This is a genomic window from Phytohabitans houttuyneae (assembly GCF_011764425.1).
In the GTDB taxonomy this organism is placed as follows: Bacteria; Actinomycetota; Actinomycetes; order Mycobacteriales; family Micromonosporaceae; genus Phytohabitans; species Phytohabitans houttuyneae.
Window position 1 is genome coordinate 2458643 of sequence record NZ_BLPF01000001.1, and the last position, 114150, is coordinate 2572792.

Annotated in this window: 101 protein-coding genes and 13 pseudogenes (2 of these 114 only partly in view); 44 read left to right on the top strand and 70 right to left on the bottom strand. The window is 71.8% G+C overall.

Translation table 11 applies throughout. The annotated features are described in order from the left end of the window. On the bottom strand, positions 1-83 hold the start of the coding sequence (dxr, locus tag Phou_RS10760; RefSeq protein ID WP_371872177.1) for a 1-deoxy-D-xylulose-5-phosphate reductoisomerase. Its footprint begins 1123 nt before the window's first position; only the first 83 of its 1206 coding nucleotides appear in the window; it begins with the start codon at positions 81-83; the stop codon falls past the left edge of the window. Between the two features lie 594 nt (positions 84-677). Here dxr and Phou_RS10765 point away from each other — a divergent pair. Continuing rightward, positions 678-1070, top strand: coding sequence for a hypothetical protein (locus Phou_RS10765; protein ID WP_173055858.1), 393 nt, complete (start codon positions 678-680; stop codon positions 1068-1070). A 135-nt stretch (positions 1071-1205) separates the two neighbouring features. On the opposite strand, the pseudogene Phou_RS52465 reads toward Phou_RS10765, so the two are convergent. Further along, positions 1206-1262 (bottom strand): annotated as a pseudogene (locus tag Phou_RS52465) (winged helix-turn-helix transcriptional regulator); the annotation flags it as partial. 336 nt (positions 1263-1598) lie between these two features. Here Phou_RS52465 and Phou_RS10775 point away from each other — a divergent pair. Further along, positions 1599-1865, top strand: a complete 267-nt coding sequence (locus Phou_RS10775; protein ID WP_246273479.1) for a DoxX family protein — start codon at positions 1599-1601, stop codon at positions 1863-1865. Here Phou_RS10775 and map read toward each other — a convergent pair. Continuing rightward, positions 1845-2654: a type I methionyl aminopeptidase gene (gene map, locus Phou_RS10780; RefSeq protein WP_173055860.1), complete on the bottom strand. Its 810-nt coding sequence runs from the start codon at positions 2652-2654 to the stop codon at positions 1845-1847. The two genes, Phou_RS10775 and map, sit on opposite strands and share 21 nt — an antisense overlap. A gap of 90 nt (positions 2655-2744) precedes the next feature. Between map and Phou_RS10785 the strand changes: the two are divergent. Next, positions 2745-3013, top strand: a pseudogene (locus tag Phou_RS10785) (helix-turn-helix transcriptional regulator). A gap of 167 nt (positions 3014-3180) precedes the next feature. After that, positions 3181-3485 (top strand): annotated as a pseudogene (locus tag Phou_RS52470) (IS5/IS1182 family transposase); the annotation flags it as partial. Positions 3486-3722: 237 nt separating this feature from the next. Here Phou_RS52470 and Phou_RS10795 read toward each other — a convergent pair. Beyond that, a complete protein-coding gene (locus Phou_RS10795) occupies positions 3723-5879 on the bottom strand; it encodes an MMPL family transporter (protein WP_173055862.1) in 2157 nt (718 codons plus the stop codon). 108 nt (positions 5880-5987) lie between these two features. Here Phou_RS10795 and Phou_RS10800 point away from each other — a divergent pair, with 108 nt between their 5' ends. From Phou_RS10800 to Phou_RS10815, 4 genes are all read left to right on the top strand, one after another. After that, positions 5988-6695 carry a TetR/AcrR family transcriptional regulator gene (locus tag Phou_RS10800; protein ID WP_173055864.1) on the top strand — a complete coding sequence of 236 codons (708 nt, stop codon included), beginning with the start codon at positions 5988-5990 and terminating at the stop codon, positions 6693-6695. 10 nt (positions 6696-6705) lie between these two features. Then, entirely contained in the window at positions 6706-8247 is a 1542-nt protein-coding gene (locus Phou_RS10805; RefSeq protein WP_173055866.1) for a phytoene desaturase family protein, read from the top strand. A gap of 166 nt (positions 8248-8413) precedes the next feature. Beyond that, a complete protein-coding gene (locus tag Phou_RS10810) occupies positions 8414-11092 on the top strand; it encodes an AfsR/SARP family transcriptional regulator (protein ID WP_178134958.1) in 2679 nt (892 codons plus the stop codon). A 58-nt stretch (positions 11093-11150) separates the two neighbouring features. Continuing rightward, positions 11151-12680 (top strand): M1 family metallopeptidase, encoded by a 1530-nt coding sequence (locus tag Phou_RS10815; protein ID WP_246273480.1) that lies wholly within the window; start codon positions 11151-11153, stop codon positions 12678-12680. On the opposite strand, the gene Phou_RS10820 is transcribed toward Phou_RS10815, so the two are convergent. From Phou_RS10820 to Phou_RS10835, 4 genes are all read right to left on the bottom strand, one after another. Next, the gene (locus tag Phou_RS10820) at positions 12634-12948 is read right to left on the bottom strand and encodes an SHOCT domain-containing protein (protein ID WP_218578939.1); all 315 of its coding nucleotides are present in this window, start codon (positions 12946-12948) and stop codon (positions 12634-12636) included. The two genes, Phou_RS10815 and Phou_RS10820, sit on opposite strands and share 47 nt — an antisense overlap. Before the next feature lie 16 nt (positions 12949-12964). Further along, complete coding sequence (locus Phou_RS10825; RefSeq protein WP_173055868.1) at positions 12965-13405, bottom strand: DUF6325 family protein; 441 nt, start codon at positions 13403-13405, stop codon at positions 12965-12967. A 594-nt stretch (positions 13406-13999) separates the two neighbouring features. After that, positions 14000-15301 carry a S8 family peptidase gene (locus tag Phou_RS10830; RefSeq protein WP_246273481.1) on the bottom strand — a complete coding sequence of 434 codons (1302 nt, stop codon included), beginning with the start codon at positions 15299-15301 and terminating at the stop codon, positions 14000-14002. 74 nt (positions 15302-15375) lie between these two features. Further along, on the bottom strand, positions 15376-16941 hold the full coding sequence (locus Phou_RS10835; protein WP_173055870.1) for a Rieske 2Fe-2S domain-containing protein: 1566 nt from the start codon (positions 16939-16941) through the stop codon (positions 15376-15378). A gap of 142 nt (positions 16942-17083) precedes the next feature. On the opposite strand from Phou_RS10835, the gene Phou_RS52475 reads away from it, so the two are divergent. Continuing rightward, positions 17084-17305 (top strand): DUF2631 domain-containing protein, encoded by a 222-nt coding sequence (locus tag Phou_RS52475; RefSeq protein WP_246273482.1) that lies wholly within the window; start codon positions 17084-17086, stop codon positions 17303-17305. A 72-nt stretch (positions 17306-17377) separates the two neighbouring features. On the opposite strand, the gene Phou_RS10845 is transcribed toward Phou_RS52475, so the two are convergent. The 9 genes and pseudogenes from Phou_RS10845 to Phou_RS10885 all read right to left on the bottom strand — a co-directional run bounded on the left by Phou_RS10845 (position 17378) and on the right by Phou_RS10885 (position 26882). Next, a complete protein-coding gene (locus Phou_RS10845) occupies positions 17378-17737 on the bottom strand; it encodes a hypothetical protein (protein WP_173055872.1) in 360 nt (119 codons plus the stop codon). 173 nt (positions 17738-17910) lie between these two features. Continuing rightward, complete coding sequence (locus tag Phou_RS10850; protein ID WP_173055874.1) at positions 17911-19041, bottom strand: DivIVA domain-containing protein; 1131 nt, start codon at positions 19039-19041, stop codon at positions 17911-17913. Positions 19042-19046: 5 nt separating this feature from the next. After that, the gene (gene rlmN / locus Phou_RS10855) at positions 19047-20180 is read right to left on the bottom strand and encodes a dual-specificity RNA methyltransferase RlmN (RefSeq protein WP_173055876.1); all 1134 of its coding nucleotides are present in this window, start codon (positions 20178-20180) and stop codon (positions 19047-19049) included. A gap of 45 nt (positions 20181-20225) precedes the next feature. Continuing rightward, a pseudogene (locus tag Phou_RS10860) lies at positions 20226-21371 on the bottom strand (phosphatidate cytidylyltransferase); the annotation flags it as partial. Next, positions 21314-21871, bottom strand: coding sequence for a ribosome recycling factor (frr, locus tag Phou_RS10865; RefSeq protein ID WP_173055880.1), 558 nt, complete (start codon positions 21869-21871; stop codon positions 21314-21316). The pseudogene Phou_RS10860 and the gene frr, both read right to left, overlap by 58 nt. A gap of 57 nt (positions 21872-21928) precedes the next feature. After that, positions 21929-22666, bottom strand: a complete 738-nt coding sequence (pyrH, locus tag Phou_RS10870; protein WP_173058245.1) for a UMP kinase — start codon at positions 22664-22666, stop codon at positions 21929-21931. A gap of 226 nt (positions 22667-22892) precedes the next feature. After that, positions 22893-23723, bottom strand: coding sequence for a translation elongation factor Ts (gene tsf, locus Phou_RS10875; RefSeq protein WP_173055882.1), 831 nt, complete (start codon positions 23721-23723; stop codon positions 22893-22895). Between the two features lie 42 nt (positions 23724-23765). Next, positions 23766-24596: a 30S ribosomal protein S2 gene (gene rpsB / locus Phou_RS10880; protein WP_173055884.1), complete on the bottom strand. Its 831-nt coding sequence runs from the start codon at positions 24594-24596 to the stop codon at positions 23766-23768. Between the two features lie 1506 nt (positions 24597-26102). Beyond that, a complete protein-coding gene (locus Phou_RS10885) occupies positions 26103-26882 on the bottom strand; it encodes a hypothetical protein (protein ID WP_173055886.1) in 780 nt (259 codons plus the stop codon). A 111-nt stretch (positions 26883-26993) separates the two neighbouring features. Here Phou_RS10885 and Phou_RS10890 point away from each other — a divergent pair, with 111 nt between their 5' ends. From Phou_RS10890 to Phou_RS10920, 7 genes are all read left to right on the top strand, one after another. After that, positions 26994-28124, top strand: a complete 1131-nt coding sequence (locus tag Phou_RS10890; protein ID WP_173055888.1) for a DUF2332 domain-containing protein — start codon at positions 26994-26996, stop codon at positions 28122-28124. A gap of 106 nt (positions 28125-28230) precedes the next feature. Beyond that, complete coding sequence (locus tag Phou_RS10895; protein ID WP_173055891.1) at positions 28231-28590, top strand: YraN family protein; 360 nt, start codon at positions 28231-28233, stop codon at positions 28588-28590. Between the two features lie 28 nt (positions 28591-28618). Beyond that, the gene (locus Phou_RS10900; RefSeq protein WP_173055893.1) at positions 28619-30139 is read left to right on the top strand and encodes a YifB family Mg chelatase-like AAA ATPase; all 1521 of its coding nucleotides are present in this window, start codon (positions 28619-28621) and stop codon (positions 30137-30139) included. Beyond that, a complete protein-coding gene (dprA, locus tag Phou_RS10905; protein WP_173055902.1) occupies positions 30136-31410 on the top strand; it encodes a DNA-processing protein DprA in 1275 nt (424 codons plus the stop codon). Before Phou_RS10900 ends, dprA begins: the two co-directional genes overlap by 4 nt. A gap of 87 nt (positions 31411-31497) precedes the next feature. Next, positions 31498-32385 (top strand): tyrosine recombinase XerC, encoded by an 888-nt coding sequence (locus Phou_RS10910; protein WP_173058246.1) that lies wholly within the window; start codon positions 31498-31500, stop codon positions 32383-32385. 141 nt (positions 32386-32526) lie between these two features. Further along, complete coding sequence (locus Phou_RS10915; protein WP_173055904.1) at positions 32527-32670, top strand: hypothetical protein; 144 nt, start codon at positions 32527-32529, stop codon at positions 32668-32670. 37 nt (positions 32671-32707) lie between these two features. Then, positions 32708-33898, top strand: a complete 1191-nt coding sequence (locus Phou_RS10920; protein ID WP_246273483.1) for an aminotransferase class V-fold PLP-dependent enzyme — start codon at positions 32708-32710, stop codon at positions 33896-33898. A 69-nt stretch (positions 33899-33967) separates the two neighbouring features. Here the strand turns inward: Phou_RS10920 and Phou_RS10925 are convergent, their stop codons facing one another. From Phou_RS10925 to trmD, 9 genes and pseudogenes are all read right to left on the bottom strand, one after another. Beyond that, positions 33968-34336, bottom strand: coding sequence for a hypothetical protein (locus tag Phou_RS10925; RefSeq protein ID WP_173055906.1), 369 nt, complete (start codon positions 34334-34336; stop codon positions 33968-33970). Beyond that, complete coding sequence (locus Phou_RS10930) at positions 34333-34845, bottom strand: M23 family metallopeptidase (RefSeq protein ID WP_371872102.1); 513 nt, start codon at positions 34843-34845, stop codon at positions 34333-34335. The genes Phou_RS10925 and Phou_RS10930 overlap by 4 nt, the downstream gene beginning before the upstream one ends. 392 nt (positions 34846-35237) lie before the next feature. After that, positions 35238-35561 (bottom strand): DUF2469 domain-containing protein, encoded by a 324-nt coding sequence (locus Phou_RS10935; RefSeq protein WP_173055909.1) that lies wholly within the window; start codon positions 35559-35561, stop codon positions 35238-35240. Then, positions 35558-36369, bottom strand: a pseudogene (locus tag Phou_RS10940) (ribonuclease HII). The gene Phou_RS10935 and the pseudogene Phou_RS10940 overlap by 4 nt, the downstream one beginning before the upstream one ends. Positions 36370-36460: 91 nt before the next feature. Next, positions 36461-36931 carry an NUDIX hydrolase gene (locus Phou_RS10945; RefSeq protein ID WP_173055911.1) on the bottom strand — a complete coding sequence of 157 codons (471 nt, stop codon included), beginning with the start codon at positions 36929-36931 and terminating at the stop codon, positions 36461-36463. 37 nt (positions 36932-36968) lie between these two features. Next, complete coding sequence (gene lepB, locus Phou_RS10950; protein ID WP_173055913.1) at positions 36969-37601, bottom strand: signal peptidase I; 633 nt, start codon at positions 37599-37601, stop codon at positions 36969-36971. Continuing rightward, on the bottom strand, positions 37598-38467 hold the full coding sequence (gene lepB, locus Phou_RS10955; protein WP_173058248.1) for a signal peptidase I: 870 nt from the start codon (positions 38465-38467) through the stop codon (positions 37598-37600). The genes lepB (Phou_RS10950) and lepB (Phou_RS10955) overlap by 4 nt, the downstream gene beginning before the upstream one ends. Positions 38468-38738: 271 nt before the next feature. Next, positions 38739-39095, bottom strand: a complete 357-nt coding sequence (gene rplS / locus Phou_RS10960) for a 50S ribosomal protein L19 (protein WP_173055915.1) — start codon at positions 39093-39095, stop codon at positions 38739-38741. Positions 39096-39199: 104 nt separating this feature from the next. Then, positions 39200-39967 (bottom strand): tRNA (guanosine(37)-N1)-methyltransferase TrmD, encoded by a 768-nt coding sequence (trmD, locus tag Phou_RS10965; RefSeq protein WP_173055917.1) that lies wholly within the window; start codon positions 39965-39967, stop codon positions 39200-39202. A 64-nt stretch (positions 39968-40031) separates the two neighbouring features. On the opposite strand from trmD, the gene Phou_RS10970 reads away from it, so the two are divergent. Together Phou_RS10970 and Phou_RS10975 are read left to right on the top strand one after the other, a co-directional pair. Then, the gene (locus Phou_RS10970; protein WP_173055919.1) at positions 40032-40283 is read left to right on the top strand and encodes a hypothetical protein; all 252 of its coding nucleotides are present in this window, start codon (positions 40032-40034) and stop codon (positions 40281-40283) included. Between the two features lie 5 nt (positions 40284-40288). Beyond that, entirely contained in the window at positions 40289-40600 is a 312-nt protein-coding gene (locus tag Phou_RS10975) for a hypothetical protein (RefSeq protein WP_246273484.1), read from the top strand. 224 nt (positions 40601-40824) lie between these two features. Here the strand turns inward: Phou_RS10975 and rimM are convergent, their stop codons facing one another. The 5 genes from rimM to proS all read right to left on the bottom strand — a co-directional run bounded on the left by rimM (position 40825) and on the right by proS (position 44349). Next, positions 40825-41370 (bottom strand): ribosome maturation factor RimM, encoded by a 546-nt coding sequence (gene rimM / locus Phou_RS10980; RefSeq protein ID WP_173058249.1) that lies wholly within the window; start codon positions 41368-41370, stop codon positions 40825-40827. 6 nt (positions 41371-41376) lie between these two features. Next, a complete protein-coding gene (locus tag Phou_RS10985; RefSeq protein WP_173041827.1) occupies positions 41377-41637 on the bottom strand; it encodes an RNA-binding protein in 261 nt (86 codons plus the stop codon). Continuing rightward, on the bottom strand, positions 41612-42070 hold the full coding sequence (gene rpsP, locus Phou_RS10990) for a 30S ribosomal protein S16 (protein WP_173055921.1): 459 nt from the start codon (positions 42068-42070) through the stop codon (positions 41612-41614). Before rpsP ends, Phou_RS10985 begins: the two co-directional genes overlap by 26 nt. 219 nt (positions 42071-42289) lie before the next feature. Continuing rightward, positions 42290-42943, bottom strand: coding sequence for a ribonuclease FAU-1 family protein (locus Phou_RS10995; RefSeq protein ID WP_173055923.1), 654 nt, complete (start codon positions 42941-42943; stop codon positions 42290-42292). Then, the gene (proS, locus tag Phou_RS11000; RefSeq protein ID WP_173055925.1) at positions 42943-44349 is read right to left on the bottom strand and encodes a proline--tRNA ligase; all 1407 of its coding nucleotides are present in this window, start codon (positions 44347-44349) and stop codon (positions 42943-42945) included. The genes Phou_RS10995 and proS overlap by 1 nt, the downstream gene beginning before the upstream one ends. A gap of 69 nt (positions 44350-44418) precedes the next feature. Between proS and Phou_RS11005 the strand changes: the two genes are divergently transcribed. Beyond that, on the top strand, positions 44419-44934 hold the full coding sequence (locus tag Phou_RS11005) for a SigE family RNA polymerase sigma factor (RefSeq protein WP_173058250.1): 516 nt from the start codon (positions 44419-44421) through the stop codon (positions 44932-44934). Next, positions 44924-46372, top strand: a complete 1449-nt coding sequence (locus tag Phou_RS11010) for an outer membrane protein assembly factor BamB family protein (protein ID WP_173055927.1) — start codon at positions 44924-44926, stop codon at positions 46370-46372. The genes Phou_RS11005 and Phou_RS11010 overlap by 11 nt, the downstream gene beginning before the upstream one ends. A gap of 3 nt (positions 46373-46375) precedes the next feature. Here the strand turns inward: Phou_RS11010 and Phou_RS11015 are convergent, their stop codons facing one another. From Phou_RS11015 to Phou_RS11030, 4 genes and pseudogenes are all read right to left on the bottom strand, one after another. Beyond that, complete coding sequence (locus tag Phou_RS11015; RefSeq protein WP_173055929.1) at positions 46376-47461, bottom strand: amidohydrolase family protein; 1086 nt, start codon at positions 47459-47461, stop codon at positions 46376-46378. 17 nt (positions 47462-47478) lie between these two features. Continuing rightward, positions 47479-48036, bottom strand: a complete 558-nt coding sequence (locus Phou_RS11020) for a Uma2 family endonuclease (protein WP_246273485.1) — start codon at positions 48034-48036, stop codon at positions 47479-47481. A gap of 129 nt (positions 48037-48165) precedes the next feature. Then, a pseudogene (gene ffh / locus Phou_RS11025) lies at positions 48166-49727 on the bottom strand (signal recognition particle protein). A gap of 112 nt (positions 49728-49839) precedes the next feature. Next, entirely contained in the window at positions 49840-51036 is a 1197-nt protein-coding gene (locus Phou_RS11030) for an acyltransferase family protein (protein WP_173055935.1), read from the bottom strand. Between the two features lie 493 nt (positions 51037-51529). On the opposite strand from Phou_RS11030, the gene Phou_RS11035 reads away from it, so the two are divergent. Beyond that, a complete protein-coding gene (locus tag Phou_RS11035) occupies positions 51530-52420 on the top strand; it encodes an alpha/beta hydrolase family protein (RefSeq protein WP_173055937.1) in 891 nt (296 codons plus the stop codon). A 67-nt stretch (positions 52421-52487) separates the two neighbouring features. Here Phou_RS11035 and Phou_RS11040 read toward each other — a convergent pair whose 3' ends face one another. The 10 genes and pseudogenes from Phou_RS11040 to ftsY all read right to left on the bottom strand — a co-directional run bounded on the left by Phou_RS11040 (position 52488) and on the right by ftsY (position 63115). Beyond that, positions 52488-53144, bottom strand: a complete 657-nt coding sequence (locus Phou_RS11040) for a response regulator transcription factor (protein WP_173055939.1) — start codon at positions 53142-53144, stop codon at positions 52488-52490. Beyond that, on the bottom strand, positions 53141-54235 hold the full coding sequence (locus Phou_RS11045; protein WP_173055941.1) for a sensor histidine kinase: 1095 nt from the start codon (positions 54233-54235) through the stop codon (positions 53141-53143). Before Phou_RS11045 ends, Phou_RS11040 begins: the two co-directional genes overlap by 4 nt. Positions 54236-54328: 93 nt before the next feature. Continuing rightward, positions 54329-55153, bottom strand: a complete 825-nt coding sequence (locus tag Phou_RS11050; RefSeq protein ID WP_173055943.1) for an ABC transporter permease — start codon at positions 55151-55153, stop codon at positions 54329-54331. Next, positions 55143-56024 (bottom strand): ABC transporter ATP-binding protein, encoded by an 882-nt coding sequence (locus tag Phou_RS11055; protein WP_173055945.1) that lies wholly within the window; start codon positions 56022-56024, stop codon positions 55143-55145. Before Phou_RS11055 ends, Phou_RS11050 begins: the two co-directional genes overlap by 11 nt. Positions 56025-56103: 79 nt before the next feature. Beyond that, positions 56104-56892, bottom strand: coding sequence for a PIG-L deacetylase family protein (locus tag Phou_RS11060; RefSeq protein ID WP_246273486.1), 789 nt, complete (start codon positions 56890-56892; stop codon positions 56104-56106). A gap of 83 nt (positions 56893-56975) precedes the next feature. Next, positions 56976-59171, bottom strand: a pseudogene (locus Phou_RS11065) ([protein-PII] uridylyltransferase); the annotation flags it as partial. 17 nt (positions 59172-59188) lie between these two features. After that, positions 59189-59527: a P-II family nitrogen regulator gene (locus tag Phou_RS11070; RefSeq protein ID WP_173041812.1), complete on the bottom strand. Its 339-nt coding sequence runs from the start codon at positions 59525-59527 to the stop codon at positions 59189-59191. 25 nt (positions 59528-59552) lie between these two features. Then, positions 59553-60926 (bottom strand): ammonium transporter, encoded by a 1374-nt coding sequence (locus tag Phou_RS11075; protein ID WP_173055951.1) that lies wholly within the window; start codon positions 60924-60926, stop codon positions 59553-59555. A 221-nt stretch (positions 60927-61147) separates the two neighbouring features. Then, the gene (locus Phou_RS11080) at positions 61148-61978 is read right to left on the bottom strand and encodes an aminoglycoside phosphotransferase family protein (protein WP_173055953.1); all 831 of its coding nucleotides are present in this window, start codon (positions 61976-61978) and stop codon (positions 61148-61150) included. A gap of 6 nt (positions 61979-61984) precedes the next feature. Then, positions 61985-63115: a signal recognition particle-docking protein FtsY gene (gene ftsY, locus Phou_RS11085; protein ID WP_173055955.1), complete on the bottom strand. Its 1131-nt coding sequence runs from the start codon at positions 63113-63115 to the stop codon at positions 61985-61987. 112 nt (positions 63116-63227) lie between these two features. Here ftsY and Phou_RS11090 point away from each other — a divergent pair, with 112 nt between their 5' ends. Then, positions 63228-64892: an alkaline phosphatase D family protein gene (locus tag Phou_RS11090; protein WP_173055957.1), complete on the top strand. Its 1665-nt coding sequence runs from the start codon at positions 63228-63230 to the stop codon at positions 64890-64892. On the opposite strand, the gene Phou_RS11095 is transcribed toward Phou_RS11090, so the two are convergent. Then, the gene (locus Phou_RS11095) at positions 64864-65292 is read right to left on the bottom strand and encodes a cellulose binding domain-containing protein (protein ID WP_173055959.1); all 429 of its coding nucleotides are present in this window, start codon (positions 65290-65292) and stop codon (positions 64864-64866) included. The genes Phou_RS11090 and Phou_RS11095 overlap by 29 nt on opposite strands. 196 nt (positions 65293-65488) lie before the next feature. Between Phou_RS11095 and Phou_RS11100 the strand changes: the two genes are divergently transcribed. From Phou_RS11100 to Phou_RS52480, 3 genes and pseudogenes are all read left to right on the top strand, one after another. Further along, positions 65489-66871, top strand: coding sequence for a hypothetical protein (locus tag Phou_RS11100; protein WP_218578941.1), 1383 nt, complete (start codon positions 65489-65491; stop codon positions 66869-66871). A 35-nt stretch (positions 66872-66906) separates the two neighbouring features. Next, on the top strand, positions 66907-67431 hold the full coding sequence (locus Phou_RS11105) for a DinB family protein (RefSeq protein ID WP_173055961.1): 525 nt from the start codon (positions 66907-66909) through the stop codon (positions 67429-67431). Positions 67432-68560: 1129 nt separating this feature from the next. Next, positions 68561-69882: pseudogene (locus Phou_RS52480) on the top strand (putative bifunctional diguanylate cyclase/phosphodiesterase). On the opposite strand, the gene Phou_RS11120 reads toward Phou_RS52480, so the two are convergent. The 4 genes from Phou_RS11120 to Phou_RS11135 form a co-directional block, all read right to left on the bottom strand. Further along, positions 69858-70415: a hypothetical protein gene (locus Phou_RS11120; protein WP_173055965.1), complete on the bottom strand. Its 558-nt coding sequence runs from the start codon at positions 70413-70415 to the stop codon at positions 69858-69860. The pseudogene Phou_RS52480 and the gene Phou_RS11120 sit on opposite strands and share 25 nt — an antisense overlap. 148 nt (positions 70416-70563) lie before the next feature. Next, complete coding sequence (locus tag Phou_RS11125) at positions 70564-71163, bottom strand: HAD-IA family hydrolase (protein ID WP_173055967.1); 600 nt, start codon at positions 71161-71163, stop codon at positions 70564-70566. Then, positions 71164-74745 (bottom strand): chromosome segregation protein SMC, encoded by a 3582-nt coding sequence (gene smc / locus Phou_RS11130; protein ID WP_173055969.1) that lies wholly within the window; start codon positions 74743-74745, stop codon positions 71164-71166. 205 nt (positions 74746-74950) lie between these two features. After that, the gene (locus tag Phou_RS11135; RefSeq protein ID WP_173041801.1) at positions 74951-75145 is read right to left on the bottom strand and encodes a hypothetical protein; all 195 of its coding nucleotides are present in this window, start codon (positions 75143-75145) and stop codon (positions 74951-74953) included. Positions 75146-75460: 315 nt separating this feature from the next. On the opposite strand from Phou_RS11135, the gene Phou_RS11140 reads away from it, so the two are divergent. The 4 genes from Phou_RS11140 to Phou_RS11155 all read left to right on the top strand — a co-directional run bounded on the left by Phou_RS11140 (position 75461) and on the right by Phou_RS11155 (position 79311). Further along, the gene (locus Phou_RS11140; protein ID WP_173055971.1) at positions 75461-76219 is read left to right on the top strand and encodes a CAP domain-containing protein; all 759 of its coding nucleotides are present in this window, start codon (positions 75461-75463) and stop codon (positions 76217-76219) included. A gap of 65 nt (positions 76220-76284) precedes the next feature. Beyond that, positions 76285-77661 carry a GT4 family glycosyltransferase PelF gene (pelF, locus tag Phou_RS11145; RefSeq protein WP_173055973.1) on the top strand — a complete coding sequence of 459 codons (1377 nt, stop codon included), beginning with the start codon at positions 76285-76287 and terminating at the stop codon, positions 77659-77661. 376 nt (positions 77662-78037) lie between these two features. Next, the gene (locus tag Phou_RS11150) at positions 78038-78889 is read left to right on the top strand and encodes a hypothetical protein (protein ID WP_173055976.1); all 852 of its coding nucleotides are present in this window, start codon (positions 78038-78040) and stop codon (positions 78887-78889) included. Then, the gene (locus Phou_RS11155; protein ID WP_173055978.1) at positions 78889-79311 is read left to right on the top strand and encodes a spherulation-specific family 4 protein; all 423 of its coding nucleotides are present in this window, start codon (positions 78889-78891) and stop codon (positions 79309-79311) included. The genes Phou_RS11150 and Phou_RS11155 overlap by 1 nt, the downstream gene beginning before the upstream one ends. A gap of 8 nt (positions 79312-79319) precedes the next feature. Here Phou_RS11155 and Phou_RS11160 read toward each other — a convergent pair whose 3' ends face one another. From Phou_RS11160 to Phou_RS11175, 4 genes are all read right to left on the bottom strand, one after another. Next, the gene (locus Phou_RS11160; protein WP_173058252.1) at positions 79320-81515 is read right to left on the bottom strand and encodes an MMPL family transporter; all 2196 of its coding nucleotides are present in this window, start codon (positions 81513-81515) and stop codon (positions 79320-79322) included. 1364 nt (positions 81516-82879) lie between these two features. Further along, positions 82880-83734 (bottom strand): bifunctional DNA-formamidopyrimidine glycosylase/DNA-(apurinic or apyrimidinic site) lyase, encoded by an 855-nt coding sequence (gene mutM / locus Phou_RS11165; RefSeq protein ID WP_173055980.1) that lies wholly within the window; start codon positions 83732-83734, stop codon positions 82880-82882. Beyond that, entirely contained in the window at positions 83718-84503 is a 786-nt protein-coding gene (gene rnc / locus Phou_RS11170; protein WP_246273488.1) for a ribonuclease III, read from the bottom strand. The genes mutM and rnc overlap by 17 nt, the downstream gene beginning before the upstream one ends. Next, the gene (locus Phou_RS11175) at positions 84496-85359 is read right to left on the bottom strand and encodes a phosphate acyltransferase PlsX (protein WP_246273762.1); all 864 of its coding nucleotides are present in this window, start codon (positions 85357-85359) and stop codon (positions 84496-84498) included. Before Phou_RS11175 ends, rnc begins: the two co-directional genes overlap by 8 nt. On the opposite strand from Phou_RS11175, the gene Phou_RS52485 reads away from it, so the two are divergent. Then, on the top strand, positions 85240-85533 hold the full coding sequence (locus Phou_RS52485; RefSeq protein WP_246273832.1) for a hypothetical protein: 294 nt from the start codon (positions 85240-85242) through the stop codon (positions 85531-85533). The genes Phou_RS11175 and Phou_RS52485 overlap by 120 nt on opposite strands. Here Phou_RS52485 and rpmF read toward each other — a convergent pair. The 5 genes and pseudogenes from rpmF to rsmD form a co-directional block, all read right to left on the bottom strand. Further along, positions 85522-85695: a 50S ribosomal protein L32 gene (gene rpmF, locus Phou_RS11180; RefSeq protein WP_173055984.1), complete on the bottom strand. Its 174-nt coding sequence runs from the start codon at positions 85693-85695 to the stop codon at positions 85522-85524. The genes Phou_RS52485 and rpmF overlap by 12 nt on opposite strands. A gap of 5 nt (positions 85696-85700) precedes the next feature. Beyond that, a pseudogene (locus Phou_RS11185) lies at positions 85701-86262 on the bottom strand (YceD family protein). Positions 86263-86344: 82 nt separating this feature from the next. Then, complete coding sequence (locus tag Phou_RS11190) at positions 86345-86842, bottom strand: SPFH domain-containing protein (protein WP_173055986.1); 498 nt, start codon at positions 86840-86842, stop codon at positions 86345-86347. A gap of 158 nt (positions 86843-87000) precedes the next feature. Beyond that, on the bottom strand, positions 87001-87477 hold the full coding sequence (coaD, locus tag Phou_RS11195; protein WP_173055988.1) for a pantetheine-phosphate adenylyltransferase: 477 nt from the start codon (positions 87475-87477) through the stop codon (positions 87001-87003). After that, complete coding sequence (gene rsmD, locus Phou_RS11200; RefSeq protein WP_173055990.1) at positions 87474-88037, bottom strand: 16S rRNA (guanine(966)-N(2))-methyltransferase RsmD; 564 nt, start codon at positions 88035-88037, stop codon at positions 87474-87476. The genes coaD and rsmD overlap by 4 nt, the downstream gene beginning before the upstream one ends. A gap of 417 nt (positions 88038-88454) precedes the next feature. On the opposite strand from rsmD, the gene Phou_RS11205 reads away from it, so the two are divergent. Then, positions 88455-89396: a hypothetical protein gene (locus Phou_RS11205; protein WP_173055992.1), complete on the top strand. Its 942-nt coding sequence runs from the start codon at positions 88455-88457 to the stop codon at positions 89394-89396. Between the two features lie 81 nt (positions 89397-89477). Here the strand turns inward: Phou_RS11205 and recG are convergent. The 6 genes and pseudogenes from recG to Phou_RS11235 all read right to left on the bottom strand — a co-directional run bounded on the left by recG (position 89478) and on the right by Phou_RS11235 (position 96565). Continuing rightward, positions 89478-91660 (bottom strand): annotated as a pseudogene (gene recG / locus Phou_RS11210) (ATP-dependent DNA helicase RecG). Then, positions 91657-93228, bottom strand: a complete 1572-nt coding sequence (locus tag Phou_RS11215) for a DAK2 domain-containing protein (RefSeq protein WP_173055994.1) — start codon at positions 93226-93228, stop codon at positions 91657-91659. Before Phou_RS11215 ends, recG begins: the two are co-directional and overlap by 4 nt. A 449-nt stretch (positions 93229-93677) precedes the next feature. Continuing rightward, positions 93678-93869 carry a 50S ribosomal protein L28 gene (rpmB, locus tag Phou_RS11220; protein WP_173041788.1) on the bottom strand — a complete coding sequence of 64 codons (192 nt, stop codon included), beginning with the start codon at positions 93867-93869 and terminating at the stop codon, positions 93678-93680. Positions 93870-93983: 114 nt separating this feature from the next. After that, positions 93984-95054: a CU044_5270 family protein gene (locus Phou_RS11225; RefSeq protein ID WP_173055996.1), complete on the bottom strand. Its 1071-nt coding sequence runs from the start codon at positions 95052-95054 to the stop codon at positions 93984-93986. Continuing rightward, complete coding sequence (locus Phou_RS11230) at positions 95051-95593, bottom strand: RNA polymerase sigma factor (protein ID WP_173055998.1); 543 nt, start codon at positions 95591-95593, stop codon at positions 95051-95053. Before Phou_RS11230 ends, Phou_RS11225 begins: the two co-directional genes overlap by 4 nt. Before the next feature lie 36 nt (positions 95594-95629). Beyond that, positions 95630-96565 carry a thiamine-phosphate kinase gene (locus Phou_RS11235; protein ID WP_173056000.1) on the bottom strand — a complete coding sequence of 312 codons (936 nt, stop codon included), beginning with the start codon at positions 96563-96565 and terminating at the stop codon, positions 95630-95632. A 92-nt stretch (positions 96566-96657) separates the two neighbouring features. Between Phou_RS11235 and Phou_RS11240 the strand changes: the two genes are divergently transcribed. Further along, entirely contained in the window at positions 96658-96891 is a 234-nt protein-coding gene (locus tag Phou_RS11240) for an Lrp/AsnC ligand binding domain-containing protein (RefSeq protein WP_173056002.1), read from the top strand. After that, complete coding sequence (locus tag Phou_RS11245) at positions 96892-97452, top strand: DUF3515 domain-containing protein (RefSeq protein ID WP_173056004.1); 561 nt, start codon at positions 96892-96894, stop codon at positions 97450-97452. A gap of 1163 nt (positions 97453-98615) precedes the next feature. Here the strand turns inward: Phou_RS11245 and Phou_RS11250 are convergent. Further along, positions 98616-99716: a D-alanine--D-alanine ligase family protein gene (locus tag Phou_RS11250; RefSeq protein ID WP_173056006.1), complete on the bottom strand. Its 1101-nt coding sequence runs from the start codon at positions 99714-99716 to the stop codon at positions 98616-98618. 54 nt (positions 99717-99770) lie between these two features. Here Phou_RS11250 and Phou_RS11255 point away from each other — a divergent pair, with 54 nt between their 5' ends. Continuing rightward, positions 99771-100361, top strand: a complete 591-nt coding sequence (locus tag Phou_RS11255; RefSeq protein WP_173056008.1) for a protein-tyrosine phosphatase family protein — start codon at positions 99771-99773, stop codon at positions 100359-100361. Here the strand turns inward: Phou_RS11255 and Phou_RS11260 are convergent. Further along, on the bottom strand, positions 100352-100636 hold the full coding sequence (locus Phou_RS11260; RefSeq protein ID WP_173056010.1) for a hypothetical protein: 285 nt from the start codon (positions 100634-100636) through the stop codon (positions 100352-100354). The two genes, Phou_RS11255 and Phou_RS11260, sit on opposite strands and share 10 nt — an antisense overlap. A gap of 123 nt (positions 100637-100759) precedes the next feature. On the opposite strand from Phou_RS11260, the pseudogene Phou_RS11265 reads away from it, so the two are divergent. Together Phou_RS11265 and Phou_RS11270 are read left to right on the top strand one after the other, a co-directional pair. Continuing rightward, positions 100760-100995 (top strand): annotated as a pseudogene (locus Phou_RS11265) (helix-turn-helix domain-containing protein). Then, positions 100995-101585: pseudogene (locus tag Phou_RS11270) on the top strand (Clp protease N-terminal domain-containing protein); the annotation flags it as partial. The pseudogenes Phou_RS11265 and Phou_RS11270, both read left to right, overlap by 1 nt. 166 nt (positions 101586-101751) lie before the next feature. On the opposite strand, the gene Phou_RS11275 reads toward Phou_RS11270, so the two are convergent. From Phou_RS11275 to Phou_RS11285, 3 genes and pseudogenes are all read right to left on the bottom strand, one after another. Further along, entirely contained in the window at positions 101752-102852 is a 1101-nt protein-coding gene (locus Phou_RS11275; RefSeq protein ID WP_173056014.1) for a cystathionine gamma-lyase, read from the bottom strand. A gap of 76 nt (positions 102853-102928) precedes the next feature. Beyond that, positions 102929-103924, bottom strand: a complete 996-nt coding sequence (locus tag Phou_RS11280; RefSeq protein WP_173056016.1) for an NAD(P)H-dependent glycerol-3-phosphate dehydrogenase — start codon at positions 103922-103924, stop codon at positions 102929-102931. A gap of 22 nt (positions 103925-103946) precedes the next feature. Continuing rightward, positions 103947-104630, bottom strand: a pseudogene (locus Phou_RS11285) (lysophospholipid acyltransferase family protein); the annotation flags it as partial. A gap of 142 nt (positions 104631-104772) precedes the next feature. Between Phou_RS11285 and cofC the strand changes: the two are divergent. The 8 genes from cofC to Phou_RS11325 form a co-directional block, all read left to right on the top strand. Then, on the top strand, positions 104773-105399 hold the full coding sequence (gene cofC, locus Phou_RS11290; protein WP_173056018.1) for a 2-phospho-L-lactate guanylyltransferase: 627 nt from the start codon (positions 104773-104775) through the stop codon (positions 105397-105399). A gap of 9 nt (positions 105400-105408) precedes the next feature. Then, a complete protein-coding gene (locus tag Phou_RS11295; protein WP_173056020.1) occupies positions 105409-105606 on the top strand; it encodes a cold-shock protein in 198 nt (65 codons plus the stop codon). Positions 105607-105661: 55 nt separating this feature from the next. After that, on the top strand, positions 105662-107923 hold the full coding sequence (locus Phou_RS11300) for an RNA degradosome polyphosphate kinase (RefSeq protein WP_173056022.1): 2262 nt from the start codon (positions 105662-105664) through the stop codon (positions 107921-107923). Positions 107924-107932: 9 nt separating this feature from the next. Further along, complete coding sequence (locus Phou_RS11305) at positions 107933-109462, top strand: CYTH and CHAD domain-containing protein (protein ID WP_173056024.1); 1530 nt, start codon at positions 107933-107935, stop codon at positions 109460-109462. Then, complete coding sequence (locus tag Phou_RS11310; RefSeq protein WP_173056026.1) at positions 109450-110340, top strand: NUDIX hydrolase; 891 nt, start codon at positions 109450-109452, stop codon at positions 110338-110340. Before Phou_RS11305 ends, Phou_RS11310 begins: the two co-directional genes overlap by 13 nt. 92 nt (positions 110341-110432) lie before the next feature. Next, the gene (locus Phou_RS11315; protein WP_173056027.1) at positions 110433-111581 is read left to right on the top strand and encodes a sensor histidine kinase; all 1149 of its coding nucleotides are present in this window, start codon (positions 110433-110435) and stop codon (positions 111579-111581) included. Then, the gene (locus tag Phou_RS11320) at positions 111574-112302 is read left to right on the top strand and encodes a response regulator (protein ID WP_173056028.1); all 729 of its coding nucleotides are present in this window, start codon (positions 111574-111576) and stop codon (positions 112300-112302) included. Before Phou_RS11315 ends, Phou_RS11320 begins: the two co-directional genes overlap by 8 nt. A 565-nt stretch (positions 112303-112867) precedes the next feature. Next, a protein-coding gene (locus tag Phou_RS11325) for an MMPL family transporter (protein WP_173056029.1) crosses the window boundary here: on the top strand, positions 112868-114150 show its 5' portion. The gene runs 802 nt beyond the window's last position; 1283 of the gene's 2085 nt are visible here — the first part of the coding sequence; it begins with the start codon at positions 112868-112870; the stop codon falls past the right edge of the window.

Below are 114150 nucleotides of genomic sequence, written 5' to 3' on the forward strand. Positions count from 1 at the left end.
GCCACCACCCGAAACCGCTCAGGGTTGCGCCGGACGATGTCGATCGCCTGGGTGCCGATCGACCCGGTGGAGCCGAGGAGCACGATCTCGCGGGGAGCACTCACCGGGCCATTCTTTCAGCGCCCTCGGCACGTCTTTCAGCGCCCTCCGCGCGCGGTTGCGCCGAGGGCCGCCGGGGTGGCGTCGACGGACCGGCCGAGCCGTGGTTCCGGCATCACAGAACTTTGATGGCGGTGGCGGTCATCACGCAATGGCCGTGCGCGGTCGCGGCGAGGCGGCATGCTCTGACCGATGCGCAGTGGTGGTGTTGGAGCCTGTGTTGTCGGTGCCCTCGGGTCGGGGTCGTTTGCCCGACGCGATCCGCTGGCGAGGCGCCGGTGTGGCCGGCCACGCACCCGCCCGGACCGTGTCCTGGCCGATAAGGCGCACACTGCAAGCCGCCGCGAGGATCAAAACGTGCATCCCCGAGCACGCTAACCAGGACGCCGACCGCAGGCCGCTCCAACGTGGACGACCCTCGCCGTCTGTTACACCCCACCCTCACCGCCGCCGCCATCAACCAATGGCTACCAGGCCGCCCGCCACCCGAGCCGGAGAAATCGTTTCTGGCAAGCCAACCAACCGCCCTAAACTGCCTAGTCGCACAGGCACCGATCTCCAAAACCGAGGAGTTGCCGATGCCCCACGTGACGCTCTACGCGCTGGAAGACCAGCTCGCCGGGCGTGAACCCGGCCTAATCACCGAGCTGACCAGCGCCGTCGTGTCCGTGTACGGCGAATGGGTCCGAAGCTCCGTCGACGTCAAGCTCGTTGGCATCCCCGCCGGGCGTTGGGCGCGCGGCGGAGCGGCCGTCGCCACCGCCGCGCCTTCGGTCACGTTCGGCATGCGCGAGGAAGTGTTCGCACGGGAAGACGCGGCCAGGGTCATCGCGCGACTCGTCGCCGCTTTTACCGATGCCGTCGTTGCGGTGTTCGGCGACGCCTGTCGCGACGACGTGCTCGTCGAACTCGTCGGCCAACCCACATCCCGCTCCGGGCTCGGCGGGAGGGTCATAAGCGAGGGCGGCTAGCCTCGTAGGCCGCTCGGCTGGCTTCGACGTGTGGCACGTGCTCGATGGCCCACCCGGCCAGCGCAGAGCCGGCGCGATGAGGCTCTTGCCGGTCTGGGTCAGCGTGTACTCCACCCGTGGCGGGACCTCCGCGTACACCGTGCGGGACACCCAACCGTCGCGCTCGAGGTTTCGCAGGGTCAGGGTCAGCATGCGCTGAGAGATCCCCGGGCACCTGCTGGTGCAGGTCGCTGAAGCGGACCGGCCCCTGGTCGAGAGTCGCCACGATCAGCAGCGTCCATTTGTTGCATATCCGGTCCAGGATCGCGCGCAATGTGCGGCCGCCATCGCCCCGGATCATGCCCGTGACCCAATACTGACGCATGATGTGGCCACGCACTTCGCGTAACCATCCTGGTCGTCGCGATGCGCCTGTCACCGAGGGGCCCTCGTGGAACTCGCCTACTGGATCATCGCCGCGCTGTTGGCCGCGTTTACCTGTACGCCGGAGGCAGGAAAGTCGTCCAAACTCGGGAGCGGCTCGAACCCATGATGGGCTGGGTCGACCGCATCCCCATGCCGGTGGTCAGGACCATCGGCGTGCTGGAGGTGCTCGGCGCGGCCGGGCTGATCCTGCCACCACTGACCGGCATCGCGGCCTGGCTCGCCGTCGCCGCGGCGGTCGGCCTCGCCCTGATCCAGGTCGGCGGCATCGTGGTCCACCTGTCCCGCAACGAGGCTCGACTGATCGGCCTCAACATCACGCTGCTCGCCGCCGCCGCCGCGGCCGCCTGGCTAGGCACCACCTGGCTCTGAGCCGGCCGAAGCCGGGGGCACGGGCTCGCGCCGCGTGAGCACCAAGGGGGCGTCCTCGGTGATGGCGACCGTGTGCTCGGAGTGCGCCGTGCGTGAGCCGTCGGCCGAGCGGATGGTCCAGCCGTCGGGGTCGTACACGATCCGGTCGGTCGTGCGGGCCAGCCACGGTTCGAGGGCGAGGGTCAGTCCCGGCCGCAGCTTGAGGCCACGCCCGGCCTGGCCCTTGTTCGAAACGTGCGGCTCCTCGTGCATGGTGCGCCCGATGCCATGGCCGCCGAACTCGGTGTTGACCGGATAGCCGTAGCTGTTGGCCACCGCCCAGATGGCCGCCGAGATGTCCCCCAGGCGGTTGCCCGGACGCGCCACCTCGATCGCCGCCTCCAAGGCTTCCTCGGTGGCGCGGATGATCCGCAGGTCCTCCTCGGCCGCGGTACCAACGATGACAGTGCGCGCCGAGTCGGCCACCCAGCCGTCGATGCCGACCGCGATGTCCGCGCTGAGCACGTCGCCGTCCCGCAGCGTGTAGTCGTGGGGCAGGCCGTGCAGCACGGCGTCGTTGACCGACAGGCAGATCACGTTGCGGAACGGGCCTCGTCCGAAAGACGGCGCATAGTCCCAGTAGCACGACTCCGCCCCGCGCCGCTTGATCATGCCGCGCGCGTGGTGCTCCAGGTCCAGGAGGTTGACACCCACGTCGGCGAGCCGGCCGACCTCGGTGAGCACCTCGGCGACGAAACGCCCGGCCACGTGCATGCGTTCGATCTCCGCAGGCGTCTTGAGCTCAATCACGAGTACCTCGCGCAAGAGAGGGTGTCGGTATAGTAATACCGGCACACTAACACTTGCCGGTATAGTAATACCAGCCATATCCTGGGGCGCATGGTCCGCCACCCGCTCACCCCCGAGCAGATCGAAGCCGGCAGGCGCCTGGGCGCCCTGCTGCGCCACGCGCGAGCGGGACGCGACCTGGCCGAGGTCGCGCAGGCGGCGGGCATCTCGCCGGAGACCCTCCGCAAGATCGAGACCGGACGGCTACCCTCCCCGGCTTCGGCACGATCATCCGTCTCGGTGAGGCGCTCAACCTGCCGGTCCAAGAGCTGGCCGCCACCTGGCGCGGCAGCGACCTGCCGCTGGAAGCCGTCTCCTAGAGGACCCACTTTCAAGGGATTTGGGCTACCGCGATGTCCGCGGTGGTCCGGACCGTTGCTCCCGCGGCCTCACCCTCCGCTGTGGTCCACCACGTCCGGCACTTTGTGATCGTGGACCCCCGTGGCCCCGGAGGGGCAGCAGACGTCCACGCGGCCGGACCGCAGGGATCGGTGGTCCACTATGCCCCGGCGTTGGCCGGGGTGAGTTGACGGACAAGGCGTGGGCGGCGGTTGAGCCGTTGCTGTCTGAGCCGGGCGTGCGGTCTGGTCGGTGGCATGAGCACCCGCCAGGGACCAACGGGATTCTGCGGAAGCTGCGCCAGGGGCGCCGTGACGCGTAGGTTCCTCGATTGTGCGAGCTCACCAGCATGCGGCTGGTGGTCGGCAAGGGGGCGCCAGCGGCGTCCTGGTGGCGGCGACGGACCATGAGGCGATGGGCCGCTCCCGGGGCGGACTGACCACGAAGATCCACTTGCTGTCGACGGTCGTAGTTGACCACTTTTCGATCCTGCTCACCGGCGGACAGGCCGGTGACAACCCGCAGCTACTCAACCTGTTGGACGCGATCGCCATCCGCAAGGCCTGGCACACCATCCCGTAACCATCCGATCAGACCGCCCGCCACCGGCCTTCGCTGCGGACAGCTACCGACACTCACCACCCGACATGCCGAACGGAACGCTCTCATGATCGGCGGGACACCAGCCGCTCAGGGGCGTCCGGCGGGCTCGGGTTCGCGGGCGGGTTCGGCGACGGCGCTCTCCCGGATGCCGTAGCGGCGGTAGACGCGGCCCAGCGGGCCCGGCGCCCACCAGTTCCAGCGGCCCAGCAGCCGCATCGTCGCCGGTACCAGCAGAGCGCGGACGAGCGTCGCGTCCACCACGATGGCGACGATCATGCCGACGCCGATCAGCTTGACGAACATGATGCCGCCGGTCGCGAAGCCGGCCACCACCACGATGAGCAGCAGCGCCGCGGCGGTGATGATGCGGCCGGTCGCGGCGAGCCCGCGCGCCACCGACGCGGTGTTGGCGCCGGTGCGGTCCCACTCCTCGCGCACCCGGGATAACAGAAACACCTCGTAGTCCGTGGCGAGTCCGAACAGGACGGCCAGCATCAGGATCGGGCTGCTCGGCTCGATGAAGCCGCTCGGCGTAAACCGCAGCAGGTCGGCCAGGTGGCCGTCCTGGAAGATCCAGACCACGACGCCGAACGAGGCGCCGATCGAGACGAGGTTCATGAGCACAGCCTTGATCGGCAGTACGACCGAGCCGAACGCGAGGAAGAGCAGCACCAGCGTGGCCGCAGCCATGATCAAGGCCATCCAGGGCAGCCGCGAGGCGAGGCTGGATACCAGGTCGATGTCGGCGGCGGTACGGCCGGTGACCATCACGTCGGCGCCTTCCGGCTCGGGCAGGTCGCGGATCGCGCGGACCGTGTCCTGCGCGGTGTCGCTGGTCGGCTCGCCGGTGTACGTGGCGGACAGCAGCGTCGACTCGCCCCGGTTGGCGGTCACCTGCACCCCGGTCACGCCCGGCACCTGCCCCACCCGCTCGGCGAACCGCTGTGCCTCGGCCGCGGGCACGCCGGATACCAGCACCTCGATCGGCCCCACCGTGCTGCCGGGGAACTCGGCCGCCATCCGGTCCGCGACCACCCTCGGCCCGCTCCCGGCCGGCAGCACCCGCTCGTCGAAGCCGCCGAACTCCATCCGCAGCGCGGGCACGGCGAAGACGGCGAGGATCGCGACCACGCCGACCACGTACAGCCAGGGGCGACGCATCACGCTGCGGGCCAACCGTGCCCACCCCGCGCCGGTCGTGTGCTCGCGGCGGCGCCACGGGGTGGGGATGCGCAGCGCGTTCACCCGGGGGCCGAGCACGGCGAGCAGCGCCGGCAGGACCGTCAGCGCGCCGAGCATCGCCACCAGCACGGCGGCCATGCCGCCGAACCCCATCGAGCGGAGGAAGACCTGCGGGTAGATCAGCAGGCTGGCCAGGGCGAGCGCGATCGTGAGACCGGAGACCATCACGGTACGGCCGGCGGTGATCATGGTTCGCTGTATCGCGGTCGAGGTGTCGTGGCCGGCGGCCAGCTCCTCGCGGAAGCGGCTGACCACGAACAGCGCGTAGTCGATCGCCATGCCCAGGCCGATCAGCGTGATCACGTTGACCGCGAAGACGGAGATGTCGGTGACGAGCGTGAGCAGGCGTACGGCCAGGAACGCGCCGAGGATGGCCAGCCCGCCGACCAGCAGCGGCATGCCGGCCGCCACCAGGCCACCGAAAATGATCACGAGCAGCACCAGCAGTACCGGCAGGGATAGCGTCTCGGCGCGGATCAGGTCGCGCTCGGTCTGGTCGTTCGCCTCGTACCCGAACGGCACCGAGCCGCCCGCCTCGGTGGTCAGGCCCGGCGCGTCCAGGACCGGCGCCACCCGCTCGTACGCCGCGGTCTTGTCATCCGGCTCGACCGCTCGCAGCTGCACGACCGCGTACGTGGCGTGGCGGTCGGTGGAGACGAGGTTGGGCGCCTGCGTGTCGTACCAGCTCGTCACGCTCGCGACCTCGGGCAGCGTGCGGACCTCGGCGAGCGTGGCGGTGACCGGGTCGCGGAAGGCGGGCTGGTCGACGGTGGCGGCGGCGCTGGAGTAGAGGACGAGCACGTCCACGTCCTGGTTGCCGAGCTCGGCGATGATCCGCTCGCGCGCCTTCGTGGACTCGCTGGCCGGGTCGTCGAAGCCCCCGCCGGTCAGCTTGCCGAACACGCCCGTGCCCCAGGTCGCGCCCACCACGACGAGCACCGCCGCGGCCGCCAGCACTCCCCACCGCAGCCGGACGACCGCCCTACCCCACCACGCGAACATGCGCTTACCCCCAGGCCCACAACCGCTAAGCTGTAATAGCCGATCAGTCAGGTGAACGATGTTTACTATCGCAATCGCCGTTTCCGAGCGTCAAGGGGGTTCGCGCTTATGACGGCTACGTCACCGTCCCGGCGGGAACGCCTGCGCACGGCCACCGTCTCCGAAATCAAGGAGGGCGCTCGCAAGCTGCTGGTCACCGGCGGCCCGCCGGCCATCTCGCTGCGCGCCATCGCCCGCGACATGGGCATGACCGCACCCGCCATCTACCGGTACTTCCCCAGCCTCGAAGCGCTCGTCATAGCGCTCGCCGAAGACCTGATGGCCGAGGTCGCCGCCGTCGTGGCCGAGGCGAGCGATGCGGCCGGCGAGGACCCGGGGCGCCAGCTCGCGGCGATGGCCCGCGCGTACCGGGCGTGGGCGGTCGCCAACCCGGTCGAGTTCGGCCTCGTCTTCGGCGCGGCGGTGCCGGGCGTCGGCGACCTCGGCCTCGAGTGCCTGCCCGACGACCCGGGAGCCGACCTCGGCCGGCCGTACCTGGCCGCGTTCCTCAAGCTGTGGCAGCGCAAGCCGTGGCCCACGCCGCCCCGCGAGTACATGCTTGAGCACCTCGGCCCCTACCTCGGCCCGCTGCGCGAGGTGCACGGCGACCTTCCGATCGAGGTGGCGTACACCTTCCTGTCCGGTTGGGCGCGGCTCTACGGCATGGTCGCGATGGAGGTGTTTCACCAGGTGCGGTGGGCGCTGACCAAGCCGGAGGCGCTCTTCGAGGCCGAGATCGTCCAATTCCTGAGCCAGGTGGGCGCGCTGCCTGAGTAGGGTGCCAGACATGAGCGAGACTCGCGCGGACGTGGTGATCGTCGGAGCCGGACACAACGGGCTCGTCTCCGCCGTCCTGCTGGCCCGGGCCGGCCTTTCCGTCGTCGTGCTGGAGGCCGCCGACGTGATCGGCGGCGCGGCCCGCACCGAGCACCCGTTCCCGCGGGTGCCGGGCCTGGGCCACTCCACCGGCTCGTACCTGCTCGGCCTCATGCCTCCCGAGCTGCTCAAGACGCTCGACGTCGACATCCCGGTGCTGCGCCGCGACCCGCACTACTTCCTGCCCACGCGCGGCGACGCGTACCTGCTCTTCGGCACCGACCGCGAGTCCACCCGCGCCCAGATGGCACGCTTCTTCTCGCCCGAGGACGTGGCCGCCGACGACGCGATGCAGGCGGAGATCGCCGCCCTCCGCGACGACCTCGGTCCCGCCTGGCTGGCCGAGCCGCTGCCCGTCGAGGAGACCGCCGACCGCTACATCCGGCCCGCGCTCCAGCAGACCTTCATCGACCTGGTACGCGGCTCGGTCGCCGACTACCTCGCGCGCTTCGACTTCCGCTCCGAGCTGCTCGTGTCCATGTACGCGGTCACCGACGGCCTCTCCGGCCTCAACGCCGGCCCCGACGACCCGGGCACCGGTCACAACTTCCTGGCGCACAACATGTGCCGGCTCCCGGGTGCCGACGGCACATGGATGATCGCCAAGGGCGGCATGGGCACCGTCTCCCGGACCTTCGCCGACGCCGCACGCGCCGCCGGGGCCCAGATTTTCACCGGTACCAAAGTGAAGCAGATCTCCCTCGACAGCGGCGCGGCGTCCGGCGTCGTCCTGGAAGACGGGCGGTCGGTGCACGCGAACGTGGTGTTGGGCGCGTGCGACCCGTACCGGCTGATCGAGCTGTTGCCCGACGGCGCGCTGCCGGCGCCGCTCGCCGCGCGCATGGCGGAGGTCCGCCGCCCCGGCACCACCCTCAAGGTCAACCTGGCCCTGTCCGACCTGCCCCGCTTCACCTGCCTGCCGGCGGACGCGCCCAGCCCGTTCGGCGCGACGATCCACCTCCTGCCCTACCAGGACTCGCCGATGGCCTCGCTCCGTGCGATGTGGACGGACGTGGTCGCGGGGCGGCTGCCCGCCGAGCCGACCATCGAGTGGTACCTGCACACCACAGTGGACCCGTCGCTGCAGGACGAGGGAGGGCACCACTCGTCGGCCCTGTTCGTACAGTCGGTGCCCGCCACCATCACCGACGAGCAGGTGCCGTCCTATGTGGAGCACCTGCTGTCCATCTGCGACTCGTACGCGCCAGGCTCGTCGGCCCTCGTCGCGGACGCGTTTCCGCTGACCCCGTCCGGGATCGAGCGGCACTTCGGCATCACCGGCGGCCACATCCACCACATCGACAACACGGTCTCCTTCACCGACCGGATGCCTTATGCGACGGGCATCGACGGCGTGTACGCGGGCAGTGCCGGCTGCTTCCCGGCCGGCTCGGTGATCGGCGCCGCCGGCCACAACGCCGCGATGCGCATCCTCCGCGACCTGGGCCGCTGACCGGGGAGTCAGCCTCGGGAGTGGCGGGAGTTGAGGTGAGGGTCCAAGTCCTTGGTCCGATCCGGGTGTGGCTCGGACCCGATCCCGTCAAGCTCGGCCCTCCTGGACAGCGGGCGGTGCTGGGACTACTGGCCCTGGCCGTGGGGCAGCCGCTGTCCCGGGCGAGTTGGTCGACGCGTTGTGGGGCAGCCGGCCGCCGCCCACCGCCGTCAACATGCTGCACAGCCGCGTGAAGCATCTGCGACGGCTGCTGGAACCGCAGCGGCGCCGGTTCGCCGGCAGCGAGATCCTGCCCGCGGTCGGTGACGGGTACGCGCTGGGGCTGCCCGCGGATCGGGTCGACCTTTCCAGCTTCCGGGATCTGGCCGACGCGGCGGCGGTGGCCCACGGCGAGCGAAACCCGCGGCAGGCGGCGGACCTGCTCGGCCGAGCGCTGCGGCTGTGGCAGGGGCCGCCGCTGGCCGATCTTCCACTGCTGGCCGGCCATCCCAAGGTGGTCGCGTTGATCGAGCAGCACCGCACCGTGGTCGCCCGCTACGGCGAGTCGTTGATCGAGGCCGGCGACCCGGCGGCGGCGGTGCCGGTACTGGAGCAGGCCGTCGCCGCGCATCCCTTGGACGAGACCACGTGCGCGCTGCTGGTTCGCGCCTGCCATGCCGCCGGCCGGCGTGGCCAGGCCTTCGCCGTCTACCACGAGACGCGGCGGCGCCTGGCCGAGCAGCTGGGTGTCGATCCCGCACCACAGCTCGCGGCGGCACATGAGGCCCTTCTCCAGGACGATGGACGCTCGAACGCCGCGCTGAAGACCGCGGTGCCCACCGCGCCGCGACCCAGTCCCGCCCAGCTTCCGGCCGACCTCGCCGCGTTCACCGGCCGGACCGACTCCCTGCGCCAGCTCGACGACCTCCTGCCCGGCGACACCGCGGTGGCATCGGTCGGAGCCGTGTCGGGCGCCGCCGGCGTCGGCAAGACCACGTTGGTGGTGCACTGGGCGCACCGCGTCCAGGACCGGTTTCCGGACGGGCAGCTGTATGTGAACCTGCACGGTTTCGCCCCCGGCGCGGCGGCGACGAGCCCTGAGGAGGCGCTGCGCGGCTTCCTCGACGCGCTGCGGGTGCCGGCGACACAGATCCCGCGGGACCTGCCGGCCCAGGCCGCCCTGTACCGCAGCCTGCTGGCCGGCAAGCGGATGCTGGTCGTGCTGGACAACGCCCGCGACGCCGAGCAGGTCCGCCCGCTGCTGCCCGGCGCGCCCGGCTGTCTGGTGGTGGTGACCAGCCGCAACCGGCTGGCCAGCCTCGTCGCGGTGGAAGGCGCTCGTCCGCTCCCGCTGGACCTGCTGACGGTCGGCGAGGCACGCCAGTTTCTGACCCGCCGCCTCGGGCGGCGGCGGATCGACGGTGAACCCGAGGCGGTGGACGCGATCATCTCCGCGTGCGCGCGGCTGCCGCTCGCGCTTGCCGTGGTGGCCGCCCGCGCGGCGACCCATCCGCACTTTTCCCTCACCGCGCTGGCCGGCCAGCTCCGCGGCCCCGCTGGCGGCCTCGACGCGTTGGCCGGCGAGGACGCGGTCACCGACGTCCGGACGGTGTTCTCCTGGTCGTACGACGCCCTGTCACAGGACGCGCGCCGGCTGCTGCGGTTGCTGGGCGCCCATCCCGGTCCGGAGATCGCGACGGCCGCCGCCGCAAGCCTCGCCGGCGCGCCGGTGGAGTCGGTGCGACCGCTGCTGACCGAGCTGACCCGCCTGAGCCTGGTCAACGAACCGGTACCGGGCCGGTACAGCTTCCACGATCTGCTCCGTGCCTACGCGGTCGAGCTGGCACACGCTCACGACGCCCAGCCGGAGCGGCACGACGCGCAGCGCCGGATGTTCGACCACTACCTGCACACGAGTCACGACGCGACGGCGCTGCTCTATCCCCACCCTGCCCGGGTCACCCCGGCGCCGGCCCACCCCGGCGTGACCATCGAACCGCTGAACGACCGTCCTCAGGCGTTGGCCTGGGTGACCACCGAACTTCCCGTGCTGCTCAACACGGTCACCGCCGCCGCGGACGCCGGCTTCACCACCTACTGCTGGCAGCTCGTGGTGACCCTCGCGGAGTACCTCGAAGGGTGGGCACGCTGGCACGACTGGGCCGATGCCGTTAGCACCGCCCTGCGCGCCGCGCGCGAACACGCCGATCTCGTCGGGCAGGCCAACGCACATTGGTGCCTGGCCAACGCGCGCTTCTTCCTTGGCAGCCAGCACGATGCTGACACGCACGTCGAGCGTGCCCTCGAACTCTTCACCCAACTCGACGACCAGGCCGGACTTGCCCGCACCCACCACAGCGCCAGCGCCTTGACCTGCGACCCGCAGACCGCCCTGCGCCACGCCCGGCAGGCGCTCACCCTTTACCGAGCCGCCGGCAACCGCTCCGGACAAGCCCACGCGCTGAACAACGCCTGCCAGGCCCAACTCTTCATCGGCGCCCATGACGAGGCTCTCCGGCACGGCGAGCAGGCGCTGACCATCTTTCAGGAGACCGGCAACACGAACAGCGAAGCGTACACATGGGACACGCTCGGCACGCTCCACCAGGTCCGAGGCGACCACCAACAGGCGATCACCTGCTTTCACAACGCTCTCGCCCTGCTACGCGACATCGGTGAACGCGTCGTCGAAGCCGGTGTCCTCTGCCGGCTCGGCGCGCTGCACGTCGGCCTTGACAACCTCGCCGCCGCCCGCGATGCGTGGCACCGGGCACTGAGCATCTACGACAAGCTCGGCCCGCCGGACGCGGCCAGCGGCCTCCGCGCTCGCCTTGACGGCCTCGACCAGTCGCCGGCCAGTCGCTGACCAGTCGGGTCTCTCATGCTTTCGCCACGACTCTCTTCGTCCTATGGAGGTCCCGTTGATGATGGACTCCGCAGCGACGCCGTGGTGGCGGCTCGGACGGTTCGCTGCCTGCTCGGTGCTGGTCGCCGCCACCACGGCGGTGGTGACACCCGCGCCCGCGGCCGCTGGTGGCCGGTTTCCGCCGGGGGCGGCCGGCGTCGGCGATCCCTACTTCCCGACGTACGGCAACGGCGGCTACGACGTCGCGCACTACGACCTCGACATCCGGTACGCGCCGAGCACAGACCTGCTGACCGGGCGCGCGGTGATCCGGGCGCGCGCCACCGCAAACCTGTCCAGCTTCAACCTCGATTTCGTCGGGCTCACGATCGACGGTCTGTTTGTCGACGGGCGGCCGGCGGCCTACTCCCGGGCGGGGCAGGAGCTGACCATCCAGCGCACCCTGCGCGAAGGATCGGTCTTCACCGTCGACGTGCGCTACCACGGCGTGCCCGAGCCCTTCCCCATCCAGTTTCCGGTCCGCGCATGGCCATCGGGGTTCCTGCACACCGACGACGGCGCGGTGGTGGCTGGGTTTCCGGAGGTCGCCGCGAGCTGGTACCCGGTAAACGACCACCCCATCGACAAGGCGAGCTACTCGTTCGCGATCACGGTGCCGGCCGGGCTGGAGGCGATCGCGAACGGCGTGCCGCGCGGGCAGACCAGCCGGGCCGGCTGGACGACGTGGCGGTGGGAGCAGCGCACGCCGATGATCAGCTATCTGGCGACGGCCGCGATCGGTGAGTTCGACGTGCGGACCACGTGGCGAGAGGGCCGGCCGACGGTGATCGCCATCGATCCGGACCTGCCACCGGGCTTCGCGGACGACGCCGTGGCGCGCACCGACGAGATCACCGACTTCTTCGCCGGCTACTTCGGCCCGTACCCCTTCGAGGCCAACGGCGCGATCGTGGACGACTTCCCCGACCTTGTGTTCTCCCTTGAGCTCCAGACCCGGCCGATCTACTCGCTGGACCAGTTCGACCAGGGAGCGACAACCCGCGAGACGTACGTCGTCGCGCACGAGATCGCCCACCAGTGGTTCGGCGACAGCGTGGGGCTGCGCCAATGGGACGACATCTGGCTCAACGAGGGCTTCGCGACGTACGCGGCGGACTACCTGTGGAGAGAGCACCTGGGCGAGGGCACCGCGCAGGAGGTCTTCGACTTCTTCTACGCCGAGCCGCCGGACAGTCCGATCTGGACACCGCCGCCCGGCGATCCCGGCCCCGGCGACCTCGACCTGTTTGGCCCGTCAGTCAACTACCGCGGCGCGATGACGCTGCACGCGCTGCGGATGACCGTGGGCGAAGACGCGTTCTGGCGGATCGTGCGCGCCTGGTACGCCGAGCAGCGCAACGGCAGCGGCTCCACCGGCGACTTCGCGGCACTCTCCGAGCGGATCTCCGGCCAGCAGCTCGAGGGGCTCTTCGAGGCGTGGCTGTTTACCGGAAGCAAGCCGCCGTACCCGCAGGGCGCCGCACCGGTCCCCTCGGTGCTCGTCAGCCCAGGACTTGGGCCTTTGCGGCGGCATACTCCTGGTCGGTGAGTGCGCCGCTGGCGTGCAGGTCGGCGAGCTGCTGGAGCTTGCCGGCCAGGTCTGAAGGGGCAGGCGGCGGTGCCGACTGCTGCGGCTGCCGCTGCTCGTGGGCCGCCTGCCGGGCAGCCTCCTCCTGGGCGGCCTGCTGCTGCCGCCGGCCCCGCCAGCCGTGGACCGCACCGGTGGTCGCGCTGGCGGTGCCGGCGATGACCGCGGTGCGGGCCATGGTGCCCAGCAGGCCAGGCCGGCCGCGCCGCACCATGGGACGTCCAAGCATGGATAACCTCCGATCGTCAGATGGCGGCGGCCTCGACGGCGCGGACGACAGCGCCAGGTATCCGTTCGGCGTAGGCCACCTGCCCGCCAGCCTCGGCGACGATCCGCCGCACCTCGCTGGCCCAGGTGTTTTCCCACAACAGCACGCCGGCGGTCGTACCCGGCTCGAGCTCCTCGCCGATCTCCATCAGGTCGGACTCACCGATGAGCCCGTCGACGGCCTGCACGACCTGGTCCAACGCCTCGTACGTGTCTTCGCCGGCACGCTCACCAATCTCGAAGGTGATGACGGTGCCGTCGTCTTCCTTGCGTACAAAGGCGATGTCGATGATCCGGATAGTGCCGAACTCAGCCAACCGCCGCAGCTCCGGCGCGAGCCGGTCTCCCGGAACGTCGCCGGGAAACTGGACGACCACCAGGTCCAGCGGCGCCCGCTCCACGACTTCTTCCCTGGTCATCGCGCCTCCCAAAGCCGCGTTTCGGCCCATTCTCCCGGGCGGGCTGCTCGTTTTGTTCGCTTTCGCGGTTTTCGGTGTTGCCTCCGGTCATTGGAGGCGCGCCGCATATCTCATCCGCGTTTTCGGTCCTCGGTCAGCGCCGACGGATCTTGTCCGGCACTCGCGGCTCTCATCCGCGCCTCCGGGGCGATGCCCGCTGTCCGCTGAGGTCATCACCGCCCTTCGGGTCGCGCCCCGGCACTGGCGGCTCTCATGCCCGCCTTCCGGCCCCTGCCCCCGCGTCCGATCCACGCCTGCCGCTCCGGACTTCATCCCCGCCTCCCTATCCACGCCCGCCGCCCGCGGATTCCACCCACGCCTCCCCGGTCTTCGGTCGGCGCTGGCGGATCTCGTCCCGGTCTCCCCTCCCGGACCTCATCCACGCCGCCGGTCCACGCCCGCCGCCGGCGGACCTCATCCCCGCTCGTGGTCATCACCCGGCACCGGCGAACTCCGCCCGCGCTACGCGCCGCTTCGGTGAGCTGCTCCGGCATCCCGGCCGTCACCCCGTCCCGGCCCGCCCGGCGCTGCGAGATCGCAAAGGCGCCCTCCCGGTCACCGCCCCGGGCTGGCAGAGGGCGAGGCGGAGGGCGAGGCGGTCGGATCCGGCGAAGGCGTGACGGAAGGCGAAGGCGAAGGTGTGGGCGACAACGACGGTGAGGGCGACGGCGGCGGGCCCGGTGTCGTCGGCGGGCAGATCGGGACCGCGTCGCCGATGTGGAGCAGCAGGTTCGGGCTGCCATCGAGAGGATCCCGGACGGCGCCCGGCGTCGCGGCGGCGATCACGGCTGCCGCAACCTCCGGCGGTGTGGCCTCGGGATGCTCGGCCAGGTAGAGGGCGGCGGCGCCGGTCACGTGCGGTGCCGCCATCGAGGTGCCGCTCAGGCTGCGGGTGGCGTCGTCGGAGGCGCCCCACGCGGACATGATCCCCACGCCGGGCGCGAAGAGGTCGACGCAGCCGCCGGTGTTGGCCCACCGGGCGCGGGCGTCGTCGCGGTCGGTGGCCGAGACGGTGAGCGCCTCGCCGACGCGGGCGGGTGACTGGTTGCAGGCCGGGCGGGGCTCGCCGCCGGAGCCGTTGCCGGCCGACAGCGCGAAGGTGATGCCGCTGGCGATGGCCCGCCGTACGCCGTCGTCCAGGGCCGGGTCGGGGCCGCCACCCAGGCTCATGTTGGCGACGGCGGGCTTACGGACGTTGGCGGCCAGCCAGTCGACGCCGGCCAGGACCGTCTCGGTGGTCCCGCCGCCGGCACAGTCGAGCACGCGGACCGCGACTACGCGGGCGGCCTTGGCCACGCCGTGCGCGGTACCGGCGATCGTGCCGGCCACGTGCGTGCCGTGGCCGTGGCAGTCGTCCGCCGGGCCGCCGTCGATGGCGTCGAAGCCGCTCTCGGCCCGCCCGCCGAAGTCCGCGTGGGTGGTGCGCACGCCGGTGTCGATCACGTACGCGTGGACGCTGGCGGCGTCGCTCGGGTAGGTGTACGCGCTGTCGAGCGGCAGCGCCCGCTGGTCGACGCGGTCCAGGCCCCACGACGGCGGGCCGGACTGGGTGTCGGTGAGGTGGTGGGCGATGCTGCGCTGCACGTACGCCACCGCGGGGTCGCGCAGCAGCGAGCCGGCCTGTTCGGCGGTCATCGTGGCGGAGAAGCCGTGCAGCGCGGTGCTGTAGGTGTGGCGGGCGGTGACGCCGTACCGGTCAGCGACCGCCTCGGCCTGGATCGCGCCAGTGGTCACAACGATGTAGACGCTGTCGCTCGTGGACGGAGCCGGTGCGGGCGCAGGTGTGTGCGACGGGGCGGGCGCCGGCGTGGCCAGCGGCACCGCGATGGTCATGAACACGGCGACGAGACCGAACACGGCCCTCACCTGCCCTCCCGAGGCGGGACTAAATGTCCCTTTTGTACCTCAAGGAGCGCGGGCGCGACAGGCGATTACTCCGATCGGTTGGCCGGTGCGGGCGCCTTGCTGGCGCGGATCTCGTGTCCCACGCTGGTCAGGCACCGCCCGCTGGCCAGGTCGAACTTCCAGCCGTGCAGCTGGCAGGTGAGCTGGTTGCCGTCGACGATCCCGAAGCGGGTCAGGTCGGCCTTCAGGTGCGGGCAGCGGCGCTGCACGACCCAGTCGCCCAGGCGGATGTCTTCCTTGTCGGCGTTCTGGAAGTGCTCGTCGTACCAGCCCTCGGCGTACTGCAGCCGCTCCTCGGACAGGCACTTGAAGAACGCGTACACGAACTCGTTGTACTGACCGATCCGGGCCGCGGAGAAGCGGCAGGACAGAAACAGCGAGTTGACCCAGTCGACCTCACCGATGTGCAGCAGGTGCTCGACAAGGGCCCGCTCGGTGCGGAAGCGGTAGCGGACCTTCTCATCGCCGTAGGGCCGCACCTGCCCCTCCGGAAAGTCCACCACGATCGACTCGACCGACTCCCCGTCATACCCGACCAGGTCGAAGCGGACCGGCCCACCCACACCCTTGGCCAGATAGATCGACTCGTCCAGCAGCGGCTCGATGACCCGCTTCATCTCCTTGAGCACGTCGATCTCGGGGTGCCGCCACGACGCCTTCGCCGCCTCGATGACCGGACGCTTACGCTCCCGCATCTCCTCCAGGTGCGCCCGCTTGTTGGCGAAGAACTCGTCCACATCGGTCGGATGCGTCGTCGTGCACGAGTCCGCGGTCAGCTCCGACACCGAGCCGGGCAACAACACCACACCGTTGGTTCCGCCAACCTTGGCGTACTCCGCCATGAACACCGACTGGTCCGGGAAGATGTTGCCCTCGTCGCCGAAGATGTCGTTGAACTGCCACAGCTCGTCATCCAGAAAACACGGCGGACCCGCGATCGGGAACACATGCGACGCCTTGAGATCGTCGATGTAACGGAATGTGCGGTCGAACTGCCGATCCCGCTTCTGCTTACCGAACGCGGTCTTCGCCGTCTGCGGCAGCTCGTACACCATCGGGTACCAGATCGCGCCAGAGAACTGCAGCATGTGCGCGTGCACATGCCCCAACTCCGCGAATGTCGACAGGTCCGTCGGCCGCGCGTCGTTCTGGTTCAGCAGCCGCACCCCGCCGTACTCCACCCACAGCGACGAGTCCCCGATCGGCCCGTCCGTCGGCGACGTCAACGCCTGGATCATCACCTTCAGCCCACCATCGAGCTCCAACACCTCGTTGGTCTTCGTCTCGATGAAGCTCGTGAACCCCAACTCCCGCAGCTCATCCTCAAGCTCGCTCGTCGGGTACTCCGGCAGCAGCACCGTCGCCTTCTTCGACACAAAACGCTTCAGATGCTCCGCGTCGAAGTGGTCCCGGTGCAGGTGAGACACATACAGGTAGTCGGTACGCCCCAAACTCTCCCAGTCCAACAGCGAGTTGTCCGGGAAGGGGAACCACGACGCGAAATACGCCGGGTTGACCCACGGGTCGCACAGGATACTGCCCGCGGCCGTGTCGATCCGCATGCTCGCGTGCCCGGTACCCGTCACTCGCACCGCACTGCCTCCACACTCGTTGCCGCTCGCAGTCGAGGTTACGTTCCGACGCTACCGGGCGCGCGGCCACATCCCGGCGCGGGGCACGATTCCCGCGCATGCCAGACTTACCGCAGATCGGATCGAGGGGAAGGACCCGAAGGTGGCGGGTAGCGAGCCGGTGACCTCACCGGACCAGCGCAAGCCGGGCGGCCGTAAGGCTTCCCGCATCGGCGCGGTTTTCACGATCCTGGTGCTGCTGTCCTTGCTGATCGGCAACCACACCGGCCGCGTCGAGGACGTCTTCCTGATCGTCATCGCCGGCGTGCTCACGCTGATCCTGATCGGCGACGTGGTGCTGCGCCGAAACGGCCTGCGTTCCTAGCAAGAATTTTGAGCTACCGCGACGTCCGCGGTGGTCCAGACCGTTGCTCCCGCGGCCTCACCCTCCGCGGTTTCACAACCGGACCGGCCGCTGGGCTCGGGATGGCTCATCGGGTCGAGGCGGCCAATCGCGGTAGGGCAGAAACGCGACCCGCCATGCGATCACCACGAAGATGTAGAGGCCGGCGCCGCCGACAAACCACCACAGCGCGTCGCGGCGGCGGTAGGAAGCACGCGGCGCGAGCCAGGCCGTGACCACCACCGGAACGGCGATCCAGCCCAGATCGGCGAGCGGGCCGCTGCCCATCGCGCCCTCGATCAGCTCGCGGGTGGCGGTGGATGACACCACCACTCCCAACACCAGCAGCGTGGCGATCAGCGTGCGGGGCGCTCGCCTGAGCGGTGGGCGTGAGCTGAGCGAGCCATCGAGCATGGCCAGCAGGATACGAGCCGAGGCAGGACGGCGGGAGCCGCTCTTCGCCGGCCGCAGGCCCTGGTCTTAGGCCCGGCGACCACGGAGGGTGAGGCCGCGGGAGCAACGGTCCGGACCACCGCGGGCGTCGCGGTAGCTCCCGGTCTGAAAAGGATCTTCAGGCCGGGAGGCGCTCACTGGCCGCGGAGGATGTCCTTGACCTCCTTGAGCGCGGCGTCCACCTCGGCCTCGAAGTAGCCGCCCGGCACAAGGCCGAACTGCGCCCGGTCGATCTCGTTGGGGCTCATGGGCATCGGGCCGCGGCCGGTCACCGCGTTGAAGATGCCCTCGAAGAGGCGGTCGACCTGGGCCGGGTCGTAGCCGCTGCCGAAGCGCCGCACCTGGAAGCCGCGGCGCAGCTGGTCGATGCGCTGGAGCTCCGGGGGCAGGCCGGGCATGCCGGGCGGCGGGCCGCCCATGGAAGGGCCCCCCAGGCGCATCTCGGCTGTCATGTCCTTGCCGTGGCGGCCGGGCTCGGCGAAGCCGTCGAAGCGTTCGTCGCCGCCGTAGCGGTCGTCGGGCGGGCCGCCGAAGCCGCCGGGGGGTGCGCCGAAGCCGCCGGTCGGAGGGCCGTCGTAACCGCCGCGGCCGGGGGGCGGGCCGTCATAGCCGCCACGTCCGGGCGGGGGTCCGTCGAAGCCGCCGCGGCCCGGGGGCGGGCCGTCGAAGCCACCGCGTCCGGGTGGAGGGCCGTCGAAGCCGCCGCGGCCGGGCGGGCCGTCGAAGCCGTTGCCGCCGCCGTAGCCGCCGGTCTGGTCGTAGCCGCCCTGGTCGTCGTAGCGGCCGTAGGGGTCGCGGCCAGCCTGGGCGGGCATCGGGCGCTGGGGCATCGGGGGGCCGCCGGGGGGCATGCGGTCGTCGCGCAGCGGCGGGCCGATACGCTCCGTCATCGGGCCGCCACCCATGCGATCGGGTGGGCCCATGCGGTCCGGCGGGCCCAGCCGGTCTGGCGGGCCCATGCGGTCGGCGGGGGCGAGGCGGTCGGGCGGGCCCATGCGGTCGGGGACGCGGCCGTAGCCGCCGCGCTCCTCCAGCTCGGCGAGCTGCCGCTCGACGCGGTCGAGGTGGAGGTCGACCTGCCACTCGTCGTAGCCGCCGAAGCGCACGCGGAAGACCACGTCGTGGACCTCCTGCGAGGCGACCGGGGCTCCCACCGGGTCGCCGGCCAGGGTGGCCTCCACGCGGTCGAGGAAGGCGTCCACCTCATCGACCTTGTAACCGCGACGCAGCGCCCGGCGCCGGAACCGCTGACCCTGACTAGCCACCTATGTCACCTTCCGTCCGCGCTGCCGGTCTCGCTGGCGGCCAGCTGTCCGCACGCGCCGTCAATCTCCCGACCTCGCGTGTCACGCACTGTGGTCGAAACGCCGGCTTCGCGCAAGCGCCGCACGAACTCCCGCTCGACCGGCTTCGGGCTCGCATCCCAGCGGCTGCCCGGCGTCGGGTTGAGCGGGATGAGGTTTACGTGGGTCGACCGCCCGGCGAGCAGCCGCCCCAGCAGGTCGGCTCGCCACGGCTGATCGTTCACATCCCTGATCATCGCGTATTCGACGGACACGCGGCGACCCGTGCGGGAGGCGTAGTCCCACGCGGCGTCCAGCACCTCAGCGACCTTCCAGCGTTGGTTGACGGGCACGAGTTCGTCGCGCAGCTCATCATCGGGCGCGTGCAACGACAGCGCAAGGGTTACGGAGAGTCCCTCTCCCGCCAGCCTACGCATCGCCGGCACCAACCCGACCGTGGAGACCGTCACATGGCGCTGGGAGAGCCCGAGCCCCTCCGGCGCCGGCGCGCACAGCCGCCGGACCGCATCGACGACCCGGGAGTAGTTGGCCAGCGGCTCGCCCATGCCCATGAACACCACGTGCGACAGCCGCGGCGGCGAGCCGGAGACGGCACCCGAGGCGGCCACACCGGCCAGGTAGACGGCCTGGTCGACGATCTCGGCGGTGGACAGGTTGCGGGTGAGGCCGGCCTGGCCGGTGGCGCAGAAGGGGCAGGCCATGCCGCAGCCTGCCTGGCTGGAGATACAGACGGTGACGCGGTCCGGGTAGCCCATCAGCACGCTCTCGACCAGCGAGCCGTCGTGCAGCCGCCACAGCGCCTTGCGGGTGGCGCCGTCGTCGCAGGCCATCTCGCGCACCGGGGTGAGCAGGCGGGGCATCAGCGAGCCGGCCAGGCGGTCGCGGGTGGCGGCAGGTAAGTCGGTCATCTGCGCGGGGTCGCGCACGAGCCGCCCGAAGTAGTGGGTGGACAGCTGCTTGGCCCGGAACGCCGGCTCGCCCAGCTCCGCCACCAACGCCTGCCGGCCGGCCAGATCGAGGTCGGCGAGGTGTCGCGGGGGCAGCGCCGGGCGGCGCCCCGGCGCGTCAGGGCTGATCGGGAGTACGGGCAGGCTCGTCATAGCTCGTCCAGTCTCCCATGCGCCCGCTTTTGGCGCGGACTCGTGTCAGGTGAAGACGGCCAGCAGCAGGTACGCGGTCGGCAGCGCGAACAGGATGGAATCAAGCCGATCCATCAGGCCACCGTGTCCGGGCAGCAGGTTGCTCATGTCCTTGATGCCCAGGTCGCGCTTGAGCATCGATTCGGCCAGATCGCCCAGTACCGACGCAATCGACAGTGCCAAACCGAACACGGCACCCCACCACGGCTCGACGTCGAGCAGCAGGTAGAGCAGGATCGCGCTGCCCACCGCGGTCGCGACGAGTGAGCCGGCCAGCCCTTCCCACGACTTTTTGGGGCTGATCGTGGGGGCCATGGGGCGCTTGCCGAAGAAGACGCCGGCCACGTACCCGCCTGTGTCGGAAAGCACTACCGCGGCGAGTGTGACGATCACGCGGCGGGCGCCGTCGTCGGGCTCGGCGAGCAGTGCGGCGAAGCCGCCGAGGAATGGCACGTACACCGCGATGAGCGTGGCCGCCGCCGCGTCCCGCCCGAAGCCGGACAGGCCGTCGGCGAGCCGCCACACGAGCGTGGCCAACAGCGTGACGAGGAAGCCGAGCATGAGGGCGTCTTCACCGGCGTACCAGGCCATGCCGATCGTGACCAGGCCACCGGCGGCCAGCGGCACCGCCGGCGGGTGCGCGCCCACGGCGCGCACCGCGCGGCTCATCTCCCAGATGGCGACGCCGAGAGCGACCACGATCACCGCGAGGAACGCGGGGCGCCACACGAACAGCGACGCGATGACCACCGCGCCGAGCGTGACGCCCACGCCGATCGCCGCGGGCAGGTTGCGGCCGGCCCGGCCGGTCGCGCGCCGCTTTCCGGGACCGGGGCGCCGCGGCCGCACCGGGTCGGTCGCCGGCTCCGCGTCCGCCTCGGCGCGGGGTTGCACCTGCGGGTACGCGGCGGTCTGCGCTTCGGCCTCGGAGTACGGAAGGTCACCCGACCCCGTGTACGGCTCGTCCGCGCGCCCGTTACGGGTCGGCCACTCGCCGGCCGGCTCGCGGTCGGGCTGGTCCAGCCAGGGGTCCGGCACCCAGGAGTCGGGTGCCCGGTTGGGCGTCTGGTTGCCGTAGGGGTCGAGTTGCGACATCAGACCTCGAGCAGCTCGGTTTCCTTGTGCTTCACGAGCTCGTCGATGTGCGTCACGTACCGGTGGGTGGTGTCGTCGAGGTCCTTCTCCGCACGGCGGCCGTCGTCTTCGCCGGCCTCGCCGTCCTTGACGATGCGGTCCAGCTCTTCCTTGGCCTTGCGGCGCACGTTGCGGATCGCGACCTTGGCTTCCTCGCCCTTGTGGCGGGCCACCTTGATCATGTCGCGGCGGCGCTCCTCGGTCATCTGCGGCAGCAGGATGCGCAGCTGGGTGCCCTCGTTGTTGGGGTTGACGCCCAGGTCGGAGTCGCGGATCGCCTTTTCCATCGCGCCGAGCTGCGAAGCGTCGTAGGGCTTGATGATCGCCATCCGTGGCTCGGGGGTGCCCACGGAGGCCATCTGGGTCAGCGGGGTGGGGCTGCCGTAGTAGTCAATGATGATCTTGGAGAACATCGCCGCGTTGGCGCGCCCGGTGCGGATCGCCGCGAACTCCTCCTTGGCGTGCTCGACCGCGCGCTCCATCTTTTCCTCGGCCTCGAGGAGGGTGTCGTCGATCACCTGCCCCGTCGCCTCCCTTCTAGCTAGTTAGCAGTGATCAGGGGTGCCGATGCTCGCCTAGTTGGCCGTGATCAGCGTGCCGATGCGCTCGCCGCTCACAGCCTTGACGATCGTGTCGTCGCCCTCGGCTCCGAACACCAGCATCGGCAGACCGTTGTCGCGGCACAAGCTGAAAGCGGCGGCGTCGGCGACCCGCAGGCCTCGCTGCAGCGTCTCGTCGAAGGTGATCGTGTCGAGCTTGACGGCGGTGGGGTCGGTGCGCGGGTCGGCCGTGTACACGCCGTCGACACCGTTTTTGCTCATCAGCACGACATCGGCGTGGATCTCCAGGGCCCGCTGCGCGGCGACGGTGTCGGTCGAGAAGTACGGCATGCCGGCGCCCGCGCCGAAGATCACGACGCGCCCCTTCTCCAGGTGGCGGATGGCGCGCAGCGGGATGTACGGCTCGGCGACCTGGGCCATGTTGATCGCGGTCTGCACCCGCGTCTCGATGCCCTCCTTCTCCAGGAAGTCCTGGAGCGCCAGGCAGTTCATGACCGTGCCGAGCATGCCCATGTAGTCGGCGCGGGCCCGGTCCATCCCGCGCTTTTGCAGCTCGGCGCCGCGGAAGAAGTTGCCACCGCCGACGACAACCGAGACCTGCACGCCGCGACGCACGACGCTCGCGATCTGCCGGGCCACGGCCTGCACGACATCGGGGTCGACACCGACCGCGCCGCCGCCGAAGACCTCACCGGAAAGCTTGAGCACCACGCGGCGCGAACGCCCGGGGGGCGGTGCGGTCGGATCGTCCATCGTCGCGGGGTCTCCCGCCACCGTCTGCGTCATCCGGTCCGCCCTCCGCCGTCGTTGGCTGCCTTGCTGATGGTGCTGGTGGTGCTGGTGTGGCGCGCTCCGGCGTCACCGGCGCTGCCGCTCACACTACGTGACAAGGAGGCCGCCGTGACGGTCACGTCCACCGGCGGCCTCCTCGGCTGTTCGATCTTGTACTGGCGCTTCGTCTTCGCAGTCGGAAGGCCGATCAGGCCTGGCCGACCTCGAAGCGCACGAAGCGGGTCACTTCGATGCCGGCCTCGCCGAGCACCTGCTTGACCGACTTCTTGTTGTCGGCGACCGACGCCTGCTCCAGCAGGACGAAGTCCTTGAAGAAGGCGTTCACCCGACCGTCAACGATCTTGGGCAGCGCCGCCTCCGGCTTGCCCTCCTCGCGCGCGGTCTGCTCGGCGATGCGGCGCTCCGACTCCACGACATCGGCCGGCACCTCCTCGCGGGTCAGGTACTTCGGGCGCATCGCGGCGATCTGCATCGCCACGCCACGCGCGTCGGCGTCGCCCGCCTCGTCGGTCTTGCCGGTGTACTCCACCAGCACGCCGACCGCCGGCGGCAGGTCCTGGCTCTTGCGATGCAGGTAGACCGCGGCGGTGCCGTCGACGACGCCGTAGCGGTTGAGCACCAGCTTTTCGCCGATCTTGGCGGACAGGTCCTGCACCGCGTCGGCCACGGTCTGCCCGTCGGCCAGCGTCGAGGACAGCAGCTCCTCAGCGGTGGTCAGACCGGCGGTGTCACCGTGCTCGACAAGGCGCTGGGCCAGCGCGACGAAATCGGCGTTCTTGGCGACGAAGTCGGTCTCGCAGTTGAGCTCGAGCAGCGCCTTGCCCGAGTGCGCCACCAGGCCGTTGGCGGCGGTGCGCCCGGCACGCTTGCCCACGTCCTTCGCACCCTTGATGCGCAGGACCTCGACAGCCTTGTCGAAGTCGCCCTCCGCCTCGTCGAGCGCCTTCTTGGCGTCCATCATGCCGGCGCCGGTGAGGTCGCGGAGCTTCTTGACGTCCGCGGCGGTGAAGTTGGCCATGACTCTCTCTTTGGGTCGTGGTTGTCGACTGGCTTGTGGGTCCTACTCGGCGGCGGCCGGCGCCGGCTCGTCCGCCTTCTTCTCGGTGTCCTCGAGCAGCTCGCGCTCCCACTCGGGCAGCGGCTCGTCAGCGCCGACCACACCAGGCTCGGGCTTCTCCTCGGCACCGCTGCGGGTCGCGCGGCCGGAGCGGGCGATCAGGCCGTCGGCGACCGCCGTCGCGACAACCTTGGTCAGCAGCTCGGCGGAACGGATCGCGTCGTCGTTACCCGGGATCGGGAAGTCGACCTCGTCCGGGTCGCAGTTGGTGTCGAGCACGGCGATCACCGGGATGCCCAGCTTGCGGGCCTCGTCGACGGCGATGTGCTCCTTCTTGGTGTCGACCACCCAGATCGCGGCCGGCACCTTCTGCATGTCGCGCAGGCCACCGAGCGTGCGGCTCAGCTTGTCCTTCTCGCGGGACAGCTGGAGGGTCTCCTTCTTCGTGTACCCCGCGGCGGTGCCGGTCAGGTCGAGCGACTCCAGCTCCTTCATGCGCTGCAGCCGCTTGTACACGGTCTGGAAGTTGGTCAGCATGCCACCGAGCCAGCGGTGGTTGACGTACGGCTGGCCGACCCGCGTCGCCTGCTCAGCGATCGCCTCCTGGGCCTGCTTCTTCGTGCCGACGAACAGGATGCTGCCGCCCTCAGCGACGGTGCCGCGGACGAAGTCGTACGCCTTCTCGATGTAGTCGAGCGTCTGGCGCAGGTCGATGATGTAGATACCGTTGCGCTCGGTGAAGATGAACCGCTTCATCTTCGGGTTCCAGCGGCGAGTCTGGTGCCCGAAGTGGACACCGCTCTCCAGCAGCTGGCGCATGGTCACTACGGCCATGGTGGGGTGCTCCTCGATCTTCCCTGGTTGTCACGCCCGACCGGTCGGTCAGGCGTCCTGGCGCCTGATCGCCGGCCAGGGTGGGCCCGACAACGTCGGGACCAGGGGACCGTCGCCCCATGGACGAAGCCGTGGGGAGGGCGCGCGAGGTCGGCCGCCAGAGGCGGTCGCCAGTCGACCAGTGTACGCCCCGCTCCGCTCCGTCGCCGGGCGGGCTGGGGGCGGGCGTTCGCTCTGGATTCCTGGGGCAACGCCCGCCTCGCCAGTGACAGCGGCTGGTGCACGGCGGCTGCTTCCCGGCACGAGGCTGCCTGCTGTGCACGGGTCCTTGATCCGCGTCTTTCCGAGTCTTCGTCGTCTGGAACTCAAGTCAGGCAGGCTTGCATCTTGCCTGGTCAGGCCTGCTGGGTGACACCGCAAGCTGCAAGGGCAAGCGTCCGCTCGCGATCGCATCAGGCCATGGGGGCGCTCGCGCTGCTTCCAGCGGACGCCCAGCACCACGCCGCTGCCGCCCATGAGGTCCTCGATCGGCGTCAACCCCCGATGCAGCGAGCAGATCGTGGACGTCTGCCACCCCTGGATGGGCTGGATGGGCAACCAACGTCCAAGATCACAGTGCGACCACGTCGAAATCCCGCTCGGAGACCGTTCGCTCGTGATCACATCAGCCCCAGCCGGCGCCCTCGCCGCTTCCAGCAGGCACCAACACCACACTGTCTGCTACGAGCGGGATCCCTTGATCGGTGCCACACCCGACGCCAGCGAGCAGATCGTGGACCCTTCCTGCCCGTCCAGGGGCTGTAAACGTCCACGATCACTACGCGACCACCCCAAACCCCGCTCGGAGACCCTTCGCGGTCAAATGCGTGCGCTCGCTCGCGATCACAACAGCCCGCGCCCTCGCCGCTTCAAGCAGGCACCCAGCACCACACCGTCTGCTATGAGCGGGATCCCTCGATCGGCGCCAACACCGACGCCCACAAGCGATCACCCCAAACCCCGCTCGGAGAGCCTTCGCTCCTGATCACGTCAGCCCAAGCCGGCACCCTCACGGCTTCCAGCGGACACCCAACACCACACCGGCCGCCGCGAGCGGGACCCCCTCGATCGGCGCCAACACCCGGCGCCACGAGCAGATCGAGGACGCCTACCACCCCGAATGGGCCACCAATGTCCCACGATCACGATGCGATGACCTCAAAGCCCAGCGTTCGCGGTCCAAGAGCAAGCGCGATCACATCTGCCCAAGCCTCCGCCGCCTCGCGGCTTCCAGCCGGCACCCAGCGCGCACAAGGCGTCGACACGCAACGCCAGCGAGCAGATCGTGAACCCCTACCGCCTCCGAAACGGCGGGATCCGACGTCCGCAGCCACTGTGCGACCCCGGTCCAAGGGCGACCATCCGGCGGACAGGACCACCCCGACGCTGGCCCACCGCGAACGGCGAGGCCGCGGGAGCAACGGTCCGGACCACGACGGACGTCGCGGTAGCTCAAAATCTTGGTTGTCAGGTCGCCAGCGCCGCCGCCACGAGCAGCACCAGCCCGATCGGCAGGTAGGCGGTCGGAGGGCGCAGCCACGCCTGCGGTCCCGCGCCGTCGCTGGGGAGCCGGTTGGCGCCGGTGACCAGCGCGTACAGGCCGAACGCCACCAGCGGCAACCCGGCGACCAGGAACGTGCCGGCCACCACGCCGGAGGCCACCACGGGCCCGCCGACCGCGGCGTCCGCGAGCAGCCGCAGCGCCGGGATCTCGAAGATCGCGGCGAGTACCGCGAAGACGATGCCCGCCGCGGGCCGCTTTGTCCGGTACACCCCGTCGGCCGGCGGCATCGACGGGCGGTGCAGCGCGGAGCGGTCGATCGCCTCGGTGTGGAAGCGCTGCGTTTCGATCGGCCCGGCCTCGGGGCGGGGTGCGATGGGCGGCACCGCGCCGGTGGGCTCCTCGAACGACTTGTAGCCCGGCGGCGGTGGCGGCGGGACCTGCTGTGCCGCGGGCGGCACCTCGTACGCGGCGGGCGCGGGCACCTGCTGCGTGCTGTAGGAGGACGGCGGCGGCCCGTAGGCGGGCACCTCGATCGCCGGCGCGGCGAGGGGGTTGTAGGCGCTCTGCTGGTCGTACGCGGGCGGCGACGCGGCGTGCGTGCCTCCCGCCAGCGGGTCCGCCTCCAGCGACTCGCCCGCGCCGCGCGGGCCCGGCAGGCGGTAGCCCTCCCACTCCGGCTCGCCGTGGCGGCGGTCGTACCAGCCGCGATCTGCCTGGTCGGGGGCGTTCCGTTGAGGGTCCACGGCCGCAACCTATGCGACCTGGCGCGAATAGGCCACCTTCGCAAAGCGGGCAAACATCTGTGATCGGCGTCGCTGCGCGCGGCGCGGCGGGCGGGCGGGCACGATCCCGGCATGACACCGGCGGACGCGGCCATGCTGACCCGGACGTTCCGGCATTTCGCGCGCAGGGAGTTCCGCGGCCACTCGATCCGGTACGAACACCTCTCCGCCGCCGTCGCCGACCACCCGCAGCTCGCCACCCCGCTGCTTGCGGCCCCGCCGGGGCAGCGGCGGGCGATCCTGTTCTTCGCCGCGGTGCAGTACATCTTGCGCACCGTCGCGCCGGGCCACCCGCTCGCCGGGTACCTCCCGACGCTCGGCGGCACGCGTGAGGCGGACAGCGCGATGCCGGCGGCGCTGGCGGACCTCGTGGCCGCGCACCGCGACGATCTCACCGCGCTCTGCGCGACCAGGACCACCCAGACGAACGAGGCGCGCCGCGCCGCCCTCCTGCGGCCTGCGTTCGGCCGCGCCGCCGAGATGCTCGGCCGGCCGTTGACGCTCGTCGAACTCGGCACCAGCGCGGGCCTGCTGTTGATCAGCGATCGGTACACCTGCGAGTACCGCGACGGCGATCGCGTGGAGTCCTACGGGCCGGCGGGCGGGCTGACGATGAGCTGCGAGGTGCGCGGCGGGCGGTGGCCGTCGCCGGCCGCGGCGGACCTTGTGGTGGCCGATCGGGTGGGCATCGATCTGTCCCCTGTGGACGCCGCCGATCCGCGTGCCGTCGAGTGGCTGCGGGCCTGCGTGTGGCCGGAGCACACCGAGCGGCTGACCCGCCTCGACGCGGCGCTGGCCGAGGTGGTGGCCGCGCGACCGCGGCTGGTGGCGGGCGAGATGGTGGCCACGCTGCCGGGCGTGTTGTCCACTGTGGATGAGGACGTCGTGCCGTGCGTCTTCACGTCCAACGCGCTCATGTACCTGTCGGCCGCCGACAGCCGCCGCCTCGCCGCCACGCTGGCCGAGGTCGGAGCGCGGCGCGACCTCGCCGTGGTGCTGAACGAGGCGTCCCAGTGCGGCGCGGAACTCTTCACCGGGAGGCCGGCGGAGGCAGGCCCGCGCGGGATGCTGGCCGTGGGCCTGCTCACCCTTGTCGTCTGGCGGGGCGGCCGGGCCACCGTCGAGGTCCTGGCCCGGACCGGGCCGCACGGTCAGTGGTTGGAGTGGGTGCAGCGGGAGTACGGGTACGAGCCAGCCTCATAACACACCCACCGCATGATTGTCCGGCTCTCCACAGCCCACCCGCCTGTCCACAGATCGATCATGGTCCCGTTCCGCACCCGTCCCCTCCCCCACATGCTCTTTTCCCATGACGACGGCGACATTGGCGGTCGGTGCGTACGGCGAGCGGCGTGCGGTCGCCCACCTGATCGAGGCAGGCATCCGGATCGTCGAGCGCAATTGGCGCTGCACCGACGGTGAGATCGACATCGTCGCCCGGGACGGCGACGACATCGTCTTCTGCGAGGTGAAGACGCGGCGCAGCTTGGAGTTCGGGCCGCCGGTCTGCGCGATCGTGCCGACCAAGGCGCGGCGGCTGCGGCGGCTCGCGCTGCGCTGGCTGCACGAGCACGACCTGCACGGCCACGACGTGCGCTTCGACGTGGTTTCCGTGCTCCCCCAGCGGCGGGGTGCGGCGCGCGTCGAGCACCTGCGCGGGGCCTTCTGATGCGGCATCGCGGGGAGCGAGGGCGGCCGTGAGCTACGCGAAGGTGCTCTCGCTGGGGCTCGTTGGCGTCACCGGCCACCTGGTCGAGGTGGAGGCGGACCTCTCGCCCGGACTTCCGGCCGTGGTGCTGTCGGGCCTTCCCGACACCGCGCTGAGCGAGGCGCGCGACCGGGTTCGCGCCGCGATCGTCAACTCAGGGCAGCGCTGGCCCAGCCGCCGCATCACGGTCAACCTGCTCCCAGCCGGTATGCGCAAGACCGGCTCGGCATTTGATCTCGCCATCGCGGTGGTGCTGCTCGGCGGGGCGGGTGAGTTGCCGCTGGCCGCGTTCGAGGGGGTGGCCATCTTCGGCGAACTGGGGCTCGACGGCACTGTCCGTCCGGTGCGCGGCGCGCTTCCGATGGTGGCGGCCGCGGCCAAGGCCGGGATCGGTCGGGTGGTCGTGCCGATCGGCAACGCGTCGGAGGCGGCCGTCGTGCCCGGCGTGCAGGTCAAGGCCGTCGACACGTTGCACCGGCTGGTCGCGTTCGTCCGCGACGGCGGGCCGCTGCTCGACCCGCCCGAGGGCGATCCCGACGCGGAGCCGGAGGGGCCCGATCTGGCCGATGTGGCCGGCCAGGCGCTCGGCCGGCGCGCGATCGAGGTGGCCGCCGCCGGCGGGCATCACGTGGCGCTGCTGGGCCCGCCCGGCGCGGGAAAAACCATGCTCGCCGAGCGCCTGCCGTCGATCCTGCCCGAGCTCGACGACGAGGCCGCGCTGGCGGTGACCGCGCTGCACTCGATCGCCGGTGCGCTCCCGCCGGGCGGGCGACTGCGGCGCCGGCCACCGTTTCAGGCACCGCACCACACCGCGACCGTCCAGGCGCTTGTCGGTGGCGGCTCCGGCCTGGCGCGCCCGGGAGCTGTCTCGCTGTCCCACCATGGGGTGCTGTTTCTCGACGAGGCGGCCGAGTTCACCGGGCGCGCCCTCGACGCGCTGAGGCAGCCGCTGGAGACGGGCAGCATCCTGTTGCGCCGGACCGACGGCGCGACTGAATACCCCGCACGCTTTCAGCTTGTGCTCGCGGCCAATCCCTGCCCATGTGCAAAGCCGGCAGGCGACCAGTTCTGCGAGTGCAGCCCGGTGGCGCGCCGCCGCTACATCGGGCGCCTCTCCGGTCCGCTGCTCGACCGGATCGACGTTCAGGTCACGCTTGAGCCGCTCGGTGCCGCCGAGCTGCTCGCGCCCGACTCGCGCAGCGAGCCGTCCGCCGTGGTGGCCGACCGCGTGCTCAAGGCGCGCGCGGCGGCGACCGCCCGTTGGTCCGCGCACGGCTGGCGGACCAACGCCGACGTGCCCGGCACCGCGTTGCGGCGGCCACCGTGGCGCCTGCCGTCCACCGACACCAAGGCGCTGCGCACCCGCCTCGACCACGGTTCGCTGTCCGCCCGCGGCTTCGATCGCATCCTCCGGCTCGCCTGGACGATCGCCGACCTCGACGGTCGCCACCGGCCAGATGGAGATGACGTGCTCGAGGCCACTCAGCTCCGCACCGGCATAGCTCCATGAGGGAGGGACTCGTGAAGGAAGACGTGCGGCTGGCCCGGATCGCGCTGCACTGGCTGATCGAGCCGGGAAACGAGGCCGTGCATCGCATGGTCAACGCCAACGGTCCAGTCCGCGCGCTGGAGCGGCTCGTGGAGGGCGACGTGCCGGACGAGCAGCTGCGGGGTGCGGCAGCCGCCCGGATGGTGGCCGGTGATCCGCGCAAGGTGGCGGAGGCGGCGCTCGACCGGGCCGAGCGGCTCGGCGCCCGCATCGTCATCCCCGAAGACGACGAGTGGCCCCAGCCGGTCCGCGATCTCACTCGCCTGCTGGGCCGCCCGGCCAAGGACCGCATCGACCGCGACGTCGCGCCCCCGCTGTGCCTGTGGGTGCGCGGCGTGCCACGGCTCGACGAGGCGCTCACGCGGTCAGTGGCGGTGGTGGGCGCGCGCGCCTCCACGCACTACGGCGAGCACGTGGCCACGACGCTCGCGTTCGAGCTGGCTGAGCGGGAGTGGACCGTGGTCTCCGGCGGCGCCCATGGGATCGACGCGGCCGCGCACCGGGGCGCGCTCAACGCGGGTGGGCTCACGGTGGCGGTGTTGGCCTGCGGCGTCGACAAGCCGTACCCGTCCGGCAACACCGGCCTCTTCGACCGCATCGCCGACGGAGGCCTGCTGATCAGCGAGTGGCCGCCCGGCACGGTGCCGGTGCGCCACCGCTTCCTGATCCGCAACCGCGTGATCGCGGCGGCCACCCGAGGCACCGTGGTCGTCGAGGCGTCCGCGCGCAGTGGCGCCAGCCAGACCCTCCGCCGCGCGATCGCGCTTGACCGCAGGCCGATGGTCGTGCCCGGTCCGGTGACGTCCGCGATGTCGGTGGGTTGCCACGGCCTGATCCGCGACTACCCGGAGGTGCGGCTGGTCGCCGGCGTCGACCACGTTCTGGAGGAGGTCGGCCGCATCGGAGAGCTGGCACCCCGGCCGCGCGGCCCCGAGCGCCCGCACGACGGCCTCGACATCGAGTCGGCGATGGTGCTGGAGTCGGTGCCCCGGCGCGGCTCCGCAGGCCCCGACGAGCTGGCCGCCAAGGCCGGCCTCGACATCCGCACCGCGATGCGCAAGCTGACGCTCCTCGAGAGCATGGGGTTCGTGGCTCGCCGCGCCGGCGGTTACACGCTCGCGCCCAAGCCCGCGCGCGCCCGGGCGGGCAGCGGCGCCGAGCCGGCTCCCGCGGCGGTCGGCGGCACGCGATCGGGGCCGCCCATGGATCACGAGGCCGGCGCGGCGCCTTGACACGCCCCGGTCCTGGCTTCCACGGTCAGCGGTGTGAAGCGAAAGAGCGTCAGCATCCGGGCGATCCACGAAGGTCTGCCCGAGCCGATGCGCGAGGCGGTCGACCACTTCGCGGACCACCTCGCTCGCGTCGACAACCGGTCGGCGCACACCGTCCGGGCGTACGTGGGCGACGTCGTCTCCCTCCTCGACCACGCCACGCTCATGGGATGCGTCGCACCGGGCGACATCGACATCGCCGTGCTCCGCAGCTGGCTGGCAAAGCTCCGCACGCTGGGCGCCGCACGCACGTCGCTGGCCCGCCGCGCGGCGTCGGCGCGCACGTTCAGCGCGTGGGCGCACCGAGCCGAGCTCATGACCGCCGACGTCGGTGCCCAGCTCGCGAGCCCGAAGGCCCACCGTGACCTGCCGGCTGTGCTCCGCGCCGACCAGGCCGAGGCGCTGGTGCTGGCGCCGGGAGATGAGGCGTCTCCGGTGCTGCTGCGCGACCGTGCGCTGCTGGAGCTGCTGTACGCGACGGGCATCCGCGTCAGCGAGCTGTGCGGCCTCGACGTGGCCGACGTCGACCGCGGCCGACGCGTGGTGCGCGTGCTCGGCAAGGGCGGCAAGGAACGCTCCGTCCCCTATGGACTGCCCGCCGAGGAGGCCGTCGACGACTGGCTCCGCCTGGGCCGCGCCGCCCTGTCCAACAGCTCCAGCGGCAACGCGCTGCTGCTGGGAGCGCGCGGCGGCCGGCTGCAGCCGACGATCGCGCGGCGCATCGTGAGCGGCTACGCCCGCGCTGCCGGCCTCCCGCACACCAGCCCGCACGGCCTGCGCCACTCGGCGGCGACCCACCTGCTGGAGGGCGGCGCCGACCTGCGCGCGGTGCAGGAGCTGCTGGGCCACGCGTCACTTTCCAGCACCCAGATCTACACCCACGTCTCGGTCGAACGACTCCGCGCCGCGTACCGCCAGGCCCATCCCCGCGCATAGGTCCTGCTTCGCGGTCCTGCTGGAGTGCGCGGGCCAGCCTCGCCCCCTTGGTTGGGGTCCCAAGCAACCGCTGACCCCGCCCACGCGTGCTGTGGGTGCAGGTGCTTGTGACAGGGGTGACCGGAGGGGAGCAAGCGACCGATGTGGCCTCAGCTCAACGAGATGTTCGAGCGGCTCAAGGGATCACCACCGCCGAGGCCGTGGCTGGAGGCGTGGCGGATACGGGAGGTCAAGGACCGCTGCCCGTGGGGAGGGTGCATGTGGCCGCCCGAGCGGGACAGGTGACGCGCCACGGTGCCCCAGCGCCGCGTAGGGTTGGCACGTGGGAGGCGCGGTGGTCGAGGGCGTGGACGTCGGCTGGGACCGGATCCGGGAAGGCTTTTCGCTCGATCCCGCCATCGCGTACCTCAACCACGGCGCGCGCGGAGCCGTGCCGGTCGCCGTCCAGCGCGCGCAGCAGCGGGTGCGTGACGAGGGCGAGACCAACCCGATCCGCTACTTCCGTGACCTGCCCGACCGCATCGCGCACACCCGGCGCCACCTCGCCTCCTTTCTCGGCGCCGACCCGGAGGGCGCCGCGCTGGTCGGCAACACCACGATCGGCGCGGCAATCGTGCTGCAGTCGCTGGGGCTGCGCTCCGGCGACGAGGTGCTGCTGACCGACCACCGGTACGGCGCGATCGCCTTCACCGCCGAACGCGAGTGCCGCCGCACCGGCGCCACCGTGCGCACCGTAGGAGTGCCGCTCGATGCCAGCGACGACGAGGTCACGGCGACGGTCACCCAGGCGCTCCGCCCGGGCCGCACCCGCCTGCTCATCGTCGACCAGATCTCCTCGCCGACCGCACGCCTCTTCCCGGTCGACAAGATCGCGGCAGCCGCACGCGAGCGTGAGGTACCCGTGCTCGTCGACGCCGCCCACGTCCCCGGCATGCTGCCCGTGTCGGTCGACGCGATCGGGGCCGACTTCTGGGTGGGCAACCTGCACAAGTGGGCGTACGCCCCGCGCGGCACCGCCCTGCTCAGCGTCGCCCCGCACTGGCGCGACCGCATCGATCCGCTGGCCATCTCGTGGGAGCAGGGCACCGGCTACCCGGCGAGGGTGGAGTGGCAGGGCACGCTCGACTACACGCCGTGGCTGGCCGCACCGACCGGGCTCTTCGTGCTGCGCACCCTCGGCGCGGACCGGGTGCGCGCGCACAACGCCGAGCTGGCGGCGTACGGCCAGCGGGTGGTAGGCGCCGCGCTCGGCCTGACCCCGGAAGAACTCCCCGACCCCGGCTCACCCGAACTCGCCATGCGCATCCTCCCTCTGCCGGCCGGCGTGGCGACGACCTTCGAAGCGGCGGAGCGGCTCCCCGAGCGGATCGAGCGGGAGCTGTCGGCCGTCGTGGGCGTGATGTCCTGGAGCGGCCGAGGGTGGCTGCGGCTGTGCGGGCAGGTCTACAACCGCCGCGAGGAGTACGACCGGCTGGCTGAGCGACTCCCCGCCTTCCTCCGCGGCCTGCGCTGAGCGCGCGTTCTGCCCGGCTCCCGCCTCCTTCGTTGAGCGCACGGATGCGTCCCGGCCCGACCTGACCGGTCACCGGAGTTGGTCGTTGATGCGGCCCAGGCGGGTGGCTTGGCGGGCTTGCATGCCGGCGGCGCGGCGCACGCCCAACGCGCGGCGGTGCTCGGTGCGGGCAGCGCGCTGCCTCACCGTCCGCTCGACGGCTGCGCGCAGGCGAGTGCGCCATTCCGGGTCGCCGGTCTCCGCCCAGCTGGCGAGCCTCTCCAGATCGCCGGTCTCCGCACCGCCGGCGGGCCACTCCGGATCCCCGGTCACGCCACGGCCGGCGGGCCACTCCGGATCGCTGGTCGGCCCCGGCACCGCCCAGGTGGCGCGGCGCCGAAGTTGCTCGGCGGGCTGTTCCGGATCGCTGGGCGGTGCCAGCCCTTGCTGGGCGGTCACCGAGGCGCCCCGGCTGAGACGGTCCCACCCAAGGGCAGCAGGCGCACCCGGCCGAGGCCCAGGAGGGCCAGCGGGTCCAGGTACTCCTCGCCGCGTCTCAAGCCCCAGTGCAGGCAGGCCTGTGCCGCGCAGCCGGCGTGCCCTGCGGCGAGCGTGCCGATCTCGTCGCCGGCGGCCACGGCCTGTCCGGCGGTGACGGTGGGCTCCAGCGGCTCGTAGGTGGTGCGCAGGCCGTTCGGGTGGTTGACGCTCACGACGCCTCGACCGGCCACGCGGCCGGCGAAATGGACGGTGCCGGCGCCGGCGGCTCGCACTGTCACACCCGGGACGGCGGCGAGGTCGACGCCACGGTGGCCGGCTAGCCAGGGGCTGGGCGGTGGGTCGAAGCGCCGGACGACGTGCGGTGGCCCGTCCAGCGGCCACCGGAAGGAGGCAGCCGGGACCGGAGCCCAGGCGCGGACCCGAGCGGGTCCCAGGCCCGCCCGGGACCCGAGGCCTGGCCAGGCCACCAAGCCTGATCAGGACCCGAGGCCTGGCCAGGCCACCAAGCCTGATCAGGACCCCAAGCCTGGGCAGGTCCCCAAGACCGATCGGGACCCCAAGAACGAGCAGGCCCGGGCACCCCAGCGAACACCGAGGCCCGCACAACCACCGAACCCGAAAACTCCCGGGACTCGGAAAGCTCAGGGCGCCCGCCGGGCGGAGCACCCACCACAGTAAGCAAGATCGCGAACAGCCAGGCCGACACATGCATGGAGAGCAGCGTCGGCGCGTGCCAGGAGGAAGCCAAACGGGCCGCGGCCAACCTGTGGATGACCGGGCCCGCTGTGGACAACGCCCGAAAAGCTTGTTGATCTGTTAACGGCGCGTGCGAGGAGACGCGCAAGCCGCCAAAGCGACGCTAGCCGCCGAAGCCGTTTTCCGTCGGGAGGGAGATGTCGGGCTTTTCCAGCTCCTCGACATTGACGTCTTTGAAGGTCATGACGCGGACATTCTTCACGAAGCGGGCGGGACGGTACATGTCCCACACCCAGGCGTCGTGCATCTCGACCTCGAAGTAGACCTCGCCGTCCGAATTACGAACGTGCAGGTCGACCTGGTTGGCGAGGTAGAAGCGGCGCTCGGTCTCGACCACGTAGGAGAACTGGCGGACGATGTCGCGGTACTCCCGGTAGAGCTGCAGCTCCATCTCGGTCTCGTACTTTTCGAGATCTTCCGCGCTCATCGCACTCCGCCTTCCATGGCCACATCTTCCCCACCGACACCGGCAGCCGCGCCCCCTCGGCCAACGCCACGCCGACCGTACCCCCTGCGGGGACGCCTTGCCCCATCGGCTCGAGCACACCCACCGCGGCGGGACGGCGGGAGCGGGGCGGGCGCGAGTCGCGGCCGGAGACGGTGGCCACGTTGACGTACGAGAAGCGATGCTCCGCACACGGGCCGTGACTGGCCAGCGCGGCGTTGTGCTCGGGGGTGACGTAGCCCTTGTGCTCGTCGAAGCCGTACTGCGGGAAGCGCTCGTGCAGGCCCACCATGATCCGGTCCCGGGTGACCTTGGCGAGCACGCTGGCCGCTGCCACGCAGGCGGCCACCTGGTCGCCTTTCCACACGGCGAGGCCCGGCACGCCCAGCCCATCGACGCCGAAGCCGTCGGTCAGCACGTACTCCGGGCGAGTGGTGAGCGCGGCGAGCGCGCGGCGCATGGCGGCGAGGTTGCACACGTGCAGGCCGCGGGCGTCGACCTCGTCGGCCGGGATGATCACGACGGCGTAGGCGAGGGCGCGCTTGACGACTTCGGCGTAGACCCGTTCGCGGGCGGCGGCGGTCAGCAGCTTGGAGTCGGCCAGCTCGTCGATCTCGCCGCGTTTGCCTTCGGGCAGCACCGCCGCCGCGGCCACCAGCGGGCCCGCACAGGCCCCACGTCCGGCCTCGTCGGCCCCCGCCACGATCCGGAAGCCGCGGCGCTGCAGCGCCCGCTCAAGGGCGTAAATACCACCCTCCCGGCGCACCACCGTCCGCGGCGGCGTCAACACGACAAACCCCCAGCCACACAGTCAGGGCCCACTTCGAAACGGACCACCGCCCAAGCCGCACGCTCAAGGCGCACACCCGCCCGCGGCCGGGTCAGCATGACGAGCCCGCGCCGTCGGTAAGCAGACGTCGCAGCAAGGGAGCGAGATCCACCGGGTACACCCGCTCCTCGGTCGCCTCCAGCTCCGCCACCTCCCACCACCGGTGATCGTCGATCGAGTCGCGCTCCACCTGGTCGAAGCCGCGCGTGTCGACCTCCCAGCTTGGCACGCGCACGAGGAAGAACTCCTGCCGCTGCCGGTACCACAGGCCGTCGAACGGGTACTCCGTCACCTCGTCCCAGACCGGCTCGCCCAGCTGCTCAGGCATCAAGCGCAGGCCGGTCTCCTCGGCGAGCTCGCGCGCGGCGCCGGCCGCGTACGGCTCGTCGGGGTCGAGACCACCACCTGGTGTGAACCAGAACCGATGGTGCGGCCGGGCCGGGTCGAAGCCGCGAAACAGCAGCACGCGGTCGTCACCGTCGACGAGCAGCACCCGTGCCGCCCGGCGAGGTATACCGTCCACCAGCCCACCCTATTGCGTTGCCGCGGTGGGCCGAGAATCAGGCGTCGGGCACCTTGTCGAAGGGCTTGGGCACGGACAGCCACTTGGCCCGCCCGACCGGCCAGAACACGACAAACGCCCGCCCGATCACCGCGTCTTCGGAGATCGTGGAGGAGTTGAGATCGCGGGTGCGCTCCCAGTGCTCGAGCGAGTCACCGGAGGCCGAGCGGTGGTCGCCCATCATCCACAGCCGCCCCTTGGGCACGGTGATGTCGAACGACTCGTCGGCGGCCAGGTCGGTGGTGCCGCCCTCGGAGAACAGGTACGGCTCGTCGAGCGACTGCCCGTTGATGATCAGGCGCTGGTCGGGGTCGCAGCAGACGATGTGGTCGCCGCCCACGCCGATAACCCGCTTGATGAAGTCTTCGCCGTCCGGGTTGCTGCGCCAGTCGGCGGGCGCCTCGAACACCACGACCTCGCCGCGGTGCGGGGAGCGGAAGTCGTAGACGAGCTTGTTGACGAGCACCCGGTCGTAGATGTCGAGTGTGTGCTCCATCGACGGCGACGGAATGTAGAACGTCTGCAGCACGAAGGCGCGCACGAGCACCGCAACCAGGATCGCTACGCCCAACAGGATGGGAAGCTCGCGCCAGAACGAACTGCGGCGCTTGTCGGTCTGCTCGTCAATCACGGACGGAGCCTACGACGGCGACCTGAGTAAGGGCGTCGAGAACGCGCGGAGAAGGCCAAAGACCCCCGGTTGAACAGCGCGAGCGGCAGCAGCAGCGGTAGGACGACAGCGAAACCTCCCTGGTCAGGCAGGCGAGCCGGAGACTCCGCCGGCGGTCCGAGCGCCGCGGCCCGCGGCACGTCGTCAAAGTTGGACGGCACGCCGAGCCCGGCCCACCTGTCGTACGGCCAGACGATGACGAAGGCGCGCCCGATCACGTTGTCGATCGGCACCTGACCCTGGCAGCGCGAATCCTGGGAGACAAGGCGGTGGTCGCCCATCACGAACAGGTTGCCCGGGGCGACGGTGATCTCGTCGAACTGGCGGGAGCGGCACTCGCGCGGGTTGGGTGGCAGGTCGGGATCGGAGTTTTCCAGCACATACGGCTCGTCCATCGACTTGCCGTTGACCTGCACGCGGCCCTGCTCGTCGCAGCACTTGACCTTGTCGCCGGGCACGCCGATGACCCGCTTGATGAAGTCCTTTTCGCCGGGGCGGCTCACGCCGACCAGGTCGCCGACCGTGCGGCCGAGCTTGGCCATGAAGCCGACCTGCGGCTCGTCCTGGAACTCGGGTGTCCAGTTTGGTGGGCCGCGGAAGACGACGACCTCACCGCGCTCCGGGTCGCGGACGTCGTACACGATCTTGTTGACCAGCACGCGGTCGCCGACCAGCAGCGTGTCCTCCATCGACCCCGAGGGGATGAAGAACGCCTGCAGCAGGAAGGTGCGGATCAACACGGCCAGGCAGAACGCGACGATCAGCAGCAGCGGAAGCTCTTGCCACAGCGGCATCTGCCGCCGCCGCCCGCTGGCGCGTCGGGGCATCCGCCATGGATCGACGTCCTCTTCCCGCTGCACGTCGCGCGCCCCCCGAGTCCGAGATACAGCACTACCGCCCGCGGGGCCCCCTCCTCGGAGGCTTGGCGAGCGGTAGTGCGGGGGTGTCGCGCCGCCCTGGCGTTGACCGCGGACGAAGCGTTCGTCGTACGTCACCGCGCACAGCGTATCCGGCCGGCACCCGAAGCGGCTAATGCCAAGAACACAAACCCGGAGCGGCCACTGTGGGCACCCGGATCGATGTCAGGAGGGGCGAGCCTCAGCTCGCCTGCTTCTCCCGCTTTTCCTTGATCTTGGCGGCCTTACCGCGCAGCTCGCGCAGGTAGTAGAGCTTGGCCCGGCGGACCGCGCCACGGGTCACGACCTCGATGCGGTCGATCGCCGGGCTGTTGAGCGGGTAGGTGCGCTCCACGCCGACGCCGAAGCTGACCTTGCGGACCGTGAAGGTCTCGCGCAGGCCGCCGCCCTGGCGCCGGATGACCACGCCCTGGAAGACCTGGACCCGGGAACGGTTGCCCTCGACCACCCGCGCGTGCACCTTGACGGTGTCACCGGCGCGGAAGGCGGGGAGGTCGGTCCGCTGCGACTGGGCGTCCAGTGTGTCGAGCGTGTTCATCGCTTGGCTTCCTCATGGCTCGTTGGGGCGATCACCACCCGGCGGCGGCCGGGGATGAGGACGCGGGCACACCGGAGGGCGGTGAGCTGGTCGCGGCAACCTCACTACTTTGCCATATGGGCACCCCGGACCTGAAATCCGGCCCCGTCGAGGAGGGCGAGGTCGCGCTTGTCCAGGGTACCGGGGTCAAGCGCGGCAAGCAGATCCGGGCGGCGCTGTGCCGTGCGTAACAGCGCCTGATCGCGGCGCCACCGCGCGATCCGGCCATGATCACCAGAGCGGAGGATGTCGGGTACGCCGCGGCCGCGCCACTCCGGCGGCTTGGTGTATACCGGCGCCTCCAGCACACCGTGCGCGTGCGACTCGTCGGCCAGCGAGTCGGCATTGCCCAGCACGCCGGGCAGCAGCCGCACGATCGCCTCGCAGATGACCAGCACCGCCACCTCCCCGCCGAAGAGCACGTAGTCGCCGAGCGAGACCTCGGTGACCGGCATGCGGGTGGCGGCGTGGTCGAGTACCCGCTGGTCGATGCCCTCGTATCGGCCACACGCGAAGATCAGGTGCGGCTCGGCCGCCAGCTCGTGCGCCAGTGCCTGGCTGAACACCTGGCCCGCCGGCGTCGGCACCACGAGCCGCGCCCCGCCGTCAGAAGCCAGCGCGTCCAGCGCCTCGCCCCACGGCTCGGGGCGCATGACCATGCCCGGCCCCCCGCCGTACGGGCTGTCGTCGACCGTCCGGTGCACGTCGTGGGTCCACGTCCGCAGGTCGTGTACGCCCACGTCGAGCAGCCCGCTGGCCCGCGCCTTGCCGATCAAGGACAGGTCGAGTGGGCCAAGGTACTCCGGGAAGATCGTGACAACGTCGATCCGCATCCCTATTTCGACCTCCGCATGGTGGCGGATGTATCCGCACGCGCTCTGGCCGAGTCTTTAACCCATGTACGGATCATCCGAGCAGGCACTCTACGTGCTGGACCAGGCAGCGGAGGTTCGCGCCCGGGCCGACGTCACCTGGCGCTCGGCGATCAGGCAAGCCCTCGCCAGCGAGGCGTCGATCGACCAGATCGCCGACCGGGCCAACACGACCGTCGAGCAGATTCTCGCGATCGTCGCCACCCCCATCCCCACCCCCACATCCGAGTCTCCGCGTAGTGGCGGATGTTTGCCCCGCAACACCGGGCGATGGTGATAACCATGCCCCGGCTGGACATCACCACAACGCGGTGTGAAGCGCTGTTCGTGTCCGATCTGCAGCACTCGCAGCGCCCCAGCGCGGAGCAGGTACGTGCCGCGGTCGTCCGGACCGTTCGCGCGTACGGCGCGAAGAACTGCGTGGCCATGGTCGCGCAGGAGTTCGGCGACCACCCCGACATCGCCGTCGCCCGCATGCGCTGGGCTCGGGCGGCGGTCGCGGCGGCGTACACGTTTCGCGTAACCGGATGGTCGACCCGAACGACCATCTGCCATCTGGCCGCTCCTGCCCTGCCTCCGGCCAAGGCGGCCTGAAACAGCCGGTCATCCCCCCGACCGGTGACAGCCCCCGGGTGGCGGACGTACCACGCCTCCCCGCCACCCGGGGGTTCTAAAACGGGGAACCCACGCCTCCGGGTTCCCCGACGGAAACCCAATGCCTCCGGGTTTCTGACGAAGAATGACCCCGACCCCGTGGCCAGGGAACTGGGCCCTGGCCACGGAAGGAGGGTCTCCATCCGCGGTCACGGCCAAACCCGTCAGAGGTCGAAGAGGCCTTCCGGAGGATCGACGATCACGCGGCCACCGGCCAGGTCGACCTCGGGCACGATCGCCTTCACAAACGGCACCAGCGCCGTGTGCCCCTCGGGCCGGCGCAGCACCAGCAGGTCGGAAGCGGGCGCGTGGTCGATGCGGGCCACCTCGCCGAGGGTCTCCCCCGACGGCGTCACCGCTGTCAAACCCACCAGCTGGTGGTCGTGGAACTCATCCGGATCCGCCAGCGGGCCCACGTCGGCGCTGTCGACGCAGAGCAGCACCCCGCGGAGCGCCTCGGCGACGTTGCGGTCGTAGATGCCGTCGAACCCGATGATCAGGCGCCCGTGGTGGGACCGGACCTCTTCGATCGTGAGCCGCTCCGGCACCTGGAAGGCGGCCGGGTCGGTGTCTTTGGACGGCATCGCCCCCGGATCGGTCACCAGGACCTTTCCGGGGGCGAAACGCTCATCCGGGTCGTCCGTCCGCAGGTCCACGATGACCTCACCGCGGATCCCGTGCGGCCGGGCGATGCGCCCGACGTAAAGCAGCATCTATCAGTACGAATCGACGATGTCGACCCGCACGCCGCGGCCGCCGATCGACCCGATGACCTGCCGCAGGGCCTTGGCGGTGCGCCCGCCGCGGCCGATCACGGTGCCCAGGTCCTCGGGGTGCACGCGCACCTCCAGCCGCTTGCCGCGGCGTGAGTCGATCATGCGGACCCGAACGTCGTCCGGGTGGTCGACGATGCCCTTGACGAGGTGCTCCAGCGCGGGCCGGAGTGCCACCTCAGACCTGCTCGCCGGAGTCCGCACCGGCCTGCTCCTCGGTCTTCTCGGCGGATGCCTCGGCAGCCGCCTTCTTGGTCGCCTTCTTCGCGGGCTTGGCCGGGGCCGCCTCCGCGACGCCGGCGGCCGCCTTGGCCTCCGCCTCGTACGCCGCCTTGCGGTCGGCGCGCTCGGCGGCCACAAGCAGCGGCGGCGGCGCGGGCTGGCCCTTGAACTTCTGCCAGTCGCCGGTCTTCTCCAGCAGGCGCTGGACAGCCTCGCTGGGCTGGGCGCCGACGGAGAGCCAGTACTGCACCCGGTCCGACTTGACTTCGATGATCGAAGGGTCTTCCTTCGGCTGGTAAATGCCGACGTACTCAATCGCGCGACCATCACGCTTGGTGCGGGAGTCGGCGACGACGATGCGGTACTGCGGGTTGCGGATCTTACCCATCCGCAGGAGCCGGATCTTTACGGCCACGTTTGTTTTCGCTCCTGTGCGATACGGGTGAGCTGACCGGATCGCCACGTGGGGTTGTGACGGCGGAGCTCGGGTGGACTGGCCCGCACGCCCGGGTTAGAGGGCGCGGACGTGGAGCCGGATACCAGCAAGCTATTGTGCCAGACCCGCCACGAAAGGTCCGACCGGGGGTTGGCAAACGAGCGAAGCGAGCGTGGAAAACAGCCCGGGGGTGAAAGATCAGGAAACCGCGGGTGGGCGGTCCCATCCGCGCGGCAGTGCCAGCGGAGGAGTCCAGGCCGGATCCGGCGTGAAGTCGACCCACGTGCCGTCGAACGGAAACTCGCCCGCCTCGACCTGCTTGAGCACCCGCCGGCCCTCGGCCCACACCGCTGCCTCGTCGCGCACCCAGTAGTGATCCGGGTAACCCAGCCGCTCGGTGAACTCGCCCTCGTCCTTCCACTCCCACGAGCGGTCGGGCAGCACCACGATGTCGAGGTCCTGGTCGACGATGTCGACGCCGGCCAGCTCGCCGTCGTCCCAGCGCACGCCGGGCTCTTCGAGGTTGACGTACCAGCCGCGGAACTCACCCGCCTCGTCCCGGAACCACCACACCGAGTGCCGCGCGCCGACCGGCAGAAACTTGAGCACCGGCGGGCCGGCCCAGGTCCCCTCCGCCAGCCGGTACGGCCCCTGCTCGATCCATTCCGCGAACGGCATCGACCGCAGTCCCCGCCCGTCGGCCGCGACCTCACCGGCCACCGGGGTGCCGCGGGCGACCCACACCAGCAGGCCGCGCTCGTCGTCGGCGACCACCCGCGCGGGGCGGACCCAGGCGATCCGGCCCCGGTGGACGTTGCGGTGGATGATCAGCTGCCCCGGTGCGAAGCCCATCAGTAGGCGCGCGCCAGGATCGCCTGCAGCTCGGGCTCGTCTTCTGAGTCGGGCACCGACCCGTCCGCGCGGATCAGGCACCGCACGGTCACGCCCTGCCCGTTGGCTTCCTTTTCACCGGCCGTGCCGACCTCGGACCACGGCACCCGCGCCCAGCCCGTGGTGCTGGCCTCGATCGCCTCGGCGAGCGTCGCCACCGTCACGGTGCGGTCGAGGCGCATCTTCAGCGCCTCGTCGTACAGCGCCTGCTGGTCGGTCTCCAGCGCGGCCAGCACCGACGTGACCACGTCGGGCACCGCCACCGGCGTCTTCGAGCCGTCGGTGCGGCGCACCAGCACCGCGTTGCCAGCGGCGAGGTCGCGCGGGCCCACCTCCACCCGTACCGGATAGCCCTTGAGCTCGGCGTCGACGGCCCGGCGGCCGAAGGGGGTGTCCACCCGGTCGTCGAAACCGACCCGGACCCCGGCGTCGCGCAGGGCGTCGCGGAGCTTGGCCGCGGCCTCCCGCACGCCGTCGCCGTCCTTGACGATCATCACGTAGGCCTGGACGGGCGCCAGCCGCGGCGGCACCCGCAGCCCGTTGTCGTCGCCGTGGCACATGATCAGGCCGCCCAGCATCCGGGTCGAGGTGCCCCAGCTGGTGGTCCACACGTGCTCCACGCCGCCGGTGGCCGACGAGTACGTGATGTCGAACGCGCGCGCGAAGTTTTGCCCCAGCTCGTGCGAGGTGCCCAGCTGCAGCGCCTTGCCGTCGCCCATCATGCCCTCGAGCGTGTACGTGTTGGTGGCGCCGGCGAAGCGCTCACCGGCCGTCTTGCGCCCCACCAGCACCGGGATGCCGAGGACGCTGACCATGAAGTCCTCGTACACCTCATGAAGGATCTTGCGGGCGTAAGCCCGCGCGTCGGCCTCGGTGGCATGCGCGGTGTGCCCCTCCTGCCACAGGAACTCGCTGGTGCGCAGGAAGACCCGCGGCCGCAGCTCCCACCGCACGACGTTTGCCCACTGGTTGAGCAGCAGCGGCAGGTCACGGTACGAGTCGACCCACTTGGCCATGAACTCGCCGATCACCGTCTCGCTGGTCGGCCGCACGACCACCGGCTCCGCGAGCTGCTTGCCGCCACCGTGGGTGACGACCGCCAGCTCCGGCGAGAAGCCCTCGACGTGCTCGGCCTCGCGGCGCAGATAGCTTTCCGGGATGAAGAGCGGGAAGTACGCGTTTTCCGCGCCGGCCGCCTTGATCCGGTTGTCCATCTCGGCCTGCATGCGCTCCCAGATGGCATACCCCGTTGGCCGGATCACCATCGTGCCGCGCACCGGCCCGTTGTCGGCGAGCTGCGCCTTTGCGATGACGTCCTGGTACCAGCGGGGGAAATCCTCCGCACGGGGAGTGAGCACGCGTGCCATGAGCCGACATCCTAGTCGCGCCGCCCACGCAACCCGAATCGGCGCCTCCCCGTGTTCCTTCACGTGAGGATGTCGGAGGCCGAGCGGTTCGACGCGTTCTACCGGGACACGTCGAGACGCCTCGCGCGGTACGCGTACGGCCTGGCCGGCGACGTGACCGAGGCGCAGGACCTGGTGCAGGAGGCGTACGCGCGGGCCTGGCAGCGGTGGCGGCGGGTGAGTGGGTACGACAGTCCCGAGGCGTGGTTGCGGCTGGTGGTCACCCGCCTGGCCGCGGACCGCTGGCGCCATCTTCGGGTACGGCGGACGCGCGACGCGGCCTCCGGACCGCCACCCGCGGTCCCACCGCCGTCGGAGGACACGGTGCTGCTGGTCACCGCCATGCGCACGCTCACACCGGTGCACCGGCGCGCGCTCGTCCTGCACTACCTGCTGGACCGCTCGGTCGCGGACATCGCCGTGGAGACCGGTGCCGCGCAGGGGACGGTCAAGTCGTGGCTGTCCCGGGGCCGCACGGAGCTGGCCGCCGTGCTCGGACAGCAGGTGGCCCAGAGCGCCCGAGGGGGTGTGGCAGATGTCGACTGAACTGGAGCGGATGTTCACCGCACTGCGCGACGACGCCGACGCCATCCCACTCGGCGAGGCGGGCGGGGCGCGGCGGCGGGGCGAGCGGCGGCGCCGTACCCAACTCGTGGCGGTCGCCGCGGCGGTGGCCTGCGTCGTGGCCGCGGGCGTCGCCGGCGGCTCGTGGCTGACCCGAGATCTCGCCGGGCCCGAGCCCGAGCCGATCGCGCCGCCGGACCGGATCGTCCAGCTCGGCCCGCCCCGCCCGCTGGGCGAGGAGATCTCCTTCGGCGCACGGCCGGCCTTCTCGCTGACCTCGGTCGCGGGCGAACGGGCGTACGCGAGCTGGTTCGCCGGCGACCAGCTCATGGTGGCCGCCGCCGACCTGCGGACCGGTGAGCGGGCGTGGCCGGCGAAGGCGCTGGGCGAGTTCGACGATTCCAACGGGATCGTGGCACTGCCTCACGCGCTGCTGGCGATCGGCGAGCACAACGACGGCACGATCCCCGACCAGCTGCTCTTCGTCGTCGACCCGGACAGCGGCGTGGTGCGGTGGAAGCTTCCGTTCAGCATCAACGACGACGACCTGCTGTTCTTCGAGGCGGCTGTGGTGCTCGTGACCGCGGACGGCACCTCCCGCGGGTACGACTGGACCACCGGGCGGGTGCTGTGGGAGCAGCCGGCGACCGCGGACCGTCCCGTGATGAGCATCGGCATGACCCATCCGGACAGCGGCCTGCCCAACGACGTCCTCCTCGCCCAACACCTGCCGCTGCTGCGCGACCCGCGGCTGCTGCAGGTCACGGCCGGCGGCAACCTCCTGGTCCGCGACGCGGCGACCGGCACGCTGACCGCGACGAGGGCCGGGGTGGCGCCGAGCGGGCACGCCAACTACATCGCCACTGGCGGGCGGCTCTACGGGTACAGCCTGATGGAGCGCACGTACCGCCTGCGGGTGACCGACGTGGACGGCACCGGCGCCTCCCGGGACATCCTCACCGGCGCGCCCGAGCACAACCTGACCACCCTGGTGGCCTGCGGGACGGGCCGGGTGTGCGTGCTGGACTCCTACATGGACACGTCACAGGTGATCGCGCTCGACGTCACCCAGGGACGCGAGCTGTGGCGGGTGACCGCCCCGAGCGACCTGGACCAGCTGACCGCCGCCGGCACGCGGGTGCTGCTCACCGGGCGAAGGTCTGAGCCGCCGCAGGTGGCGAGCATCCTCATCGACAAGGACGGCCGCGAGGTGATACGCAGCGAGGCACAGCTCGTCTGGATCTCCACCGGCACCCTGCTCTCGCTCGGCACCACCGAGGTGGCAAGCGTCGACGCGGCCGACGGCGAGGTGCGGGCGCTGGGCGAGCTGCCGGCGCACCTGCGCTGGTGCTCGTGGACCGAGACCCGGCTGGCCTGCCCCACCCCGACAGGCTTCCAGGTCTGGGCGATCAACCGGTGACGGTCAGCCGGTGGCGACGACCCGCCCGCGCAGCACGATGCGGCGCGGGGCGCGCACCACGCGCAGGTCGCGGCGGGGATCCTGGTCGTACACGACGAGGTCGGCCAGCCCGCCCTCGACCAGCCCGGGGAAGCCCAGCCACTCGCGCGCACCCCACGACGCGGCGCGCAGCACGTCCAGCGGCGCCACGCCGGCCTCTTCGTGCAGGCGCAGCATCTCGTCGGCGATCCGGCCGTGGGTGATGCCGCCGCCCGCGTCGGTGCCGGTGTAGATGGGCACGCCCGCCTCGTACGCGGCGCGCACCACGGCCGGAAAGCCGTCGCCGAGGGCGCGCATGTGCCGCGCGTACTGCGGAAACTTGCCCTCCGCCCGCGCCGCGATGTCACCGAACGTGGCCATATTGATCATCGTGGGCACCAGGGCCGTGCCCTGCCGGGCCATCTCGTCGATCAGGTCGAGCGAGAGCCCGGTGCCGTGCTCCACGCAGTCGATGCCGGCCCGCACGAGGGCCGCGACGGCCTCCTCCGAAAACGTGTGCGCCGTGATCCGCGCCCCCGCCGCCTGCGCCGCACGCACGGCCGCTTCGAGCGTGGCGGCGTCCCAGGCCGGCGCGAGGTCGCCGACCGAACGGTCGATCCAGTCGCCGACCAGCTTCACCCACCCGTTGCCGGCCGCCGCCTGCCGGGTCACCTCACCCGGCACGTCCGGCGCGTCCACCTCCACGCCGATATCCCGCAGATAACGCTTGGGCGGCGCGACATGGCGGCCCGCGCGGGCCAGTCGCGGCACGTCGGGGTCGTCGTCCAGCTGGGGGTACGGGTACGGCGAGCCGCAGTCCCGGATCGCCAGCACTCCGGTGTCGCGGTCGGTGGCCGCCAGCTGCTTGACCTCCGCGATCCCCCCGATCGGCTCCCCGCCGGGCGCGATGCCGATGTGGCAGTGCGCGTCGACCAGGCCGGGCAGGATGTACCCCCGGTCCGCGATCGTCTCCGCCCCCGCGACGGCCGAAAACGTCACCCGGTCGCCGACGAGCCAGATGTCACGCTCTTCGTCGTCCGGCAGCAGGACCCCACGCACGTGCAACGCCATGCGACAGTCCTACCCGATCACCGCCGCCCAGGCTTGGTCCGGGCCAGGAAAGCGTCGCGCCGCGCCGTCAGCGCCGGCAGGTCGATGGTGATCGCGTACGGCTCGTCGGTCGTGAAGACCTCGGTGGTCTGCCGGGCGATGGCGTACCGCCGGAGCTTGGGCTCCAGCACGTGCTCGGCGAGCGAGATCTTGTCGGTTAGCGGGTCGATCACCCAGTAGTGCTTGACTCCGGCGGCGGCGTACATCCCGGCCTTGTCATACACGTCGCGCAGCCTCGAGTCCTTCGAAACGACCTCGACGGCGAGGAGTGCATCCTCAACGGGCGGCGGGTGCTGGTCGACGTGCGACGTATCCATCACGACGACGTCGGGCCGCGGCTCGCTGTACCGGCCGACATCGAGCGTCAGGTCGCCGACCGGGGAATACGCCGCCGGGCAATTGGCGTCAAGCGCCTGCATGATCCGAAAGCACAGGAACTGATGGACGAAGTCCGGCGACACGAGGATCAGCCTTCCGTTGACCAGTTCGTACGGAAGGTCAGGCGGCAGCTCGGCCAGATCGTCGACGGTCCACACCTCGCGCTGAGGCAGGTTGAGGGCCGCGGTCATGGGGCGCTCCTTCCGTGATGGCGGCATCGCGTGACCACCTCACGTCTCATCCTGGAGCGCTGTCAGGGTTGGTGCGAGTCCCCCAATTCGAGCGCGCTACTTGCCGTCGTTTTCGTCGTCTTCGCGCTTGCGGAGCTTGCCGAAGTCGAGCTTGGGGAGCTTGAAGCCGGGCGGCAGGCCGCCGCCGGCAAGGGCACTCGGGTCCATGCCCGGGGCAGCTGGGGCATTCCGGGGGGCATGCCACCCGGCATCCCGCCGGGCAGGCCGGCCGAGCGGGGACGGCCGCCGCCCTTGGTGCCCTTGCGCTTGTTCTTCGGCGACTTGGTGGCCTTGCGCCGGCCGCCGGGCAGGCCCATCATGCCGCCCATCTGCTTCATCATCTTCTGCGCTTCGGTGAAGCGGTTGAGCAGCTGGTTGACGTCCATGACCGTGACGCCGGAGCCGTTGGCGATGCGGGCGCGGCGGGAGCCGTTGATGATTTTCGGGTTGGAGCGCTCGCCCGGGGTCATCGAGCGGATGATGGCGGTGACCCGGTCGAAGTGCTTGTCGTCGAGCTCGGCCAGCTGGTCCTTCATCTGGCCCATGCCCGGCATCATCGACAGCACGTTCGCGATCGGGCCCATCCGGCGCACGGCGATGAGCTGGTCGAGGAAGTCCTCCAGCGTGAAGCTCTGGCCGCCCATGAGCTTGGCGGCCATCTTCTCCTTCTGGTCCTCGTCGAACGCCTGCTCGGCCTGCTCGATGAGGGTCAGCACGTCGCCCATGCCGAGGATGCGGCTGGCCATCCGGTCGGGGTGGAAGACGTCGAAGTCCTCCAGCTTTTCGCCGGTGGACGCGAAGAGGATCGGCTGGCCGGTCACGTGCCGCACGGAGAGCGCGGCACCACCGCGGGCGTCACCGTCCAGCTTGGACAGCACCACGCCGGTGATGCCGACGCCGTCGCGGAAGGCCTCGGCGGTGGTCACCGCGTCCTGGCCGACCATCGCGTCGATGACGAACACGATCTCGTCCGGCTCGACCGCGTCGCGGATCGAGGCGGCCTGCGCCATCATCTCGGCGTCGATGCCGAGCCGGCCGGCGGTGTCGACGATGACGATGTCACGGGCCACGCGGCGGGCGTAGTCGATCGAGTCGCGCGCCACCTGGACCGGGTCGCCGACGCCGTTGCCGGGCTCCGGCGCGTACACCTCAACGCCGGCGCGCCCGCCGAGGACCTGCAGCTGCCCGACGGCGTTGGGGCGCTGCAGGTCGGCGGCCACCAGCAGCGGCTGGTGGCCCTGCGCTTTGAGCCAGCGGGCGAGCTTGCCGGCGAGCGTGGTCTTACCGGAACCCTGGAGGCCGGCCAGCATGATCACCGTGGGTGGCTGCTTGGCGAACTGGAGCCGCCGCGCCTCCCCACCCAGGATCGCGACAAGCTCCTCGTGCACGATCTTGATGACCTGCTGGGCGGGGTTGAGCGCCTGGGAGACCTCGGCACCCCGCGCCCGCTCCTTGATGTTCGCGATGAAGGACTTGACGACCGGCAGCGCGACATCGGCCTCGAGCAGGGCGAGGCGGATCTCGCGGGCGGTGGCGTCGATGTCGGCGTCGGAGAGGCGCCCCTTGCCGCGAAGCTTGGTGAAAATCCCGGAAAGCCGGTCACTCAAGGTGTCAAACACGCCACAACATCCCGTTTGTCATCAATCGGCGAGCACGGAGCGGGCCGGCTCAGGAGCCGGCCGCGCCCCTAGCGTAACCGGACACCTCCCCACCGGCGCGGCGCGCGTGCGCTCAGCGGATGCGCGCCGGCTCCGCCGCTCGGATCTTGGCGAAGCCCTCCTGCAGCCCGCGCCGCAGCCGCTTGGCCAGGGGCCGCTCGACCAGCCGGTACGTCAGGTAGGACAGGAGCAGGACGCCGGCCACCGCCGCGGCGAGCAGCAGCCACGGTGGCATCCGGTCGTGCAGCTTCTTGATCGCGGTCAGGCCGATGTTGTGGTGCAGCAGGTAGAGCGGGTACGTGAGCGCGCCGACCGTCACCAGCCCACGCCACCGCACCCAGCGGAACCAGCCGAGCGAGACCGCCACCATGATCAGGATGAAGACGAGCATCAGCACGAGCGTCACGCCGTACGAGTTGATGCCCCGCTTGACCGGGTCACGCTGCGCCAGGTTGGACATGGCGATCGCCACCGAGATGCCGAGCATGCACCACAGCAGCAGGTCGGGACCGAAGCGGTGGATGAGGTAGAGCGTGATGCCGGCGACGAAGAACGCGGCGTAGAACGGCTCGAAGATCGCGTTCAGGAACTGCGACCCGGTGTACATCGAGAACAGCGCGACGACGATCCACAGCATGCAGAAAAGGACCACCCGCCGGTACGTCACGCCGAACGCCACCACGACCGCGAACAGCAGGTAGAACTTCAGCTCCACGAACAGCGTCCAGTAGACGGAGTCGACGCCCGGCACGTTCACGAAGCGGTTGAGCATCGTCAGGTTGATCAGGACGTCGGGGACCTTGGGGCGCTCCCGCAGCACCGGCACGAGCGTGAGGACGGCGGCGGTGGCCAGGACCGCGAACATGTACGCCGGCATCAGCCGGGTCACCCGCGAGACGAAGAACTGCGACGGGGTGCGCCCCCAGCTGCTCATGCAGATCACGAAGCCGCTGATCACGAAGAACGCCTCGACGCCCAGCCACGCGTACTGCAGCACGTCCTTGAGCGGCCCGGAAAACGCGGCGTCGTCGCCGCCCCACGCGCCCGCCGAGGACGGGATGAAGTGGTACGCCACGATCGAGAGCGCCGCGCAGAAGCGCAGCAGGTCAAGGATGTACAACCGGTTGCCGGCCTCGGGCGGCTGCGGCGCGGCCTCGGGCTCCGGCGCGGCCTCGGGCTCCGGCGCGGCCTCGGGCTCCGGACCGGGCTGGCGCGGCACCGCGGTCGTGGGGACGTCGGCAGTCGACACTGCCTCGGTTTCGATGCTCACTGGTCCCTCAGGCTCCCCGGTCGCGCCTGTCCCCGTCGTGGGCGGCGCCAGCAGGATACCGGGTTCGCGCAGCGTGACGGGTCCCCGGCGAAGTCATGCTGCCCCTACCGCAAACAGGCCGGCTGACCGGATTCAGACCGGGCGCGTGGCTTCATAGCGTTCAAGGCATGACGATACGTACACGAACGACTGCCGCGGTCGCGGTCGGCGCGCTCGCCGCGGGGGCGGTCGCGATCGCCGCGCCGGCCGTCGCCGAAGACAAGCAGCCGGACGGCGAGCGCGGGCGCATCGTGGCGGTACAGCCGCTGCGCACGCTCACCACCAAGCAGGACGTGGCGCGGGAGCTGGCCGCGGCCGGGTTCAAGACCGGCGAGGTGCGGTACGGGGTCGACACGTACCAGCTGGTCTACCGCACCGTCGACCCCGCCGGGCGGCCGACGGTCGCCAGCGGCCTTGTCGCCCTGCCCGCGGCGGGGCGCGCGAGCTGCGCACGGTGTCGTACACCCACGGCACCGAGATCAACCGCACCGACGCCCCGTCGATGTGGCGGGACGGATGGGCGGTGGGCCCGGCGCTCACGTACGCCTCGGCCGGCTTCGCCGCGGTCGCGCCCGACTACCTCGGCATGGGCCTCGGCCCCGGACCGCACCCCTACCTCGACGTGCCGTCGGAGACCACCGCCGCGCTCGACCTGCTCCGGGCCGCGCGGGAGTTCGCCCCGCGCACGGGCCACAAGCTGGACCGCAAGGTGCTGGTCACCGGCTTTTCGCAGGGCGGCACCGCGGCCACCGGCCTGGCCCGCGCGCTGGCCGGCGGCACGGACGAGTGGTTTCGCCTCGGCGCGCTGTCACCGATCGCCGGCGCCTACGACGCCCGCCGCGAGCTGCTGCCCATCATCGGCGACCTCGAGCCGCCGATCAACACGGGCTACACCGCCTACCTGCTGGTCTCCTGGAACCGCCTGCACCACATCTACGACCAGCCGAGCGACGTCTTCGAGGTGGACGGCATCGAGCAGCTCTTCGACGGCGTACACGCCGGGCCTGACCTCGCCGACAAGCTGCCACCCACCCTCGACCTGCTGCTCACCGACGAGGGCGAGGCCCTGATCGACAACCCGACCGGCCCGTTTGCCGCGGCGCTCGCCGTACACGACGCCACCTGCACGGGCTGGACCCCGCGCGCACCGGTGCGGCTCGTGGTCTCAGGAGGCGACGAGCAGATCCGGCCCGGCCACACAACGACCTGCCAGGCAGCCTTCGCCGCCCGCGGCGTGCGGGCGTCCATTGTGGACGCCGGCGACCTTGTCTTCAACGGCTCCACGCACCTGGGCGCCAACATCATGGGCACCGCCGACACCGCGCGGTGGTTCCGCACCCTCTGATCCGCGAGGTCTTCAGGCCCGCCGCCTTTGTCGCGGCGGGCCCCCGGCGCGGGATCGGGCCGGCGGTCTACAGGTCGGCCAACCCTGACTGGTACGCGAAGACGACGAGCTGGGCGCGGTCGCGGGCACCTAGCTTGATCATGGCGCGGCTCACGTGGGTGCGGGCGGTCGCGGGGCTGACGACGAGGCGTTCGGCGATCTCGTCGTTGCTCAGGCCCTCGCCGACCAGGCCGACGATCTCCTTCTCCCGCTCGGTGAGCGTGCCGAGCTGGGGGTGCGGCTTGGGCACCCGGCTGGGCCGCGTCGCAAACTCGCGCACCACGCGCCGGGTCACCGACGGTGACAGCAGCGCCTCGCCGCCGGCCACCAGGCGGATGGCGTGCAGCAGCTCGGCCGGTTTGGTGTCCTTGATGAGGAAGCCGCTCGCGCCGTGGCGGAGCGCGTCGAACACGTACTCGTCCAGCTCGAACGTGGTCAGCACGACCACGCGAGTTTCGGAAAGCGAAGGATCGGCCACGATGCGGCGCGTCGCCTCGATGCCGTCGATGCCGGGCATGCGGATGTCCATGAGCACCACGTCGGGGCGTTCGCGCCGGGCGGCCTCCACCGCGGCAAGGCCGTCAGGGGCCTCGCCGGCCACCTCCATGCCGTCTTCGCTCTCGACGAGCGTGCGCAGCCCGAGGCGCACCAGGTCCTGGTCGTCGGCGATGAGTACCCGGATCATGGCAGCGGAAGCGTCGCGTACACCCGGAATCCGCCGCTCTCGGCGGGCCCGGCGGTGAACTCGCCGCCGAGGGCCGCGACCCGCTCGCGCATCCCGACCAGGCCGTGTCCCCCGCCTGGCGCGCCGGGCACGCCGCGGCCGGTGTCGAGGACCTCCACGCTCACCTCCTTGGGCAGGTAGGTCAACCGGACCGTGGCGGTGGCCGCGCCGGCGTGGCGCAAAACGTTTGTCAGCGACTCCTGCACCACCCGATATGCTGCCAGATCGATCACCGCCGGCAGGTCCCGCCGCTCGCCGGTGACCTCCACCGTGACCGGCACGCCGGTCTCGGACATCCGCGCCACAAGGTCGTCGAGACGGGCCAGGCCCGCGGTGGCCGCTCTTGTCTCGCCTTCCCTGGTACGGCGTACGAGCGCGAGCGTCACCCGCAGCTCGTCCAGCGCCTCCCGGCTCGTGCGGCTGATCGCGGTGAGCGCCGCCTCGGCCTGCTCCGGGCGCTTGTCGAGCAGGTGGAGGGCGATCTCGGCCTGCATGTTGATCGCGGACAGGCCGTGCCCCACCACGTCGTGCACCTCCTGGGCGACACGGAGGCGCTCCTCGTCGGCGTACTGGCGGGCCAGGTCGTCGCGGGTCCGTGCGGCCGCCTCGCGGCTGAGCCGCACGGTGACGCCGACCGCGAACGGCACCACCACCCAGGCCGCCCCCGGCACCAGGCCCTCGATGTTGCCGTCGGTGAAGGTGTGCACCGAGAGCACCACCAGCGCGATGCCCGCGGCGATGGCGGCGGGCTTGAGCGGCAGGTGGCGAGCCGCTGTGTACGTCGCGACCATGAACGCCAGCAGGATCGGCCCGTACGGGTACTGCAGCACGAGGTAGAGCGACGTGCCCGCGGCGGCGATCCCGAGCGTGACGAGCGGCCACCGGCGGCGGACCACGAGGGACAGGGCCACGATCACGACCAGCACGTACGTGAACGCGGTGACCGGCCGGTCCTGCCCCTCGCCGGCCGGCCCGGTGCCGCCGATGCCGATCACCAGCAGCACCAGGGCGAGCAGCCCGTCGGCCACCCACCTCCGGAGCGAGTCGCTCATGGCCGTCCTCGCTTCGCTGCGGGCGGCCACGAGGCTCCGAACGCACAGCGCCCAACGATTCGCTCGCTGCACTCGCTCATTGCCACATTCTTCCTAGATGATGTCGCGGCGGCGCAGCAGCAGGCCGCCGACGCCGACGAAAAGGACCAGGTAGCCGGCCAGTACCGCCACCGCGTGGCCGCCGCCGACCAGCGTCTCGACGCCGGGCGTGTCCGGTGCGGAGCCGAGGGCGGCGGCGAGCGAGCCCGCGTTCGGGCCGGGCAGCCACTCCTGCAGCGCCGCCACCCAGTCCAGCAGCGGGGCGGCGATCGCGGAGAGCAGGTTCTGCACGGCCATCAGCCACACGAGGCCCAGCCCGATCGGCAGCGCCACGCCGCGCAGCGCGACGGCGAGTACCACGCCGAGGCCGGCCCACACGGTGGCCATCAGCCACCCGGCGCCGATGCCGGCGAGCAGGTCCACGGCGGACGGCCAGTGTGCCGGTGCACCCTCGGCGGCAGCGATCGCCGCGCTGGTCACCGCGCCGGCCGCGAACAGGGCCAGCACGATCGCGAGGCTGGCCAACGCGACCGCGGTGACCTTCGCGGCGTACACGGTAAGCCGTGACGGCCCTTGCGCCAGCAGCGTCTTCCAGGTGCCCCAGCCGTACTCGCCGCCGACCGCCAGCACGCCCAGGATCAGCAGGATCGCGCCGGCGAAGACCGGCAGCCCGCCGATCGAGTTGCCGACCAGCTGGTCGGGGAGCGTCTCGGCGATGCCCCGGGTGGCGTTGGGCGCCCCGTCGGCGGTGCCGTTCGCACCCGCGTACGGGACCAGGTAGGTGAAGGTCAGGCTCAACACGACGGCAACGGCCAGCAGCAGCCAGCTCGCCGGTCGCCGCACAAGCTTGGTGATCTCGGCTCGCGTACTACCCCACATGTGTCAACTCCAGAAAGACGTCTTCCAGCTCCCGCTCGCGCACGCCCAGCTCGCTCACGTCGATGCCGGCGCCCACCAGCTCGGAATTCACCCAGGCCGCCTTGCCCGCCTCGACGTCGAGCACGAGCGCGCCGTCCTCCACGCGCACCCGGTCCTCGCCCAGCAGCGCGCGAGCCCGCGCGGCCGCCTCGTCGAGCGGGTCGGCCACCACCCGCAGCCGCGCGCCGCCGCGCAGCTCGGCGACGGTGCTCTCGGCGATCAGCCGGCCGCCGGAGACCACGCCGACCCGGTCGCAGATCTGCTGGACCTCGCCGAGCATGTGGCTGGACAGCAGCACGGTCTTGCCAGCCGCGCCGAGCCGCCGGATCAGCCGCCGCATGTCCGCCATGCCGGCGGGGTCGAGGCCGTTTGTCGGCTCGTCGAGTATCAGCAGCTTGGGGTCCTTGAGCAGCGCGGCGGCCACGCCGAGGCGCTGCTTCATGCCGAGCGAGTACGTGCCGTAGCGGTCCCCGGCCCGGTCGGTCAGGTCCACCAGGTCCAGCACGAGCCCGACCCGCCCGGCCGGGCACCCGGCGTAGCGGGCGAGGACGCGCAGGTTGTCCCGCCCCGACAGGTACGGGTAGAAGGCCGGCCCCTCGATCAGCGCGCCGACGTCGCCGAGGCTCTGCGCGATGTCCTTGCCGAACAGCCGCACCGTGCCCGCGGACGGCCGCACGAGCCCGAGCAGCATCCGCAGCGTTGTCGTCTTCCCGGCTCCGTTCGGGCCGAGAAACCCGTAGACCTCTCCGGGCCGTACGGTGAGGCTCACCTTGTCGACGGCGACGAGTTGCCCGTACCGCTTGGTGAGCTCGTGGGTCTCCACTGGGAACATGCCCCCACCCTCGCGCGAAGGCCGCCCCCGGGCGTCCGCCGCCGAGCGTGAGTGCGTGTACGCCCGCTGACGTACGCGCTCAGTCCAGGCCGTCGAAGACGTCGCCGAGCATCGGCGCGCCGGGCGGCCGCTCGGGCCAGGCCACGACCCACCACTCGCGGCCGACCACCCGCTTCCACCGCTCGGTGTCCGCCGGGTCGTCCGACATCACGTGGTGCTGGCTGCGGTGTTCCAGCAGGCCGGCGACCTTGCGGTCGGCCACCGGGCGGCAGTCGACGACGACGCCGATCCGGTCGTCCGGCACGCCCCGCATGTGGTACATCCGGGTCGGCTCGAAGACGGGCAGGCCCATCGACGCGCGCTGATCGTTCCACCGGCTGAACACCGACTCCGGTACCGCACCGTGGCACAGCCGCCGAAACCCGCCGGCCGCTCCCGGAGCGAGCCGGTGGAAGGCCTCGTCGGTCGCCGCGCCGACGGCGATGTGGTCGGGATGGCCGAAGATGCCGTCCGGGCCGAACGTGACCACCACGTCGGGACGCTCCTCGGCCAGGATTGCGGCGATCCGCGCGACGAGCTCGTCGCGCGGCACCTTGTCGACCGCCCCGTCGTCGTAGCCGAGCCACTCGTGCCGGTCCGGCTCCCGCCCCAGCGCCCGCCACGCCGCCGCGTCCTCGCCGCGCCGGATGGCGCCGAGCGTCTCCCGGGTCGCCGCGAACCCCTCGCGGATGTCGCCGGCGGCGCCGTCGGTCGCGAGCACCAGCACAAACCGGAAGTCCGGGTCGGAGGCGTGCAAGGCGACGGTGCCGGCGATCCCGTAGGCGTCGTCGTCGGGATGGGCGAAGACCGCGACCAAGGTCCGTGTCACCGGCACATCTTCTCCTGGTGGCGCGGCGGTGCAGCGCTTTTCCGCAAGCATTCGGCCGAACGCGGCGCGGCCAACCGCTGTGGTCAGCCCGCGGCGCCCAGCACCGCCGCCTCGATCTTGTCCCGCTCGGCCTCCTCCGCCCAGCCGCCGACAAGATAGAACGCGTCGACGACGTCGGTGCCCAGCGTGGAGATGCGGGCCGCGCGCACCTGGGCACCCGCTTCGTCCAGCGCGGACGTCACCCGGTAGAGCAGGCCGGGCGCGTCGGCCGCGCGCAGCTCCAGGATCACCGCGTCGGTGGCGGCCTCGCGGTGCCACACCACGCGGGACGCCGCCGCCGACGCGCTGGACCGGGCGGCCAGTGCCCGCCCGCGCAGGCGCTGGGTCACCGAAACGTCGCCGGAGACAGCGCGGCGCAGGTCGCTGGCGAGCGCGAGGGAGTCCGGCGGGGTGCCGTAGCGCGGGCGCACCCGAAACTCCACCAGCGACCGACCGTCCACCGTGGACGCGTCGGCGGTCAGCACCTCCAGGCGGTGCAGGGCAAGGCAACCGGCCACCGCGGCGAGCAGGCCGCGCCGGTCGGCCGCGGCCACCGCGACACGTTCACCATCGAGGTGTACGACCGGCAGCGGACCGGCCACCAGCGCCGGATCGGGCTTCGGGGGCGCGGGCAGCACGCCGGTGTCCAGCGCGATGTGCACCCGGCGCACCAGGTCGGCGATCAGCCGGCCCTTCCAGTCCGACCAGGCGGCCGGGCCGGTGGCCTGGGCGTCGGCGCGGGCCAAGCCGTGCAGCAGGCTCAGCGTGGTCGTGTCGCCCACCGCGTCGGCGACCCTGCGGATCGTCACCGGGTCGGAAAGGTCGCGGCGGGTGGCCACCTCGGGCAGGAGCAGGTGCAGGCGGACCAGCTTTTCGATCACCGCCACGTCCTGCGGCGGCAGGCCGATGCGCTGGGCGACCGCGGCCGCGACCGGCGCGCCGACGATGCTGTGGTCGCCGGGCAGGCCCTTGCCCACGTCGTGCAGGAAGGCGCCGACCAGCAGCAGGTCGGGGCGGCCCACCTCGCGGGTGAAGGCGGTCGCCTCGTACGCGGCCTGCACCAGGTGGCGGTCGAGTGTGAAGCGGTGCACGGGGTTGTGCTGCGGCAGGCTGCGCATCCGGGTCCACTCGGGCAGCCAGGCGTCGACAAGCCCGTACCGGTCGCAGGTCTCCCAGGTCGGCACCAGTCCCATGCCGGCGCCGAGCAGCGTGATGAGCGCGTCGCGGGCCTCCGGCGGCCACGGCGCGGGCAGCGGCGGGCAGTACGCGGCCAGCCACTCGCAGGTGGCCCGCGCGATCGGCAGCTGGGTGACCGCCGCGGCGGCGGCGACCCGCAGGGACAAGCTCGGGTCGGGACGGGCGCCGATCGCGGCACGCGCGAGCACCAGCTCGCCGTCCTGCTCGACCACGTCGCGGGCGACCGGCCGCCGCTGCGGCTTGCCGTCGGCGCCCCGACGCCGCCCGGAGCGGAGCCGGTCGGCCATCCGCCAGCCGTCGTCGAGAGCGTGCGTGACGGTGCGGGCGTCGCTTGCCACCCGGCGCAGCAGCGCGTCGCCGTCGTCCAGGCCCAGCATGCGGGCCACCGTGGCCCTCTCCTGGGCCACCAGCCGGTCGACCCGCCGGCCCACGCTCGCGTGCAGCGCGTCGCGGGTGTCGAGCAGTCGCAGGTGCGCGGCGCGTACCGCCGGTCGCATCGTGTCGGCCAGCCCGCCCTGCGCGATGGCCCGCAGGATGCCGACGTCGCGCAGCCCGCCCGCGGCCTCCTTGAGGTCGCCTTCGAGCAGGAACGCCAGCTCGCCGTGCGCCTTCCACCGGCTCAGCGTGATCTCGCGCAGCCGCGCCAGCTGGCGTACCGCCGTGCGCCGCCACTGCTCGGCGGCCGCCTCGACAAGCTGCTGGGTCAGGTCGCGGTCACCGGTGACGTGGCGCGCGTCGAGCAGGCTGAGCGAGACCTTGACGTCGTCGTGCGCGACCGAAAGCGCCTCGGGGATCGTGCGCACCGAGTGGTCGAGGCCGATCCGCGAGTCCCAGATCGGGTACCACAGCGACGAGGCGACCTTGTCGATGCCGGGCACGCCGGTGTGCAGCAGGATCAGGTCGAGGTCGCTGTGCGGGGCGCACTGGAGCCGGCCAAGGCCACCGAAGGCGACGAGCGCGACTCCGGGCGGCCAGGCCGACACAAGCGAGCGGAGCCACATGTCAAGCGCCGCCGCACGCTCCACGCGTGCGGCGGCACCGACCTTGTCGCTGATCTCTCTCAGAGCGCGTCCAGACCGCGCTCACCGGTGCGGACCCGGACGACGTCTTCCACCGCCGTAACCCACACCTTTCCGTCACCGATCTTTCCGGTGCGTGCCGCCGTGACGACCGCGTCGACGACCTTCTCGACGTCGATCTCGTCGGTCAGCACCTCGACCCGGATCTTTGGAAGGAACTCCACCGTGTACTCGGCACCCCGATACACCTCGGTGTGACCCTTCTGGCGTCCGTAACCCTGGACCTCGCTGACGGTGAGGCCGGCGACGCCGAGGGCGTGCAGCGCCTCCTTCACGGCGTCCAGCTGGTACGGCTTGATGACCGCGGTCACCAGCTTCATGCTCAATCCCTCCATCGGTCCGAGGTTAACCGGAGACCTTCTCGCTCACCGGCGCCTTGGCCGGTGCCGCGCTGCTGACCGGCGACGCGATACCCGCCTGGGCGAACGCGCCGCTGCTGCCCGCGGCCGGGGACAGGTCGTAGCCGCTCTCCGCGTGCTCCGCCACGTCGATGCCGTCGACCTCGGACTCGGTCGAGGTCCGCAGCCCGATCGTGGACTTCACGATCAGAGCGATCACCGCGGCGATGGCGAACGAGTAGATCGACACGATGCCGCTGGCGAGGAACTGCCGCCCGAGCTGAGTCGCGCCGCCGCCGTAGAACAGACCCTCGCTCGCGCCGAGGCCTTCGATCGCCGAGTTGACCTGGAGCGTGGCGAAGAAGCCGATCGACAGCGAGCCGATCCAGCCGGCGACGAAGTGCACGCCGACCACGTCGAGCGAGTCGTCGAAGCCGAGGCGGTACTTCAGGCTGACCGCCAGGGCGCAGACCGCACCGGCGATGATGCCGAGGATCACGGCCGGGATGGGCGCGATGAAGCCACAGGCCGGAGTGATCGCGACAAGGCCGGCGACGGCGCCGGACGAGGCGCCCACCAGCGTCGGCTTACCGTCGCGGATCCACTCCACGATGATCCAGCCCAGCACACCCGCGGCCGTGGCGACCTGCGTGTTGACGAACGCGACGGCGGTGGTGCCGTCGACGGTCAGCTCGGAGCCGGCGTTGAAGCCGAACCAGCCGAACCACAGCAGGCCCGCGCCGAGCATCACGAACGGCACGTTGTGCGGCTTGAAGCTCTCCTTCGGCCAGCCGACCCGCTTGCCGAGGATCAGCACCAGGCCGAGCGCTGCGGCACCGGCGTTGATGTGCACCGCGGTACCACCGGCGAAGTCGAGCGCCTTGATGTCCGCCCCGATGAAGCCGCCGCCCCACACCCAGTGCGCGACCGGGACGTAGCAGAGCGTGAACCAGCCGAAGGCGAACAGCAGCCAGCCGGCGAACTTGAGCCGGTCGGATGCCGCACCGCTGATCAGGGCGACCGTGATGATGGCGAACATCATCTGGAACGCCATGAACACGTACGTCGGGATGCCCGTACCGGCGCCGAGGAACAGCCACTCCTCGCCGATGAAGTCGGTCTCGGTGCCGAGGTACTGGGTGAAGTTGCCGATGAAGTCGTTGACCCCGGCGTTGTCGTTGGTGCCGAACGCCAGGGTGAAGCCGTAGATGACCCATAGGACGGAGATGAGCCCGATGGCACTGAAGCTCATCATCATCATGTTGAGCACGCCCTTGGACCGGTTGAGGCCTCCGTAGAACAGGGCCAGACCCGGCGTCATGAGCAGCACGAGCGCAGACGACAGGAGCAACCAGGCGGTATTCCCGGTATTGATCTCCACGCTGCCTCCTCTCGGTAGGTTGCCTCCCTCCGGCAGGAACAGGGCAGCGGTGCCCGAACGCCGGTTGCGCGGAAGCTTCTAGCCCCGAGGTTTCGCGCACGGTGCCTGCGTGATTTCCGTGACGTCACGCTTTGTTTCGTACGTGTGAAGAAAGCCTCAAACCCGCTGGACGGATGGGGTCGTCTCAGCCGAACGGACGGTCAGGTTTATCAAACGCCGTTTTACCGGAGTGCGTACTCCAGCGTGTGCCGCTCGTAGTCCAGGAGGCGAAGGTCGCGCATCGGGCGGCGCAGGTGCCCCTTGTGCACGATCCGCACGAACGCCGGGTCGCCGGCCGCCGCCATCCGCCGGATGCCCTCCACGTGGTCGACGATCCGCTTGCGGATCGTGCGCACCAGGCGGTGGCGGTCACGCGGGATCAGCCCGTACGCGTCGGCGAACAGGCGCAGCCGGCGCGGCCGGTTGGGCCGCTTCCAGCCCAGCGTGTACGAGTCGCGGTCGGAGAACAGCGGCACCCAGGTCCACGCCGCGTACGCCACGTCGTAGATCCGCGCGCCGGGCGAGGCCAGGTCGAAGTCGATCAGGGCGAGCGTGCCGTCCGGGCGCCAGATGACGTTGTGCGGGGCGGCGTCGTGGTGGCAGATGACCTCGGTGTCCGGCGGGGGCGGCCCGAAGGAGCGCCACACGGCGTTGGCCGGCGGGTTGAACCCGTACTGCGCGTCGTGGAACATCCGCAGCATCGTGGCCACCGTGACCAGCGCCTCGTCGGTCACCCAGTGCGGGGCCAGCGGGTACTCCCCGCACTCACCCTCCAGGTAGGAGAGCACCTCGCGGTTGCGCTCGTCCATGCCGAGGGCGCGGGGGGAGCCGGTGAAGCCGACGTACTCCAGATGGCGCAGCAGCGCGTGGACCGACGGGGTCCACGGGCCGGCGTTGCGCCGGACGGTGTCCCCCACGCGCACCACGGTGCTGACGTTCCCGCCGCGGAGCGGGATCTCATGCGAAGTCACGTACGGTCTCCCGAGGCGCGGCGCCTGATCGCGGTAGGTCACCCGAGGTTACGCGTCCGTGCCAAGGAGCGCGTCGACGAACTGGCGCGGCTCGAACGGCGCGAGGTCGTCCGGGCCCTCGCCCAGACCGACAAGCTTTACGGGTATGCCCAGCTTGCGCTGCACCGCGATGACGATGCCGCCCTTGGCGGTGCCGTCGAGCTTGGTCAGCACGACGCCCGTGACATCCACCACCTCGGTGAACACCCGGGCCTGCTCCAGGCCGTTTTGCCCGGTGGTCGCGTCGAGCACGAGCAGGGTCTCGTCGACCGGCTGGTGCTTTTCCACGACCCGCTTGACCTTGCCGAGCTCGTCCATCAGGCCGACCTTGTTCTGCAGGCGGCCGGCGGTGTCGACGAGCACCGTGTCGACCCCGGTCTCGATGCCGCGACGGACCGCGTCGAAGGCCACGCTGGCCGGGTCGGCGCCTTCCGGACCGCGCACCACGTCCGCGCCGACGCGGCCGCCCCAGGTGGCCAGCTGGTCGGCGGCGGCGGCGCGGAATGTGTCCGCCGCGCCGAGCACGACGGTGCGCCCGTCGGCGACGAGGACCCGGGCGATCTTGCCGCAGGTGGTGGTCTTGCCCGAGCCGTTGACGCCGACGACCAGCACGATCGTGGGCTTGCCGTCGCTCTTCAGCGAGCGGTCCAGGCTGGGGTCGAGCGCCGTGACCAGCTCCTCCGTCAGCAGCGTGCGCAGCTCGTCGGGGCTGCGGGTGCCGAGCACGCGGGTGCGCTCGCGGAGGCGGTCGACGATCTCCCGGGTGGCCTCCACGCCGACGTCGGCCGTGATCAGGCTCTCCTCGACCTCGTCCCAGACGTCGTCGTCGAGCCGGTCGCGGGACAGCAGGCCGAGCAGACCCTTGCCCAGGACGCTCTGCGAGCGGGACAGCCGGGTCCGCAGCCGGACCAGCCGGCCCGCTGTCGGCTCGGGAACTTCCAGCTCAGGGGCGGTCGGCACCGCTTCGGGCTCGACCTGCGTCGGGCGCGGCTCGACCTCCGCCGGCGCTGTCTCCACCTGCGCGGGTGGGGCCGGTGGCGGCGGCAGCTCGGGACGGCGGCGCAGGCGGGGCACCACGAGCCCCAGGCCACCGAGCACGAGCACGCCCAGCAGGACGAGCGCGATGACGACGTACTCCATGCGGAAATCCTGACAGATGGCCGCGCGGCCCACACCGTGAGGCTCGTGCCTAGCGCACAGCGATCTCGGGTAGAGAGGATGGTCCCCAGTCCCCCGACGGGAGGTCAGACCCTTGTCCGCTGAGCTTGTCATCGGCCCGGTACTGCGCCGGGTAGCCGGCACCCGCGCCACGATCTGGGTGGAGACCAGTGCGCCCGCCACCGTGCGGGTGACCGCTGGGCCGGCCGCTGGGGAGGCGACGACATTCAGCGCGTACGGCCACCATTACGCGATCGTGGTGGTCGAAGGGCTCACCCTGGACAGCGCGACGGAGTACGAGGTGTTCGTCGACGATGCCCGCGTGTGGCCCCAGCCGGACAGCCCGTACCCGCCGAGCGTGATCCGCACCCGTTCGGGTGACGACGCCGATCAGCCGGTGCGCCTCGTCTTCGGCTCGTGCCGGGAGACCACCCAGCACGCCACACCGCGGCAGCTGCCGCCGGACGCGCTGGACGCGTACTCGCGGCGCTTGATGACCGGCGCGGACCCGGCACCTGACCTGCTGGTCCTGCTCGGTGACCAGGTCTACGCCGACATACCCTCCCCCGCGGTCAAACGCTTCCTGCGCCGCCGCCGCGGGCATGAAAAGCACAAGCCCGACAACCAGGTCGTTTCGTACGAGGAGTACACGCAGCTCTACCTCGAGTCGTGGTGCGACCCGGAGATCCGGTGGCTGTTCGCCACCGTGCCGAGCGTCATGATCTTCGACGACCACGAGATCATCGACGACTGGAACTCCTCCGCCTCCTGGCGCCGTGATGTGCGCGAGCAGCCGTGGTGGCCGGAGCGGATCGCCAGCGGCCTCGCCTCGTACTGGGTCTACCAGCACCTGGGCAACCTCGACCCGGACCAGATCGCCGCCGACCCGGTGTACCAGAAGGTGCTGGCCTCCGCCGACGACGCCACCGAGGTGCTGCGCGACTTCGCCACCGAGGTCGACAAGGAGGCCGACGGCGCGCCCGGGTACCAGTGGAGTTACGCGCTGGACCTGGGCCGCACCCGCCTCGTGGTGCTGGACAACCGGTGCAGCCGGGTGCTCGACCCGGACCACCGCGCGATGCTGCCGCCGGGCGAGTGGGCCTGGTTCGCCGAGCTGGCCCGGGGTGACTTCGACCACCTTGTGGTGGGCTCGTCGCTGCCGTGGCTGCTGCCGCCCGGCATCCACCACCTGGAGGCGTGGAACGAGCGGCTGGCCGGCTCGGCCCGCCCGTGGGTGTCCAGGTTTGCCGAGCGGCAGCGCCGGGTGCTGGACCTGGAGCACTGGGCGGCCTTCCAGCGCTCGTTCGACTCGCTGGCCGCGCTCTTCGCCGAGGTCGGCTCGTCGGGCGCGGCGTCGATCAGCGTGCTCTCCGGCGACGTGCACCACTCGTACGTGGCCCGCGCCGCCTTCCGCGCCCGCCCGGTCGCCGCGCCCGTGCACCAGCTGACCTGCTCACCGGTGCACAACCAGCTCCAGTCGCTGATGCGCCCGGTGCTGCGGCTCGGCTGGTGGCGTGGACCGGCCACGGTGGCCCGGGCGCTGGCCCGCGCGGCGAAGGTGGCCGCGCCCACGGTCCGGTGGAAGAAGCTGGCCGGTCCGTACTTCGGCAACGCGGTGAGCACGCTGACGCACGACGGCCACACCGCACGGGTGCTGATCGAGGGCACGACCACCGGCGGCGACCTGCGTGAGGTCGCCGCCGTGGACCTCGCTCCGAGGACCGCCCGCGTCAGGCGCCGGCGGCCGGTTGGCAGGTGACCTGCGGCAGGACGAGCGGGCCGCTGCCCACGTAGCCGAAGTTGACGGCTTGGCCGGGCTGCAGGATCGGGTTCCAGGGCCGGAGCCACACGGTGGAGCCACTGACCGTGACGGTGACGTTCCACGCCTGGATGATGTAGCCGGGCGGCGGGATCACGACGGATGCCGACCAGGTGACCGGTACGTTCGAAATGTTCTTTATGTAGATGTCGACGATGTAGCCGTTGTTCCAGTGCGCCGGCACGGAAATCCGGATGTCGCAGTACTGGGCGGGTGGGATCGCGGCCGCCTGTGCCGGCGCGGCGGCGGGCGCGGATGCGGCGGCGGCCGCGGGTGCGGCCATGACGAATGCCGCGAGCAGCCCGATCAGCCCAGCGAGAAGCCTTGTGTGGTAACGCATCCAGTCCCCCATAAATAGATGTGGATGAGTCAACGATCCGCTACCCACAGACACTGGTCAATGTCCGAACGGCTTCACATTCTCTTCACAGGAACCATGCAGAAACTGGACCGGAGTTTGATCGAGGTTCATCCAACCCCGAACGACCCTGTCTCCGTCAGGAAGGTGAAGATTCCGCACCTGATGGAGGCCCGGATTGTCCACCCACACGGGGACCCTGCTCGACCGGCCCGCCGCGTACCCCGCCGCGGACCGGGTCCATCGCCTGGTGGCGGGCGGGTCCGAGCTGGGCGTGCAGCTCGCACGCGCGCTCGACCTACCGCTGCGCGCCTACCTGCGCGCGCTGGTGCCCGCCCCGCAGTCCCAGTACAACTCGCACCGGCTGCGCCTGGCCCAGGCGGTGGAGACGTACCTGCGCGCGCACGGTGACACCGATGTCGACGCGACCTGCGAGCACCTGCTGCGGGTACCGGTCATCCAGCAGGCCGACCACTCCAACCTGCTGCTGGACGCGGAGACGTTCCTGCACAACTACCTCTTCCACGTCGCCAGCCGGGAGGCCGGCGCCACGGTGGCGGTGGTCAACCAGTGCTCGATCGTGAGCTGCCTGGCCCGCCGCGCACCGGTCCTCGGCCCGACCTTCCTGCGCACCCGCGGCGGGCTGTTCAGCGTGTACCCGCTGTCCAAGACGACGCTGAAGAACTCCTCCTTCTGCGGCCTGCCCGGACCGCTGGAGATGGCGTTCGAGCCGCTGGAAGGCACCCGCCACGACATCGCGTCCGACCCGGTGCTGGGGCCGCTGACCGGCCTGAAGGCGCCGGACGCGCCGACCGCGTACCGGATGGCCAACGACGAGATCTGGGCCGGCCTCGACCTCGACCACGGGGTACGCCGGGTGCAGATCGACGAGGCCGTCGTCTCCGAGTGCGTCGCCCTGCACGTCGAGGACCCGGCCAGCCCGGTCTTCGCGCTGCTGTTCGACCCGCAGGTGCGGGACGCGTTCCTGCGCGCCAAGCGGCGCCTTGTCGCCGACCCGGCCAACCTCACCGTCAACAACGCCGCGCCCGACTTCCTGTGGCTGCGCAAGGGCAGCCGCCTGCACCAGGTCGTTCTGACCGGCACCGGCGCGGGTGCACAGTGGATCGTCGAGACAAACGGGGCGCCACTGCCGGTACCCATGGAGCCGGCGGCCGTGGCCGAGGCCCTGCGTGCCGGCGTGCTGTACGCGGACCGCATCCTTGCCTACCTCGTGCGCTGCCTGCTGCCCGGCGTCGTGGCGGTCGGCGGCACCAGCCAGCAGGACTACGTCGCGCTGTACCGGCGGATGTTCGTGGCCGCGGACGCGGAGGCGCCGTTCCTGGACCGCTCCGACCTCGACCGCATCCGCCAGCCCGGGCACAGCGTCGCCGGCGGCCGGCCGCTGCTGGAGCCGTACGGCGATTCGCTGGAGCTGATCCGCCACCTCGGGCCGCACACCCGCCTGGCCGACCTCGACGAGGCGTACCTCGACCGCCCGGTCGGCGAGACGATCGGCGAGCTGCGCTGCGTGCGCCACCTGGAGCGGGCCATCGACCGGTGATCACCGCGGGCGCGGTACCAGGAAGAATGCTCTTCATGACCTGGACCGCACCGCAGATCGAGCGCCGCCACGAGCCGTACGTCGCCGACGAGCGGGCCATGCTGGAAGGCTGGCTCGACTTTCACCGCGACACCCTGCTGTACAAATGCCAGGGCCTGACCGCCGAGCAGCTTCGGCGCCGCAGTGTCGAACCGTCGTCACTGAGCCTGCTGGGTCTGGTGCGGCACATGGCGGACGTGGAGCGCGCGTGGTTCCGGCGCCGGGCCGGCGGGGACGCCGGCCTGCCGCGCATCTACTACACCGACGACAACCCGGACGGCGAGTTCGCAGACGTGGACACCGCGGACGCGGCCGCCGACTTCGCGACGTTCCGCGCGGAGGTGGAGCTGGCCAAGGCGGCGGTCGAGGGGCGGTCGCTGGACGAGACCTTTATCAGCGAGCGGACCGGCGCCGAGATCAGCCTTCGGTGGGTCTTCGTCCACATGATCGAGGAGTACGCCCGCCACAACGGCCACGCTGACCTCATCCGCGAGCGCATCGACGGTGAGACAGGCGACTGAATGACAGGACTCTGACAGGTCGTCCCCAAAGTTTCCCGGCGCCCGGCCGCGCCAACTTGGTACTGTGTGCGCTGTTGTTGATCAGCCCGGCGCAGCACATTGGCAGGGGGCGATACAGATAGAGGAGCCTGCCCCGCCCAGGGATAGCAGAGCCTCTGGGGTCGCGTCCGCCCTCTTCCTCGCCGCTGGCGTAGCCGCCGGAGTACTCTACGTCGCCGCCGGCGACCTCGTGGCCGCCGCGGTCTTCGCCACCGTCGCGCTCGCCGCCGTCGCCGCCATGCTCAGCGCGCCCCGCCTGCACCACGCCGCTCCCCACCACCCGTGGTACCTGCTCGGCGCGGCCGGCACCACGTTCCTGATCGGTGCGCTGCTGCGGCCGTGGTCGGTCGAGCGCATGGGGTGGCAGGCGTTGCTGGGAGACGCCTTCACGGTCTCCGGCTACGTGCTGATGGCCCTGTCACTGGGCGGACTGCTGCGGGCCCGCAGCGTCATGCAGCGCCACGCGATCATCGACGGGCTGATCGTCTGCGTGGGCGCCGGCCTCGCCACGACGCTGCTGCTGGCCATCCCGGCCGCGTCGATCGAGGGGCGGCCGCGGGTCGTGTCCGTCCTGGCCGGCCTGTACCCGCTCTTCGACGTCGTTCTGGTGCTGCTGCTGGTCAGCCTCGCGTTCACGACCAGCGGCCGCCGCCCGGCGTACATGTTGCTCCTATGTGGAATCCTGCTGCTGCTCGCCGGCGACCTGGCGTACGCGATCATCGGGGCGTCCGGCCACCTCACCGGCGGCCGGATCATCGACGTGCCGTTCCTGCTGTCGTGCACCGCGATCGGCGCGGCCGCGCTGCACCCGTCGGTGGCCGACCTGACCCGCCCGACGTCCGTGCCCGTGCAGACCTGGTCGTTGCGGCGGCTGCTGGTGATCATGCCGGCGATGCTCGTGCCGTTTCTGCTGATCCCGCTCGTCGAGCACGGCCACGCCGAGCACGTCGCGCTCGCCGCCGGCGGCACCGCGATGGTGGCGCTGCTCGTCGCGCGGGCCGTCGCCGCGGTACGGGACTACGCGGACGCCCAGCTCAAGTCCGAGCACCAGGCCACCCACGACCCGCTGACCGGCCTGCCCAACCGGCTCATGCTGGCCCGCGAGATCGGCCGCCTGCTCTCCACCGCCCCGCCGCCCAAGACCTCCTCCGCCGAGGTCGCCGTCTGGGTGCTCTTCCTCGACCTCGATGGCTTCAAGCTGGTCAACGACTCGTGGGGGCACGAGGCCGGCGACCACCTGCTGGTGGAGGTGGCGCGGCGGCTGCGCGACACCGTGCCGCAGCCGGCGATGGTCGCCCGCGTGGGCGGCGACGAGTTCGTGGTCGCCCGGCTGGGCACCCGCCAGGAGACGGTGACGCTCGTCGAGCAGATCATGGAACGGCTCAACGCGCCGGTACAGGTCAGCAGCGCCGAAGTGGTCATCACCCCGTCGATCGGCGTCGTCGGCACCACCGCCGGCATGGCGCCGGTGCCCGCCGTCGCCGCCGTGACGGCCGAGGCCCTGATGCGCGACGCCGACACCGCGATGTACCGGGCCAAGTCCGACGGCCGCGGCCGGTGGACCGAGTTCGACGCCTCGATGCACGAACGGGTGCGCGAGCGGGTCGAGATCGAGCTCGCGCTGCGGCAGGCGCTGTCGACCGGGCAGCTGCACCTGGCGTACCAGCCGATCGTCGAGCTGGGCAGCGGCGAGCTGGTCGGCGCCGAGGCCCTGATCCGGTGGAGCGACCCGGTGCGCGGGCCGATCTCACCGGCCGTCTTCATCCCGATCGCGGAGGACAGTGGGCTGATCTCCGCGATCGGTCGCTGGGTGCTTGACGAAACGCTGCGCCAGGTCGCCGCGTGGCGGGCCGACAGCCTGATCAGCCCGGACTTCTGGGTATCGGTAAACGTCTCCCCCGCCAGCTGCGCGACCCCACGCTGCCAAGCAAGGTCTCCGAGGCGCTGCGGCGGTGGGACGTGCCACGCTCCGGCCTGGTCCTGGAGATCACCGAGTCGGTGATGATCGACGCGTCCACCGTCACCGACCAGGTGCTGTTCGACCTGCGCCGGCTCGGCGTGAAGATGGTCGTCGACGACTTCGGCACCGGCTTCTCCGCGCTCGGCTACCTGCGGCGCCACCCGGTGACCGGCGTGAAGATCGACCGGTCCTTCGTGGACGGTCTGGGCACCGACGCCGAAGACGAGGAGATCGTGCGCGCGGTCGTCGCGATGAGCACCGCGCTCAAGCTCACCGTGGTCGCGGAGGGCGTGGAGACGGCGACCCAGCAGGACGTACTGTCCACATTGGGCGTGACGGTGGGGCAGGGTCACCTGTGGAGCGCGCCGGTGAGCGCCGAGGAGTTCACCGAGCGGTGGCTGGCCCTCGCGGTGCTGCCGGAGGCCACTCAGGACGCCGCCGGCAGCTCGTAGCACCAGTACGCCTGGGTGTCGAGGCGGTGGCTCTCGACGCTGCCGAGCCGGCCGAGTGCGCCGTCGATCGCCTGCGGCAGCTTGTACCGCTCCTCGTTGCGCCGGCAGAAGTCCAGCCCGACGATGCCCGGCCGCTCTCGCGAGCCCACCACGACCTGGCGCATCGCCTCGACGATCAGCTCGAAGATGCCGCTGCCGCGGTGGTCGGGGTGGATCGCGTTGAACGTGACATACCAGATCAGGCGCTCGGCGTACTGCGCCGGCCACCGGTGCCGGAAGTAGTCCGGCGAGATCAGCGGCACCGCCTCCAGATCGTTCGTGATCGTGGACAGCGCCGCCAGGTGCTCATCGTCCGGGTGGCGGACAACGTACTTGCGGATCCGCGGGTCGGCCATGTGCTCGTCGAACTCCGACCGCGTCATCACGTGCCGTTGCACCGCCACGGTGCGCAGCTCTTCGAATGCCTCCGCGTACAGCCGCCACGCCTCCTCGAGCATGGCGGCCGGCAAGACCTCGTGGGTCTCGATCCGCATCGCCCCCGCCCTTCTATGACACAGGTGAGCCCGGTTCTTTTTCGGGCCCACCCAATATCAAAAATAACCGAGGCGTGTTCACATTCTCTTCGCGGCGACAGTAAGGACAAACCCGGCGAACGCGCTCTAGCCGGCCGATTGACCAGCTTCAGGCCAGGCCGAGGGCGGCGCGCAGGTAGGGCAGATCGGCGGGGCCGTTCCAGCGGTACGCGGACAGGCCGACAACCCGGGCACCACGTACAAAGCGGTCGGAGTCGTCGACCAGCAGCACCTGGCTCGGGATCCGGTGCAGGGCCTCGCAGGCCGCGGCGAAGAACTCGCGGGTGGGCTTGTGCGCGCCCACTACGGAGGAGTTGACGACCGCGTCGACCTCACCTGTCAGGCCGAGTGCGGCCAAGTCCGCGTCGAGGTGGTCGGTGGCGTTCGTGCCGATCGCGACCGGCAGGCCGGCGGCCCGCACCTCGCGCACGAAGCCCAGCACGTCCGGGTCGACCTCGCCGCGGTACTCCTGCCACTGCGCGACCGCCTGCGGCGCCTCCAGTGCCTGCGCCACGCCTGCCATCCAGCCCGCGTGGCTGACCTGGCCGGTGATCGCGGGCAGCAGGCGGGACCAGTCCATCGCCGTCTTCTCCAGCGCGCCGGCGGGCAGGCCGTGCGCCGCCTCGATACGCGCGGGCACCTCCGGGTCCCAGCGGCGCAGCACGCCGTCCAGGTCCACCAGCAGTGCGGTGGGCCGGGCGCGGACCACTCAGCCCTCCTCTTGGTTGGACAGGCGCTGGCTGATCACCTCGGTGACACCGCTGCGCATGGTCACGCCGTACAGCGCGTCGGCGACCTCCATCGTGCGCTTCTGGTGCGTGATGATGATGAGCTGGCTCTTTTCCCGCAGCTGCGCCATCAGCGTGATCAGGCGGCCCAGGTTGACGTCGTCGAGAGCGGCCTCGACCTCGTCCATGATGTAGAACGGGCTGGGCCGCGCGCGGAAGATCGCCACGAGCATCGCGACTGCGGTCAGCGAGCGCTCGCCACCGGACAGCAGCGAGAGCCGCTTGATCTTCTTGCCGGGCGGGCGGGCCTCGACCTCGACACCGGTGGCGAGCATGTCCTCCGGGTCGGTGAGCACCAGGCGCCCCTCGCCGCCGGGAAACAGCACCGTGAAGACCTTTTCGAACTCGCGGGCCGTGTCCTCGTACGCGCTGGTGAAGACCTCGAGGATGCGGTCGTCGACGTCCTTGACCACCGTGAGCAGGTCGCGGCGGGTGGCCTTGAGGTCTTCGAGCTGGTCGGACAGGAACTTGAAGCGCTCCTCCAGCGCGGCGAACTCCTCCAGCGCCAGCGGGTTGACCTTGCCGAGCAGGGTCAGCTCGCGCTCGGCCTTGGCGGCCCGCTTCTCCTGGGTCGGCCGGTGGTACGCGAGCGGCTCGGGCGCCGGCTTGCCGTCCGCCTCGGCCGCGTTGACCTCGGCCTGGGTCGGCGGTACCGGCTGCTGCGGCCCGTACTCCGCGACGAGGGTCTCGACGTCGAGCCCGAAGTCCTCGGCCGCCTTGATCTCCAGCTGCTCGATGCGCATGCGCTGCTCGGCGCGGGCCACCTCGTCGCGGTGCACCTCGCTGGTGAGCCGCTCCAGGTCGCCACCGAGGCGCTTGGCGGCGCTGCGTACCTCCGACAGCTCCGCCTCCCGCGCGGACCGCGACTGGGCGATCTCGTCGCGGGTGCGCACGGCGTCGGCCAGCGAGACCGCGACGCGGGCGAGCGCCTCGCGGGCGCCGATCTCGACGGCGCGGGCGATGCCGGCACCCCTGGCCCGGGCGGCCCGGCGGGCGGCGGCGCGCTCGCGGGCGGCCCGCTCCGCAGCGGCCTGGCGGGCCAGCGAGTCGGCCCGGCCGGCGATGGACGCGACCCGCTCCTCGGCGGTGCGGACCGCGAGGCGGACCTCCATCTCGTTTTGCCGGGCATGCGGCACGGCGCCGGCGAGCTGGTCGCGCTCGTCGGTGTCCGGCTCCTCGTCGATCGCGGTGTCCTCGGCCAGCCGCAGCCGCTCCTCGAGGTCGTCGAGGGCGGCCAGGTCACGCTCGCGAGCCTCCTCGGCCTTGGCCCGGGAGGCAGCCAGCCGCTCGGTCTCGGCCTTCGCGGAACGGGCCGCCGCGCCCAGCTCGGCCAGGCGGCGGGCGGCGGCGTTGCGCTGGCCCTCGGCTTCCCGCTTGGCAGCCGCGGCGACCGTGACGGCTTCCTTGAGGACGGCCACCTCGGCGCGGGCCTCGGTGAGCTCGTCGGCGGCGCCGGCCATGACGTCTTCGGCCTCGGCGCGGCGGGCCTTGGCCTCGTCGACCGCCGCCTGCACCTCGATGTAGCTGGGGGCCTTGCCCGAGCCGCCGGCCGCCGCGTACGCACCGACGACGTCGCCGTCGGGCGTGACCGCGCGCAGCTCGGGGTTGGCGGCCACGAGCCGGCCCGCGGCGGCGAGGTCGGGCACGAGCACGACGTCGCGCAACGCCCGGTGCACCGCCGGCCGGATCTGGTCGGGGCAGCCGACCACGTCCGGTGCCCATTTGGCGCCGTCGGGCAGGGCCGGGCGCAGGGCGTCCAGCGACCCGATCATGCCGGGGCCGCCGGGGCTGCCCACGAGCAGGCTGGCGCGGCCGGCGTCCTGGATCTTGAGCAGGCGCATGGCCTCGGTGGCCTCGTCGACGCCGGCCACGGCGACCGCGTCGGCCAGGCCGCCCAGCGCGGCGGCGAGCGCCGCCTCGTGGCCCGGCGCGACCGTGAGCATGCTGGCGAGGCTGCCCAGCAGGCCGGGCACCTGGTCCGCGCGGGCCAGCAGCGCACCCGCACCGTCCTTGCGGCGCAGGCTCATCGCCAGGGCGTCTTCGCGGGCCTTCCAGGTCGCGGCCTCCTTTTCGGCGGCCCGCTCGGCGTCGCTGAGCGCCCGCACCCGGGCGGAGGCCTCCTCGTGCGCGGCCACCGCCTCGGCGTGCTGCGCGTCGAGGTCGGCGTTGTCCCGGTCGGCCTCGCTGGAGAGCGCGGCCACGGCGTCCACTTCGGCCTGCGCCTTGTCGGCGCGCTGCTGCGCGTCGGTGTGGGCGGCGGCGAGCCGGGAGATCTCCTCGGCCGCGCTGGTGGTGCGCGCCCGGGCGGCGTTGACCTGCCCGGTCAGCTTGGCGAGGCCCTCGCGGCGGTCCGCGATCGCCTTCGCGGCGGCGCGCAGGGCCCGCTCGGCGTCGGCGAGCTGCCGCTCCAGCTCCTGGCGGCGCTCCACGGCCTCGGCGAGGTGCGCCTGGTCGGCCTTGAGCGCGGCCCGCAGCTCCTCCTCCTGCGCCCGCACCTTCTCCGCCTCGGCGGCCAGGTGCTCCGGGTCGCGGCCGGGACGCTCGTCGTCCGGCGTGGCGGACAGGTGGCGCAGCCGCTCGCTGGCCAGCTGCTCGGTCGAGCGGAAGCGCTCCTGGAGGGCGGAAAGCTTGTACCAGGTGTCCTGCGCGGCGGCCAGCAGCGGCGCGTCCTCGGCCAGCGCGGCTTCCAGCTGGGCGAGCCGCCGGCCCACCTCGCCGTACTGCTCCTCGACAAGCTCCCGCCGCTCCCGCAGCGCGGTCTCGTCGGCGATCTCCTTGTCCAGAGTGGAGCGCAATGTGGACAGATCGTCTGCGAGCAGGCGCAGTCGGGCGTCGCGCAGGTCGGCCTGGATGCCCGCGGCGCGCCGGGCCACCTCGGCCTGCTTGCCCAGCGGCTTGAGCTGGCGGCGCAGCTCGGCGGTCAGGTCGGTGAGCCGGTTGAGGTTGGCCTGCATCGCGTCGAGCTTGCGCAGCGCCTTTTCCTTGCGCTTGCGGTGTTTGAGGACGCCGGCCGCCTCCTCGATGAACGCGCGCCGGTCCTCCGGCTTGGCGTGCAGCACCGCGTCGAGCTGGCCTTGGCCGACGATGACGTGCATCTCCCGGCCGATGCCGGAGTCGGAGAGCAGCTCCTGGATGTCGAGCAGGCGGCAGGAGCTGCCGTTGATCTCGTACTCGCTCTCGCCCGAGCGGAACATCCGCCGCGTGATCGACACCTCGGTGTAGTCGATCGGCAGCGCGCCATCGGTGTTGTCGATGGTGAGCGTGACCTCGGCGCGGCCCAGCGGCGCGCGGCCGGCCGTGCCGGCGAAGATCACGTCTTCCATCTTGCCGCCACGTAGCGCCTTCGCGCCCTGCTCGCCCAGGACCCAGGCGATCGCGTCGACCACGTTGGACTTACCGGAGCCGTTGGGGCCCACCACGCAGGTGATACCCGGCTCCAGTCGCAACGTCGTGGCGGAGGCGAAGGACTTGAAGCCCTTCACCGTCAGGCTCTTTAAATGCACGTCTTTCTATCCGCTCGCAGGTGACATCTCATTGGGAGAGTAACCCGACCGCAGGCCGGGCACCGGGCACGCCGCGCTCGCCCCCGTGGCTAACGATTCAGCGATGGCAAAAAGCTGCGCGCCGCCACTTATTGTGTCGGCGCGCGATGTGTGCGTAGCGATTGAGTTGTCGGCGGTGGGCGCCGGCAGGCCGGCGCCCGGGAGATCAGGTCAACGCCGGTTCGGGCAGCCTCAGCAGGTCTCCTGCTTCAGCGGCGGCCGCCGCAAGCCGGTCGTTTTCAGCTCGCAGCCTGGTGACCTCGAACTCCAGTGCCTGAACCCTGGCACGCAGTCGGGTGACCTCGTCGAGGAGGCGCCGATCGGGCGCCGCACCAACGTGGCCGTAGAGGGCCTTCGCCATATCGTCTCCTTGTAATGCGCTGCCGGAGTGGCCGGCCAACGCGCGCCCAGCTAACTTCGCGACTATCAGCCCACGGGCACGCGTGGGCATGATTGGGCGCGACTGGCGACGCCCCTATACTCCGCCGAGACGCCCCACTTCGTCAAGTTAACCGGGCCCACATCACCCCACGCTGCGTCGATTGGCGCACTCATTCCAGCCTGGCAGCCATGATCAAGAGGATCCTTGGCGCCGGCTTAGATCTTCCTTAGGGCGATTGCCCAGGTGGGAGCGCACCCGTACCGTCCGGCTCGGCCCACCTACCGGAAGGACCCCATGGACGCCGATGCGCCGACGAGGCACACCGGCCGGCACCGGCCGAGCGGCCGCCTGCCCGGCCCCCTCGCCCTCGCGCTGCTGGTCGGCGTCCTCCTGCTGGCCTTCGGCGCGGGTGCGGCGGTGCTCCGCCCCAACCTAAGCGGCGATTCTGGGTCCAATAGGACAGCTTCGGAGCGTACGGACGAAGCGGGCGGTACCGGCGGTTTCGGCGTCGCGCTTGCCGCGACAGCGGGACCGACCGCGAGCCCGAAGGCGAGCCCCAAGCCGACACCCAGCAAGGCCAAGCCCCGCACCGCCACGAGCCCGACGCCGAAGCGCTCGCCGAGCCGGACGACCACCCGGGCTACCACCAGCGGCGGCAGCACCGCCCAGTCGGCCGACGAAAACAAGGTCGTCGACATCACCAACCAGGAGCGGGCGGCCGCCGGCTGCGGGCCTGTCAAGGTCAACACCAAGCTCGCCAGCGCGGCCGGGCTGCACAGCGAGGACCAGGCCGAGCACAACAACATGTCGCACACCGGCAGCGACGGCAGCTCGCCGTGGCAGCGCTCGGAGCGGGCCGGGTACACGAACGCGATCGGCGAGAACGTGGCCATGGGCTACCGCACGCCGGCCGCGGTCATGGACGGCTGGATGAACAGCCCCGGCCACCGCGCCAACATCCTCAACTGCTCCGCGAAGGCGATCGGCGTCGGCCTGGCCTACGCGAGCGACGGCTCGCCGTACTGGACACAGATGTTCGGTTCGGTGGTCTGACCCTTCAGCTGTCGCGTAGCTGACAACCACCCCGCATCGGTTCGAACTCGATCGTTGCCCCCTGCATGCGGGTTGCGCTCATAACGGACGACTCCTACCCGTACGTCAAGGGTGGTCCCGGCGACTGGTGCCAGCGGCTGCTGCACGGCCTGGACGGGCACACGTTCCACGTGGTCGCTCTCGGCACCGACCAGCCGCGGCGGGAGGCCGCGTACGCGCTGCCTGTGAACGCCCTCCTCCACCCGATCGCCGACCCCCGGCCCGCGCCGGCCGGACGGGCTGCCCGCCAGCACCGGCGGCGGGCGGCCACCGCGGCCGGGGTACTGCTCTGCCGGGGGCTGCTGACCGACGGTGAGCAGGGCGCGGCGATGTTCGCCGAGAGCCTGCGCCTGCTGGCAGACCTGGCCGCCGCGGGCGGGGCGCCGCTGCGCGGGGTACCCCTCGCCGACGTGCTGCTCGACGCCTGGCAGGTGGCCCGCTGCGAGCCGGCCCTGCCCCGCCTGTCGGTCCGGGACGCCCGGCACGCGGCCGCGCACCTCGACCACGCGCTGCGGCCACTGGCCGTACTGGCCCCGGCCGCCGACCTCTGCCACGCCGTCGCGGCCGGTCCACCGCTGCTCGTCGCGCTCGCGGCGCGGTGGCGTGCGGGCACGCCGTTCCTGCTCAGCGAGGACCGCCCGCACGTCGCGCCCGAGGGGCCGCCCGCGGTCAAGGCGGTACTGCTGCGCTACCACCGCGCGCTGCGCCGCCTCGGGTACGCCGAAGCCGCGCTGATCGCCTCCGCCAGCCGCTTCCACCAGCGCTGGGAGCTGCGCGACGGCGCGGACCCGGCGAAGGTCGTGGTCGTGCCCGGTGGCGTGGAGCCGGTGCGGTACGCGCCGCTGGACATCGAGCCGGTCGCGCCGGCGCTCGTCTGGGTCGGGCAGATCGCCCCGCACCAGGACCTGCACACGCTGATCCGCGCGTTCCGGCAGGTCCGCGACGCGGTGCCGCACGCCGCGCTCCGCCTGGCCGGACCCGAGGCGGACGCCGGGTACGCGGGCACCTGCCGCCGCCTTGTCGAGCGGCTGCGGCTCGGCGACAGCGTGACCTTCCTCGGCGCGGTGCCGTCCAGTCGCGAGGCGTACGCTGCGGGGCACGTCGTCACCTCCTCGAGCGTCACCGAGCACACACCTGTCGCGCTGGTGGAGGCGATGTTCTGCGCCCGCGCCACGGTCAGCACCGACGTCGGCGCGGTGGCCGAGGCGGTGGGCGACGCCGGCGTCGTGGTGCCGCCCGGCGACCCTGTCGCGCTGGCCGCCGCCTGCGTCGAGCTGCTGCACGACCCCGAGCGGCGGCAGCGGCTGGGTGCCGCCGGGCGGGCGCGCGCGTTGCGCCTGTTCACAGTGGACGGGATGCGCCGCGCGTACGGCCACCTCTACCGGGACGCGGTGGCGGCGTGACGGAGTCCCCGGTGTCCCCGGTGTCCCCGGTGTCCATGGCGTCCACGGCGTCCACGGCGTCCATGGCGTCCACGGTGGACGGTGCGGTCGCGGTCGCCGAGCTGGCCAAGCGGTTCGAGGGCGGCGTCGCCGACGTCGACGAGCTGGTCACCGCGCTGGAGTCGGCCGGCATCAGCGACCGGGTGGCCGCCCGGCGGTACGGGCAGCCGACGGTGTTCGCGCTCGGTGAGGCGGTCCTCGCCCTGCTGGACCAGCCGCCGGCCCGGGCACCCCGCCCCGGCCGTACCTGCGGGCCGCCCTGCGCCGCTCCGCGCTGCTGCTCGCCCCGGTCGCCGCCGCGCTCGCCGCCGCCGACGAGGTGGAGCGGGTCGGGTGGATGGTGCCCGCGCTCGCGGCGGTGCTCGGGTGGGGCGGCGCGCGTGGCCGGCTCTACACCGCGGCCGGCGCACCCCTGGTCGCGGCCGCGTGCCTGCTGGCGCCGGTGGGAGGCGCCGACCGCCGGCTGGCACTCGCGGTGGGGCTGACCGGGTACGCGCTGGTGGCCGGCGCCCGCACCGGGCTGCTCTGGGCGGTGCCGGCCTGGGCGGCCTCCGCGGCGCTGCTGGCCGGCGTGTGGGACCGGGTCGAGGTGCTCCCCGTGGCGGCCGCGTTGATGCTGGCCGGCGCGCTGCTGGTCCGCACGCACGCCCCGGTGACCGGCGTCGTCGCCGCGCTCTGCCAGGGCGCCGCGGCGGTGCTCGTGTGGCGAGCGGCGTCCGACGTGGCGGTGCTGGCATCGGGCGTACCCATGCTGGTTTTCGTGGTGTGCTGGCACGAAGCCCGCGCCGCCACCGCGGCGGACGCCCACGACGACCTGCGTGCCTTTCATCGTGAGGTGCGTGACCTTGGCACGGTGACCGTGGGTGCGCTCGTGCCGCCGCTGGTCGCGGGCGTGGCGCTGGGCGCGGCGGCGTACCGGCTGCCGTACGAGCTGTCCGGCCACCCCGGCGCGCGCGGGCTGATGCTGAGCGGCGCGGCGGTGCTGCTGCTCGGCGGTGTGCTGGCGCTGACCGCCCTGCTCACCGCGCGCGGACGCCCGGTCGTGGCCGCGCTTGTCGCGGCCGCCCCACTCTCCGCCCTCGCCGCCGGCGGCACGCTCCTGCCGGCCACCGTCACCGCGCTCGCGGCCACCTACCTCGCCGGGCTGGTGCTGGCCGCGCACGCCGTCTTCGACCCCGAGCGCTACTGATGGAACGCTTCGCGAAGATCGACCTCGAGTACGGCGGGCGCCCGCTAGCCGACGTGCTGGACGCGGTCGAGCGGTGGGCGACGAAGCCGCACGACGGGGTCTTCCTGGACCGCGCGCCGGGCGACCTGGCCGGGCTCGGCGGCGTAGCGCTGGCGGTCCGGGTGGCCCGCCGCGCCGGGTTCGGGCTGGTGGTGCTCAACCCGGGCCGGCCGGTGGAACCCGCGTACCGCGCGCTGGACGCCGCGCTCTGCGTCTTCGACGGCGACTGGGGCGCCTACCAGCGGTGGTCCGGCGAGGGCGCGGCGCCCGGGGACGGCCACCTCGTCTACGGTGTGCCCGCCGCGCAGGCCGACACCGCCCGCAAGATGATGGAATGGCGAGGTGCGGGCTTCGGCGTGGTAGCCGAAACCCGCACCTGGTAACACCTTCCTCAGTGGACGGAGACGAGCTCCCGCTCCGGCTCCTCCGCGTGGCGGGCCGGCTGGCGCTTGCGCAGGAAGCGCGGCGCCCACCAGTTGGCGTCCCCGAGCAGCGTCATCACCGAGGGCAGCACGACCGCCCGGATGATTGTCGCGTCGAGCAGGATCGCCGCCGCGAGGCCGATGCCGAGCTGCTTCATGTCGATCGTGCTCAGCGTGGCGAAGATGGAGAACACCGCCACCATCACGATCGCCGCGCTGCTGACCGTGCCGGCCGAGCTCGTGATGCCGTACGCCACCGCGTCCCGGTTGGACACTCCACGCTGGACGGCCTCGCGGATCCGGCTGACCACGAAGACGTGATAGTCCATCGACAGTCCGAAGAGGACCACGAAGAGGAACAGCGGCAGCCAGGTCACGATCGACCCCATCGACGTGAAGCCGAGCAGCCCTTCCGCCCACGTGCCCTGGAAGACAAGCACCAGCAGGCCGTACGCGGCGCCCACCGACAGCAGGTTGAGCACGATCGAGGTCAGCGCCACCACCACCGAGCGGAACGTCAGCACCATCACCACGAACGTGAGGATGAGTACGAACGCCATCACCAGCGGCAGCTTCTTCGTGACGTGCGCGGCGTAGTCCACACTGCCGGCCACGTCACCGCCGACGGCATAGTCCACGTTGGACAGGCCGGCCATGGCCTCGGGCACGTACACGTCGCGGAGCTTGTCCAGCGACTGCCGGGCCTCGTCGGTGCGGCTGTGGTACGGCGTCGCCACCTGCAGCAGGCTCACCGTGCCGTCCGCGGACTGCTCGATGTCCGGCCCGTCGGCCTCGACCGGTGCGAAGAGCGGGTCGCCGCCGGCCTTCTGCGCCAGCGTGGTCAGCGCCGCCTTCACCTGCGCCGCCTCAGCCGCCGGCGCCTCCACGGCGAGGTAGTGCGCCGTACCGGTGCTCGGGAAGGCCGCGGTCAGCCGGTCGTACGCCTGCATGGCTGTTGTGGTGCGGGGCAGGTCCTCCATCCCCGGAAACTTCATCTTCATGCCAGCGGCGGGTGCCGCGAGCGCCAGCAGCACGCCGACCGAGATGACCAGGGCGAGCAGCGGGCGGCGCAGCGCCGGGCGCAGCAGGGCCGGCCAGATGCGCGGCGCACCCGAGCGACGCGCCTGCAGGCGCCACAGCAGCGGAACGCGCGGGCGGTCGACCCAGCGGCCGAGCTTGGCCAGCAGCGCCGGCAGCACGGTCAGCGAGCCGATCACCGAGACCGCGACGACCAGGATCGAGCCGACGGCCAGCGAGGAGAACACCACGTCGGTGGCGAGGAAGAGGCCGGCCATGGCGATCATGACGGCGATACCCGAAACCACCACCGCGTGCCCGGACGTCTCCGCCGCGATCTCGACGGCGTCGAGGTGGCCGCGCCCCTTGGCCCGCTCCTCACGCTCGCGGCGGATGTAGAACAGCGAGTAGTCGACGCCGACCGCGAGTCCGATCAGCAGGATCACGCTGTTTGTCGTGTCGGTCGCCGGCAGCAGGTGCGAGGCGAGCGTGGACAGGCCCATCGCCGCGAAGACCGACGACATGGCCAGCAGCACCGGTACGCCGGCCGCGATGAGCGCACCGAACGCGACGATCAGGATGGCCAGCGTCACCGGCAGGCTCAGCAGCTCGGCCCGCTCGAAGTCCTTGCCGAGCGTCTCGTCGAGCGCCTTGTTGATGGACGGCCCGCCAACCTCCTCGATACGCACCTGCGGGTGCGCCCGCTGCAGCTCGGCGGTGGTCGCCTCCAGCGGCTGGAGGCGGTCCGACGCGGTGTCGGGGTCGCCCGCCATGGTGACCGCGATCAGCAACGCCGACCCGTCCCGCGCCGGCACCGCCTCGTCCACCTTCGCCACGCCCGTGGTGGCCTTCATCTTGGCGATGGCGTCGGCCGCCGCCGCGTCCGCCGCGGCCTTGTCCAACTGTCCACTAGGGGCGGTGATGAGGACGTTCTCCACCGCCGGGTCGTCAAAGTCACCGTGGATCTCGATCACGGACGCCCGGCCGGCCTCGCCGATCGCCTGGTCCTCGTCGGTCGCCTCGTTGAGGCCGGCCGCGCTGCCGCCCACGAAGCAGACCGCAACGAACACCACCCACAACGCGATTGCGCGCCACGGGTGCTCCGCGCTCCATCGCGCGACCCGCACCGTTACCGGTCGCTTGCCCATCGTGGGCTCCCCCTCCGCCTGAGTCCTGTTCACAGGAACTGACGCTAGGGAGCCGAGCGCGCGACGACATCCGGGACCGACCCGCTGCGCCCCCGGAAGTAGCGCCTCAGGGAATACCCCGACCGATGCCCGCTTCGGGGCCACCGGCGTCAGGGTGCCGCCGACCCGCGATCGTCCTCGGCCCAGCGCAACGGTCCGGACCACTCACATCGCGGCGGCCGGTGTCCTGAGTCGACGGCCCAGGGGAACCGGTGGCATGCCCGCGCCAGGGCGCCTCCTCAAGGGCCACGGGTCGGTCGCGATCTGGCCGGTTTGTTGTGGAGGTGCGTGACGGCGCGCGGTGGCGCGCCCTGCCGGACGCCATGGATGGCACGTTCGCGCGGACGCTGGCAGGGGGTGCACGTTGACGCGGACGCAGCTGGAACATCGAATGGCTGGTGTTGGTGGACTCGACGACAGTGCCGGGCGCATCCGCACGCCGCCGGGGTCCCGACGAGAGTTGCTCCCGCGGCCTCATCATCCGCGGTGGGCGAGCACGCCCCGGTTCTCGTTGAGATCGTGGTCGTTTGCTGCCCCTAGAGGGACAGCAAACGACCACGATCTGCTCTGTGGGGGCCTTTGTTAACGCCGATCAAGGAGCCACTGTGGTCTGGAGACCTTTCGGGGTCGGGGTGGGTGGGATCTCCGCGGCCTTCAGTAAATCCAACCCGAACCAGACGCGAGCTACCGCGATGTCCGCAGTGGTCCGGACCGTCGCGCCGGGTCCCCGGGGAAACGTGGAGCGTTTTGGGTGCTTTCCCGCGGCCTCACCCTCCGCGGTCGCCCAGCTCACCCCGCTCCCGCAGATCCTCTTCCCCTACCCGTGCTTCTGCCGATCTTCCGAGGCGGGAGTGCACGAGTCCGCCCGCAACTCGGCACCGTCGTCGCGGTCGGTGACTGCCGATCAGTTGGGCTCGCTGTGCGCTTCGAAATCTTGGTGAGTAAGCGCGTCATTTCGACGCCAACTTGCCAAGATCTGCCGGAGCGGGCTCCTGGGCTGAGCTGAGCGACCGCGGACGGTGAGGCAGCAACCGCCGCCGATCAGGAAAGCCGGTCTCACAGATCCGCCGAAGTTCGCCGCCCCGGGGCGATCTGGGCAATCGCAAGGGCACACTGGCTCCTTGATCGGCGTCAACAAAGGCCCCACAGAGCAGATCGTCCCCGAGGGGTGAGCTCGCCCACCGCGTAGGGCGAGGCCGCGGGAGCAACGGTCCGGACAACGACGGACATCGCGGTAGCCCGCATCAGTTTCGGTTGGATCTTTGAAGGGCCCGTGGGCGCACCGGTGCGCCCAGCTTGAGAGCCACCCCCGGCGCCCGGGCTCGCTAGGACGGTGTGCGGCGGGGGCGGGGCTGGCAGCGGGGGCAGCTGAAGGACGAGCGGTTCATAAAGGCCTCGCGCCGGATCGGGGCGCCGCAGCGGTTGCAAGGCTCGCCCTCGCGGCCGTACACGTTGAGGGAGCGGTCGAAGTAGCCGCTCTCGCCGTTCACGTTGACGTAGAGGGCGTCGAAGCTGGTGCCGCCCGCGACCAGCGCCTCCGAGAGCACCTCGCGGACGTGGGCCAGCAGGCGCGCGGCGGCTGGCTTGGTGATGGCGTCGGTCGGGCGGGCGCCGTGCAGTTTGGAGCGCCACAGGGCCTCGTCGGCGTAGATGTTGCCGACCCCGGAGATCAGGGTCTGGTCCAGCAGCGCCCGCTTCACCTCGGTGCGCTTGCGGCGCAGGTTGGTCACGAAGTCGGCGTCGGAGAAAAGCGGGTCCATCGGGTCCCGGGCGATGTGCGCGATCTCGCCGGGCAGCTCGGCGCCGCCCGGTGAGACGGACAGGCCGCCGAACGTGCGCTGATCGACGAAGCGCAGCTCGGGGCCGTCGTCGTCGAAGCGGAAGCGGATGCGCAGATGTGCCTCGTCCGGTGCGCTCTCGGGCTGGAAGAGCAGCTGGCCGGACATGCCGAGGTGGCCGATGATCGCGTCGCCCGAGTCGAGGGGCAGCCACAGGTACTTGCCGCGGCGGCATACGTCGACCACCGTGTGGCCGGCGAGCACCGCCGAGAAGTGGTCGGCGCCGGGCAGGTGCCGGCGGATGGCGCGCGGGTGGTGCACCTCGACCGACGCGATCCGCCGCCCGGTCACCCACTTGGCCAGGCCTTGGCGGACCGTCTCGACCTCAGGAAGCTCCGGCACTGTCCCCTCCAGACTGCGTGGCACCCGGGGCGGGAGCGGGTGCCGAGGCTCCCGCCGCCTCACCGAACTTCGCGGACAGCGTGCGGTACGCCGCCTCGGCCGCCCGCTGCTCGGCCTCTTTCTTGCTGCGCCCGTCGGCCCCGCCGTACCGGTCGCCGGCCACCACCACCCAGGCGGTGAACGTCTTCGCGTGGTCCGGGCCGGCCTCGTCGATCCGGTACTCCGGCACGCCCAGCCCCAGCGAGGCGGTCAGCTCCTGGAGGCTCGTCTTCCAGTCCAGGCCCGCGCCCCGCCCGGCGGACTCAGCCATCAGCGGGTCGAAGAGGCGGTGGATCACCTCGGCGGCGATGTCCAGGCCGTACTGGAGGTAGATCGCGCCGAGCAGCGCCTCGAGCGTGTCGGCGAGGATGCTGGCCTTGTCCCGCCCGCCGGTGGTCTCCTCGCCCTTGCCCAGCAGCAGGTGCGGACCGAGGCCGCCGGGGCCGAGGCCGCGCGCCACGTCGGCGAGCGCCCGCATGTTGACCACGCTGGCGCGCAGCTTGGCGAGCTGCCCCTCGGGCAGGTCGGGATGGTTGTGGAAGAGCGCGGTCGTGATCACCACCCCGAGCACCGAGTCGCCGAGAAACTCGAGCCGCTCGTTGGTCGGCAGGCCACCGTTCTCGTACGCGTACGAGCGGTGGGTAAGGGCTCGCTCCAGCAGTTCCGCGTCGAAGGCGACGCCGAAGGCCGCCTCCAGGTGTTCGGCCGGTGGCCGCTTGCGCTTATCCATGACTCACCCCTAGCAGCGTGGCGATCTCCGTGGCCGCGGAGCGGCGGTGCAGATGTGCGGCGAGAGCGATGCCCGAGGCGACGTCCGCCCCGGTCGCGGCGCCATGGCAGACGATGACGACGCCGCCGACCCCGACGAGCGCCGCCGCCCGCGGCGGCGCCTCGATGCGGTCCGGGCGGCATCGGTTGTACGTGCCCTCGATGCCCTTGAGCAGCACGTTTCCGGTGAAGCCGTCGGTGACTATCACGTCCGCGCGCTCGCCCAGCGAGGCTTCGTAGCCCTCGACGAGCCCGACGTACCGGGCCTCGGAGGGAAGGACCTGCGCCGCGATGAACGGGTCGGCGGCCCGCCGCGCCCGGTCACCCTTGCCCGGCTCGGTGCCGATCGACAGCAGGCCGACACGGGGACGCTTGATGTGGTGGACGGTGGCGGCGTACGCGGCGCCGAGCGCGGCGTTGCGGGCCAGCGTGCCGGGACGCGCCTCGACGGAAGCACCCACGTCGAGCAGCACCACGGGACCCGCCTCGGCGGGGAGGGTGGCGACGAGTGCGGGGCGGCGTACCCCCGTCCAGCGCCCGAGGCCCAGCACGGCGGCGGTGACTGTCGCGCCGCTGGCCCCGGCGGAGACGACGGCGTCGGCCGCCCCTTCGGCCACCGCCGCGACGGCCGCGCGGACGGTGGTGTCGGGGCGCTTGGCGCCGGTGGGCGCGTCGGCCATGCCGACGACGGCCCGTACGTGGCGGACCGACACGCGCTCGCGATCGGCCTGTGGGAGCGCACCAACCAGCTCGCCGGCTACCTCAGGTGGGCCGACGAGCAGGAGGTGGAGGTCGGGATCGGCGCTGCATGCCCGCAGAGCGCCGTCAACCACGACGGCGGGTGCCCCGTCCCCGCCGAGGAGGTCAACGGCGATCCGCGCGATGCCCGGTTCTACGGGAACGCCGGCCGGGCGATGCCGGCCGGCGACTGGAACCGGAGCTTCCCGACCCGGGGTCGGGTGTTCCACGCGCGGCTCGGGTCAGACCTCTAGGACCTGACGACCGTTGTACGTGCCGCAGACCGTGCACGCCGCGTGCGGGAGCTTCGGCGAACGGCACTGCGGGCACGCCACCGTCGCCACCGCAGTGGCCTTCCACTGCGCCCGGCGCGACCGGGTGTTGCTGCGCGACATCTTCCGCTTGGGGACCGCCACGGTTCCTACTCCTCTTTCTGGTGCAATTGAGTCAGGGCCGCCCACCGGGGTCGACCTGCTCGTGGCTGTGGCCAGCCGGCAGCTCGTCCCAGTGCACCCCACACTCGGGCACAGCCCTGGACAGTCGTCTCGGCACAACGGGGTGACGGGCAGTGCGAGCACCACCGCATCCCGCAGCGCAGGCTCCAGGTCGACAAGGTCACCCTGCAACCGGCCGACCTCGTCCTCGTCGGTCGTCTCGTCCGTGGTGCTGTGCTCATACGCATACAGCTCCTGGATCGGGACGACCACCGAGTCGCTGATCGGGCGCAGGCACCGGCCACACTCACCCGCCGTGGGGGCGGACGCGGTGCCGGAGACGAGCACGCCCTCCGAGACCGACTCCATCCTCAGGTCGAGGGTGAGATCGGCGCCGTCGGGCACCCTGATCAGCTCCAGTCCGAGGTCCGCCGGTGCCGGCACCACCCTCCTGACCGTACGCATCGCACCAGGCCGGCGTGGCAGCTCCCTCGTATCGAGGACCAGCGGCGACCTGGGGTCGAGGTGGGTCTGTGAGTGATTGGGCATCATGAGACTCCGGCCTGGTAGGAGGCCGACGGTCTACGGTACCCGACGACCCGTCCCGGTATCAAAAGGGCAGGTCCCCATGTCAGAACGGCAGCGGCCGCTCGTTTTCCTCGCCGGTGAAGGTGCCGATCTCACGCAGGGCGTGCATCTTGTCACGGCCCCGCTCGATCGAGGCGAGGGCACGGGTGAGGAACTGCTCGAAGTTGGCCAGCGCGGTGTCGACGTAGTCGTCGACCTCCTCGCGCAGCCGCTGGGCCTCCGCGCGGGCCTCGGCGACGATGCGGGCGCCCTCGTGCTCGGACGAGACAGTGATCTCGTTCACGGAGACGAGGCGGGCGTGCTCGGCCTCACCCTCGCTGATGATCCGGTCAGCCTCGCGGCGACCGGCATCGATAATCTTGTCGCGCTCGTCCAGCAGCGCCGTGGCCCGCCGCAGCTCGCTGGGAAGCTCGGCGCGGAGCTGGTCGAGGGCATTGATCATCTCGCCGCGATCGACCATGCAGTTGGTGCGCGACATGGGAACCGAGCGGGCGGCCTCCACGATGGCGATGATCTCGTCGATGCGGTCGAGCGGGTCCACTGGCGCCTCACTCCTGTCGTTCCACAACCGACCCTCACATGATGAGGGTGCTCACCCCATGATGCGGTCCCGGGCGGAAGGTGCGCCCACTGGTTGTCCGCCGGGCGCGTCGCCGTCGGCGCTGTCCGCCGGGCGCGTCGCCATCCGCGCAGTGCCGGTCAGGAGGCCAGGCGGTCGGCCAGGCGGGCCGCCACCACGTCGGGCACGTGGGCCGACACGTCGCCGCCCCATTTTGCGACCTCCTTGACGAGGCTCGAGGAGAGAAACGAGTAGAGCGGGTTGGTGGGCATGAAGAGCGTCTCGACGCCGGCCAGCCCGATGTTCATCTGGGCCATCTGCAGCTCGTAGTCGAAGTCGCTGACCGCGCGCAGGCCCTTGACCACCACGGCCGCGTCGTGGGTGCGGCAGAAGTCGACCAGCAGGCCGCGGAACGACAGCACCCGCACGTTGTCGTACCCCTTGGTGACCTCGCCGAGCATCTCGATGCGCTCGTCTTCGGTGAAGAGGCCGGTCTTCGCCTGGTTGATCAACACTCCGATGATGACCTCGTCGAAAAGCCGACTGGCCCGCCCGACGATGTCCAGGTGCCCGTTGGTCACCGGGTCGAAGGAGCCGGGACACACCGCACGTCTCACGATCGGCGACCGTACCAAAGTGTCGTCTCCCCGTAACGCCGGCTGTGCTCGCCGGTGATCCCTTTCACCCAGGTCACAGGCCCGGACCGGGTGCCTCGCTCGAACACGACCACGGCGTCCTCGGCCAGCCAGCCGCCGTCGACGAGCGCGGCCTGCACGGCGGTGACCTCGTCGTCCGCCACCGCGTACGGCGGGTCGGCGAACACCACGTCGTAGCCGTCCCCGTCCGGCCCGGCGGCCAACGCGGCACCCACCTTGGCCGTGGTGAGCCGGGTGGCGGAGCCGACGCCCAGCGCCGCGATGTTTTGCCGCACGACGCGCGCCACCCGCGGGTCCGACTCCACCAGCAGCACGTGTGCCGCGCCCCGCGACAGCGCCTCGAGGCCGACCGCGCCGGAGCCCGCGAACAGGTCGGCGAAGCGCGCACCCTCCAGGTCGACCATCGACTCCAGCGCACTGAACAGTGCCTCCCGCACCCGGTCGGACGTGGGACGGGTGCGGTCGCCGGCCGGCGCCGCGATCCGGCGGCCGCCGAGAGTGCCGGCCACGATGCGGGTCATGGGAGTGACGCTACGCCACGCGGCGCCCGAGTCACACCAGTCACTCCACTACACAGAGGTATCACGCGATATCACTCCGGCCATCGAAGATTACGAGTTCACAACGGGATTCTTAGTTCGTCTTCAATTCCTCTGCGTCACTTCAGGAACCGCTAAGGTCGTGCGCTGTGTCGGCAGCGTCCTCGCCGGCACGACGACCTGGGGAGGCGTCGGACGCGTCACGGCTGGAGTTCGCCGTGGCCGGCTGTGCCATGCCTGAGCCCCGGGCCGCGCCCTGAAAGCCCCCCTTTGTTCAGGAGTTCGCGTGAACCGTACAAAGCTGTCGTCGCGGCAACCGATCGCCGCTCTCGGCGCGGCCGTGCTCGGCCTCGCGGCCGCCGTCGCCCTCTCCTCCCCGCCAGCGCGCACCACCCCATCGTGTCCGGTACCGGCAGCTGCATCATCGACGGCGAGTGGAAGGCCACCTGGACCGTCTTCAACAGCGAGGACGACCTCGAAGGCAAGATCGTCAAGGTCGAGCCCACCGCCGTCGAGGGCATCGCGGAGGGCGCCACTCTCCCGCGCTCGATCGACGGCGGCCTGACCGGCAAGCAGACCCTCTCCGCCGAGACCGAGAGCGTGACGCTCAAGGTCAAGGTCCGGTGGAAGCGCGACGGCGTGATCCACACCAAGTGGGCCGAGGGCACCGCCACGCCCCGCAAGCACTGCGGCGAGAAGCCGGACGCGACGTTCACGCCGGAGTGCGACGGCTCCGTGGTCGTGACGCTCGACAACACCAAGGGCACCCGCAAGGCCAAGATGACCGTCTCGGCGGGCGAGTTCAGCGAGAGCGTCGAGGTCCCCGCCGGACAGACGCTGGGCGGCATCGTCGTGCCGGCCGGCTCGGGCGAGATCACCGTCGTCAAGGGCGAAAAGGTGATCAAGACCTACACCTGGGAAAAGCCGGGTGACTGCGGGCTTCCCACCCCCAGCGACAAGTCGACCTGTGACGAACTCGTCTACATCCTGGAAAACCCGAAGGACGGCCGGGACATCACGGTCACGCTGACGCCGAACACGGGCGCGCCGCAGACCATCACCGCCAAGCCGGGTGAGACCAAGGAAGCCCGCTTCCCGGCCGCCGAGGGCCTCGTGGTCGTCCCCTCGGTCGGCGAGGCCCAGGGCAAGCCCATCACCTGGGAAAAGCCCGACAACTGCGCCACACCGCCCCCGCCCCCGGGTGAGGGTGGCGGCGGCCCCGAGCTGCCGGTGACCGGCGTCGCGGCCGGTGGCATCGCCGGTGGCGCGCTGGTGCTGCTGGCCATCGGCGCGGTGCTGTTCTTCATGGCCCGCCGGCGGCGCACGACCTTCACCGCCTGAGCCGTAAGGCGTTACACCCCCTCCGCGGCCCGCGACGACACCCCCGGTCGTCGCGGGCCGCACCCGTCTCCGGGCGCGGGCTCAGCCCTTTTCGAGGTACTCGGCGCGCTCCTCGTCGACCAGGGCTGCCACGGACGCGGCGAGTGCGGGATGCCGCTCCAGCTCCGGGTCGTCCTCGACGAGCGAGATTGCCTCCGCGCGGGCGTCGTTGATGAGCTTGGTGTCGTGCAGCAGCGACAGCAGCCGCAGGTGTGAACGCCGGCCCGACTGGGTGGCGCCCAGCACGTCACCCTCCCGTCGCTGCTCCAGGTCGATCTCGGCGAGCCGGAAGCCGTCGGTGGTGGAGGCGACCGCGTCAAGCCGCTCGCGGGCGGGCGTGCCCTCCTGCGCCTCGGTGACCAGCAGGCACAGGCCCGGCGCGGAGCCGCGACCCACCCGGCCGCGAAGCTGGTGCAGCTGGGAGACGCCGAAGCGGTCGGCGTCGAGGACCACCATGACGGTCGCGTTGGGCACGTTGACTCCGACTTCAATGACCGTGGTGGCGACGAGCACGTCGAGCTTGCCCGCCGCGTACGCCCGCATCACCGTGTCCTTCTCGTCCGCCGGCAGCTTGCCGTGGAGCACGCCGATGCGCAGGCCGTGCAGCGGGCCCTCGGACAGCAGCGGGGCCACGTCGAGCACCGCCACCGGCGGGCGCCGCCCGTTGTCGTCCGCCCCGTCCGGCGCGTCCTCTTCGGACGAGCCGGTGTCGCCGATGCGCGGACACACCACGTACGCCTGGTGGCCGGCCGTGACCTCCTCGCGGATCCGCTTCCACGCGCGCTCCAGGAAAGCCGGCTTGTCCGCGGCGGGCACCACGTGCGAGGCGATCGGCGAGCGGCCCTGCGGGAGCTGGGACAGCGTGGACACCTCAAGGTCGCCGTAGACGGTCATCGCCACCGTGCGCGGGATCGGCGTCGCCGTCATCACCAGCACGTGCGGCGGCTGCTCGGCCTTGGCGCGCAGGGCGTCGCGCTGCTCCACGCCGAAACGGTGCTGCTCGTCGACCACCACCAGGCCGAGGTCGGCGAAGTCGATGCCTTCGTACAGCAAGGCGTGCGTGCCCACCACGATGCCCGAACGGCCGGTCGAGATCTCCTCCAGCGCCCGCCGGCGGGCCGCCGCGCCCAGCGAGCCGGTGACGAGCGTGACGCGGGTGGCACCCTCGGCCGAGTCGAGCTCGCCGGCGCGGCCGAGCGGGCCGAGCAGCTCGGTGATGCCGCGGTAGTGCTGGGCGGCGAGCACCTCCGTGGGCGCGAGCATCGCGGCCTGGCCACCGGCGTCGACGACCTGGAGCATCGCGCGCACGGCCACGAGCGTCTTGCCCGAACCCACCTCGCCCTGCAACAGCCGGTGCATCGGGTGCGGCGTGGACAGGTCTTCGGCGATCTCCTCGCCGACCGTGCGCTGGCCGGCGGTCAGCTCGTACGGCAACGTGGCGTCGAACGCGGCCAGCAGCCCTTCCTGCTTGCGCCGGCGGGGGCGGGCCGGCCAGGCGGCCGCGCGGTGCTTTCGCTGCACGAGCGTGAGCTGCACCGCGAACGCCTCGTCCCACTTGAGCCGCCGCCGCGCCCGGTACAGGTCCTCTTTGGACGACGGCCGGTGGATCTCGCGCAGCGCGGTGGCGATGTCGACGAGGTTGCCGTGGGCGCGCACGGTCGACGGCAGCGGGTCCTCCGGCGGGGTCACCACCTGCAGCAGCACGCCGACGCAGCGCGCGATCGTCCAGGTCGGCACCTTGGCGGCCGCGGGGTACACCGGGATCAGCGCGCCGGCGAACTCCTCGACCTCCTCCGACGCCTCGCCCTCTTCGGAAAAGAGCACGTACTGCGCGCCGTTGAGCTGGCGCTTGCCCCGAAACTCGGTCACCTTGCCGGCGAACAGCCCCCACCGGCCGGGGCGCAGCTCGCGCTCGCGCCAGACCTGGCGACGCCCGAAGTACGTCAGCATGAGCTGGCCGCCCGCCCCGTCGCCGACCGTCACCTCGAGCATCTCGTCGGCGCCGCCCCGGATGCGGCGGCGGCTGGCGGCGCGCACCTGCGCCATCACGGTGACGTCCTCGCCGACCTCCAGCGAGCGGATGTCGGTGTGGTCGCCACGCTCGTCGTACCGCCGGGGAAGTGGTAAAGCAGGTCGCCCGCCGTGTGCAGGTCGAGGTGTGTGGCGAGGGCCTTGGCCGTGTTGGCGCCGAGCACCTTGGTCAGTGGGGTGTCCACGTCGGTCATTCGATGCCTACCAGGAGCGGATAGGTGGGTTGGCCGCCGTCGTAGATCTGCACCTCCACGAACGGCCAGCGCTGCGTGAGATGCTCGCTCAGCTCGTCGCCGAGGCCGGGTGGCGCGCCGTCGCCGAGCAGGAGCGTGACCAGCTCGCCGCCCCCGCCCAGCATGCGGTCGAGCAGGTCGAGGCAGGTCTGGCCGAGCTCGGTGCCGATGATGTGCACCTCGTCTTCGACCAGCGCGAGCACGTCGCCCGGGCGGCAGCGGCCGGCCATGGTGAGCGCTTCGCGGCTGGCGTAGCAAACCTCCGCGTACCGGCAGGCGCCCGCCGCCTCGGCCATCGCGATCACGTCGTCTTCGAAGCCGCGGCCGGCGTCGCGCACCGCCAGCGCGGCCAGCGCCTGCACCGGCGAGCGGGTGGGCACGACACTGACCCGCACGCCCCGCGCCTGCGCCTCGCGCGCCGCCGCACCGGCCACCGCCTGGGTGTCGGGGTCGTCGGGCAGCACCACCACCCGCCCGGCCCGCGTGGCGAGCACGGCGTCGAGGATCTCGGCGGTCGACGGGTTGGCGCCGATCACCCGCGCGCCCTCGCCGCCGAAGAGCTCGACAAGCCCGGGACCGGCGGCGACCACCACGGCACCCCGCCCGTCCGGGTCGAGCGGCGGCGCCTGGTCCTCAAACCGCGTGACCGTGATCCGGTGTGGCCGACCCGCCTCCACGCCGGCCTCGATGGCGGCGCCGACGTCGTTGACGTGGACGTGCACATTCCACGTGGGCTCCGCACCCACCACGACGAGCGAGTCGCCCAGGTCGGCCAGGGTCGCCCGCAGCCGGTCGACGGAAGCGGAGTCGGCGTCGAGGAGGTACTGCACCTCGTACCCGTACTCCGAGGATCCGGTCTCGCGTGCGGCGATGACGGGGCGGCGGACGGTGACCGGTGCGGACACCACCTCCTGCCCGGTGACGACCGCAACCAGCGCGTCGAGCAGCACGCAGAGCCCCCGCCCGCCGGCGTCGACCACACCGGCCCGAGCCAGCGCCGGCAGCTGCTCGGGCGTGCGGGCCAGCGCGCGGGCGGCCGCCCCGGCCGCCGAACGCGCCACCGCGTCGAGGTCGTCCGAGCCGGTCGCCGTGGCACCCTCCGCGGCGGCTGAGGCGACGGTCAGGATCGTCCCCTCGACCGGCTTGGCCACCGCCGCCCGGGCCGCCGTGGCCGCCTCACCCAGCGCCTCGGCGAGCGCCCGCCCGCGGACCGCACCGGCGTCGACGAGCGCGTCAGCCATGCCGCGCAGCAGCTGGGAGACGATCACACCGGAGTTGCCCCGCGCGCCCAGGAGCGCGCCGCGCGACATGAGCCGCAGGACGCCGCCGCTGTCGTCGCCGCCGTTGACCGCGTCGTTGGCGATGGCCTGCTGCGCGGACGCGACGGTGAGCACGAGGTTGGTGCCGGTGTCGCCGTCGGGCACGGGATAGACGTTGAGCTGGTCGATCTCTTGCTGGTGCAGGCGCAGCGACTCCAACCCGGCCGCGCACCACCGGCGCACCGCCTCCGCGTCGAACGTCTCCAGCACGCGATGAGCCTACTGTCGCCCACCGACAGCGGCGCGTTCTCCCATCGCCCGCCGTGGCATGTCGCCGCGGGCCGCTCACGCCGCATGGTGGGGCCAGGTCACACGCGCAAAACCGATGCGGGCTACCGCGATGTCCGCCGTGGTCCGGACCGTTGCTCCCGCGGCCTCACCCGCCGCGGGGGTCGGGCTTGGCCCGCGGACCTCGCAGCGGAGGCCGGGGATCTCGGCGAGCCCTGCGAGCCGCCGGCCGCAGCGGTGCCCGCGGGAAAGCACCCAAAGAAAACGCTCCGCTGCGCTCCACGTTTCCCCCGGGGCCCGCGCATGCGGTCCGCAGGTGGCGCGGACCGGGGCACATCCGCTTGAAAGGAACGTAATGAGGCCGGGCACAGACGTAGCCGCCGGATCGGTGTGATCCGGCGGCTACGGAAGCTACTCGTCTGGGGCGCGCCTCAGGCGCGGACGACCTTGCCCGCCTTGATGCACGAGGTGCAGACCTGCATCTTGCGGGTGGTGCCGCCACCGGCCGGCGTGCGGACGGTCTGGATGTTGGGGTCCCAGCGCCGCTTGGTCTTCTTCTTGGACCACGGCACGTTGTGGCCGAAGCCCGGCCCCTTGCCGCAGACGTCGCACACGCTAGCCACGGAACTCTCCTGGGATTGTCGATCATGATGTCGCCGACGGATGCGGTCCGGGCAACCTGACCAGGGTAGCCGATCCCCCGCGCGCCGAGCCAATCGGGCCCCGCGAGGGCGGCCTCAGCGGTCGCCGACCGTGGCGACCACCTTCTGGGTCCAGGTGGCCTGGTAGGTCACGTCCGGGTCCAGCTTCGGGACACCCGGGCCCGAGACGATCTTCAGGTCGGCGTCGAGCGTCACCGAGCGCCGGCCCACGGCGGAGCCCGTGGCGGGGTCGAAGAGGATCTCGTCGCCGACGCCCCGCTCGGTGTGCCGCACGGCCACGAGCCGCCGCCCGTCGATCGTCGTCTCGCTGGAGGTGATGCCCCGCAGCCCGGTGAACGACAGTAGCAGCGCCGCACGCAGCTCCGGCGTCATCAGCAGGTCGCTGGTGAAGTAGAAGTCCTGCAGCGCGTTCCAGAGCGAGTGGTCGGTGGACCAGGCCCCGCCCTCGCCGGCGAGCTCACGCAGCTTGCCGCGAAGCTGCTCCGGGTCGGTGGGCAGCCCGGCGATCCACTCGGGCGTCGGCGCCCTGAGCCCCAGGTCGGTCGGCTCGACCTGCCCGCGATCGCCGCCGGTGCCCAGCTCCTTGCTGCCGTCGGTGATGGACCGCGGGACCATGCCCTGCGGGTCAAACCACATCTCCCGGATCTGCCGCTCGATCGTGCCGCTCTCCAAATTCGCCTCGGGCGGTGCGGCCCCGGCGGCGCCCTCGCCCTTGGCGCCACCCGCGTTCGCCTGGAACGAGGCCGCCCACCCGTCGTGGTACACGAAGATCAACTGCCCGGGCCGCACCTTGGCGGCGGCCGGGCCGTGCTTCGCGGCCTCGGCGAGGGCGTGGAGGACGGCGACCGTCTGCGGTGACGCGGGCGTCAGGTTGGGCTCGGCGGTCTTTTCGTCGGAGGGCGAGCCGGCCTCCAGGTCGCCGCCGCCCCCGTCCGGCCGGAAAAGCGCGGCGCCGCCCACCACCAGGCCCGCGACGAGCGCCGCGGCCATCGCGGGGACGAGGATCCGGGAGGGGGTACGCGCCCGCGCCGGCTTGCGCTGCGCCGTGATCCGGTGCCAGGTGCGGCTGACCGACTCGTCGGTCGGCTCAGGGAGGCCGGGCGGGAGGTCCCGCACGGCGATGATGTCTGAATCGTCGCGGCTCATCGCGCGTCTCCTTCGGCGAGGGCGGCCCGCACCTTGGCGCGGGCACGGTGCAGTGCCGACTGGACCGATCCCAGGGGAATCTGCAGGGCCTCGGCGATCTCCGCGTACTCCAGCTCGGCCACCGCGAAGAGCATCAGCACATCGCGCTGCCGCCGCGGCAGTTTCGCGAGTACGGCGGAGAGCCGCCCCACCGCCCGCTCGGCGTCCACCCGGTCGGTGGCGCGCTGTGCCGGTCCCTCCGCCGCCCGCGCTCCCCCGTCCGCGTGCGCGAGCGCCCGGAGTGCCCGGATCTCGGTGCGGCGGTGGCGGCGCAGCAGGTTGGTGGCGATGCCGTAGAGCCACGGCAGCACCTCACCCCGGCTGGCGTCGTAGCGGTCGCGCCGCTCGTACGCGACGAGGAATGTCTCGGCCACCACGTCCTCGGCGACCTGCTCACCCACCCGGCGCGTGCAGTAGCGCAGCAGGTCCCTGGCGTACCGGTCGAACACCCCCGCGAGATCAGCCGGATCGATCGCGACGGGGGTCGTCGGCGTCGTCATGCCCATACTTGCCGCGCGGCGCACGCCATGTTCCCGTCAGAAGTGCTGCCAGCCGGTGGGGCCCTTGAACGGCTTGCCGTCGGCGGTCACACCCGTACCCTCGCGCACCTCGCCCACCACCCGCCACCGCGGTGGCAGCGCCACCCCGACCGGAAACGTGGCGACAAGCGCGTGGTCCTCGCCGCCCGCGAGCACCCAGGTGTAGGGGTCGACGCCCAGCGCGTACGCCGCGTCGCGCATCTGCCGCGGCACCTCGAACGCGTCCCGCCGCAGGTCGATCGCCACCCCGCTGCCGCGGGCCACGTGGCCGGCGTCGGCCAGCAGGCCGTCAGACACGTCGATCATGGCGGTCGCGCCCAGCTCGGCCGCCTCCGGGCCGGCGTCGTAGGGCACCTCAGGCCGCCGGTACGCGTCCACGAGCACCTTCGGCGTGCGGAAGCCGCGGGAGAGCACGGTGTAGCCGGCGGCCGCGTACCCCACCCGCCCGCACATGGCGACCACGTCTCCCGGCCGCGCGCCGGTGCGCACGACGGGCGCCCGCCCCCGCAGGTCGCCGAGCGCGGTGACCGCGATCGTGAGCGTGGGGCTGCCGGACATGTCTCCGCCGACGACGGCCGCGCCCACGAGGGCGGCCTCCTCGCCGAGCCCGTCGGCCAGCTCCTCCGCCCAGGTGGCGTCGAGGTTGGGCGGCACGCAGAGCGCGACGAGCAGTGCCGTCGCTGTGGCGCCCATCGCGGCGATGTCCGCGAGGTTGGCGGCAGCGGCGCGGTGCCCCACATCCTGCGCCGTGCACCAGTCGCGCCGGAAGTGCCGCCCCTCCACCAGCACGTCGGTCGATGCCACGACCCGCCCGTCCTCCGCCTTGACCACGGCCGCGTCGTCGCCGGGCCCCAGCAGGGTCCCGGGGCTGGTCGGTAGGCGCGCGGTGACGCGGGCGATCAGTCCGAACTCACCGGCTTTCGCCACACTCACTCCGGCCTCCTGTGCACCATCGACGATCCTGTTCCGCTCCGTACGGTAGTTTCACGGTCGAGCCGCTGGCTGCGGCGGAGAGGAGGCGGATCGTGGTCCAGGCATACATCCTCATCCAGACCGAGGTCGGAAGGGCGCGTGACGTGGCCGCGGCGATCAAGGATGTCTCCGGAGTGGTGCGGGTCGACGCCGTCACGGGGCCGTACGACGTGGTGGTCCTCACCGAGGCACACACGGTCGACGAGCTGGGCAAAATGATCGTCAGCAAAGTGCAGATGGTGCCCGGCATCACGCGCACACTCACCTGCTCGGTGGTGCACTTATAGATGGACCGCACCACCCGCCGGGCGGCACTGTGGGCCACGCTGGTCGCGGTGCCGGTGACGCTGGTCGTGGCGCTGGTCGCCTTCCTCGCCGTCCGCCCCGATGACACCCCGGCCGCCGACTCGAGCCCGACGCCACCCCGGCCCCAGTCGACCACCCCGGTCGCGATGGACGCTCCGAAGCTCTCGGAGCGGGCCACGCTGGTCTGCCGCGCCCTTGTGTCCCAGCTGCCCACCGCCGTGCGCGACCTGCGCATCCGCCCGGTGTCCGCGGGCCCCGAGCAAAACGCCGCCTACGGCGACCCGGCCGTCACCGTCTCGTGCGGCGTGCCCAAGGCCACCTACCAGCCGACCGACCAGGTCTACCAGCTCAGCCGCGTCTGCTGGCACCAGGTCGACCGCCCCGAAGCGACCGAGTGGACGACGGTGGACCGCGAGGTCCCGGTGCGCGTCACGGTCCCGAAGTTCTACGACACGCCAGGCCAGTGGACGACAGCCTTCTCCGCGACGGTGACCGCCACGGTGCGGTCGCTGGACCAGATCCCGACCGGCTGCAAGCCCTGACGCGCAGGCCCGCCCTTGCAGGGTGGCGGTTTCCACGGGGGCGGCCTGTCCGCGGGGGCGGCCTGTCCGCGGGGGCGGCCTGTCCGCGGGGAGCGCACTGCTGGCGGTCTCCACGCTGGCGCTGAGGAGCGGCGCCGCTCGATTTGCCCACCGCGGTCGCTCGGCTCCCCCTGGTGGCTGGCTGCGGCGGTTGGTCGACGACCCGTCGGCGGGCGAGTTTCCGATGCCGATCGACGCGGTGGGCACCGACCCGTCGTGGGCCGGGTTGCCGGGCTGCGCCGTGGTGAGGTCGCCGCGATCGGCGCCCACTCCGCGGAGATCTCGTCGGGCACGTCGAACATCGCCACGTAGACACCGTCAAACACCTCGGACGTGAGGGCCTTGCCTCGCTCGGGGCGAGGAGGGTGCGTCGCCGCGGTCGCTCTCAACCTGGGCGCACCAATGCGCCCACCCACGACGCCGGTTGGTGAGCACACCAGGGCTCGCCGCCGCGGCGGCCAGCGACGTGACGCCACTCCGCCGGCCGGCCGCCAACGCTTGCACCATGAGGCGGCGGGCCGGTTCGGCGCAGGCGTTGCGCACCCCCACGCCATGCGAAGTCTGCCCCCGACTGATGGCCGGGGTGGGGCGCGCCGCATCGGTCCTTGATCGGCGGACAGCACGGAGACCTCGGACAACCCGCACGCAAGCACGGGCCTGGCCACCCGCCACCCGCCGGCCGATTAGGCCGGACGAGTAGCCCTGACCCGGTTTCGGGCAGCGGCACGGGTGAAGGTGTTGATGATCAGCTTGTGGCAGCCGACCCGTTCCTGCCCGCACCCTGCACGCGACGCACCCACTGCTCCGGGCCGGTCCAAGGCCCCTTGTCTGCGGTTTCCGTATCCGCCACCCAGTCCAGGTACAGCACGTGCCTGAGAAGGGTCGGCCCCGCTGCTGGAGCGCATCTTGACCGGTACCCCAGCCAGGCTGCCGATTACCTGGGCGTTGACCATGCCGAAGGTCGATCAACGACACGTCCCGGCCGAGCCGGACCACCGCCGTGGAGATCGTGGTACGGATCGGCCCTCAGAGGGGCGAATCTGACGAGGCCACGGCCCGGATCACCGCCGGCCGCTCCAACCGTCCTACCGCAACCGCACGCCACGCCCGGAGCCCGGGGCTGCCTAGTGCAGGCCGGTCCCGCGGTTGAGTGCCGTACGCAACAGGCGGCTCACCAGCTTCGGGTAAGCCAGGCCGGTCTCGGCCCACATGCGCGGAAACATCGACGTCGGCGTGAAGCCCGGCATCGTGTTGATCTCGTTGAGGTAGACGTCGAGCTCGGGCGTCACGAAAAAGTCGACGCGCGCCAGCCCCGCGCAGTCGAGCGCCGTAAACGTGCGGCACGCGTAGTCCTGCACCTGCCGCGTCACCTCCGGAGGCAGGCCGGCCGGGATGTCGTACTCGCAGGAGTCGTCCAGGTACTTCGCCTCGAAGTCGTAGAACTCATGGCCCGACACGACCCGCACCTCGGCCAGGAGCGACGCCTCGGGCGCGCCGCCGGTCTCGGCCTCCAGCACGCCGCACTCGATCTCGCGGCCCACGATCGCCGCCTCGACCAGCACCTTGGGGTCGATCTGGCGGGCCTCGGTCACGGCGGCGTCCAGCTCGGACCAGTCGTTGACCTTGGAGATGCCGTACGACGAGCCGGCGCGGGAGGGTTTGACGAAGACGGGCAGGCCCAGCCGCTCCTTGTCCGCCTCGGAGAGCGAGACACCGGAGCGCAGCACCGCGTACGGCCCGACGGGGATGCCCTCGGCGACCGCGAGCTTCTTCGTAAACTCCTTGTCCATGGCCGCGGCCGAGGCGAAGACGTTCGCCCCTACGTACGGAATGCCCGCCATCTCCAACATGCCCTGGATCGTGCCGTCCTCCCCGTACGCCCCGTGGAGTGCCGGAAACACGACATCGACGCCTGCGAGTGCCTGGGGGCCAGCGGCGGCATCGAGCACCATGAGACCATTGGCCGTAGGATCGGCGGGTAGCACAACCGCCTTGCCGGTCTCGGGCGTGATCTCCGGAAGGCGGCGGTCGGCGATGGCCAGCTCGGCCGGGTCGCCGGCGGTGAGCACCCACTGGCCGGCGCGAGTGATCCCTACCGGGATGACCTCAAACTCGTCGGGATCGAGGGCGGCCATAATGCTGCCCGCGCTCACGCACGAAATGGCGTGCTCGGTGCTGCGTCCGCCGAAGACAAGGGCTACGCGGGTCTTCCGTGGGCTGCTCACGCGGGTGACCCTACTCTGAGTGGGCGGCTTTCGCGCTCAAGGAGCGAGGAGTCCATGAGACCGACACTCCATGTGATCGAATGGCACGGACCAGGGCGGTTGGCGACGATGTCGCACCCCCGCGGTGGCGACTGGCTGGAGGACGAAATGTCCGCCCTGGTCGACGCCGACGTCGACGTGCTCGTCTCCGCGCTGACCTCGGAGGAGTCCGACCGCCTCGCCCTCACCCAGGAGCGGGAGGCGGCCAAGGCAGCCGGCATCACCTTCATCCCCTTCCCGATCCCGGACCGGGGCGTGCCCGAGCCGGGTCCGGCGGCGATCGAGCTGGCCATCAGGCTGGCGGCGCACGTGCGCGCGGGGCGGTTCGTGGTCACGCACTGCTTCGCGGGCATCGGGCGGGCGTCCCTGCTGGCCGCCGCGACGCTCGTCACGCTGGGCGCCCGGCCGGCCCACGCCCTCCACCTGATCGCCGTCGCCCGCGGCCTGGAGGTCCCCGACACCGACGCCCAGCGGGAGTGGCTCTTCGACTTCGCGGCCGCGCACGCGTGTTACCGGGAGCGCGCCTGGCCAGGACGCCTGATGGCGCCCCAGCCGCGGATGCCCGCGAGCGGGAGCGCCACCGTCAGCAGCGCGGGTCACCAGTAGCGGCGACGGCCCTTCTTCTTCGGCCGGTAGTGGCCGTGGTACCCGTAGTGCCCGTGCCCACCCTTCGGCCGGTAATGCCCGTGGTACCCATAATGTCCGGGTCCCGGAGCAGGCCCAGGGCCGTATCCGTGGCCATATCCGTGCCCGTGGCCGCCGCGGCGGTGTAGCTCGTGCTCGAGGTAGCGGGCCGCGGTGGAGTGCCCGCGGCGGTGAAGCATGCGGCCGAGCTTGGCCGCGAGGATCGAGAAGAACATGCCCTTCAGGTGGCGCCTCATGGGACAAGGGTAGGGAGCCCACGCCACGCCGCCCTGTGGGCGAGCTGTGAGTTTTCTGAGCGCCATCTACACGTTCGTCAACCTGGGTTGACAAGACGCCGTTTGTCAACGTAGGTTGACGGCATGACTGAGGCAACCGAGCTCGCCGCGGCGGCAGGAAGCACCGACCCCGGGTCGGCCTCCGCTCGGTGCTGGCCCTCCGCCGCCTGCTGGAGACCCTCGAGGTGCTCCAGGTCGACAACGCGCGGCGGCAGGGCTGGTCGTGGCAGGAGATCGCGGACGCGCTCGACGTGACAAAGCAGGCAGTCCACAAGAAGCACGCCGGCCGGCCGCCGGTGGGCACACGGCGGGAGGCGTGATGTTCGAGCGGTTCACCGATCGGGCCCGGGACGCGGTCAAGGGCGCTCAGGACGAGGCGCGCGAGCTGCGCCATCGCTACATCGGCACCGAGCACATCCTGCTGGCGCTGCTCGGCGAGAGCGGCGGCCTGGCCGCGACTGTCCTGCGTGACGCCGGCGTCTTCCCCGAGCAGGTCCGCGCCGACGTGCTGGCCGCCGTGGGCGTGCGCCGCGAGCCGCTGGGCGTGGCCGACGCGGAGGCGCTGCGGGCGATCGGCATCGACCTCGACGCCGTGCGGGAAAAGGTCGAGGAGTCGTTCGGCGAGGGCGCGCTGGAGCCGCCACCGGTGTTTCCGCTACGGCGGAGGGGACTTTTCCGCCGCGTGCAGCAGGTGCCGGTGCCGGGCCCCGGGCACATCCCCTTCACCCCGCGGGCGAAGAAGGTGCTGGAGCTGTCGCTGCGCGAGGCCCTGTTTCTCAAGCACAAGCACATCGGCACCGAGCACATCCTGCTCGGCCTCATCCGCGAGGGCGAGGGGCTGGCCGCCATGGTGCTCACCAAAGCCGGCCTCAGCCTCGAAGACCTCCGCCGGCACGTGCTGGACGCGATGGACCGCGCCGCCTGACGTTCATTTTCAAAGCACATGTTTGCCCCGGTCCGCCTCAGCCGCGGACCGCATGCTCCCGCGGGCACCGCGGTGGCCGGCGGCGAGCTTGGCGCTCGCCGAGTTCCCCGACCTCCGCTGCCGGGTCCGCGGGGACAAGCCCGGCCGGCGGTCAGGCGGCGTCGAGAGCGGCGGTGAGGTCGGCCACCAGATCGGCGGTGTCCTCGATGCCGCACGAGATGCGCAGGAAGCCCGGCGGGGTGTCGTCGCCCCACTGGGCGCGGCGGTCGGCGGTCGTGTGCAGGCCGCCGAAGGAGGTCGCGGCGAAGACAAGCTTCGACGCCTTCAGGAAGGTGGCCACCCGCTCGGCGGAGCCCAGGTCGACCGAGACGAGCCCGGGGATCCGCCGCATCTGCCGCTCGGCGACCACATAGGACGGGTCGTCCGGCAGGCCGGGCCAGCGGACGCTCTCCACATCGGACCGCGCTGCGAGCGCCACCGCGACCGCCGCCGCGTTCGCTGACTGGCGGGCCAGGCGGAGGTCCAATGTGGCCAGCGAGCGGTGCGCCAGCCACGCGTCGAACGCACCCGGAATCGCACCGGCCTGCGTGCGCCACGTGGTGATCCGCTCGAGCAGGCCGGCGTCGCGGGTGGCGGCGTACCCCAGCAGCAGGTCGGAGTGGCCGGTCAGCGCCTTGGTACCGGAGGCGACCGAGACGTCCGCGCCGAGGTCGAGCGGGCGCTGGCCGAGCGGGGTGGCCGTGGTGTTGTCGACGGCCACGAGCGCGCCCGCCGCCTTCGCCGCCGCCGCGAGCGCCGCCACGTCGCACACGTCGAGGCCGGGGTTTGACGGCGTCTCCAGCAGCACCAGCCGCACGCCGTCGAAAGACGGGTACGGCCCGGCTGTGGGCACATAGGACACCCGCACGCCGAGCCCGTCCAGTGTGGAGGCGGCGAACGAGCGCACCGCGTAGTACCCATCGGCGGGCAGCACCACCGTGTCGCCGGGGCGCAGCACGGTCATCAGCACGGCGGTGATGGCCGCCTGCCCGCTGGCGAAGGCGCGCGCCTGGCCACCCTCCAGCTCACCGATCGCCGCCTCCAGCAGGCGGCGCGTCGGGTTGTCCGGGCGGCCGTAGCCGTTGAGGCCGGGGCCGGCGTCCGGATCCAGGTGGTACGGCGCGGCGAAGACCGGCCCCGGCAGAAACGGCTGCCCCGGCTCGGGCGCGGGCAGTCCAGCGTGGACGGCTCTCGTCCCGTCCCCGTAACTCATGGCCGTCCTCGCTTCGCTGCGGGCGGCCACGAGCTGCCAAGCACACCGAGTTCGATAATTCGCTCGCTGCGCTCGCTCATTCCGGCTTCGTCTCCCGGCTCATGAGCGCGATCAGCGCGCTGCGCGGGTTGACACCCTCGTGGCAGACAAGCTCGACCTGCTCGGTGATGGGCATGTCCACATTGTGCGTACGCGCCAGGTCACGGATCGCCAGGCAGCTCTTCACACCTTCAGCGGTCTGCCGCGTGGCCGCCTGCGCCTGCTCCAGCGTCTCGCCGCGCCCCAGGTGCTCGCCGAACGTACGGTTGCGCGACAGCGGCGACGAGCACGTGGCCACCAGGTCCCCCAGCCCGGCCAGCCCGGAGAAGGTGAGCGGGTCCGCGCCCAGCGCCACGCCAAGCCGCGCCGTCTCCGCCAGCCCGCGGGTGATGAGCGTGGCCTTGGTGTTGTCGCCCAGGCGCATGGCGGTGGCGATGCCGTACGCCAGGGCGATCACGTTCTTGACCGCGCCGCCCAGCTCGCAGCCGAGCACGTCCTTGTTGGTGTACGGCCGGAAGTACGGCGTCGTCACCGCACGCTGCACGAACGTCGCGCGCGCCCCGTCGATGCAGGCGACCACCGTGGCGGCCGGCTGCTCGGCGGCGATCTCGGCGGCCAGGTTGGGCCCCGAGACAACCGCGACCCGGTCGGCCGGCACGCCGGCGGCCTCCACGATCACCTCGCTCATCCGCTTGGTGGTGCCGAGCTCGACACCCTTCATGAGCGACACGAGCGTCGCGTCGGGCGCGAGGTGCGCGGTCCAGTCCGCGAGGTTTGCGCGCAGCGTCTGCGACGGCACCGCGAGCACGACAAGATCGGCGCCGGCGATCGCGGTGGCCGCGTCGGAGGTGGCGGTGACCCGCTCGGGCAGCCGCACGGCGGGCAGGTAGTCGGGGTTGGTGCCGTACTCCCGGATGGCGGCCGCCACGGACTCGCGCCGGGCCCAGATCGTGACGTCGGTACCGGCGTCGGCGAGGACCTTCGCGAACGCGGTACCCCATGATCCAGCGCCGAGCACGGCGGCGGTGGTCATGCCTTCTCCCCTTCGCCGGCGCCCACAGCGGCGGCGGCGTCTCGCCGCGGATCCCGGCCAGCAGGTCGCGGACGCGCAGCATGATCTCGTCGGTCATCTCGTCGAGGGTGGCCCGCGTGGGCTCCGCGCCGGCCCAGCGGGAGAGGTCGACCGGCGGCCCGGCGGCGATCGTGATCGGCGTCCGCGGCCGCACCCGGACCTTCTTGGTGCGCGTGTCGTAGAAGCCCTGCGCACCCCACTGCGCGATCGGGATGACCGGAGCGCCGGTGGCCAGCGCGAGCCGGGCCGCGCCGGTCTTGCCCCGCATCGGCCACAGGTCGGGCTCGCGCGTGGTCGTACCCTCCGGATAGATGATCACGGCGCCGCCGTCCTTCAGCGCCGCGGTGAGCGCTTCCAGCGACTTCACCGCGTCGACGCTGCCCCGCTCGACCGGGATCTGCTGCACCCGCAGGATCAGCCGCCCGATCACCGGTACCCGAAAAACGCTGGCCTTGCCCAGGAAGCGCGGCCACCGGTGTGCGTCGTAGACGAAGTGCGCCATCACCAGCGGGTCGGCGTGGGAGAGATGGTTGGGCGCCAGGATCACCCCGCCGGTGGGCGGAATGTGCTCCTGGCCGGTCCATGTGCGCCTGGTCATCGGTGTCATGACCGACTTGACCAAAATCACCACGAACCGCCGCAATGGCCCCAGCCGCTTGACGGCCATCCCTCGCTCCCGTCCGGCACCCCCACCGGGCACCCGCAGCGAAATCATGCCTGCTGAAGCTGGGTACGGCCAGCGCGGGATGCCGGTACCCGGCACCGACGGTTCGGGCGGGACGCTGGCAGGATTGGGCCGTGGAACGGACATGGGGGTGGTACTGCCGGTCAAGCGCCTCACCGCGGCCAAAAGCCGGCTGCGGGGAGCGCTCACCGGTGTGCCGCACGAGCGTTTGGCGCTGGCGCTGGCCCAGGACACCGTCGCCGCGGCCCTGGCCAGCGCCGAGGTGGCCGAGGTGCTCGCGGTGACCGACGACCCGGCGGTGGGCCAGGCGCTGGCCGCGCTCGGTGCACGGGTCGTGCCGGATGTGCCCGGTGGTGGGCTGAACGCCGCTTTCGCGTACGGCGCGAGCCTGCTCGCCCACCGGCCGGTGGCCGCGCTCGCCGCCGACCTGCCGACCCTGTGCCCCGCCGACCTCTCCGAGGCGCTGCGCGAGGCCGCCGGTCCGGGCCGGCATTTCGTGGCGGACGCGCCCGGCACCGGCACTGTGCTGCTCACCGCGCAGGCCGGGGTCCGGCTCGACCCGCGCTTCGGTCCCGGCTCGGCGGCCGCCCACCGCAGGTCAGGCGCGGTGCCACTGGCCGGCGACTGGCCTAGCTTGCGCCGCGACGTGGACACGGCCGCCGACCTCGAGGCCGCGACCCGGCTGGGGCTCGGACCGCACTCCGCGGAAGTTGCCGGGCAGATTGGCTCGGCGAGCTGCTCTCACACGTAGGCTGGGCACATGCAGGGCACCGTCGCCACCTACGACCCGCAGACCCGGGCCGGCACCCTCCTGCTCGACGACGGCACCGAGCTGGCCTATCCGGCGGAGGCGTTCGCCACCTCCGGCCTGCGGCTGCTCCGGCTGGGCCAGCGCGTCCGCATCGACCGTGACGAGTCCGGCCAGGTGACGCGGTTAACGTTGCCGACGTTCGACTGATCTCATCGCTCCCGAATTCACTTCGCGTTAACCGTTTACGGGTGATGATTGGTCGGTGAGTGAAACGCCTCCCGGCCAGCCCCCTCGGCAGCGCCCCGCACCCGGTGCGGTGGTCGCGTCCATCCCGCTTCGCGGCATCGACGGGCGGTTCGTGAAGGCACCACCCGAGCTCACCCGTCCCGCGGAGTCGCCAATGTCCAGCACCGACGACGCCGACCGCCCGCCGCCCGGCGACCAGCCGGTCGTGCTCGACGACCCGTTGCCCGAAGACCGCTTTCTCAACCGGGAACTGTCCTGGTTGGACTTCAACGCCCGGGTGCTCGCCCTCGCCGAGGACCCGGACACGCCGCTGCTGGAGCGGGCCAAGTTTCTGGCCATCTTCGCCAGCAACCTCGACGAGTTCTACATGGTGCGGGTCGCCGGGCTCAAGCGCCGCCTCCAGGCCGGCCTGCCGGTGCGTGGCGGCGACCAGATGCCGCTGCGCACCCAGCTGGAGCTCATCGCGGAAAAGACCAGCGAGCTGATCGCCCGGCACGCGCGCTGTTTCGCCGAAGAGGTGCAGCCCAAGCTCGCCGCCGAGGGCATCCAGCTGGTCGGCTGGTCGGATCTGGACGGCGACGAGCGCGACCGCCTCCGTACCTACTTCCGCGAGGTCGTCTTCCCGGTACTGACCCCGCTCGCGGTCGACGTGGCCCACCCGTTCCCGTACATTTCGAGCCGCTCGCTCAACCTGGCCGTGACGGTGCGCGACCCCGACGGCGGGCCGGAGCTGTTCGCCCGGGTCAAGGTGCCCAACAACGTGCCGCGCTTCGTCGTGGTGGAAAACTCCGCCCGGGTGGCCCGCTTCCTGCCGCTGGAAGAGCTCATCTCCACCCAGCTCGGGCAGCTCTTCTCCGGCATGCAGGTGGTCGAGACCCACCTTTTCCGAGTGACCCGCAACGCCGACCTGGAGGTCGACGAGGACCGCGACGAAGACCTGCTCCAGGCACTGGAGCGGGAGCTGGCGCAGCGCCGCTTCGGCCCGCCGGTACGGCTGGAGGTCGCCTCGACAATCTCCCAGCAGATGCTCGACACGCTCGTGCACGAGCTGGACATGGACAGCCACGACGTCATCGAGGTGCCGGGACTGCTCGACCTGTCCGCGCTCTGGCAGATGTACAACGCGGTCGACCGCCCCACCCTCAAGGACCGCCCTTTCGTGCCGGCGACCCACCCGCGCTTCGCCGAAGGCGAGGTGCCGAGGAGCGTCTTCGCCACACTGCGCGACGGCGACGTGCTCGTGCACCACCCGTACCACTCTTTCTCGACGAGCGTGCAGCGCTTCATCGAGCAGGCCGCGGCCGACCCAAACGTCCTGGCCATCAAGCAGACGCTCTACCGCACCAGCGGCGACTCCCCGATCGTCGACGCGCTTGTCGAGGCGGCGGCCGCGGGCAAGCAGGTGGTGGTGCTCGTCGAGGTCAAGGCGCGCTTCGACGAGCAGGCCAACATCGGCTGGGCGCGCACGCTGGAGCGGGCCGGCTGCCACGTGGTGTACGGGCTGGTGGGGCTCAAGACGCACTGCAAGACCTCGCTGGTCGTGCGGCAGGAGGGCAACCAGATCCGCCGGTACTGCCACATCGGCACGGGCAACTACCACCCCAAGACCGCCCGGCTGTACGAGGACTTCGGCATGCTCACCGCCGACGCGGAGGTGGGCAAGGACGTCACGGACCTGTTCAACGTGCTGACCGGCTACAGCCGCCAGACCGCGTACCGGAGGCTGCTTGTCGCCCCGCACGGAGTCCGCGCCGGCATCATCGGCCGCATCGACCGGGAGATCGAGCACGCCCGCCTCGGCGGGCGGGGCCTCGTCCAGATAAAGGTGAACTCGCTGGTGGACGAGGAGGTCGTGGACACGCTGTACCGGGCCTCGCAGGCCGGCGTGCAGGTCGACCTCATCATCCGGGGCATGTGCATGCTGCGTCCCGGCGTGCCCGGCCTGTCGGAAAACATCCGGGTCCGCTCGATCCTGGGCCGATTCCTGGAGCACTCGCGCATCTTCCGCTTCGGCAACAACGGCTCGACCGAGTTCTGGATCGGCTCGGCCGACCTCATGCACCGCAACCTCGACCGCCGGGTAGAGGCGCTGGTGCAGGTCACCGACCCGGTCGCCCGCGCCGAGCTCGACCAGGTGATCTCGCTGTCTATGAGCGAAGAGTGCGAGGCTTTCGACCTCCAGCCGGACGGTACGTGGGTCCGCCGCCAAGGCGAGATCCACCTCCAGGAGGCGCTGCTGCGTCACGTACTGGGGGCATCGAAGTCTCGCACTGAGTAGGCTGATCGGATGCTGGAGGAGGAACGCAAGTACGAGGTGGAGCCGCGCTTCACGCTGCCCGATCTGACCCCGTGCCTGCCCTCCGGCGGCCGGGTCGAGGAGCGGCCGCCGGTCACCCTCACCGCCACCTACTACGACGCGCCCGACCTGCGCCTCGCGCGGGCCGGCGTCTCGCTGCGGCACCGCAAGGGCGACGCCGAGCCGTGGACCGTCAAGCTGCCCGCCGACTCACCGGGCGTGCGCCACGAGATATCGCGCGGCGGCGGGCCCGGCATGCCACCGGCCGACCTCGTCGCGCTCGTCACCGCGTACTCGCGGGGTGCCGACCTCGAGCCCGCCGCGGTGGTGCGCACGGTCCGCCGGGCCTACGAGCTGCGCGACAGCGACGACCGCGTGCTCGTCGAAATCGCCGACGACGCGGTCACGGTCCTCGAAGACCGCAAGGTGAAGTTGAAGTTCCGCGAGATAGAGGCGGAGCGCAAGGGCGGCGGCCGCAAGCTGCTCGACCGGGTCGAGGAAGTGCTGCGCGAGGCGGGCGCTGTCGCCGGCGGGTTCACGCCCAAGCACGTGCGGGCGCTGGGCGAGGCGGCGGCCGGTCCGCCGGACCTTGTGCGCGCCGGTGAGCTGCCGCGCAAGCCGCGGGCCGGCGACGTGGTCACCGCGGCCATCCGCAAGGGCATCGAGCGGGTGCTGACCCACGACCCGCTCGTGCGGCTGCGCGCCCCGGTCGGCGACAACGACACCGCCGTGCACCAGATGCGGGTCGGCTGCCGGCGGCTGCGCAGCGACCTCAAGACGTTCGGGCCGCTGGTCGACGCGGGGTGGGCAAAGCCGCTCCGGGACGAGCTCGGCTGGGTGGCGGGGCTGCTCGGTGGCGCCCGCGACGCCGAGGTGATGCGGGCCCGGCTGCGCCGCACCGCCACCGCCGACCCGCTCAGCCCGCCCGACGAGGCGTCCGTCGCGCGGATCGACGCCGACCTCGCCGCCCGCCACGAGGAGTCGCTCGTGGCGCTGGAGGAGGGGCTCCGCTCGGACCGGTACGCGAAGCTCGTCGACAGCCTCGTCTCCGCCGCCCGCGAGCCGCAGCTCACTCCCCTCGCCCGGGAGCGCGCGGTCGACGTGCTGCCCAAGCTCGTGTCGCGGCCGTGGCACACGTTCGCGCTCGGCGCCAAGGGTGTCGACGGCGCGGCCGACCTCGACCCGTACGCGCCGGACGAGCAGTGGCACGCCGTGCGCATCAACGGCAAGCGCGCCCGGTACGCCGTGGAGGCGGTCGCCGGCGTGCTCGGCGGTGCGGCACCCGAGCTGGCCAAGGCGCTCGCCGGCGTGCAGGATCTGCTCGGCGAGCACCAGGACGCGGCGACTGCGGCCGAGACGTGGCTGTCCATCGCGATGTCCGATCCCGACGACCACTCGCTCGCGGTGACCGTGGGCCGGCTCTTCGAGCGCGAGCGCACCGCGATCCGCACAGTCCGGGCCGAGTTTCCCGAGGCCTGGCGCAAGGCGACGAAGCCACGGATGACAGCTTGGCTTCCGTAGGCACTATCCGGGCCGCCGGCGGCGTCGTCTGGCGGCCGGGGCCGCGCGGCGGTGTCGAGGTGTGCCTTGTGCATCGGCCGCGCTACGACGACTGGTCACTGCCCAAAGGCAAGCTCACCGCCCGCGAGCATCCGCTCGCCGCCGCGGTGCGCGAGGTCGAGGAGGAGACATCGGTACGGGCGCGGCCGCAGCTGCGCCTGCCATCGGTTCGGTACCGGCGTGACGGCCAGCCGAAGGTCGTCGACTACTGGACGATGCGCGCGCTGTCGGCGGCGCGCTTCTTCCCCAACTCCGAGGTCGACCGGCTGCGCTGGGTCTCGCCCGAGACGGCCGAGCGCACGGTGTCGTACCCGCACGACCAGCGCGTGCTGCGCCACTTCGCGAGCCTGCCCAAGGTGACCTCGGTGATCGTGCTGGTACGCCACGCGCTGGCGGGCAAGCGCGGCACGTGGAGCGGGCCGGATAGTGCCCGCCCGCTCGACCAGCCCGGTCGCGCGCAGGCGCGGGCGCTCGGCCCGATCCTGGCCGAGATGGCGCCGGAGCTGATCCTGTCCGCGTCCGCCCGCCGGTGCACGCAGACGATCGAGCCGGCTGCGGCCCGCCTCGACCTGCCGATCGAGGTCGACTCGCTGTTCGACGAGCCCAAGCCGGGCCAGGACCCTGCCGACGTCACCGCCGGCGCGGCCGCCCGCCTCGCCGAGCTGGCCACCGGGTACGAGTCGGTGCTCGTGTGCAGCCAGGGCAAGGTGATTCCGCCCGCTCTGGCCCGCCTGTCCGGCCTGGGCTCGGCGAAGGCGTGGGCCACGCCGAAGGGCACCGGCTGGCTGCTCGCCTTCGCCGGCATGCACCTGGCCGGCGCGGACCGCATCGTCGTCTGACCACCCAGTCCTCGATCGGTAGCGGTGGGGGTACGGGCACCTCGCTCCCAGGAGGGAGGCGGACCATCGCCGGGGCGGGTGATACTTCGACGGTGAGCTTGCTGAGCACGCTTCGGGCGCGCGCGGCGGTGGTGCCCACGCGCATCGTCGACGCGGGTTTCGCGCTGCTGTGCTACGTGCTGATGGCCATCTCGGTCGGCGCGCACACCGAGACCCAGCCGCTCTCGCTGCTGCTCATCGCGGTGGCCACGCTCCCGCTGATCTGGCGGCGCCGGTGGCCGCTGCCGGTGACCGCGGTGTGCGGCGTGGGCACCGTGTCGCTCACGCTGCTCGACCGGCTCGGCGACCTGCCTTACAGCCAGCTCGTCGCGACGTACACGCTGGCGGCGTTCTCCGGTCCGCTGGCCCGGCTGCTGGGCGTGGCCGGCACGGTGATCGGCATCGGTGTCTCGTTCATCGGCCACCAGGAAAAGCTCGTGCAGCTGCCGATCGTCGCGCTGCTGTTCATCGGGGCCTACGCATTGGGCACCGCCACCCGCGCCCGCCACGACCGCATCGCCCTGCTGGAGGAGCGAAACCGGCGGCATGCCGAGGAGCGCGAGGCGGCCGCGGCCCGCGAGCGCGAGCGGATCGCCCGCGACATGCACGACATCCTGGCCCACTCGATCAGCCTCATCGCGGTGCAGGCCGAGGCTGGCCCGGTGCTCGTGCGGGCCGACCCGGCGCGCGCCGAGCGGGTGTTCGACACGATCGGCGAGACCGCTCGCGAGACGCTGACCCAGCTGCGCCGCACCCTCGGCATCCTGCGCGGCGAGGCGGGCAGCCGCGCACCGCAGCCCGACCTCGACGGCCTCGCGGCCCTGGCCGAGCGCGCCCGGGAGGCGGGTCTCGCGGTCGCGGTCGAGGAGCGCGGCGACAAGCGCCCCCTGCCGCCGGAGCTGGGGCTGGCCGCCTATCGCGTGGTGCAGGAGTCCCTGACCAACGTGGTGCGCCACGCGCGTGCCAAGCGCGTGTGGATCCGCCTCGACTGGGCACCCGACCAGCTGGGCGTCGAGGTCCGCGACGACGGCCGCGGCCCCGGCGGCGCCAAGCCCGGCGGCGGCCACGGCATCATGGGCATGCACGAGCGCGTCGGCGCCGTCGGCGGCGCGCTGCGCACCGGCCCAGGCCCCGGCGGCGCCGGCTTCCAGGTCACCGCCACCCTCCCCGCGAGCCTCGACAAGGACCAGGTCCGTGGCTGACCAGCTGCGCGTGCTCGTCGTCGACGACCAGGCCCTGGTGCGCGACGGCTTCAGCGTGATCCTGGACGCCCAGCCGGACATCACGGTGGTTGGGGAGGCCGGCGACGGCGAAGAGGCCGTCAGCGCCGCGCTGGCCCTGCGGCCCGACGTGGTCCTGATGGACGTGCGCATGCCCCGCCTGGACGGCATAGGCGCGACCGCCCGCATCTGCGCCGAGACCGAGGCCCGCGTGCTGGTGCTGACCACGTTCGACGTCGACGAGTACGTGTATGACGCCCTCCACGCCGGCGCCAGCGGCTTCCTGCTCAAGGACATGCGCCGCGACGAGCTGGTCGCCGCCGTACGCACGGTCGCCGCCGGCGAGGCACTGCTCGCACCGACCGTCACCCGCCGCCTGATCGCCGAGATGGTGCATCGCGGCAGGTCCGCACCGGCCGGCCGCCGCCCCGAGGGACGGCTGGCCACGCTGACCGCCCGCGAGACCGACACGCTGCGCCTGGTGGCCCGCGGCCTTTCCAACGCGGAGATCGCGGGCGAGCTGTTCGTGACCGAGCACACCGTCAAGACCCACGTGAGCAACCTGCTCACCAAGCTCGGCCTGCGCGACCGCGTGCAGGCGGTCGTCGTGGCCTACGAGTCAGGGCTCGTCGTCCCCGGCACGGCGGCGGGGCAGGGGCCGGCTCAGCCCACGCCCGGTCGCGAAGCAGCCACCTCCGGCTGAGGCGGCGGGCCACCGTGCCGGGGCCGGTCAGCGGCCGCGCGTGAACGGCCAAGTCCGACCACGCGACCGGACGCGAGGCAACAACCTCCGACCAGCCAGCGGACACGGCGAACGAGGCCGACCCAACCCGCAGCCGGGCGCGAAGCAGCAACCTCCGAGTGAGGCGGCCGGCCACGACGGCGGGGCGTCCCAACCCACGGCCGGACGCGGAGCAACAACCTCCAACTGAGCTGGCCGGGTACCTCGACGTGCTCGCTCACCGGCCTCCCGAAACGCCGCCTCCGACTGCCCAACCGGACACGACCGCGTCGGCGCCCCCAACCCCGGGCCCGATGCGAAGCAGCACAGCCGTTCGCGTGCGCCGGCGGGTTGAGCCGATCTCGGCCGGCTGCCCGTTTGGGGTTTGTTGCTTCGCGGCCGGACGCGAAGCATCACAGTAAGAACGGCCGCCTCAGTCGGAGGTTGAGCCGGCCGGCGAGCGGAACCACTCCGTCGCAGGACTGAGTCGCGACTCCACTCTCAGCGGCGATCCGCCGGGTGGGTACACCGGACGAGCATCGGCACCATGCTTAAGTCAGTCACAGGATTCGCGATCCGGCGGCCGCGCATCGTCGTCGTCGCCTGGATACTCGCGCTGGTCGCCGGCTTCGGGATCGGCATCGGCGTCTTCGAGCGTCTCACCGCCGAAGTCAGCTCCGGCTCCGGCACGGAGTCGGCGCGTGGCGGCGACCGCATCGCCGCTACCGGGCCTGAGCAGTCGGCGATCACCGCCGTCGTGCATGGGAAGCCGGCCGACGACCCGGCCGTGCGGGCGCAGGTCGACGACGCCATCGCCGACGTGCGGGCGATTCCCGGCGTGGTCGAGGTCAGCCCACCGCAGCCTTCCGCGCGCACCGGTGAGGCCCTGATCCTCAGCGTCACGCTGCGCTCGGAGGACGAGACCGAGGCCGCAGAGGCGGCGGCCGAACGGCTGCGCGAGATCTCCGCCGCGCAGGTCGCCGTCTCCGGTGGTCCGCTGACCGAGGAGGAGTACGGCACGCAGGCCGAACAGGACGTGCAGCGCGCGGAGATGCTGACCACGCCGGTCGTCCTGGTACTGCTGCTGCTCATCTTCGGCGGACTGATCGCGGCCGGGCTCCCGCTGCTCATCGCGGTCGCCGGCGTGGGCGGCACGTTCGGCATCCTCTACGGCTTCTCCGAGGTCACCGACGTCTCCGTGTACGCCATCCAGGTCACCACGATGATGGCGGTCGGCCTCGGCGTGGACTACGCGCTGCTGATGGTCAACCGCTTCCGCGAGGAGCGCGCGATCGACCCGGACGTACGTGGCGCCGTGACCCGCACCGCCGCGAGTGCCGGCCGTACCGTCCTGTTCGCCGGCCTCACCGTCGCCCTCGCGCTGGCCGGGCTGGTGGTCTTCTCCGACCCGTTCCTGCGCTCGATGGGCTTCGCGGGCATGGCGGTCGTGCTGGTGGACATGCTCGCCGCGCTCACCCTGCTGCCCGCGCTGCTGGTGCTGCTCGGTCGCCGCATCAAGCCGGGCAAGCCGCAGGCCGGCGGCGGCTTCTTCGCCCGCGTCGCGCGGCGGGTGCAGCGGCGCCCGATGGCCACGATGCTCGTGACCGCCGCCGCGCTTGTGTTCGTCGCGCTGCCCGCGCTCGACCTGCGGCTCGGCCTCGGCGACCCGCGCATGCTGCCCGCGGACTCCGGCACGCGCCAGCTCTACGACGCGCTGTCGACGCACTACCCCGAGGGCAACGCGCCCGACCCGATCGAGGCCGTGGTCACCGCGCCCTCGACCGACCCGGGCATCGCCGAGCTGCGCGACCGGATCGCGGGTGTGGACGG

Coding starts and splice junctions, on each gene's coding strand:
- Phou_RS10765 (WP_173055858.1), top strand. CDS start 678: ATGCCCCACGTGACGCTCTACGCGCTGGAAGACCAGCTCGCCGGGCGT.
- Phou_RS10775 (WP_246273479.1), top strand. CDS start 1,599: ATGATGGGCTGGGTCGACCGCATCCCCATGCCGGTGGTCAGGACCATC.
- Phou_RS10795 (WP_173055862.1), bottom strand. CDS start 5,879: ATGTTCGCGTGGTGGGGTAGGGCGGTCGTCCGGCTGCGGTGGGGAGTG.
- Phou_RS10800 (WP_173055864.1), top strand. CDS start 5,988: ATGACGGCTACGTCACCGTCCCGGCGGGAACGCCTGCGCACGGCCACC.
- Phou_RS10805 (WP_173055866.1), top strand. CDS start 6,706: ATGAGCGAGACTCGCGCGGACGTGGTGATCGTCGGAGCCGGACACAAC.
- Phou_RS10815 (WP_246273480.1), top strand. CDS start 11,151: ATGATGGACTCCGCAGCGACGCCGTGGTGGCGGCTCGGACGGTTCGCT.
- Phou_RS10820 (WP_218578939.1), bottom strand. CDS start 12,948: ATGCTTGGACGTCCCATGGTGCGGCGCGGCCGGCCTGGCCTGCTGGGC.
- Phou_RS10825 (WP_173055868.1), bottom strand. CDS start 13,405: ATGACCAGGGAAGAAGTCGTGGAGCGGGCGCCGCTGGACCTGGTGGTC.
- Phou_RS10845 (WP_173055872.1), bottom strand. CDS start 17,737: ATGCTCGATGGCTCGCTCAGCTCACGCCCACCGCTCAGGCGAGCGCCC.
- rlmN (WP_173055876.1), bottom strand. CDS start 20,180: ATGACGAGCCTGCCCGTACTCCCGATCAGCCCTGACGCGCCGGGGCGC.
- pyrH (WP_173058245.1), bottom strand. CDS start 22,666: ATGGACGATCCGACCGCACCGCCCCCCGGGCGTTCGCGCCGCGTGGTG.
- tsf (WP_173055882.1), bottom strand. CDS start 23,723: ATGGCCAACTTCACCGCCGCGGACGTCAAGAAGCTCCGCGACCTCACC.
- rpsB (WP_173055884.1), bottom strand. CDS start 24,596: ATGGCCGTAGTGACCATGCGCCAGCTGCTGGAGAGCGGTGTCCACTTC.
- Phou_RS10890 (WP_173055888.1), top strand. CDS start 26,994: ATGACACCGGCGGACGCGGCCATGCTGACCCGGACGTTCCGGCATTTC.
- Phou_RS10895 (WP_173055891.1), top strand. CDS start 28,231: ATGACGACGGCGACATTGGCGGTCGGTGCGTACGGCGAGCGGCGTGCG.
- dprA (WP_173055902.1), top strand. CDS start 30,136: ATGAGGGAGGGACTCGTGAAGGAAGACGTGCGGCTGGCCCGGATCGCG.
- Phou_RS10910 (WP_173058246.1), top strand. CDS start 31,498: ATGCGCGAGGCGGTCGACCACTTCGCGGACCACCTCGCTCGCGTCGAC.
- Phou_RS10915 (WP_173055904.1), top strand. CDS start 32,527: ATGTGGCCTCAGCTCAACGAGATGTTCGAGCGGCTCAAGGGATCACCA.
- Phou_RS10935 (WP_173055909.1), bottom strand. CDS start 35,561: ATGAGCGCGGAAGATCTCGAAAAGTACGAGACCGAGATGGAGCTGCAG.
- lepB (WP_173058248.1), bottom strand. CDS start 38,467: ATGCCCCGACGCGCCAGCGGGCGGCGGCGGCAGATGCCGCTGTGGCAA.
- rplS (WP_173055915.1), bottom strand. CDS start 39,095: ATGAACACGCTCGACACACTGGACGCCCAGTCGCAGCGGACCGACCTC.
- trmD (WP_173055917.1), bottom strand. CDS start 39,967: ATGCGGATCGACGTTGTCACGATCTTCCCGGAGTACCTTGGCCCACTC.
- Phou_RS10970 (WP_173055919.1), top strand. CDS start 40,032: ATGTACGGATCATCCGAGCAGGCACTCTACGTGCTGGACCAGGCAGCG.
- Phou_RS10975 (WP_246273484.1), top strand. CDS start 40,289: ATGCCCCGGCTGGACATCACCACAACGCGGTGTGAAGCGCTGTTCGTG.
- Phou_RS10995 (WP_173055923.1), bottom strand. CDS start 42,943: ATGGGCTTCGCACCGGGGCAGCTGATCATCCACCGCAACGTCCACCGG.
- proS (WP_173055925.1), bottom strand. CDS start 44,349: ATGGCACGCGTGCTCACTCCCCGTGCGGAGGATTTCCCCCGCTGGTAC.
- Phou_RS11005 (WP_173058250.1), top strand. CDS start 44,419: ATGTCGGAGGCCGAGCGGTTCGACGCGTTCTACCGGGACACGTCGAGA.
- Phou_RS11010 (WP_173055927.1), top strand. CDS start 44,924: ATGTCGACTGAACTGGAGCGGATGTTCACCGCACTGCGCGACGACGCC.
- Phou_RS11015 (WP_173055929.1), bottom strand. CDS start 47,461: ATGGCGTTGCACGTGCGTGGGGTCCTGCTGCCGGACGACGAAGAGCGT.
- Phou_RS11040 (WP_173055939.1), bottom strand. CDS start 53,144: ATGATCCGGGTACTCATCGCCGACGACCAGGACCTGGTGCGCCTCGGG.
- Phou_RS11045 (WP_173055941.1), bottom strand. CDS start 54,235: ATGAGCGACTCGCTCCGGAGGTGGGTGGCCGACGGGCTGCTCGCCCTG.
- Phou_RS11050 (WP_173055943.1), bottom strand. CDS start 55,153: ATGTGGGGTAGTACGCGAGCCGAGATCACCAAGCTTGTGCGGCGACCG.
- Phou_RS11055 (WP_173055945.1), bottom strand. CDS start 56,024: ATGTTCCCAGTGGAGACCCACGAGCTCACCAAGCGGTACGGGCAACTC.
- Phou_RS11070 (WP_173041812.1), bottom strand. CDS start 59,527: ATGAAGCTGGTGACCGCGGTCATCAAGCCGTACCAGCTGGACGCCGTG.
- ftsY (WP_173055955.1), bottom strand. CDS start 63,115: ATGGAGTACGTCGTCATCGCGCTCGTCCTGCTGGGCGTGCTCGTGCTC.
- Phou_RS11095 (WP_173055959.1), bottom strand. CDS start 65,292: ATGCGTTACCACACAAGGCTTCTCGCTGGGCTGATCGGGCTGCTCGCG.
- Phou_RS11105 (WP_173055961.1), top strand. CDS start 66,907: ATGACCTGGACCGCACCGCAGATCGAGCGCCGCCACGAGCCGTACGTC.
- Phou_RS11120 (WP_173055965.1), bottom strand. CDS start 70,415: ATGCGGATCGAGACCCACGAGGTCTTGCCGGCCGCCATGCTCGAGGAG.
- Phou_RS11135 (WP_173041801.1), bottom strand. CDS start 75,145: ATGGCGAAGGCCCTCTACGGCCACGTTGGTGCGGCGCCCGATCGGCGC.
- Phou_RS11140 (WP_173055971.1), top strand. CDS start 75,461: ATGGACGCCGATGCGCCGACGAGGCACACCGGCCGGCACCGGCCGAGC.
- pelF (WP_173055973.1), top strand. CDS start 76,285: ATGCGGGTTGCGCTCATAACGGACGACTCCTACCCGTACGTCAAGGGT.
- Phou_RS11150 (WP_173055976.1), top strand. CDS start 78,038: ATGGTGCCCGCGCTCGCGGCGGTGCTCGGGTGGGGCGGCGCGCGTGGC.
- Phou_RS11155 (WP_173055978.1), top strand. CDS start 78,889: ATGGAACGCTTCGCGAAGATCGACCTCGAGTACGGCGGGCGCCCGCTA.
- Phou_RS11160 (WP_173058252.1), bottom strand. CDS start 81,515: ATGGGCAAGCGACCGGTAACGGTGCGGGTCGCGCGATGGAGCGCGGAG.
- rnc (WP_246273488.1), bottom strand. CDS start 84,503: ATGGATAAGCGCAAGCGGCCACCGGCCGAACACCTGGAGGCGGCCTTC.
- rsmD (WP_173055990.1), bottom strand. CDS start 88,037: ATGACCCGCATCGTGGCCGGCACTCTCGGCGGCCGCCGGATCGCGGCG.
- Phou_RS11225 (WP_173055996.1), bottom strand. CDS start 95,054: ATGAGCCGCGACGATTCAGACATCATCGCCGTGCGGGACCTCCCGCCC.
- Phou_RS11230 (WP_173055998.1), bottom strand. CDS start 95,593: ATGACGACGCCGACGACCCCCGTCGCGATCGATCCGGCTGATCTCGCG.
- Phou_RS11245 (WP_173056004.1), top strand. CDS start 96,892: ATGGACCGCACCACCCGCCGGGCGGCACTGTGGGCCACGCTGGTCGCG.
- Phou_RS11255 (WP_173056008.1), top strand. CDS start 99,771: ATGAGACCGACACTCCATGTGATCGAATGGCACGGACCAGGGCGGTTG.
- Phou_RS11260 (WP_173056010.1), bottom strand. CDS start 100,636: ATGAGGCGCCACCTGAAGGGCATGTTCTTCTCGATCCTCGCGGCCAAG.
- Phou_RS11275 (WP_173056014.1), bottom strand. CDS start 102,852: ATGAGTTACGGGGACGGGACGAGAGCCGTCCACGCTGGACTGCCCGCG.
- Phou_RS11280 (WP_173056016.1), bottom strand. CDS start 103,924: ATGACCACCGCCGCCGTGCTCGGCGCTGGATCATGGGGTACCGCGTTC.
- cofC (WP_173056018.1), top strand. CDS start 104,773: ATGGGGGTGGTACTGCCGGTCAAGCGCCTCACCGCGGCCAAAAGCCGG.
- Phou_RS11295 (WP_173056020.1), top strand. CDS start 105,409: ATGCAGGGCACCGTCGCCACCTACGACCCGCAGACCCGGGCCGGCACC.
- Phou_RS11305 (WP_173056024.1), top strand. CDS start 107,933: ATGCTGGAGGAGGAACGCAAGTACGAGGTGGAGCCGCGCTTCACGCTG.